General features: G+C 72.6%; 105 protein-coding genes, 5 tRNA genes and 1 pseudogene. 62 read left to right on the top strand and 49 right to left on the bottom strand.

From position 1 onward, the window contains the following. The first annotated feature begins 43 nt into the window (after positions 1-43). Positions 44-1,150 carry a sulfite oxidase gene (locus Cba03nite_RS22840; RefSeq protein ID WP_239125971.1) on the top strand — a complete coding sequence of 369 codons (1,107 nt, stop codon included), beginning with the start codon at positions 44-46 and terminating at the stop codon, positions 1,148-1,150. A gap of 226 nt (positions 1,151-1,376) precedes the next feature. Here the strand turns inward: Cba03nite_RS22840 and Cba03nite_RS22845 are convergent, their stop codons facing one another. The 3 genes from Cba03nite_RS22845 to Cba03nite_RS22855 all read right to left on the bottom strand — a co-directional run bounded on the left by Cba03nite_RS22845 (position 1,377) and on the right by Cba03nite_RS22855 (position 5,466). Continuing rightward, a complete protein-coding gene (locus Cba03nite_RS22845) occupies positions 1,377-3,431 on the bottom strand; it encodes an MMPL family transporter (protein ID WP_203749816.1) in 2,055 nt (684 codons plus the stop codon). A 206-nt stretch (positions 3,432-3,637) separates the two neighbouring features. Then, positions 3,638-4,288 (bottom strand): response regulator, encoded by a 651-nt coding sequence (locus Cba03nite_RS22850; protein WP_203749819.1) that lies wholly within the window; start codon positions 4,286-4,288, stop codon positions 3,638-3,640. Further along, entirely contained in the window at positions 4,285-5,466 is a 1,182-nt protein-coding gene (locus Cba03nite_RS22855) for a sensor histidine kinase (protein ID WP_203749821.1), read from the bottom strand. The genes Cba03nite_RS22850 and Cba03nite_RS22855 overlap by 4 nt, the downstream gene beginning before the upstream one ends. Positions 5,467-5,653: 187 nt before the next feature. Between Cba03nite_RS22855 and Cba03nite_RS22860 the strand changes: the two genes are divergently transcribed. Together Cba03nite_RS22860 and Cba03nite_RS22865 are read left to right on the top strand one after the other, a co-directional pair. Then, the gene (locus Cba03nite_RS22860; protein ID WP_203749824.1) at positions 5,654-5,914 is read left to right on the top strand and encodes a metallothionein; all 261 of its coding nucleotides are present in this window, start codon (positions 5,654-5,656) and stop codon (positions 5,912-5,914) included. 183 nt (positions 5,915-6,097) lie between these two features. Beyond that, positions 6,098-6,298: a hypothetical protein gene (locus Cba03nite_RS22865; RefSeq protein WP_203749827.1), complete on the top strand. Its 201-nt coding sequence runs from the start codon at positions 6,098-6,100 to the stop codon at positions 6,296-6,298. A 205-nt stretch (positions 6,299-6,503) separates the two neighbouring features. Here Cba03nite_RS22865 and Cba03nite_RS22870 read toward each other — a convergent pair whose 3' ends face one another. Further along, complete coding sequence (locus tag Cba03nite_RS22870; RefSeq protein ID WP_203749830.1) at positions 6,504-7,718, bottom strand: cytochrome P450; 1,215 nt, start codon at positions 7,716-7,718, stop codon at positions 6,504-6,506. 354 nt (positions 7,719-8,072) lie between these two features. Here Cba03nite_RS22870 and Cba03nite_RS22875 point away from each other — a divergent pair, with 354 nt between their 5' ends. From Cba03nite_RS22875 to Cba03nite_RS22960, 18 genes are all read left to right on the top strand, one after another. Further along, positions 8,073-8,669, top strand: coding sequence for a hypothetical protein (locus tag Cba03nite_RS22875; RefSeq protein WP_203749833.1), 597 nt, complete (start codon positions 8,073-8,075; stop codon positions 8,667-8,669). Further along, positions 8,663-9,598: a hypothetical protein gene (locus Cba03nite_RS22880; RefSeq protein ID WP_203749836.1), complete on the top strand. Its 936-nt coding sequence runs from the start codon at positions 8,663-8,665 to the stop codon at positions 9,596-9,598. The genes Cba03nite_RS22875 and Cba03nite_RS22880 overlap by 7 nt, the downstream gene beginning before the upstream one ends. A 55-nt stretch (positions 9,599-9,653) precedes the next feature. Next, a complete protein-coding gene (locus tag Cba03nite_RS22885) occupies positions 9,654-10,334 on the top strand; it encodes an SAF domain-containing protein (protein ID WP_203749839.1) in 681 nt (226 codons plus the stop codon). 10 nt (positions 10,335-10,344) lie between these two features. Next, positions 10,345-11,139, top strand: coding sequence for a CpaE/TadZ family protein (locus Cba03nite_RS22890; RefSeq protein ID WP_203749841.1), 795 nt, complete (start codon positions 10,345-10,347; stop codon positions 11,137-11,139). Further along, a complete protein-coding gene (locus Cba03nite_RS22895) occupies positions 11,136-12,632 on the top strand; it encodes a TadA family conjugal transfer-associated ATPase (RefSeq protein ID WP_203749844.1) in 1,497 nt (498 codons plus the stop codon). Before Cba03nite_RS22890 ends, Cba03nite_RS22895 begins: the two co-directional genes overlap by 4 nt. Next, a complete protein-coding gene (locus Cba03nite_RS22900) occupies positions 12,629-13,546 on the top strand; it encodes a type II secretion system F family protein (RefSeq protein ID WP_203749847.1) in 918 nt (305 codons plus the stop codon). Before Cba03nite_RS22895 ends, Cba03nite_RS22900 begins: the two co-directional genes overlap by 4 nt. Then, positions 13,543-14,442 carry a type II secretion system F family protein gene (locus Cba03nite_RS22905; RefSeq protein ID WP_239125957.1) on the top strand — a complete coding sequence of 300 codons (900 nt, stop codon included), beginning with the start codon at positions 13,543-13,545 and terminating at the stop codon, positions 14,440-14,442. The genes Cba03nite_RS22900 and Cba03nite_RS22905 overlap by 4 nt, the downstream gene beginning before the upstream one ends. Positions 14,443-14,454: 12 nt before the next feature. Next, positions 14,455-14,652, top strand: coding sequence for a hypothetical protein (locus Cba03nite_RS22910; protein ID WP_203749850.1), 198 nt, complete (start codon positions 14,455-14,457; stop codon positions 14,650-14,652). A gap of 9 nt (positions 14,653-14,661) precedes the next feature. Next, the gene (locus Cba03nite_RS22915; protein WP_203749852.1) at positions 14,662-15,081 is read left to right on the top strand and encodes a TadE family protein; all 420 of its coding nucleotides are present in this window, start codon (positions 14,662-14,664) and stop codon (positions 15,079-15,081) included. Then, positions 15,078-15,506: a TadE family protein gene (locus Cba03nite_RS22920; RefSeq protein ID WP_203749854.1), complete on the top strand. Its 429-nt coding sequence runs from the start codon at positions 15,078-15,080 to the stop codon at positions 15,504-15,506. The genes Cba03nite_RS22915 and Cba03nite_RS22920 overlap by 4 nt, the downstream gene beginning before the upstream one ends. Continuing rightward, positions 15,503-15,907 carry a TadE/TadG family type IV pilus assembly protein gene (locus tag Cba03nite_RS22925; protein ID WP_203749856.1) on the top strand — a complete coding sequence of 135 codons (405 nt, stop codon included), beginning with the start codon at positions 15,503-15,505 and terminating at the stop codon, positions 15,905-15,907. The genes Cba03nite_RS22920 and Cba03nite_RS22925 overlap by 4 nt, the downstream gene beginning before the upstream one ends. 33 nt (positions 15,908-15,940) lie before the next feature. Then, the gene (locus Cba03nite_RS40400; protein WP_203749858.1) at positions 15,941-18,157 is read left to right on the top strand and encodes a LysM peptidoglycan-binding domain-containing protein; all 2,217 of its coding nucleotides are present in this window, start codon (positions 15,941-15,943) and stop codon (positions 18,155-18,157) included. Between the two features lie 699 nt (positions 18,158-18,856). After that, positions 18,857-19,501 carry a carbohydrate-binding protein gene (locus tag Cba03nite_RS22935; protein WP_203749860.1) on the top strand — a complete coding sequence of 215 codons (645 nt, stop codon included), beginning with the start codon at positions 18,857-18,859 and terminating at the stop codon, positions 19,499-19,501. A gap of 31 nt (positions 19,502-19,532) precedes the next feature. Continuing rightward, entirely contained in the window at positions 19,533-20,474 is a 942-nt protein-coding gene (locus tag Cba03nite_RS22940; protein ID WP_203749862.1) for a S41 family peptidase, read from the top strand. A gap of 110 nt (positions 20,475-20,584) precedes the next feature. Then, positions 20,585-21,352, top strand: a complete 768-nt coding sequence (locus tag Cba03nite_RS22945) for a putative protein N(5)-glutamine methyltransferase (RefSeq protein WP_203749864.1) — start codon at positions 20,585-20,587, stop codon at positions 21,350-21,352. 368 nt (positions 21,353-21,720) lie between these two features. Beyond that, entirely contained in the window at positions 21,721-22,020 is a 300-nt protein-coding gene (locus Cba03nite_RS22950; RefSeq protein ID WP_239125972.1) for a DUF6412 domain-containing protein, read from the top strand. A 99-nt stretch (positions 22,021-22,119) separates the two neighbouring features. Then, complete coding sequence (locus Cba03nite_RS22955; RefSeq protein WP_203749867.1) at positions 22,120-22,863, top strand: YidC/Oxa1 family membrane protein insertase; 744 nt, start codon at positions 22,120-22,122, stop codon at positions 22,861-22,863. Positions 22,864-23,011: 148 nt separating this feature from the next. Beyond that, positions 23,012-23,860 carry an AbfB domain-containing protein gene (locus tag Cba03nite_RS22960; RefSeq protein ID WP_203749870.1) on the top strand — a complete coding sequence of 283 codons (849 nt, stop codon included), beginning with the start codon at positions 23,012-23,014 and terminating at the stop codon, positions 23,858-23,860. Between the two features lie 472 nt (positions 23,861-24,332). On the opposite strand, the gene Cba03nite_RS22965 is transcribed toward Cba03nite_RS22960, so the two are convergent. Beyond that, positions 24,333-27,170: a helix-turn-helix transcriptional regulator gene (locus Cba03nite_RS22965; protein ID WP_203749873.1), complete on the bottom strand. Its 2,838-nt coding sequence runs from the start codon at positions 27,168-27,170 to the stop codon at positions 24,333-24,335. Positions 27,171-27,291: 121 nt separating this feature from the next. Between Cba03nite_RS22965 and Cba03nite_RS39965 the strand changes: the two are divergent. The 4 genes and pseudogenes from Cba03nite_RS39965 to Cba03nite_RS22985 form a co-directional block, all read left to right on the top strand. Beyond that, a pseudogene (locus tag Cba03nite_RS39965) lies at positions 27,292-27,672 on the top strand (metallophosphoesterase); the annotation flags it as partial. 726 nt (positions 27,673-28,398) lie between these two features. Continuing rightward, positions 28,399-29,553 (top strand): saccharopine dehydrogenase family protein, encoded by a 1,155-nt coding sequence (locus Cba03nite_RS22975; protein WP_239125973.1) that lies wholly within the window; start codon positions 28,399-28,401, stop codon positions 29,551-29,553. 201 nt (positions 29,554-29,754) lie between these two features. After that, positions 29,755-31,638 (top strand): cellulase family glycosylhydrolase, encoded by a 1,884-nt coding sequence (locus Cba03nite_RS22980; protein WP_203749876.1) that lies wholly within the window; start codon positions 29,755-29,757, stop codon positions 31,636-31,638. A gap of 246 nt (positions 31,639-31,884) precedes the next feature. Next, positions 31,885-34,602, top strand: coding sequence for a PQQ-dependent sugar dehydrogenase (locus tag Cba03nite_RS22985; RefSeq protein WP_203749879.1), 2,718 nt, complete (start codon positions 31,885-31,887; stop codon positions 34,600-34,602). On the opposite strand, the gene Cba03nite_RS22990 is transcribed toward Cba03nite_RS22985, so the two are convergent. Then, positions 34,603-35,514, bottom strand: coding sequence for a LysR family transcriptional regulator (locus Cba03nite_RS22990; RefSeq protein ID WP_203749881.1), 912 nt, complete (start codon positions 35,512-35,514; stop codon positions 34,603-34,605). 70 nt (positions 35,515-35,584) lie between these two features. Between Cba03nite_RS22990 and Cba03nite_RS22995 the strand changes: the two genes are divergently transcribed. Further along, complete coding sequence (locus Cba03nite_RS22995) at positions 35,585-36,517, top strand: DMT family transporter (protein WP_203749883.1); 933 nt, start codon at positions 35,585-35,587, stop codon at positions 36,515-36,517. A 147-nt stretch (positions 36,518-36,664) separates the two neighbouring features. Here Cba03nite_RS22995 and Cba03nite_RS23000 read toward each other — a convergent pair whose 3' ends face one another. The 4 genes from Cba03nite_RS23000 to Cba03nite_RS23015 are packed head-to-tail and all read right to left on the bottom strand — an operon-like array spanning position 36,665 to position 40,405. Next, the gene (locus tag Cba03nite_RS23000; RefSeq protein WP_203749885.1) at positions 36,665-37,612 is read right to left on the bottom strand and encodes an acyl-ACP desaturase; all 948 of its coding nucleotides are present in this window, start codon (positions 37,610-37,612) and stop codon (positions 36,665-36,667) included. A gap of 54 nt (positions 37,613-37,666) precedes the next feature. Continuing rightward, complete coding sequence (locus Cba03nite_RS23005; RefSeq protein ID WP_203749887.1) at positions 37,667-38,398, bottom strand: lysophospholipid acyltransferase family protein; 732 nt, start codon at positions 38,396-38,398, stop codon at positions 37,667-37,669. Beyond that, complete coding sequence (locus tag Cba03nite_RS23010) at positions 38,337-39,839, bottom strand: MFS transporter (protein WP_203749889.1); 1,503 nt, start codon at positions 39,837-39,839, stop codon at positions 38,337-38,339. Before Cba03nite_RS23010 ends, Cba03nite_RS23005 begins: the two co-directional genes overlap by 62 nt. Next, complete coding sequence (locus tag Cba03nite_RS23015) at positions 39,836-40,405, bottom strand: helix-turn-helix domain-containing protein (RefSeq protein ID WP_239125959.1); 570 nt, start codon at positions 40,403-40,405, stop codon at positions 39,836-39,838. The genes Cba03nite_RS23010 and Cba03nite_RS23015 overlap by 4 nt, the downstream gene beginning before the upstream one ends. 200 nt (positions 40,406-40,605) lie before the next feature. Here Cba03nite_RS23015 and ssuE point away from each other — a divergent pair, with 200 nt between their 5' ends. Together ssuE and Cba03nite_RS23025 are read left to right on the top strand one after the other, a co-directional pair. Then, positions 40,606-41,148 carry an NADPH-dependent FMN reductase gene (gene ssuE, locus Cba03nite_RS23020; protein ID WP_203749894.1) on the top strand — a complete coding sequence of 181 codons (543 nt, stop codon included), beginning with the start codon at positions 40,606-40,608 and terminating at the stop codon, positions 41,146-41,148. Positions 41,149-41,274: 126 nt separating this feature from the next. Next, positions 41,275-41,841: a DUF4291 domain-containing protein gene (locus Cba03nite_RS23025; RefSeq protein WP_203749897.1), complete on the top strand. Its 567-nt coding sequence runs from the start codon at positions 41,275-41,277 to the stop codon at positions 41,839-41,841. On the opposite strand, the gene Cba03nite_RS23030 is transcribed toward Cba03nite_RS23025, so the two are convergent. Continuing rightward, positions 41,838-42,311 (bottom strand): macro domain-containing protein, encoded by a 474-nt coding sequence (locus Cba03nite_RS23030; protein ID WP_203749899.1) that lies wholly within the window; start codon positions 42,309-42,311, stop codon positions 41,838-41,840. The two genes, Cba03nite_RS23025 and Cba03nite_RS23030, sit on opposite strands and share 4 nt — an antisense overlap. A 70-nt stretch (positions 42,312-42,381) precedes the next feature. Between Cba03nite_RS23030 and ybiA the strand changes: the two genes are divergently transcribed. Next, positions 42,382-42,945: a riboflavin biosynthesis intermediates N-glycosidase gene (gene ybiA, locus Cba03nite_RS23035; protein WP_203749901.1), complete on the top strand. Its 564-nt coding sequence runs from the start codon at positions 42,382-42,384 to the stop codon at positions 42,943-42,945. Here ybiA and Cba03nite_RS23040 read toward each other — a convergent pair. From Cba03nite_RS23040 to Cba03nite_RS23055, 4 genes are all read right to left on the bottom strand, one after another. Next, complete coding sequence (locus Cba03nite_RS23040; protein WP_239125960.1) at positions 42,938-43,576, bottom strand: M15 family metallopeptidase; 639 nt, start codon at positions 43,574-43,576, stop codon at positions 42,938-42,940. The genes ybiA and Cba03nite_RS23040 overlap by 8 nt on opposite strands. A 104-nt stretch (positions 43,577-43,680) precedes the next feature. Further along, the gene (locus Cba03nite_RS23045) at positions 43,681-46,644 is read right to left on the bottom strand and encodes an AfsR/SARP family transcriptional regulator (RefSeq protein WP_203749903.1); all 2,964 of its coding nucleotides are present in this window, start codon (positions 46,642-46,644) and stop codon (positions 43,681-43,683) included. 149 nt (positions 46,645-46,793) lie between these two features. Next, positions 46,794-48,185, bottom strand: coding sequence for an FG-GAP-like repeat-containing protein (locus Cba03nite_RS23050; RefSeq protein ID WP_203749905.1), 1,392 nt, complete (start codon positions 48,183-48,185; stop codon positions 46,794-46,796). Positions 48,186-48,443: 258 nt separating this feature from the next. Then, complete coding sequence (locus Cba03nite_RS23055; RefSeq protein ID WP_203749907.1) at positions 48,444-49,133, bottom strand: GntR family transcriptional regulator; 690 nt, start codon at positions 49,131-49,133, stop codon at positions 48,444-48,446. 68 nt (positions 49,134-49,201) lie between these two features. Between Cba03nite_RS23055 and Cba03nite_RS23060 the strand changes: the two genes are divergently transcribed. The 3 genes from Cba03nite_RS23060 to Cba03nite_RS23070 all read left to right on the top strand — a co-directional run bounded on the left by Cba03nite_RS23060 (position 49,202) and on the right by Cba03nite_RS23070 (position 52,665). Next, positions 49,202-50,068 carry an amidohydrolase family protein gene (locus Cba03nite_RS23060; RefSeq protein ID WP_203749909.1) on the top strand — a complete coding sequence of 289 codons (867 nt, stop codon included), beginning with the start codon at positions 49,202-49,204 and terminating at the stop codon, positions 50,066-50,068. Next, positions 50,065-50,907: a fumarylacetoacetate hydrolase family protein gene (locus tag Cba03nite_RS23065; RefSeq protein ID WP_203749912.1), complete on the top strand. Its 843-nt coding sequence runs from the start codon at positions 50,065-50,067 to the stop codon at positions 50,905-50,907. Before Cba03nite_RS23060 ends, Cba03nite_RS23065 begins: the two co-directional genes overlap by 4 nt. Before the next feature lie 198 nt (positions 50,908-51,105). Beyond that, on the top strand, positions 51,106-52,665 hold the full coding sequence (locus tag Cba03nite_RS23070) for an FG-GAP repeat protein (RefSeq protein ID WP_203749915.1): 1,560 nt from the start codon (positions 51,106-51,108) through the stop codon (positions 52,663-52,665). 78 nt (positions 52,666-52,743) lie between these two features. On the opposite strand, the gene Cba03nite_RS23075 is transcribed toward Cba03nite_RS23070, so the two are convergent. Beyond that, entirely contained in the window at positions 52,744-53,481 is a 738-nt protein-coding gene (locus Cba03nite_RS23075) for an SDR family NAD(P)-dependent oxidoreductase (protein WP_203749918.1), read from the bottom strand. Next, on the bottom strand, positions 53,474-54,781 hold the full coding sequence (locus Cba03nite_RS23080) for an enolase C-terminal domain-like protein (protein WP_203749922.1): 1,308 nt from the start codon (positions 54,779-54,781) through the stop codon (positions 53,474-53,476). The genes Cba03nite_RS23075 and Cba03nite_RS23080 overlap by 8 nt, the downstream gene beginning before the upstream one ends. A 123-nt stretch (positions 54,782-54,904) precedes the next feature. Between Cba03nite_RS23080 and Cba03nite_RS23085 the strand changes: the two genes are divergently transcribed. From Cba03nite_RS23085 to Cba03nite_RS23110, 6 genes are all read left to right on the top strand, one after another. Next, a complete protein-coding gene (locus tag Cba03nite_RS23085; protein WP_203749925.1) occupies positions 54,905-55,585 on the top strand; it encodes a (Fe-S)-binding protein in 681 nt (226 codons plus the stop codon). A 121-nt stretch (positions 55,586-55,706) separates the two neighbouring features. Continuing rightward, the gene (locus Cba03nite_RS23090; protein ID WP_203749928.1) at positions 55,707-57,137 is read left to right on the top strand and encodes a lactate utilization protein B; all 1,431 of its coding nucleotides are present in this window, start codon (positions 55,707-55,709) and stop codon (positions 57,135-57,137) included. After that, positions 57,127-57,690, top strand: coding sequence for a LutC/YkgG family protein (locus Cba03nite_RS23095; protein ID WP_239125962.1), 564 nt, complete (start codon positions 57,127-57,129; stop codon positions 57,688-57,690). Before Cba03nite_RS23090 ends, Cba03nite_RS23095 begins: the two co-directional genes overlap by 11 nt. A 22-nt stretch (positions 57,691-57,712) precedes the next feature. Continuing rightward, positions 57,713-58,708: an aldo/keto reductase gene (locus Cba03nite_RS23100; protein ID WP_203749931.1), complete on the top strand. Its 996-nt coding sequence runs from the start codon at positions 57,713-57,715 to the stop codon at positions 58,706-58,708. Continuing rightward, entirely contained in the window at positions 58,705-60,450 is a 1,746-nt protein-coding gene (locus Cba03nite_RS23105; RefSeq protein WP_203749933.1) for an aldehyde ferredoxin oxidoreductase C-terminal domain-containing protein, read from the top strand. The genes Cba03nite_RS23100 and Cba03nite_RS23105 overlap by 4 nt, the downstream gene beginning before the upstream one ends. A gap of 137 nt (positions 60,451-60,587) precedes the next feature. Then, positions 60,588-61,799 carry a hypothetical protein gene (locus Cba03nite_RS23110; RefSeq protein ID WP_203749935.1) on the top strand — a complete coding sequence of 404 codons (1,212 nt, stop codon included), beginning with the start codon at positions 60,588-60,590 and terminating at the stop codon, positions 61,797-61,799. 82 nt (positions 61,800-61,881) lie between these two features. Here Cba03nite_RS23110 and Cba03nite_RS23115 read toward each other — a convergent pair whose 3' ends face one another. Then, the gene (locus tag Cba03nite_RS23115; RefSeq protein WP_203749938.1) at positions 61,882-62,100 is read right to left on the bottom strand and encodes a hypothetical protein; all 219 of its coding nucleotides are present in this window, start codon (positions 62,098-62,100) and stop codon (positions 61,882-61,884) included. A 126-nt stretch (positions 62,101-62,226) separates the two neighbouring features. Here Cba03nite_RS23115 and Cba03nite_RS23120 point away from each other — a divergent pair, with 126 nt between their 5' ends. From Cba03nite_RS23120 to Cba03nite_RS23135, 4 genes are all read left to right on the top strand, one after another. Then, entirely contained in the window at positions 62,227-62,955 is a 729-nt protein-coding gene (locus Cba03nite_RS23120; protein WP_203749941.1) for a sulfite exporter TauE/SafE family protein, read from the top strand. 127 nt (positions 62,956-63,082) lie between these two features. Then, positions 63,083-63,589 carry a GNAT family N-acetyltransferase gene (locus Cba03nite_RS23125; RefSeq protein ID WP_239125963.1) on the top strand — a complete coding sequence of 169 codons (507 nt, stop codon included), beginning with the start codon at positions 63,083-63,085 and terminating at the stop codon, positions 63,587-63,589. A 123-nt stretch (positions 63,590-63,712) separates the two neighbouring features. Then, complete coding sequence (locus Cba03nite_RS23130; RefSeq protein WP_203749944.1) at positions 63,713-64,078, top strand: YciI family protein; 366 nt, start codon at positions 63,713-63,715, stop codon at positions 64,076-64,078. Next, positions 64,075-65,331 carry an RNA polymerase sigma factor gene (locus Cba03nite_RS23135; RefSeq protein ID WP_346112815.1) on the top strand — a complete coding sequence of 419 codons (1,257 nt, stop codon included), beginning with the start codon at positions 64,075-64,077 and terminating at the stop codon, positions 65,329-65,331. The genes Cba03nite_RS23130 and Cba03nite_RS23135 overlap by 4 nt, the downstream gene beginning before the upstream one ends. A 42-nt stretch (positions 65,332-65,373) precedes the next feature. On the opposite strand, the gene Cba03nite_RS23140 is transcribed toward Cba03nite_RS23135, so the two are convergent. Both Cba03nite_RS23140 and Cba03nite_RS23145 read right to left on the bottom strand, forming a co-directional pair. After that, on the bottom strand, positions 65,374-65,655 hold the full coding sequence (locus Cba03nite_RS23140; RefSeq protein ID WP_203749946.1) for a CBU_0592 family membrane protein: 282 nt from the start codon (positions 65,653-65,655) through the stop codon (positions 65,374-65,376). Further along, positions 65,655-66,557 carry a cyclase family protein gene (locus Cba03nite_RS23145; RefSeq protein WP_203749948.1) on the bottom strand — a complete coding sequence of 301 codons (903 nt, stop codon included), beginning with the start codon at positions 66,555-66,557 and terminating at the stop codon, positions 65,655-65,657. Before Cba03nite_RS23145 ends, Cba03nite_RS23140 begins: the two co-directional genes overlap by 1 nt. A gap of 72 nt (positions 66,558-66,629) precedes the next feature. Between Cba03nite_RS23145 and Cba03nite_RS23150 the strand changes: the two genes are divergently transcribed. Continuing rightward, complete coding sequence (locus tag Cba03nite_RS23150) at positions 66,630-67,529, top strand: LysR family transcriptional regulator (protein ID WP_203749950.1); 900 nt, start codon at positions 66,630-66,632, stop codon at positions 67,527-67,529. 106 nt (positions 67,530-67,635) lie between these two features. Here Cba03nite_RS23150 and Cba03nite_RS23155 read toward each other — a convergent pair whose 3' ends face one another. Then, positions 67,636-69,039 (bottom strand): serine/threonine-protein kinase, encoded by a 1,404-nt coding sequence (locus Cba03nite_RS23155; protein ID WP_239125974.1) that lies wholly within the window; start codon positions 69,037-69,039, stop codon positions 67,636-67,638. Positions 69,040-69,205: 166 nt separating this feature from the next. On the opposite strand from Cba03nite_RS23155, the gene Cba03nite_RS23160 reads away from it, so the two are divergent. From Cba03nite_RS23160 to Cba03nite_RS23185, 6 genes are all read left to right on the top strand, one after another. Further along, positions 69,206-70,006, top strand: coding sequence for a lytic polysaccharide monooxygenase (locus Cba03nite_RS23160; RefSeq protein WP_203749954.1), 801 nt, complete (start codon positions 69,206-69,208; stop codon positions 70,004-70,006). Positions 70,007-70,077: 71 nt separating this feature from the next. Beyond that, entirely contained in the window at positions 70,078-70,677 is a 600-nt protein-coding gene (locus Cba03nite_RS23165; protein ID WP_203749956.1) for a DUF305 domain-containing protein, read from the top strand. Between the two features lie 142 nt (positions 70,678-70,819). Then, positions 70,820-71,716, top strand: a complete 897-nt coding sequence (locus Cba03nite_RS23170; protein ID WP_203749960.1) for a methyltransferase domain-containing protein — start codon at positions 70,820-70,822, stop codon at positions 71,714-71,716. A gap of 9 nt (positions 71,717-71,725) precedes the next feature. Continuing rightward, complete coding sequence (locus tag Cba03nite_RS23175; protein WP_203749962.1) at positions 71,726-72,394, top strand: spermine/spermidine synthase domain-containing protein; 669 nt, start codon at positions 71,726-71,728, stop codon at positions 72,392-72,394. A gap of 60 nt (positions 72,395-72,454) precedes the next feature. Then, positions 72,455-73,009, top strand: coding sequence for an RNA polymerase sigma factor (locus Cba03nite_RS23180; RefSeq protein WP_203749964.1), 555 nt, complete (start codon positions 72,455-72,457; stop codon positions 73,007-73,009). Then, positions 72,981-74,075, top strand: coding sequence for a CU044_5270 family protein (locus Cba03nite_RS23185; protein WP_203749966.1), 1,095 nt, complete (start codon positions 72,981-72,983; stop codon positions 74,073-74,075). The genes Cba03nite_RS23180 and Cba03nite_RS23185 overlap by 29 nt, the downstream gene beginning before the upstream one ends. A gap of 179 nt (positions 74,076-74,254) precedes the next feature. Here the strand turns inward: Cba03nite_RS23185 and Cba03nite_RS23190 are convergent, their stop codons facing one another. Together Cba03nite_RS23190 and Cba03nite_RS23195 are read right to left on the bottom strand one after the other, a co-directional pair. After that, positions 74,255-74,755 (bottom strand): hypothetical protein, encoded by a 501-nt coding sequence (locus Cba03nite_RS23190; protein ID WP_203749968.1) that lies wholly within the window; start codon positions 74,753-74,755, stop codon positions 74,255-74,257. A 292-nt stretch (positions 74,756-75,047) separates the two neighbouring features. Next, complete coding sequence (locus tag Cba03nite_RS23195) at positions 75,048-75,335, bottom strand: hypothetical protein (RefSeq protein ID WP_203749970.1); 288 nt, start codon at positions 75,333-75,335, stop codon at positions 75,048-75,050. A 20-nt stretch (positions 75,336-75,355) separates the two neighbouring features. Between Cba03nite_RS23195 and Cba03nite_RS23200 the strand changes: the two genes are divergently transcribed. Continuing rightward, complete coding sequence (locus Cba03nite_RS23200; RefSeq protein ID WP_203749973.1) at positions 75,356-75,646, top strand: hypothetical protein; 291 nt, start codon at positions 75,356-75,358, stop codon at positions 75,644-75,646. Between the two features lie 54 nt (positions 75,647-75,700). Continuing rightward, complete coding sequence (locus Cba03nite_RS23205) at positions 75,701-76,129, top strand: HflX-like GTP-binding protein (protein WP_203749976.1); 429 nt, start codon at positions 75,701-75,703, stop codon at positions 76,127-76,129. A 108-nt stretch (positions 76,130-76,237) separates the two neighbouring features. On the opposite strand, the gene Cba03nite_RS23210 is transcribed toward Cba03nite_RS23205, so the two are convergent. Then, a complete protein-coding gene (locus Cba03nite_RS23210; RefSeq protein WP_203749978.1) occupies positions 76,238-76,642 on the bottom strand; it encodes a hypothetical protein in 405 nt (134 codons plus the stop codon). A gap of 269 nt (positions 76,643-76,911) precedes the next feature. Here Cba03nite_RS23210 and Cba03nite_RS23215 point away from each other — a divergent pair, with 269 nt between their 5' ends. After that, on the top strand, positions 76,912-77,253 hold the full coding sequence (locus Cba03nite_RS23215; RefSeq protein WP_203749980.1) for a hypothetical protein: 342 nt from the start codon (positions 76,912-76,914) through the stop codon (positions 77,251-77,253). 44 nt (positions 77,254-77,297) lie between these two features. On the opposite strand, the gene Cba03nite_RS23220 is transcribed toward Cba03nite_RS23215, so the two are convergent. The 4 genes from Cba03nite_RS23220 to Cba03nite_RS23235 all read right to left on the bottom strand — a co-directional run bounded on the left by Cba03nite_RS23220 (position 77,298) and on the right by Cba03nite_RS23235 (position 78,727). Continuing rightward, positions 77,298-77,372 (bottom strand) — tRNA-Val (locus Cba03nite_RS23220). A gap of 13 nt (positions 77,373-77,385) precedes the next feature. Continuing rightward, positions 77,386-77,456 (bottom strand) — tRNA-Cys (locus tag Cba03nite_RS23225). 27 nt (positions 77,457-77,483) lie between these two features. Further along, a tRNA-Gly gene (locus tag Cba03nite_RS23230) sits at positions 77,484-77,556 on the bottom strand. Between the two features lie 94 nt (positions 77,557-77,650). Continuing rightward, positions 77,651-78,727 (bottom strand): CapA family protein, encoded by a 1,077-nt coding sequence (locus Cba03nite_RS23235; protein ID WP_239125964.1) that lies wholly within the window; start codon positions 78,725-78,727, stop codon positions 77,651-77,653. A gap of 152 nt (positions 78,728-78,879) precedes the next feature. Between Cba03nite_RS23235 and Cba03nite_RS23240 the strand changes: the two genes are divergently transcribed. Further along, positions 78,880-78,952 (top strand) — tRNA-Gly (locus tag Cba03nite_RS23240). Between the two features lie 69 nt (positions 78,953-79,021). Here the strand turns inward: Cba03nite_RS23240 and Cba03nite_RS23245 are convergent. The 3 genes from Cba03nite_RS23245 to Cba03nite_RS23255 all read right to left on the bottom strand — a co-directional run bounded on the left by Cba03nite_RS23245 (position 79,022) and on the right by Cba03nite_RS23255 (position 80,477). Continuing rightward, positions 79,022-79,564, bottom strand: coding sequence for an RNA 2'-phosphotransferase (locus tag Cba03nite_RS23245; RefSeq protein ID WP_203749981.1), 543 nt, complete (start codon positions 79,562-79,564; stop codon positions 79,022-79,024). Between the two features lie 83 nt (positions 79,565-79,647). Then, positions 79,648-80,028: a PIN domain-containing protein gene (locus Cba03nite_RS23250; protein WP_203749983.1), complete on the bottom strand. Its 381-nt coding sequence runs from the start codon at positions 80,026-80,028 to the stop codon at positions 79,648-79,650. Next, on the bottom strand, positions 80,025-80,477 hold the full coding sequence (locus Cba03nite_RS23255; protein WP_203749985.1) for a GNAT family N-acetyltransferase: 453 nt from the start codon (positions 80,475-80,477) through the stop codon (positions 80,025-80,027). Before Cba03nite_RS23255 ends, Cba03nite_RS23250 begins: the two co-directional genes overlap by 4 nt. Positions 80,478-80,539: 62 nt before the next feature. Between Cba03nite_RS23255 and Cba03nite_RS23260 the strand changes: the two genes are divergently transcribed. After that, the gene (locus Cba03nite_RS23260; RefSeq protein ID WP_203749987.1) at positions 80,540-80,764 is read left to right on the top strand and encodes a hypothetical protein; all 225 of its coding nucleotides are present in this window, start codon (positions 80,540-80,542) and stop codon (positions 80,762-80,764) included. A 61-nt stretch (positions 80,765-80,825) separates the two neighbouring features. Here Cba03nite_RS23260 and Cba03nite_RS23265 read toward each other — a convergent pair whose 3' ends face one another. Genes Cba03nite_RS23265 through Cba03nite_RS23280 form a run of 4 tightly spaced genes read right to left on the bottom strand, consistent with a single transcriptional unit; the run spans position 80,826 to position 84,443 of the window. Further along, a complete protein-coding gene (locus Cba03nite_RS23265; RefSeq protein ID WP_203749989.1) occupies positions 80,826-81,413 on the bottom strand; it encodes a GTP-binding protein in 588 nt (195 codons plus the stop codon). Then, positions 81,394-81,780: a DUF742 domain-containing protein gene (locus Cba03nite_RS23270; protein ID WP_203749991.1), complete on the bottom strand. Its 387-nt coding sequence runs from the start codon at positions 81,778-81,780 to the stop codon at positions 81,394-81,396. The genes Cba03nite_RS23265 and Cba03nite_RS23270 overlap by 20 nt, the downstream gene beginning before the upstream one ends. Then, on the bottom strand, positions 81,773-82,180 hold the full coding sequence (locus Cba03nite_RS23275; protein WP_203750189.1) for a roadblock/LC7 domain-containing protein: 408 nt from the start codon (positions 82,178-82,180) through the stop codon (positions 81,773-81,775). The genes Cba03nite_RS23270 and Cba03nite_RS23275 overlap by 8 nt, the downstream gene beginning before the upstream one ends. Before the next feature lies 1 nt (position 82,181). Next, complete coding sequence (locus Cba03nite_RS23280) at positions 82,182-84,443, bottom strand: sensor histidine kinase (protein ID WP_203749994.1); 2,262 nt, start codon at positions 84,441-84,443, stop codon at positions 82,182-82,184. 321 nt (positions 84,444-84,764) lie between these two features. Here Cba03nite_RS23280 and Cba03nite_RS23285 point away from each other — a divergent pair, with 321 nt between their 5' ends. Then, on the top strand, positions 84,765-85,553 hold the full coding sequence (locus Cba03nite_RS23285) for a hypothetical protein (RefSeq protein ID WP_203749997.1): 789 nt from the start codon (positions 84,765-84,767) through the stop codon (positions 85,551-85,553). A gap of 157 nt (positions 85,554-85,710) precedes the next feature. Here Cba03nite_RS23285 and Cba03nite_RS23290 read toward each other — a convergent pair whose 3' ends face one another. Genes Cba03nite_RS23290 through Cba03nite_RS23300 form a run of 3 tightly spaced genes read right to left on the bottom strand, consistent with a single transcriptional unit; the run spans position 85,711 to position 88,115 of the window. Continuing rightward, positions 85,711-86,295 carry a hypothetical protein gene (locus Cba03nite_RS23290; protein ID WP_203750000.1) on the bottom strand — a complete coding sequence of 195 codons (585 nt, stop codon included), beginning with the start codon at positions 86,293-86,295 and terminating at the stop codon, positions 85,711-85,713. Beyond that, positions 86,292-86,798 carry a SigE family RNA polymerase sigma factor gene (locus Cba03nite_RS23295; RefSeq protein WP_203750003.1) on the bottom strand — a complete coding sequence of 169 codons (507 nt, stop codon included), beginning with the start codon at positions 86,796-86,798 and terminating at the stop codon, positions 86,292-86,294. Before Cba03nite_RS23295 ends, Cba03nite_RS23290 begins: the two co-directional genes overlap by 4 nt. Positions 86,799-86,855: 57 nt before the next feature. Then, positions 86,856-88,115: a glycosyltransferase gene (locus tag Cba03nite_RS23300; protein WP_203750005.1), complete on the bottom strand. Its 1,260-nt coding sequence runs from the start codon at positions 88,113-88,115 to the stop codon at positions 86,856-86,858. 130 nt (positions 88,116-88,245) lie between these two features. On the opposite strand from Cba03nite_RS23300, the gene Cba03nite_RS23305 reads away from it, so the two are divergent. From Cba03nite_RS23305 to Cba03nite_RS23325, 5 genes are read left to right on the top strand one after another with little or no spacing between them, the layout of a single operon-like run. Beyond that, positions 88,246-89,571 (top strand): SWIM zinc finger family protein, encoded by a 1,326-nt coding sequence (locus Cba03nite_RS23305; RefSeq protein WP_203750007.1) that lies wholly within the window; start codon positions 88,246-88,248, stop codon positions 89,569-89,571. After that, the gene (locus tag Cba03nite_RS23310) at positions 89,568-91,061 is read left to right on the top strand and encodes a DUF5691 domain-containing protein (RefSeq protein ID WP_203750008.1); all 1,494 of its coding nucleotides are present in this window, start codon (positions 89,568-89,570) and stop codon (positions 91,059-91,061) included. Before Cba03nite_RS23305 ends, Cba03nite_RS23310 begins: the two co-directional genes overlap by 4 nt. Continuing rightward, positions 91,058-92,146, top strand: a complete 1,089-nt coding sequence (locus Cba03nite_RS23315) for an ATP-binding protein (RefSeq protein WP_203750010.1) — start codon at positions 91,058-91,060, stop codon at positions 92,144-92,146. Before Cba03nite_RS23310 ends, Cba03nite_RS23315 begins: the two co-directional genes overlap by 4 nt. Further along, on the top strand, positions 92,143-94,575 hold the full coding sequence (locus Cba03nite_RS23320) for a DUF5682 family protein (RefSeq protein ID WP_203750013.1): 2,433 nt from the start codon (positions 92,143-92,145) through the stop codon (positions 94,573-94,575). The genes Cba03nite_RS23315 and Cba03nite_RS23320 overlap by 4 nt, the downstream gene beginning before the upstream one ends. After that, positions 94,572-95,723 carry a VWA domain-containing protein gene (locus tag Cba03nite_RS23325; protein WP_203750015.1) on the top strand — a complete coding sequence of 384 codons (1,152 nt, stop codon included), beginning with the start codon at positions 94,572-94,574 and terminating at the stop codon, positions 95,721-95,723. The genes Cba03nite_RS23320 and Cba03nite_RS23325 overlap by 4 nt, the downstream gene beginning before the upstream one ends. Positions 95,724-95,908: 185 nt before the next feature. Here Cba03nite_RS23325 and Cba03nite_RS23330 read toward each other — a convergent pair whose 3' ends face one another. Continuing rightward, the gene (locus tag Cba03nite_RS23330) at positions 95,909-96,337 is read right to left on the bottom strand and encodes a TIGR02611 family protein (protein WP_203750018.1); all 429 of its coding nucleotides are present in this window, start codon (positions 96,335-96,337) and stop codon (positions 95,909-95,911) included. 290 nt (positions 96,338-96,627) lie between these two features. Here Cba03nite_RS23330 and Cba03nite_RS23335 point away from each other — a divergent pair, with 290 nt between their 5' ends. Both Cba03nite_RS23335 and Cba03nite_RS23340 read left to right on the top strand, forming a co-directional pair. Beyond that, positions 96,628-97,059, top strand: a complete 432-nt coding sequence (locus Cba03nite_RS23335; RefSeq protein WP_120318938.1) for an SsgA family sporulation/cell division regulator — start codon at positions 96,628-96,630, stop codon at positions 97,057-97,059. Between the two features lie 306 nt (positions 97,060-97,365). Further along, positions 97,366-97,437, top strand: a tRNA-Val gene (locus tag Cba03nite_RS23340). Between the two features lie 97 nt (positions 97,438-97,534). On the opposite strand, the gene Cba03nite_RS23345 is transcribed toward Cba03nite_RS23340, so the two are convergent. The 10 genes from Cba03nite_RS23345 to Cba03nite_RS40665 form a co-directional block, all read right to left on the bottom strand. Continuing rightward, positions 97,535-98,734 (bottom strand): tyrosine-type recombinase/integrase, encoded by a 1,200-nt coding sequence (locus tag Cba03nite_RS23345; protein ID WP_203750021.1) that lies wholly within the window; start codon positions 98,732-98,734, stop codon positions 97,535-97,537. A gap of 806 nt (positions 98,735-99,540) precedes the next feature. Next, positions 99,541-100,836 (bottom strand): PD-(D/E)XK nuclease domain-containing protein, encoded by a 1,296-nt coding sequence (locus tag Cba03nite_RS23350; protein ID WP_203750024.1) that lies wholly within the window; start codon positions 100,834-100,836, stop codon positions 99,541-99,543. After that, complete coding sequence (locus Cba03nite_RS23355; RefSeq protein WP_203750027.1) at positions 100,833-103,142, bottom strand: Piwi domain-containing protein; 2,310 nt, start codon at positions 103,140-103,142, stop codon at positions 100,833-100,835. Before Cba03nite_RS23355 ends, Cba03nite_RS23350 begins: the two co-directional genes overlap by 4 nt. A gap of 195 nt (positions 103,143-103,337) precedes the next feature. Then, positions 103,338-104,447, bottom strand: a complete 1,110-nt coding sequence (locus Cba03nite_RS23360; protein WP_203750030.1) for a hypothetical protein — start codon at positions 104,445-104,447, stop codon at positions 103,338-103,340. Between the two features lie 758 nt (positions 104,448-105,205). Beyond that, entirely contained in the window at positions 105,206-105,985 is a 780-nt protein-coding gene (locus Cba03nite_RS23365) for a hypothetical protein (RefSeq protein WP_203750033.1), read from the bottom strand. After that, a complete protein-coding gene (locus Cba03nite_RS23370) occupies positions 105,972-106,997 on the bottom strand; it encodes a ComEC/Rec2 family competence protein (protein WP_203750034.1) in 1,026 nt (341 codons plus the stop codon). Before Cba03nite_RS23370 ends, Cba03nite_RS23365 begins: the two co-directional genes overlap by 14 nt. Before the next feature lie 1,240 nt (positions 106,998-108,237). Further along, on the bottom strand, positions 108,238-109,371 hold the full coding sequence (locus Cba03nite_RS23375; protein ID WP_239125965.1) for a glycoside hydrolase family 11 protein: 1,134 nt from the start codon (positions 109,369-109,371) through the stop codon (positions 108,238-108,240). Positions 109,372-109,500: 129 nt separating this feature from the next. Beyond that, positions 109,501-110,271, bottom strand: a complete 771-nt coding sequence (locus Cba03nite_RS40660) for a glycosyltransferase (RefSeq protein WP_373315764.1) — start codon at positions 110,269-110,271, stop codon at positions 109,501-109,503. 266 nt (positions 110,272-110,537) lie between these two features. Then, a complete protein-coding gene (locus Cba03nite_RS23380; protein WP_346112789.1) occupies positions 110,538-111,389 on the bottom strand; it encodes an RICIN domain-containing protein in 852 nt (283 codons plus the stop codon). Then, positions 111,283-111,816 carry a hypothetical protein gene (locus tag Cba03nite_RS40665; protein ID WP_346112787.1) on the bottom strand — a complete coding sequence of 178 codons (534 nt, stop codon included), beginning with the start codon at positions 111,814-111,816 and terminating at the stop codon, positions 111,283-111,285. The genes Cba03nite_RS23380 and Cba03nite_RS40665 overlap by 107 nt, the downstream gene beginning before the upstream one ends. Positions 111,817-111,848 lie beyond the last annotated feature (32 nt).

Genomic DNA, 111,848 nt, shown 5'->3' on the forward strand with positions numbered 1-111,848 from the left:
AGCCCGGGTCGTGCGCGCGCCGGGGAGGCGGGATGCTGATCGGGTGGACATCACCCTGAGCGACGTCAGCCGTCCGGGCCGCCTGGCCGCACCGGACGAGGGCATCAGCGCCGAGGAGCTGGCGCTGGCCGCGCGTAACCACGGCATGCCGCTGGAGGCGCTGCGTTACGACGTGACCCCGGCCGGCCTGCACTACCTGCTGATCCACTACGACATCCCGTACGCCGAGGAGGCGTCGTGGCGGGTCGTGGTCGACGGCCTGGTCGGTACGCCGCTGGAGCTGGACCTGGCGGCGCTGCGCGCGCTACCCCGGCGCACGGTCCGGGTGACCATGGAGTGCGCGGGCAACGGCCGTGCCCGGCTGCTGCCGCGCCCGGTCAGCCAGCCGTGGCTGGTCGAGGCGGTGGGCACGGCGGAGTGGACCGGCGTCGCGCTGCGCGACGTGCTCGCCGCGGCCGGGGTGGACCCGGCGGCGGTCGAGGTCGTGTTCACCGGGGCCGATCACGGCGTGGAGCGCGGGGTCGAGCAGGACTACCAGCGCAGCCTGCCGGTCGGCGAGGCGCTGGGCGAGGACGTGCTGCTGGCGTACGAGATGAACGGCGCGCCGCTGCTGCCGCAGCACGGGTTCCCGCTGCGGCTGGTGGTGCCCGGCTGGTACGGCATGGCCCACGTGAAGTGGCTGCGGCAGATCACGCTCACGGCGACGCCGTTCACCGGGTTCCAACAGGTGGTGGCGTACCGGATGCGGCAGAGCGCGGACGACCCGGGCGAGCCGGTGACCCGGATCGCGCCGCGGGCGCTGCTGGCCCCGCCCGGGTTCCCGGACTTCATGTCGCGGGCGCGGGTGGTGCGTCCCGGGCCGGTGCTGCTGGAAGGCCGGGCCTGGTCGGGCCGGGCGCCGGTCGAGTCGGTCGAGGTCAGCGTGGACGGCGGCGAGACGTGGGCGGCGGCGGAGCTGGCGCCGGCCGACGGGCACCGGTGGGCGTGGCGGCGCTTCACCTACACCTGGGACGCGGCGCCGGGGCAGCACCTGCTGACGGCCCGCGCTACGGACGCCGAGGGCGGTGTGCAGCCCGTTGACCAGCCCTGGAACCGGGGCGGCTTCGCCAACAACGCGGTCCAGCTCGTCCCCGTCGCCTGCCTGGACTGATCACGGTTGCTCCGCCCCGCCCCGCCCCGCCCCGCCCCGCCCCGCCCCGCTCCGCCATGCCCCGCCGTGCTTGGCCGCGCTTGCCGCGCTTTGCCGTCGATCTTGCACGAACTGTTAGGGATTTGCCCGATAGGGGCGTGTCGTCCCCACAGTTCGTGCAAGATCGACGCCCCGTCGCGCCGGGGCGCGGCGCGGCGCGGCGGGCGGGGTGTCGCGTGGGGTGGGGTCAGGGGTGGGAGGGCCACCAGGTGCGGGGGCCGGTGTGGTGGATCAGGGCGGGGACGAGGAGGGTGCGGACCACGAAGGTGTCCAGGAGGACGCCCAGGCCGACGAGGATGCCGACCTGCATCATGAAGACGATCGGCATCAGGGACAGGACCGCGAAGGTGGCGGCCAGGACGACGCCGGCGCTGGTGATGACGCCGCCGGTGACGGCGAGCGCGTGGGACATGCCCTGGTGGTGGCCGAGTGCGGCGCGCTCCTCGCGGGCCCGGGTCATCAGGAAGATGGTGTAGTCGACGCCCAGCGCGACCAGGAACAGGAAGCCGTGCAGCAGCACGGACCGGTCGATCGCGGGGAAGCCGACGGCGTGGAACACCAGCGCCGAGGCGCCCAGCGCCGCCCCGAACGACAGCAGCACGCTGCCCAGCAGCAGCAACGGCGCGACCAGCGCGCGCAGCAGCACGATCAGCACGCCGAGCACCACCACCAGGATCAGCGGGATGATGAGGCGCAGGTCGGCGTCCATGGTGGTGTTCTGGTCGAGTTCCTGCGCGGTAGCGCCGCCGACCAGTGCGGACGGGTCGGCCTCGCGGGCCGTCTCGCGCAGCCGCAGCACGGTCTGCTCGGCCCCGTCGCTGGACGGCGGGTCGGCCAGCACGATGCGCAGCCGGGTCCAGCCGCCCGCGGCCGACGGTTCGGCCGGGCCGACCTCGGCGACGCCGGGCAGCGCGCGTACGGCGGCCGCGACCGCGTCGGCATGCCGGGTGTTCGCGTACAGCTCGGTGGGGTCGCCGGATCCGGCGGGGTAGTGCGCGGCGAGCGCCTCGAAGCCGCGTACCGAGTCGGGTTTGCTGGTGAAGGATTCGCTCTGGCGTACGCCGGTGGTGAGGGTGGTGGCGCCGAGGCTGAGCGCGGCCAGCGCGAGCGCGGTGAGGATCCAGATCGGGCGGTGGCGGCGGGCGACGAACGCGGCGGTGCGCGCCCACGGGCCGGGTCTGCGGGCGGGCGCCGGGCCGGTGCGCGCCACGGGGATCAGCGGCCAGAACACGCGGCGTCCGCAGATCACCAGCAGCGCGGGGAGCAGGGTGGTCATGGCCAGCAGGGCGGAGAGGATGCCGAGCGCGGCGACCGGGCCCAGGCCGCGGGTGGAGTTGAGCCCGGCGGCCAGCAGCGTGAGCAGGGCGAGGATCACCGTGACGGCGGACGCGATGATCGCGGGCAGGCTGTGCCGGAGCGCCAGGCGCATGGCGTGGCGGTGGTCGGCGTGCCGGGTCAGCTCCTCGCGGTAGCGGGAGATCAGCAGCAGCGCGTAGTCGGTGCCCGCGCCGAACACGAGCACGGTGAGGATGCCCGCGCTGGCCCCGTTGACGACCAGGCCGAGGTGTTCGGCCCCGAGCTGCACCAGCCATTCGGCGAGGCGGCTGGCCACGCCGACGGCGAACAGCGGGATCAGCAGCAGCACCGGGCTGCGGTAGGTGAGCAGCAGCAGGACGGCGACCACGCCGACGGTGACGGCCAGCAGCGTGGTGTCGAGGGAGTCGAACGCGGCGTCGAAGTCGGCCCCGGCGGCCGGGCCGCCGGTCACCCAGGCGCCCAGCCCGGCCGGGAGGCCGTCGGCCTGCGCTTGGCGTACCTGCGCCAGCACCGGCCCGATCGCCTCCTCGGCCGCCTGCGCCGGGCTCAGCGGCACGGCGAGCAGCAGGGCGGCCCCGTCCCGCGACGGGACCGGCTCCGGGACCGGTCCCGCGGCCAGGGCGGCGAGCGCGGTGGCGTCGGCGGTCGCGGCGGCGCGGTCGGCGTCGGTCAGGCCGCCGTCGCGGGCGTACACCAGCAGGAGCTGGTCGGGTTCGGCGGCGGGGAACTCGGCGGTGGCCAGTTCCAGCGCGCGGGTGGACTCGGCGGCGGCGGGCAGCCAGGAGCTGACGTCGTTGGTCTCCACCTCGCCGAGGTTCGTGAACATGACGGCGCAGACGGCCACGAGCAGCCAGCCGGTCAGCAGGGACCAGGCGGTGCGGCGGCCGGCGGGCGCGGTGGAGATCCGCTGCCAGACGGTGGGCATGGAACGGCCTTCCTCTACGGGTCGCAGGACCCGCACAGGCTCTCCGCCGAACTCCGTCGCGCGCGTCACCTCCCGTGCGTATCCACCCGTACGCACCCGCGCGGCCCCCGCCCGCCGCGTCGCGCCGCAAGATCGCTCAACTTGCCTGGCACTTGGGCGAAAGCGCGCTCAAGATACGCCCACCTGCCCGGCAAGTCGGGTGATCTTCACCGGGGGAGGGGTACGCCGGACTGGTAGGCGATGACTACGAGCTGGGCGCGGTCGCGGGCGCCGAGTTTGATCAGGGCGCGGCTGACGTGGGTGCGCACCGTGGCGGGGCTGACCACCAGACCGGCCGCGATCTCGTCGTTGGACAGGCCGGTGGCGACCCAGCCGACGATCTCCCGCTCCCGCTCGGTGAGCAGATGCAGATCAGGGTGTACGCGCAGCGGCGGTGCCGCGCCGGGCGCCGCGCCGAACCGCTCGATCACCCGGCGGGTGACCGCGGGCGACAGCAGCGAGTCGCCGGCGGCCACCACCCGGATCGCGCGCAGCAGCTCGGCGGGCTCGGCGTCCTTGGTGAGGAAACCGGAGGCACCTGCCCGCAGCGCCTCGAAGACGTACTCGTCCAGCTCGAACGTGGTGAGCACGATGACGCGGGTGGGCCCGTCGAGGCGGCGCAGCACCTCCAGCCCGTCCAGCCGCGGCATGCGGATGTCGAGCAGCAGCACGTTCGGCCGCCGGGCGGCGACCAGGTCGAGCGCGGCGGCGCCGTCCTCGGCCTCGCCGACCAGCTCCAGGTCGGGTTCGCAGTCGATGAGCGTACGCATGGCCAGCCGCAGCAGCGCCTGGTCGTCGGCGAGCGCGACCCGGATCATGCGAGCGCCCCGTCCGCTGTGGCCGAGCATGCGAGTTCGGCGGCGGGTTCGGCGGGGCAGGGGAGTGCGGCGTGGACCTGGAAGCCGCCGCCGGGCAGCGGTGCGGCGGCCAGCGTGCCGGACAGGGCGCGGGCGCGCTCGCGCATGCTGTCGAGGCCGGAGCCGCCGGGCTGGGGCGCGCCGCCGCGGCCGTCGTCGGTGACGGTCAGCTCGACGCCGTCCGGGGTGTAGGCGAGCATCACCGTGGCCCGGCGCGCCCCGGCGTGGCGCAGCACGTTGGTCAGCGCCTCCTGGGCGATGCGGAAGGCGGCCAGGTCGGCGGCGGGCGGCACGGGCCGGGCCGTTCCGGTGACGGCCAGCTCGACCGCGAGCCGCTCGGAGCGGGTGGCCGCGACCAGGCCGGGCAGCAGGGTGAGCCCGGCTGCGGGCCGGTCGGGCGCGCCGACCGCGCCGGTGAACGTGGACAGGGCGACCCGCAGCTCGTCCAGGGCGGCGGTGCTGGTCTGCCGGATGGCCCGCAGCGATTCCTCGACCTGCGGCGCGCCCGGCCGGCGGCTGAGCACGTGCAGCGCGGCGCCGGCGTTCATGCTGATCACGGCGAGGCTGTGCCCGACGACGTCGTGCACCTCCTGGGCCATGCGCAGGCGCTCCTCGTACGCGTGGCGGCGGCGCTCCTCGACGAGCGTCTGCTCCAGGCCCTCGCGCCGCAGCCGCACCGCGATGCCGGTGACCAGCGGGGTGGCCAGCCAGAACGAGGTGGTGACCAGGTTGAAGAACAGCCCGTCCGGCTCCCGTTCGACCCAGGCGCTCAGGCACAGGTAGCAGACGATCATGGCGGCGGTCACCGGCACGGCGTGGCGCGCGGGCCGCCAGGCGGCCAGGGCGTACACCGCGAACATGACGTACGCGAAGACGGGGCCGTACGGGTACCCGGCGTGGATGAACACGACGACCACGGCGAACGTGACCAGGCAGGTCAGCACGGGCGACCGGCGGCGCACCCCGAGCGCGAGCGCGCCCGTGGCCAGCAGCGCGAAGGCGGTGACGTCCAGGTGCAGGCGCTCCGGCTGCTCGCCCTGCGTCGGCAGGGAGCCCGCGACGACGGCCGCCCCGACGACCAGCGCGAGGACGGCGTCGTACAGGCGGGGGCGGGCGGTGAGCCGGTGGAGCAGGTGCACAGGCCGAGGGTACGGAACGGGCTGCTCGGGCCGCATCCGCGCGTGGGCGTACGCACGGCTGCGTACGCCCACGCGCGTCCGGCCTCCCGGGCAAAGCAGCCTTCTTGCAGGGCAAACGGGTCGTTTTGCCGCTAACCGACCACCGGGCACCCGAGACTGGGAACGAGCCGACCGAGGAGGGGTTGCCATGGGAACGTGCGAGGTCTGCAAGAACGACTACTGGTTGTCGTTCGAGGTGCACACGGCGGGCGGGGCGGTGCACGTGTTCGACTCGTTCGAGTGCGCCGTGCAGATGCTGGCGCCGGTCTGCGAGCACTGCGCTTGCAAGATCATCGGGCATGGGGTGGAGGTGTCCGGGCACTTCTACTGCTGTGCGCACTGCGCCCGCTCCGCCGATGCGCGGGAGGGCTTCAAGATCCGGGACGCGGTGGGCGTACACCCCGGGTGAGATCGTCTGAGGCGCCTTTATTTACCGGACGAACCGGTCGTGAAGGCGCCTTCAGTGTGTGAAAGTGCAGGTAACGGGCGTGCGCTACCGCCGGGTGGCGGATGTTTCGGCTGCCGCGGTGCCGGAAAGTTGAGGGCACCACGACGAGGTGGGACCACGACGAGCCGAAGCAGGGAGATGAGTATGTACGTCACCGCGGACCACGCGCTGTGCCTGATCGATCAGGCTGTCGCGGCCGGCGAGGACCACCACGGCTCGCTGCGCTCGGCGATCCGCGAGGCGTTCGCCAGCAACGCCCCCGTCGAGCACATCGCCACCCGTGCCCGCACCTCGATCGCGGACGTGCTGAGCGTCGTCAACGAGATGTACGCCCCGGCCTTCTAGACCACACCCGCACCCATCCCATCCCCACCCATCCCCTCCCCATGGCGGCGCCGCCTGGGACATGCCCGGACATCGGGCGTCGTCCCCGGGCGGCGTCCGTTTTTCCAGCCTCAGACGGGTGCGGACCGGTCGGCCGGCGGGGTGGGTCAGCGGGTTAAGAAGGGCACCTTCTTCTACGCATAGCGTTAAGAAGGTGCCCTTCCTTTCAGGTCCAGAGGGTGCGGAGGGGGAGGTACTTGGCGCCGGTCATGATGCGCGGGTCGTAGGTCTGGACGCCGTCGGCGACGCGCAGGTCGGTGGTGCGGCGGAGCAGGATCTCCATGGCGATGCGGCCCTCCAGGCGGGCGAGCGGGGCGCCGATGCAGAAGTGGATGCCGTGGCCGAAGCTCAGGTGCGGGTTGGGGCTGCGGTCGATGTGGAAGGCGTCGGGCTCGACGAACTGGGCGCCGTCCCGGTTGCCGGAGGCCAGCCAGAGCATGAGCACCTTGCCCGCGGGCACCAGGCGCTGGGCCACGGTGGTGTCGGTGGTGGTGAGCCGGGCCAGGCGCGGGAACGGCGAGCGGTAGCGCAGCACCTCCTCCAGCGCGGCCGGGATGCGGCCGGGGTCGCCGCGCAGCGCCGCGGCGGCCAGCGGGTGCTCGTCCAGGCACAGCACGGTGTTGGTGAGCAGCGTGGTGGTGGTGATGTGCCCGGCGATGAGCAGCACCCCGAGGAAGCCGACGATCTCCTCGTCGGTCAGCTTCTCGCCGTCGACCTCGGCCTGGATGAGCGCGTTGGTCAGGTCGTCGGCGGGGTGGGCGCGCCGGTCGCGGATGTGCGCCAGCAGGTAGTCGATCATGTCGCGGAACCGGGCCCCGGCCTGCTGCATCATCTTCTCGTCGGGGATGACGGTGTCCGGGACCTGCGCGTCGAGCAGCCCGTCGGCCCAGCGGCGGAACCGGTCGCGGTCGTCGGCGGGGACCCCGATCAGCTCGGCGATCACGGTCACCGGCAGCGGGTACGCCAGCGCCTGCACCAGGTCGAACTCGCCCTGGCCGGCGACGTCGTCGAGCAGCCGGTTGGTGATGCCGGCGATGCGCGGCGCCAGCTCGGCGACCACGCGCGGGGTGAAGGCCTTGCTGACCAGGCGGCGCATCTTGGTGTGCTTCGGCGGGTCCATGCGCACGAAGTTGCCGCGGCTGAACAGCTCGATCTCCTCCTGCTTCGGGATCAGCCCGGTCAGGTCGGAGGAGAAGGTCACCGGGTCGGAGAGCACCTTCTCGATGTCGGCGTACCGGAAGACGTGGTAGGCGCCGTAGTGCTCGTCCCAGCTGACCGGGTCGGCCTCGCGCATGTGCCGGAACCAGTCGAGCACCTCCGGTAGCTGTGCGGTCTGGTCGGCGAATCCCGTACCCCTGCTCGTCGTCACCACGACGGTCACCCCCTGTAGGTAAGTTGTCATCCTATCGCCGGATGATGGCGATTTGACGGTTATCGCATTTCTCCCCGGCTGACGCATTCGTCGCCGGGTCCGGCCGTCCTTACCATTTGTCAACCTCGATGTGAAACCTGTCTTGTTCAGGACAATCGGTTGACGCTCCAAAAGAGATGATCGTGGGATGTAAAGACCGGATCCGTCGCCAAATACCGTCCGTGTGGTCATTGATCACCCCTTGTTATATCGGCATGTTTCGTCGTACGATCGGCCGTCTGGCGCTGGGGGAAGCGCTTGAGCAGCAACGATTTCAAGTAGACGAAAAAGGACTCAGCGGACTCGCCGGGGCGAGGGGGGCGCATGAATCCGTACATCCGAAGAGGACGATCGGCGGCCGCTGCCGTCGCGCTGGCGGCGCTCCTGTCGTCGGCCCTGCTCGGCTGCTCCAGCGAGGTGCCCGAGCCGCAGGCGGCGCCGAGCCGCCCGCCGGCCGCCAAGCCGTCGCCGGGCCCGTCGCTCAGCGCCGACGAGCAGCGCTCGGTCGACGCGGCGTGGACGGGCTTCCTCAAGCTCAACAGCATCTACCTCGCCGCCGGCCAGACCGGGAAGTACGACTGGAACGCCGACGCCACCCGGCGGCCGATGTACCCGTACGCGGGCGGCCGCTACATGGCGCTGCTGGAACGCGACCTGGACCTGATGGCCGAGCAGGGGCTGGTCCGCACCGGCCGCCCCACCGTCACGCTGCGCCGGGTGGTCTCGGTCAGCGTCACCTCGATAGTCGTGGAGGCCTGTGTGGACGACGCCGCCGTCGACACCGTCGACCGCAAGACCCGCAAATCCGTGGCCGCGCCCGGCCAGAACCACCGCTACCCGGTGACCCTGCGCGCCGGGCTCTACCCCGACGGCGCCTGGCGCTGGGTGGACTCGCACACCGACCGGGCGGCGTCATGCTGACCCGGCGCGCGCTGACCCGGCTGCTCGGCGGTCTCGCCACGGCCGCCGTCACGCTGACCCTGACCCTGGTCGTCGCGCCGAGCCCGGCGCACGCCGACTACATCTACTGCCCGCCCAACAACGGTCCCTGCATCGTCGTCGTCACCGGCGGGGGTGGCGGCGGCGGAGGCGGCGGGGGTGGTGGCGGCGGGGGCGGCGGCTCGGCGACCTGCGAGCACGAGAGCCTCGGCGTCATCGCCTGCTACCGGCCGGGCATGGGCTGGTTCAACCACGTGGACAGCTGCTACTACAACCGGCTGTCGCTGTCCGACGACGATCCCGTGTGGGGCGGCCACGACCCGGGCAACGGCTTCATGTACGCGGTCTGGTGCTGGGGCGGCCTGTCCGCGGGCTGGCAGCAGGGCACCACGCGCTACCTGACCAGCCCGCCCCCGGGATACGGCGGGATGCCCTCACCCATGGAGCTGGCCGCGCGGGCCATCAGCCAGCTGCCCATCACCGGCCCGGACATCCGGACCGCACCCGCCGCGACCGGGGTGGGCCTGGTCGGCCTGCCGGTGTGGATGTGGACGCCGCGCACGGCGCGCACCTGGGGGCCGATCTCGCGGACCGTCTCGGTGCCCGGCCTGTCGGTGACCGCGACCGCGCGGGCCGTGGAGATCCGCTGGCACATGGGCGACGGCCGCACCGTGGTGTGCCGCTCCCCGGGCACGGCCTACCGCCCGGAGTTCGGCAACCGCACGTCGTCCTGCGGCCACAAGTACACCCAGCCCTCGCGCGACCGGTCCGGCGGCAAGTACCGGATCACCGCCGAGACGCTGTGGCGGGTGACCTGGTCCGGTGGCGGGCAGTCCGGCGTGCTGAACCGGCCGCGCGAGTCCGGGCCGGTCTTCCTGCAGATCGACGAGCTGCAGGTGGTCAACTCATGAGCGGTCGGCACCCGGTCCCGGCTCCTCATGACCAGCAACACGGCGAGGAGAAGGCATGAGCACGACCGCACCCCCGAGGGCACTGCCCGCCGTCCCGATCGCGGTGCCGCGCACCGCGCCCCGCCGCCGCTCGGTGGCCCAGGGCGCGCTGGCCGCGGTGCTCATCATCGTGGGCGCGCTGACCGCCGCGTACGTGGCCCAGCGCATCGGCAGCACGCACGACTTCCTCGCGGTGGCGCGCCCGGTCGGCAAGGGCGCCGAGATCACCCGTGCGGACCTGGTGGTGGTACGGGTGAACGAGGCGGTCGGGCTGCGCCCGGTCGCGGCCCGCGACTCCGGCGACGTGATCGGCAAGCGCGCGGTGATGGCGCTGGTGCCCGGCACCCTCATCACGCTGGAGCAGGTCACCGACACGCCCGTGCCCGCGCCCGGTCACCAGCTGATCGGCCTGGCGCTGGGCGAGGACCGCATGCCGTCGGCGTCGCGGCTCACCGTGGGGGCCAAGGTGCTGCTGGTGGTCGTGCCGAAGAAGGGCGCCGACGACAAGGCGGAGGAGGGCGTGCAGGGGCCCGACCTGGTGCCGCCGCGGACCATCACCGCGACCATCATCAGCATCTCGCCCGGCACCCGCTCCGGCCAGACGGTGATCGACGTCGAGGTGGCCACGGTGGACGCGCCGACGGTGGCCGCGCTGGCCGCCGACGACCGCGTCGTGCTCTCCCTCGACGGCTCGTGAGCGGGCCGCGATGACGCTGATCGCGATGATCTCCGCGAAGGGCTCGCCCGGGGTGTCCACGGCGGCGCTGGCCTTCACGCTGACCTGGCCCGCGCCGGTGCTGCTGGCCGAGTGCGACCCGGCCGGCGGCGACCTGCTGGCCGGTTACCTGGCCCGCTACGAGCTGCCGCCGGACCGGGGCGTGCTGCCGCTGGCCTCCTCGGCGCTGCGCGGCACCGCCGACCAGGACCTGACCGGCAACCTGATCGACCTGGACGCGCCCCGCCAGCAGCGGATGGCGCTGCCAGGGCTGACCGAGCCCGCGCAGAGCGCCTCGCTGAACCTGGCCTGGACCGCGCTGGGCGAGTTCTTCTCGCGGATGACGACGCGCACGGTGCTGGCCGACTGCGGGCGGCTGGCCGCGGCGCATCCGCCCTGGTCGCTGCTGGCCCAGGCGGACCTGGTGTTGCTGACGCTGCGCGCGCACTCGCTGCGTACCGTCTCGCCCGCGGTCTCGGCCCTGTCGGCGCTGCGGCGCCAGCTGCCCGAGGGCTTCGTCCAGCAGCACGTCGGCCTGCTGCTCATCGGCGGCGGCATCGCCTCCCGCGAGATCTCCCGGCACCTGGGCGCGCCGGTGGTGGCGAGCCTGCCGTGGGACCCGCAGACCGCCGCCGCGCTGTGCGGCGACGGCCGGGGACGCCGCCGGGCCCCGCTGATGCGCCACGGCGCGGCCGCGTACGACGCGGTGACCGAGCGGATCGCGGCCCAGCGCATGGACAGCGCCCTGTCGCGCCGCGACACCGAGCAGCTGCCGGTGACGCTGTGACCGCGCCCCGGTTCGTGCCGATCCCGCCCGAGGCGGCCGCCGCGCCGCGGGTCAACGGGCACGCGCGGGTCGCGTACCCGGCACCGCCCGCGCCGCACGCCGCCCCGGTGCCGGTCGACTACGCGGTGGTCCGCCAGCTGCAGGCCCGGGTCACCGAGACGCTGACCCGCATCCTCGCCGACTCGGCCAACGTGACCGCCGCGCACCGGCGCGAGACCGCCGCCCGGATCGGCCGCGAGGTCATGGCCGACTACGTGGTGGCGATGGCGCACGCGGGCCAGCCGGTGAGCCCGGCGGCCGAGCAGGCGCTGCTCGACGCGGTGGTGGCGGGCATGTTCGGGGCCGGGCGGCTGCAGCGGCTGCTGGACGACCCGAAGATCACCAACGTGCACATCATCGGCTGCGACCAGGTGCTGCTGCACCACGCCGACGGCAGCCGCAGCCGGGGCGAGCCGGTGGCCGACTCCGACGACGAGCTGATCGGCATGCTGCAGGTGCTGGCGATGCGGGTGGCGGCGACCGAGCGCCAGCTCTCGGAGTCCAATCCCGAGCTGGACATGCAGCTGCCCGACGGCTCCCGGATGACGGTGCTCTACAAGGTGTCGCCGCGCCCGGTGGTGTACATCCGCAAGCACAGCCTGTTCACGGCGACGCTGGAGGAGCTGCGCGACCGCTGGGGCATGATCGACCTGCTGCTCTACCGGTTCCTGACCAAGGCGCTGGACGCCGGGGCGAACATCATGATCGCCGGGCTGGCCGCGTCCGGGAAGACCACGCTGCTGCGGGCGCTGGCGCGCACCATCCCGGCCGGGGAGCCGTACATCACCCTGGAGGAGTCCCGGGAGCTGGGCCTGCACGAGACGGTGCACCCCGGCGACGAGAACTGGGTGATCAGCCTGGAGTCCCTGCAGGGGCACGGGGAGTACGACGCCAACGGCAAGCGGCGCGGCGAGAAGACGCTGCACGACATGATGCCGATCACGCAGCGGCTGGGCGTGCGCCGGGTGATCGTCGGCGAGACCCGCGGCCGGGAAATCGTGCCGATGCTGCGCGCGATGACGGTCAGCCGGGGCGCGATGTGCACCATCCACTCCCGCCAGGCGCGCGAGGTGATGGACTCGATCGTGCAGCTGGCCTGCTCGTACGGCAACGACATCGGCGCCGAGCAGGCGCTGCGGATGGCGGCGCAGGGCATCGACCTGATCGTCTACACCTCGGTGGTGGACGAGCGCGCCATCGGCGGCGGCGAGCACCGCTTCGTCTCGCACGTCATCGAGGTGGGCGGCATGCGCGACGGCCGGGTCGTCACCACCACTGTGTTCGGGCCCGGCGCGGACGGCCGCGCGGTGCCCCGGCACCTGCCCGAGCGCATCCGCGAGGACCTGATGGACGTGGGCTACGACCCGCGCGAGCTGATCGCGTACATCGAGGCGGGCCCGCACAACCGGGGCTCGTGGACGCGGGAGCTGCACACCAAGCGGGTGCGCTCGTGATCCAGATCCTGGCGGCGCTGGCCGCGCTGGCCGCGGGCGCCGGCATCGTGCTGGCGGTCATGTTCGCGGTCGGCACGACCCGCCCGGCCCCGCCCCGCTCGGCGTTCTGGGCGGCGCTGCGCCGGATGTGGCAGGGCCAGGGGCGCACGGTGCGGCAGCGGCGCACCCGGCAGAGCGTGCTGATCCTGGCGGTGGTCGCCGGGGCGGCCGCCTGGCTGGTCACCGGCTGGCCGGTGGGCGGCATCATCGTGGCGCTGGCCATCCCGGGCGTGCCGTGGCTGTTCGCCGCCGCCACCGCGGAGAAGCGGGCGCTGGCCCGGCTGAGCGCGCTGGAGGCGTGGACCCGGCGGGTGGGCGACTACGTGCGCAACGGCATCGGCCTGCAGGCCGCGATCGTGGCCAGCGCGCGCACCGCGCCGCCGCTGCTCGCGCCCGAGGTGCGCACGCTCGCCGCCCGGTTGCAGGCGGGCACCGGCCTGGAGGCGGCGCTACGGCTGTTCGCCGACGAGATCGGCGACCACAGCAGCGACGAGGTGGTGGCGCCGCTCATCATGCAGTCGGCCGACGGCGGCGAGGGCCTCTACCACGCGCTGCTGGACATCGCGAACGGCCTGGCCGAGGAGATCGTGGCGCGGGCGACGGTGGACAGCGAGCGGTCGTCGGCCCGGTTCACCGTGCGCTTCCTGACCGGCACCACGGTGGCGCTGCTCGCCTTCGGCGCGCTGAACTCCGGCTACGCCGCGCCGTACCGTACCCCGCTGGGCCAGGTGATCCTCGCCGTGCTGGCGGCCTTCTACGTGTTCCTGATGCTGTGGATCCGGGGCCTGACGCTGCCCGACCGCATGCCGCGCCTGCTGAGCGCGCAGCGGCGGCAGAGCCGGGCGCCGGAGCGGGCCGAGGCGGTGACGCCGTGACCGTGTTCGCCGGCAACCTGTGGCTCGCGCTGGCCGTCGCGGGCGGCGCCCTGGCCGGGTACGGGGTGTACCTGCTGGCCGCGCTGTTCGTGCCGGCCACCCCGGCGCTTGGCCCGGCGCTGCGGCGGCTGCACCCGACGCTGGCCGCCGACCATCCGGCCGCCGAGCTGCGGGCCGCCGAGGCCGCGGCGGCGCGGGGCGACTGGTACGAGCGGCTCCGGCTGCCCGCCGCCGACCTGGCCATCCTGGACCGGACCGCGCAGGGTCACGTCATGAGCGTGGCGCTGTCGGCGCTGCTGGGACTGTCGATCCCGGTGCTGGCGACGGTGCTGGCGCTGGTCTTCCGGGTCAGCCTGCCGCCCAGCGTGCCGGTCGCCGCGACGCTGCTGTTCGGCCTGGGCTCGGGCGCGCTGGCGCACTACGACATGCGCTCGCGGGCGCGGCTGGCGCGCAAGGAGTTCGCCCGGGCGCTGTGCACGTACGCCACGCTCACCGCGCACCAGGTGCGCTCCGGGCACGGCGCGGTGGAGGCGATGGAGCGCTCGGCGAACATCTGCGACGGCTGGCCGTACACCCGGCTGCGCACCGCGCTGCTCACCGCGCAGCTGCAGATGCGGCCGCCGTGGGACGAGCTGAAGGCGCTGGCGGAGCGCATCGGCGTGGTGGAGCTGACCGGCTTCGCCGACATCATGCGCAGCGCCGGCAACGACGGCGCGCAGGTGTACCAGACGCTGCGCGCCCAGGCGGCGTCGCTGCGCGACCAGATCCGGGTGGCGGCGCTGGAGACCGCGAAGACCAGGACGTCCAAACTCGACATCCCGTCCACCATGATGATCTTGATTCTGCTCGTCCTCGTCGGATACCCCCTGATGACGAGCCTGTTCAGTCAGAACTAGAGAGGAGTTGCGATGTCCCTGAAGGTCTACACGGCGCTGGCGGCGCGGCTGCGGGTGCTCACCGATCCTGCTCTGCGCGATCGCGGCGAGGGCCCCATCCCGCACGTCGTCATGATCGCGATGATGGCCGCCGCCGCCATCACCATCGGCGGCCTGATCCTCGCCGTCGGTGAGGACTGGGTCGACCTGATTCCCGACTCGATGCCGTAGGCGGTGCAGGTGGACACGACCGCGATCGCCGGCCGGCCCGCGACGGGCCGGCCGGCGGCGCGCCGTGCGCGCGACCGGGGGGCGGGCACCGTCGAGATGGCGATCATCGCGCTGCCCCTGCTCATCTTCACGTTCCTGGTGGTGCAGGCGGCGCTGGTGTTCTACGCCCGCTCGATCGCGCTCGGCGCGGCCACCCAGGGCGCCAACGCGGCACGGGTGTACGGCAGCCCGGCCGGCACCGGCGAGTCGAACGCCCGCGACTTCCTGGAGCGGATCGGGGTCGGGCTGGAGGACCCGGTGATCAACGTGCGCACCGGCGCCGAGAGCGTCACCGTGACCGTCACCGGCCGGGCGACGAGCATTCTTCCGCTGGTCAGCTTCGACGTGGAGCAGAGCGCCAGCGGGCCCGTGGAGAGGTTCATCCCGTGACGGGCACACCGCGCGACCGGGGGTCGGCCAGCATCGAACTGGCCATCCTCGTCCCCGTCGTGCTCGTGTTCTTCATCGGCGTCATCATCGCCGGGCGCTTCAGCATGGCCCGGCAGGCCACCGAGGCCGCGGCGTACAACGCGGCGCGTACGGCCAGCCTGTCCGGCACCGCCGCGACGGCGGCCAGCCGCGGCCGGGACGCGGCGGCGGCCTCCTTCGCCGCCGAGGGCATCACCTGCCGCACGCTGACCGTGACCGTGGACACCAGGGGCTTCTCCGTCCCGGTGGGTCAGCCCGCCACGGTGACCGTGCGGCTCACCTGCGAAGCGGAGTTCGCCGACATCGCGCTGCCGGGCATGCCGGGCAGCGCGCGGCTCACCTCCGAGTTCACCAGCCCGCTCGACACCTACCGGAGCCGGACATGATCAGGGACGACCGCGGCAAGGTCACCATCTTCGTGGCGATCATCGCGCCCGCCTGGATCGCCATGCTGGGCCTGGTCATCGTCGGCGGCGGGCGGGTACGCGCGTACCAGCGAGCCGACAACGTGGCCGCCGAGGCCGCCCGCACCGCCGGGCAGGCCATCGCCCCGGGCAGCGCCATCCAGGGCGGCCGCAAGGTGATCGACCCGGCCCTGGCCGCCGCGGCCGCCCAGGCGTACCTCAGCGCCGTCGGCGCCACCGGCACCGTGACCGTCTCACCCGACGGCCAGCAGGTCACCGTCGTCGCGACGATCCGCTACGACAACCCGTCCCACCTGGAATTCCTCGACGGTCCCACCTGGACGGCCACCGGCCAGGCGACCGCCACCATCCTCATCGGCTAGACCCCGCGCGGCGACACGGAAAGGGCGGAGACCATGACAGACGTCCGGCGCACCCGGCCCCACTGGACGTTGCGCCTGCTCACCGGGCTGGCGTCGCTGATCGCGCTCACCGCGGTCATCGGCGGCGTGCCGGTGGCGCTGGTGAAGTTCGCGGGCAACCCGCTGCCCCGCCACGTCCCGACCCTCGACGAGCTCGGCACGCTGCTGACCTCGCCCGACAACGGCGACCTGTTCCTGCGGGCGCTGACCATCGCCGGCTGGATCGCCTGGGCGACGTTCACGCTCAGCGTGCTGGTCGAGATCGTCGCGCGGCTGCGCGGGCGCCGCGCGATCCGGCTGCCCGGCCTCGGCCTGCAGCAGCGCGTCGCGGCGGGTCTGGTGGGCGCCCTGGTCGCGGTGTTCGCCGGGGCCAACCTGGCCGCCGCCGCAGCGCTGCCCGCCCCCGCACCGCTGCGCGCCATCGCCAGCGTGCCCGTCGCCGCCGCCCCTGCCGTGGTGCGGGGTGACATCTCGCCGTGGGCCGGGCCCGACACGGCCACCTGGGCCGCGCCGCCGGTCGCCCGCGACACCGCCGTGTGGGCCGCGCCCGCCGCCCCGGTCCTGGCCGCTGCCCCGCCTGCCGCTGCCCCGCCCGCCGCCGTAGCGGGCGTCCCCGTGGCGCGCGCCGCCACCGCCGCGGTCCAGCAGGCCCCCGCCCCGGCCCGCCAGCGCGTCGAGCGCCCGGTGTACGTGGTGAAGAAGGGCGACTACCTCGGCTGCATCGCCGAGCGCTTCACCGGTGACTTCGACCGCTACCACCAGCTCGCCGCGCTGAACCCGAAGCTGATCAAGAACCCGGACCACATCGAGCCCGGCTGGCGGATCGTGCTGCCCGTCGACGCGCACGACCACGGCCCGATCCGCCACGCCACCGGCCGCCTGCTGCTGCCCGCCGTCCCGGAGACGCCGCCCGCGCCCGCCCCGCAGCAGCCCGCGCCCGAGCACCCCACGCCGCCGCCCAGCCCGTCCCCGGTCGCGCCCTCGGCCAGTCCCGTCGCGCCGAGCCCGGCCGCGTCGACCCCGGCCGCGTCGCCGTCCGGGGTGGAGACCCCGCCCGGCGTCGTGGTGCCCGGGGCCGCCCCGCGGCCGGAGATCCCGCTGGACGAGACCGACCCGGGCCTCGGGCAGACCAAAGTGCTCGCCGCGGGCGCCGGGCTGGCCCTGGCCACCGTGCTCGCGGGCCACCTCGTGGTGCGCCGCCGCATCCGCCGCCTGCACCGGCTGCGGGTGGGCCGGCGGCGCGGCGTCGGCGGCCTGCGTACCCCCGTGCGCCAGGCCCGGCCGCCGCGGCACCGCGCCGCCGAGCGGCTCGACGCCGGGCTGCGCCAGCTCACCGCGGGACTGCGCGGGCGGGCGCCGTGGGAGATGCCCGACATCGCCGCGGCCTGGGAGCACGGCGGCGACCTGGCCATCATCCTGGCCGCGCCGTGCGCCGACCCGCCGGAGCCGTTCGACATGCAGTGGCCCAACACCTGGTCGCTGGCCGGTTCGGCCTGGCTGCCGGACCGGGTGGACACCCCGTCGCTGCTGCCCGGCCTGTTGAAGATCGGCGCCTGGCCGCAGGGCGGCGAGCTGTTCGTCGACGGCGAGCGCACCGGCTTGCTGACCCTCTGCGGCGACCCGCAGCGCTGCGACGACCTGCTGCGCTACCTCGCCGCGGAGGCCGCCACGGCAAGCTGGGCGGACGGCGCGGCGGTGACCGTCGCCGGGCTGAGCGGCGCGGACCTGCGCGCGCTCGGCTCGCTCAGCGACCGGGTGCGGGCCAGCTCCTCGGTCAGCGACGCGCTGGCCCGGATCAGCCGCCGGGCCGCGGCCAACGCAGCCGTGCTGCACGACTCGCAGACCGCCGACATGCCCACCGCCCGCGTCAACAACGTCACCGGCGACGCCTGGGGCATCCAGCTGCTGTTCGTCGCCGACCCGTGGGGCGAGCACACCGAGCAGCTGCGCGACCTGGACGCGCTGCTGGCCGACCTCGGCCGGGTCGGCGTGGCGGTGGTCGCGACCCATCCGACCAGCACCCGGTGGTCGGCGACGATCTCCGCCGACGGCGGCGTACACATGTCCTGGCTCGCCGTCACCGACATCACCGCCTGCGACCTGACCAGCGACCGGCTGGCCGCCCACGTGGCGGCGCTGGCGGAGGCGGCGGAGGCGGCGGCCCGGGTCCCGGTGCAGTCGGGCGGCGGGGCGCGGCACCGGCTGCGCTGACCGGCTGTCGGCGATCCGTCCCCCGGTGGACCGGCGGCGCGGGCGGTGACTAGGGTCTGCACGTCCGCGTGTCGACGCAGTTCAGGGGGGATCATGGCCGCCGAGGACCGTGCCTCGAGCCGGTTGCGCGTCGGCGGGTGGATCCAGGACGGCGATCCGGCGCAGACCGGTGGGCCCGTGCCGGACCAGCCGGGTGCGCCCCCGCCGCGGGAACACCCAGGCGAGGGGTACGCGCGGCGCCCCGCTCCCGGCGGCGAGGCCTTCGGCCCGGATGGCCCTGACGGGGACGCTTTCGGGCCTGATCCCGGTCGCGGCCGGGGCGCTTACGGCCCTGGCGCCGGTGGTGAGGCTCCCCGCCTGTGGTCCGCACCAGGTAAGCCTTCCGGCCCGTGGCCCGCACCAGCTGAGGCTTCCGGTCGGCGGCCCGCGCCGGGCGAGGCTTCCGGCCAGTGGCCTGGGCCGGGCGGGGCTACCGGCCAGTGGCCTGGGCCGGGCGGGGCCACCAGCCAGTGGCCTGGGCCGGGCCCGGCTCCCAGCCGGTGGCCTGCGCCGGGCGCGGGATCCGCGCCGTGGTCCGAGCACGACGACGGGTGGTCGCCACAACCGGACACCGATGGCATAGAGCCGCACGAGTCGCCCGACTCGCAGCGCGGGCGGCGCAGGCTCGACCGGGCGGCCGGCCGAGGGGCGCGGCCCGCCGTGCTCGCGGCGGTGGTCGTGCTGCTGGTGGTCGCCGTGGCGGGGGCGCTCTGGGCGGTCTCCTCCGGCGACCCGGACTCGCGGGCCGACGGCACCGGGATCTTCACGGCTGAGGGCACCGCCGGGGCGACGCCCGGGGTGCCCGCCGCAACCGGATCACCGGGGGCCGAGGCCACGCCGTCGGCCGCCGCGTCCAGTGCCGCGCCGAGCCCGTCGCCGTCGGTCAACGCCGCCGCGTTCGGGCCGGTCACCTACGAGGCCGAGGCCTCGGGCAACACGCTGCTCGGGCAGGCCGAGGTGGTCGCCCTGGCGGGCGCCTCCGGCGGCCGGGTGGTGCGTCACCTCGGCGACGGCGCGGGTGCCAAGAAGGACGGGGCGCTGCGCTTCAACGCGATCACCGTGCCCGAGGCGGGGACGTACACGCTGACGTTCTACTACGCGCAGGTCGCGGGGCCGCGCGCGGACCGGGTCACGATCAGCGTGGCGGGCGGGGGCACGGTCACCGCGACCGTCGCCGGGGACGGCGCCTGCTGCGCGAGCAGATCGGTGAGCGTACGCCTGAGGGCCGGTGCCAACGCCGTCACCTTCACCAACACCGGCGGCCCGGCGCCCGCGATCGACCGCGTGGTCGTCCGGCGGTCCTGACCGCCCCGCCGGGGGCGCTACGGTGGGCGCCATGCCTCACACCCGAGTCGAGCGCGCCGTGGCGCTGCTGTGCGAGCACTACGTGTTCCCGGAGCGCGCGGCGGCGGCCGCGGCCGACGTGCGGGACCGGCTGGCCGCGGGGGAGTACGACGGGCTGGACGAACCCGCCCTCGCCGAGGCGCTCACGGCACGGCTCGCGGCACACTGCGCCGACCGGCACCTGCGGCTGACCGTACGCGACGGGCAGCCGCACGAGCCGCTCTCGGCCGAGGCCGCGCAGGAGCTGTGGCGGGAGCGGCTGCGGCTGTCCAACCACGGCATCGCCCGCGTGGAGCGGCTCGGCGGCAACATCGGCTACCTGGACCTGCGGCTGGTCACCGAGGCGGCGGGCGGCGGGCGGGCGATCGCGGCCGCGATGGAGCTGGTGTCGCACACCGAGGCGCTGCTCATCGACCTGCGGCGCAACCGGGGCGGATCGCCGGACGGGGTGATCTTCTGGACCAGCTACCTGTTCCCCGACGGGCAGACCCATCTGAACAGCATCACCTCGGCCGCGACCGGGCTCACCCGGCAGTACTGGAGCCTGGCGTACCTGCCCGGCGAGCGTTACCTGGACCGGCCGGTGTACGTGCTGACCAGCGGATCCACCTTCTCGGCAGGGGAGGAGCTCTGCTACAACCTGCAGGCGCAGGGGCGGGCGGTCCTCGTCGGCGAGACGACCCGGGGCGGCGCGCACCCGACCGACGCGTTCCCGATCACCCCGACGCTGCAGATCTGGGTGCCGACGGCACGCTCGGTCAACCCGGTGACCGGCACCAACTGGGAGGGCACCGGGGTGACGCCGGACCTCGCCGTCCCGGCCGAGCAGGCGTACCCGGTCGCGTACCGCGCGGCGCTGGAGCACGTGCTGGCGAGCACCGGGTCCGCGATCGTGCGCGACGAGGCCCGCGAGGCGCTCGCCGAACTCGGCTGAGCCGCGTCGCGCCGGGCGGAGGTCCAGCCGCGTCCTGGCGGGGCGGCGGTGGGGCCGGGTCGCGCCGGGCGGCAGCGGGGCGCGGTGGTGCCCGCCGCGCGGCGTAGCCTTTGCCCGTGCGTACTGACGTGATCGCGGAGCTGCGGGCGGCGGGCTGCGTGTTCGCGGAGGACGAAGCCGACCTGCTGCTGTCCGTCGCGGACGGGCCGGGCGAGCTGGCGGAGATGGTGGCGCAGCGGGTCGCCGGGCTGCCGCTGGAGCACATCGTCGGGTTCGCCGAGTTCTGCGGGCGGCGCATCGTCGTGGAGCCGGGCGTGTTCGTGCCCCGCCGTCGCACCGAGCTGCTGGTCGAGCAGGCGGCGCGGCTGCTGCGGCCGGGCGCGGTGGTGCTGGACCTGTGCTGCGGATCCGGCGCGGCGGCGGCGGTGCTGGCCGGTCACGACGGGGTCGAGGTGCACGCGGCCGACATCGACCCGGCGGCGGTGCGCTGCGCCCGGCGCAACGTCGAGCCGCTCGGCGGCCGGGTGTACGAAGGCGACCTCTACGGCCCGCTGCCTGCCGAACTGCGCGGCCGGATCGACGTGCTGGTGGTGAATGTGCCGTACGTGCCCACGTCCGAGATCGCCCTGATGCCGCCGGAGGCCCGGCTGCACGAACCCGCGGTCGCCCTCGACGGGGGCACGGACGGCCTCGACGTGGCGCGCCGCATGCTCGCCGGGTCCGCCGAGTGGCTCGCCCCCGGCGCCCACCTGCTCCTGGAGACCAGCGACGAGCAGGCCCCCACCGCCTGCGCCCTCTTCACCGCAGCGGGCCTCACGCCCCACCTCGTCCACGACGACGACCGCGGCGCCGTCGTCGTCCTCGGCTCCCGCCCCTGACCCCACCCCGCGGCCTCCGCCCCACCCCACGTCGACCCCACTGCGCGCCCGCCCCCCGCGCCCACCCCGCGCCCGCCCCGCGCGCCCGCCCTGCGCCCGCTCGTCCGCCCCGCCCTCGCCTCGCGCTCGCCTCGCGCCCCGCGTCCGCCCCGCGCCCCTGCGGCCCGTGCGGCGCGTCCGGCGCGTGCGGCCGCCAAGATCGTCCGACTTGCCTGGCACCTGGGCGTATCTTGAGCCGCCATACCCCCATCTGCCAGGCAAGTCGGACGATCTTGGCGCGGCCCGCGGCCCGGGGTACGGGGCACGGGGCGCGGGGTCGCGGGTCGTGGGGTGGGTGGCGGGGTGGGGGTACGGTGGCGCGCGTGTGGATGACGGGTGCGTCGCGGTGGGCGGTGATGCTGTGGCTGGCCGTGCTGTGTGCGGGAGCCGGCGCGGCGGAGCAGCCCGGGCTCGGCGGCGTGCTCGCGGGCGCGGCGGTGCTGCTGCTCGTCTCCACGCTGGCCGTCGCCGCGGCGTGCGGGTTCGGCGCGCTGCCGGCCGGGCGGGCCGGGCTCGACACGGCGCTGCGGGAGCTGGCCCGGCGCACGGGTGTGCTGCGCCAGCGTGATCCCGACGCGGCGGGCCGCCCCCGCCCCCGAGCACCCTCGCTCACCCCTCTGGCCTGCTGATCCGGCGTACGCCGGGGCGGGCCGCACGGTTCTCGTCCATCCCGCCGGTGACGCGTCGCGCGCCCGGCCGGGTCGCCGTCTCCGTCAGAGGGATTCGTCATGTTCGACTTCACACTGCTCACCGGCGCCGTCCACGCCGCCGTCACCCAACTGTCCACCCTGCTCGCTCCGCTGGGCGGCGCGGCCGCCGCCGTGGTCGCCGTCACGATGCTGGTACGCCTGCTGGTGCACCCGCTGACCCGGGCCGCCGTGCGCGGCGAGCGGGCCCGTGCCGCGCTCGCGCCGCGGCTGGTGGCGCTGCGCAAGGAGCACGGCGACGACCGGGTCGCGCTCGCGCAGGCGTACACCGAGCTGCACCGGGAGGCGGGCGTCTCGCCGCTGGCCGGGCTGCTGCCGATGCTGCTCCAGGCGCCGGTGTTCCTGCTGCTCTACCACCTGTTCGTGAGCCCGGAGGTGGCCGGGCGGCCCAACACGCTGCTGGACAGCACCCTGGCCGGGGTGCCGCTGAGCGTGCACCTGTTCGCCCCGGCGGGCGGCACGGCGTCGCACCTGCTGGTGTTCGGCGGGCTGGTCGCGGTGCTGGCGGCGGTGGCGTGGGGCACGTCACGGCGGGCCGTGCGGCTGGCCGCTCTGCAGGAGCAGCCGCCGACGGGGCTGCTCGCGGCGCTGCCCCGGGTGCTGCCGTATTTCATCCTGATCAGCGCGGCGGTGCTGCCGCTGGCGGCGCTGCTCTACCTGGCCACCTCGACGGCCTGGACGCTGGCCGAGAACACGCTGCTCAGGCGAGGTCTGCCTGCCCGGCGGCAGGCCGCCGTGGCGGAGGCGGGCCCCGCGCCCGCCTAACCCGTTACGGCGAGGGGTTAAGAAGGGCACCTTCTTCTACGCATAGCGTTAAGAAGGTGCCCTTCCTTTCAGATGGCAGCAAGCTGCCATGGGTTTCGGTCGGACAGCCGATCGCGGGCGGCGAGGGGTGTCGGTACCGTCCCACATCGTGAGTAGGCACCGGCTGAACGAGGAAGACCACACGGCGATCCTGCCCAGGATCCTGCCCGAGACCGTCGAGGAGCTGGCGGCGCAGGAGCGGGAGCCGCAGCGGGCGGCCGGGCGGCGGTCGCGGCGGCCGGTCGTCATCGTCGCGGCGGCGACCGTGGTGCTGAGCACGGCCGCGACCGGCTGGGCGCTGGCCCGGCCCGCCGCGCAGGCCCCGGTGCCGCCGCTGACCCTGGCCACCGTCGGCGGCGAGAGCTACGCGGACGGCTTCGGGGAGGCCAGCCCGACGCCGGACACGCAGGCGTGGACGCCGCCGCGCGAGCCGGGGCCGCGCCCGTCCAGCCCGGCGCCGCTGCCGTCGGCCTCGGCCACGGGCAGCCCGGCCCTGGCCCCGTCGCCGAGCGCGGCCGCGCTGGAGGCCGGCGGGCGGCGCTCGCTGCGCGCGGCCTGGTCGCCCGACCGCTACGTACGGCAGAACAACGGCGACGCCGGGCTGGTCAGCGTCAACACGAGCAGCTCCGGCGAGGTGCGGCTGGCGGCGACGTTCACCGTGGTGGCGGGTCTGGCCGACGCCAAGTGCTTCTCGTTCGCCGGGTCGGACGGCGGCTACCTGCGCCACCGCGACTACCGGATCCACCACGACCGCTACGACGGCTCGCGGCTGTTCCGCGAGGACGCGACGTTCTGCGTGCGCCAGGGCGGGCTGCCGGGCTCGGTGTACCTGGAGTCCTACAACTACCGCGGCTACTACGTACACCTGCGCGGCGACGAGCTGTGGATCGACCGCTGGCGCGACCGCGACGACTTCCGGCGCGAGTGCTCGTTCGTGGTCACGTCACCCTGGGGGTGACCCGTATACGTGGTCTGTGCAGCCCGTACGTAGCTGCGGGCGGTTGTTTGCGTATGGCTACGTAGCGCTCTACGGATTGTCGCTCCCGGCCGGTTCGACGATCGTTATGGGCATGGGTGGACCACCCAGGCGCCGCCGGAGACTCCCCAGCGGCACGTGAGCCAGACTCCGTGCCGCTGGGTGGAATCGACCCCGTCGGAGGTGCCAGAACGGTTTGCGGTACCGGCCGGTCACCACCGGCCGCGTCCAGCGCTCGCAGGAGCGGTGTGGCAGGGAGGTGCGCCGTTATCCAGAGCTGGCGGCACACGACCCTGAGGCGGGGGAGTGACCGATCGTCGCTCCCTCGCCACCTGCACGACCAACAGGCTCGATCCACCGTCGCTACGTCAGTGCCAGGGCGGGCGGCGGGGCCTGGGGAGGAGGTGGCCTCCGGCGCCGGCGACGGCTCCGGAGGCCGCTCAGCGCCGCGCCGTCAGCCGGGCAGGTCCAGTTCCACGCCCGCCAGCTCGGCCCGCGAATGGACCCCGAGTTTGTGCAGCGAGCGGGCCACGTGCTGCTCGACGGTGCGCGGCGACAGGAACAGCATCTGCGCGATCTCGCGGTTGGTGCGGCCCTGCGCGGCCAGCCGGGCCACCTCGCGCTCGCGCGGAGTCAGCCCGCCGCCGTAGCCGGGGCGCCCGCCACGCGGCACGACGCCGTGCTCGCGCAGCGTGTGCTGGCAGCGCGCGGCATCCCAGCCCGCGCCGAGCCCCGTGTACACCCCGCCCGCCGCGGCCAGCACCGCGAGCGCGTCCGGGTCGCCGGGCCGCAGGAGCAGCTCGCAGCGCGCCCGGCCCTCCTCGGCCTGCGCCGCCTCGTACGGGCGCGGCTGCGCCTCGAACCCCTTGGCGGCGGCGGCGAAGTGGACGGCGGCCTCGGCGGGCCGGCCCTCGGCGGCGCACAGGTGGGCCCGGCTCAGCTCCAGCGCCGCCTCGGCCAGCGGCGACTCCAGCCCGCGCATGCCCTCGGCGAACTCCTCGGCGACCTGCCCGGCCTCCTCCAGCGCGCCGGACTGGGCGAGCACCTGCACCGCGTACGGCGCCAGCTCGGCGGCCCAGTTCCACACGTTCTTGGCGCGCACCCGGGCCAGCGCCTGGCGCGCCACCACGACCGCCTCGTCGAGCTGGCCGCGGGCGGTCAGCACGCGCAGGTACGCCCCGGCCGCGGCGGCGACCACGGGCACGGTGCTGGTCTGCGGCGCGGACAGCCCGGCGGCGTGCAGCGACTGCTCGGCGGCCTCCCAGTCGCCGCGGGCCATCGCCAGCTGCCCGACGACCAGGTGCCCCTCGACCTCGGTGGTCGGCCCGTCCGGCCCGGTGAACTCGGCGGCCCGGTCGGCCAGGCCCGGCCAGCGGCCCATGGCCCAGTCCAGGCGCAGCCGGGTGCAGCGGGCGGTGGTCTGGGTGACCGACGCGCCGACCTGCTCGGCCAGCTCGGTCGCCTGGCGCAGGTAGTCCTCGGCGGCGCGATGGCGGCCCAGCAGCATGGTGGCGTCGGCGAGGTTCTGCAGGCCGCGCGCGACCTGCTGGCGGATGGCCAGCGTCGAGTCGCCCACGGCGGACATGCGCTGCGCGGCGGTCCACGCGGCGGCGTCGCCGAGGTTCATCAGCAGGGTGGCCCGGTTGGCCAGCACCGCCATCTTGATGGCCGCGTCGTCGCAGGCGTCGGCGGCCGCCTCGGCCCGCTCCAGCCAGCTCAGGTGCTCGGCGAAGGAGAAGCCGTGCAGCACCGGCCAGGACAGTACGGCCATGGCGCGGGCCGCCAGCGCGGGCCGCTCGTGCAGCTCCTCGACCGCCTGCTCCACCTCACCCGCGCCCTCGACGTACTCCCCGGCCTGGTTCATCAGCACCAGGCCCAGCTTGAGCCGCAGCTCGCCGCGGGCCGCCAGGGGCAGGCGGTCGTCGGCCAGGATGCGGCGCAGCAGCGCGACGGTCTGGTCGGAGCGGCGGCCGACCTCGGCGGTCTGCGCCAGCCGGATGGTGAGCCGGGTGCGCACGTCGCGGGGCACCGTCTGGTCGGCGAGCACGTCCTCGAGCTGCGCGATCGCGGCCTCGTTGTCGCCCTCGGCGATGTAGCGCTCGGCGGCCGTCTCGGCGTGGCGCATCCAGGCCTCGTGCCGGCCGGAGCGGCGGTGGTGGTGGGCCAGCCGGGCCAGCGGCGCGCCCGCGGTGGCGTGGGCCAGCGTGTGCGCGGCACGGGCGTGCAGCTCGCGGCGCCAGGGGCCGGGCAGGTTGTCGTACACCGCGCGGGCGGCCAGCGGGATGCGGTAGCCGTAGCGGCCGTCGGCGGTCTCGCTGAGCACCGCCCCGGCCAGCACCTCCATCAGCGCATGGCGGCCGTCGGCGAGGTCCAGCCCGGACACCTCGCACAGCTGCTCCTCGGCGGCGGGCTCGTCCAGCACGGCCGCGGCCTCGGCGACGCGGCGGCCCTCGGCGGACAGCGCCGCGACCCGGGCGGTGGTCAGCTCGCGCAGCCGGGCGGGCGGGGCGAACCGGGCGCCGCCGAACCCGTCCGTGTCGTCGCCGAGCACCCGCAGCTGGTCGAGCACGTCCTCGATGACCCGGGGCACCCCGCCCGTGGCGGCGGTCAGCCGGGCGGTGAACTCGGCGGGCGGCTCCTGGCGGCGGGCCTGCCGGATGAGCACCCGTACCTCGTCCGGCGGCAGCGGCTCCAGCGACAGGGCGTCGGTGCGCAGGCCGGGGGCGTACGCGGTGGAGCCGCCCAGCGGCAGGCCGGGCACCGCCAGCTCCTCCGGGCGGTAGGACAGCACCAGGGCGGCCTCGGGCAGCGGGGCGGCCAGCAGCAGCGACAGCAGGTCGCGCGACTCGGCGTCGATCCACTGGAGGTCCTCGACGACCAGGGTGACCGGTCCGAGCGAGGCCAGCAGCGCCCGGATCGCCCGCAGCGTCCGGTGGCGCTCCCCGGCCGGGTCGGCGGGGGCGGGCAGCGCGTCGGGCAGCCGGTCGGCCAGCTCGGGCAGCAGCGGCCGCAGCGCGCCCAGCAGCGGGTTCAGGCTGCCGGCGGGGCCCAGGTGCGGCCCGGCGGCCAGCAGCAGGCCGGTGACCGCGGCCAGCGGCAGCGGCGGGCGGATCGGCGGGCACGCGGCGACCAGCACGGGACCGGTCGCCCGCCGGCGCCACTCGTCGATCAGCCGGGTCTTGCCGCTGCCCGCCTCGCCGGACAGCAGCAGCACGGAGGGCGGGTGGGCCACGGTGCTGAGGAATCGTTGCAGAGTCTTGCCGCGCCCGACGAACGATCGCTCTGTCTGCACGTCCGTATCTTCGCCGCACTACCGCACGAGCGCCAAGTCGTACGTTGTGAAGATCCCGTCAGGCGGGCACCGGCGTGTCGCGGATAGTCTTGCGGCGCTTGCACATCGAGGGAGGCGCGGTATGGGCCGGGTCATCGTCATCGGCGACGTGGGCGGCTGCTCCGACCAGCTCGGCGCGGCGCTGCTCGCCGCCGGGGCGCGGCGCCGGGACCTGCGCCTGCCGCCGGACCTGACCGTGGTGCAGGTCGGTGACCTCGTCGACCGCGGGCCGGACAGCTCCGGCGTGCTGCGGATCGTGCGCGAGCGCCTCGACGAGCAGCCCGAGCAGTGGATCCAGCTCATGGGCAACCACGAGTCGCAGTACGTGCCCGGCGGCGACCGGTTCTACCCCGAGCGGCTGTCCAAGCAGGACGCGGCGCTGCTGCGCGGCTGGTGGGACGATGGCAGGCTGCGGATCGCGGCGGCGGTGCGCGACGCCGCGGGCGACGACCACCTCATCAGCCACGCGGGCCTGACCCCCTATTGCTGGCGTGAGCTGGGGGAGCCGGCCACCGCCGCGGCCGCCGCGCGGCTGCTGAACGAGCGGCCGGAGCCGCTGCTGTGGCGCGGGTTCCACACCGGCGCCGACGGCGAGTCCGGGCCGCTGTGGGCCGAGGCCGGATCCGAGCTGTACGCGGGCTGGCTGGCCCACTACGCCGAGGGCGGCTTCGTGCCGTTCGGCCAGATCCACGGCCACTCCTCGATCGTCGGCTTCCGTGACCGGAGCTGGCGCTGCTCAGGCCGGGTGCGCCAGCGGGCGACGGTGGACTGGGAGGCGCGCCACGTGCGGGTGCGCGCGGGCGGCCGGGTGCTGATCGGCGTGGACCCGAAGCACGGCCGCCAGGGCGCGCCGAAGTGGTCCCCGCTGACCCTTGACGGCGCGGCGGTGCTGTTCGCCGCCCCGGAGCCGGTCCTGGCCACGGTCGGCGGGGGCGGCCATGGCGCGCCCGTGCCGGGTAGCGGGCGATCCCGGTCCGACGACGGCCCGGCGTTCGCACCCGACGGGATGGCGTCGGGGCACGACACGATCGCGTCCGGCGCGGGAGCACCCGGCGCGGCGGGCAGCGGCCCGGTGCGGCCGGACGGTCCGGGCGGGGGAGCCGGGCAGGTGGCCGAGCGTGGCGGCGCGCCCGCGACCCGGACCGGCGGCCTCGGGGCGGGAGCGGGCCGCCCGGCTCGGGCGTACGACATCGTGCTGTTCGGGGCGACCGGGTTCACCGGTGGACTCACCGCCGAGTATCTGGCCGGGCAGGTGCCGCCGGGGCTGCGCTGGGCGCTGGCGGGGCGGGATTCGGCCCGGCTGGCGGCGGTGCGGGAGCGGCTGGCCGCGCTCGACCCGGCGCTGTCGGAGCTGCCGCTGCTGCGGGCCGACGCCGGTGACGCGGCGTCGCTGCGGGGGCTGGCGGCCTCGGCCCGGGTGGTCGTCAGCACGGTGGGCCCGTACGTGCTGCACGGCGAGCCGCTGGTCGCGGCATGTGCGGCGGCGGGCACGGACTATGTGGACCTGACCGGCGAGCCCGAGTTCATCGACCTGATGTACGTGCGGCACCACGCGGAGGCGGTACGCACCGGGGCGCGGCTGGTGCACGCGTGCGGCTTCGACTCGGTGCCGCACGACCTGGGCGTATACCTGACCGTCAGGGAGCTGCCGGAGGACGCCCCGATCCGGGTGGACGGCTTCGTGCGGGCGGGCGGCACGATCTCCGGCGGGACGCTGGCCTCGGCGCTGCTCGCGTTCTCGCGGCGGCGCCAGACGGCGCGGGCTGCCCGGGAACGGCGGGCGGTGGACCCGCGTCCGGAGGGCAGGCGCGTCCGCACGCCGCTCGGCCGGATTCGCCGCGCTCCGGCCGCGGGCGGCTGGGCGGTGCCCCTGCCCACGGTGGACCCGCAGGTGGTGGGCCGCTCGGCGGCGGCGCTGGCCCGGTACGGGCCGGATTTCGCGTACACCCACAGCGCCGCGGTGAAGCGGCTGCCGGTCGTGGTGGCGGCGCTCGCGGGGGCGGTGGTGCTGTTCGTGCTGGCGCAGCTGGGGCCGGTGCGGCGCCGGCTGATGCGGCGGCTGCCGGGCGGCAGCGGCCCGAGCGAGCAGCGGCGGGCGCGGAGCTGGTTCCGGGCGGTGTTCGCGGGGGAGGGCGGTGGCCGGCGGGTGGTGACGGAGGTGTCCGGCGGCGACCCCGGCTACGGCGAGACGGCGAAGATGCTGGCCGAGTCGGCGCTGTGCCTGGCGCTGGATCCGCTGCCGGCGACGGCCGGGCAGGTCACCACGGCGGCGGCGATGGGCGACGCGCTCACGGCGCGGCTGGTGCGGGCGGGCATCCGGTTCGACGTGCGCTCGGTGGAGTGAACCGGTTCAGCCACTAACGCCTGGTGACGCGATCACTACGTGGCGGCCGCACCTTAACCGGTTGCGTCCATCGTGGCATCCACCTATGCTGATGCCGACGCTGTAGGGAGCCGGGCTTCGTTCGGGCTGCGTCACTGGAGTTCCTCGTGTCCGTCCCCCCGTCGGCCGTGCCGCCGGGCCCCGCTCCCTTCCGAGGTGAACATGAAACGCAAGATCGCGCTGGCGGCTGCGTCCCTGCTGGCGCTCGCCGCGTCCCTGGTGGCCTTCAGCCAGCCCGCGCAGGCCGCCACCGGCATCCGCGTCAGCAACGGCAAGCTGGTCGAGGCCAACGGCACCGCGCTGAAGCTGCGCGGCATCAACCACCCGCACGCCTGGTACGCCACCCAGACCAGCTCGTTCGCCAACATCAAGGCGGCCGGGGCGAACTCGGTCCGGGTCGTGCTGTCCGGCGGCCGGTGGACCACCAACACCGCCTCCGACGTCGCCAACGTCATCTCGCTGTGCAAGGCGAACAAGCTCATCTGCGTGCTGGAGAACCACGACACCACCGGCTTCGGCGAGCAGGGCGGCGCGGTCAGCCTGGACACCGCGGTCAACTACTGGATCAGCATCCAGTCCGCGCTGACCGGCCAGGAGAACTACGTCATCCTGAACATCGGCAACGAGCCGATCGGCAACAACGCGGTCACCCCGAACTGGACCGACGCCACCAAGAGCGCCATCCAGCGGCTGCGCAACGCCGGGTTCCAGCACACCATCATGGTGGACGCGCCCAACTGGGGCCAGGACTGGTCGTTCACCATGCGCGACAACGCGCCGAGCGTGCTGGCCGCCGACACCACCGGCAACACCATCTTCAGCGTGCACATGTACGGCGTGTTCGACACCGCCGCCGAGGTGACCGCTTACGTCGACTCGTTCACCAGCCGCAACCTGGCGCTGTGCGTGTGCGAGTTCGGCGACATGCACTCCGACGGCAACCCCGACGAGGACACCATCATGGCCAAGACCCAGAGTGCCGGCATCGGCAACATGGGCTGGTCGTGGAGCGGCAACGGCGGCGGCGTCGAGTACCTCGACATGGTGACGAGCTTCAACCCGGCCCAGCGCAGCACCTGGGGCAACCGCTACATCACCGGCGCGAACGGCCTGTCCACCACGTCCACGCAGGCCACCATCTACAACACCAGCGGCGACACGCAGGCGCCGACCACGCCGGGCACGCCGACCGCGTCCAACGTGACCTCGTCCTCGCTGTCGCTGTCCTGGACCGCGTCGACCGACAACGTCGGCGTGACCGGCTACGACGTCGTCCGGGTGTCGGGTTCGACGGAGACCCTGCTGGCCTCGCCGAGCACGAACTCGGCGTCGCTGACCGGGCTGTCCGCGAGCACGCAGTACACCCTGGCGGTGTACGCGAAGGACGCCGCGGGCAACCGTTCCACCCGCTCGAACACGGTCAGCGTGACCACCTCGGGCGGCGGCGGTGACACCCAGGCGCCGACCACGCCCGGGACGCCGACCGCGTCGAACGTGACCTCGTCCTCGCTTTCGCTGTCCTGGGCCGCGTCCACGGACAATGTGGGCGTGACCGGCTACGACGTGGTGCGGGTGTCAGGTTCGACGGAGACCGTGCTGGCCTCGCCGAGCACGAACTCGGCGTCGCTGACCGGGCTGTCCGCGAGCACGCAGTACACCCTGGCGGTGTACGCGAAGGACGCCGCGGGCAACCGTTCCACCCGCTCCGCCACGGTCAGCGTGACCACCTCGGGCGGCGGCACCGGCGGCTGCACGGCGACCTACACCGTCACCAACCAGTGGCCGGGCGGCTTCCAGGCGGGGGTGACCGTGACCAACGGCAGCACCGCCAGCACGAGCTGGGCGGTGAGCTGGACGTTCGCCAACGGACAGACGATCACCCAGATCTGGAGCGCGCAGGACACCGCCAGCGGCGCGAGCCACACCGCGCGCAACATGCCGTACAACGGCAGCCTCGGCCCGAACGCGAGCACCACGTTCGGGTTCACGGCGACCTGGAACAACTCCACCAACGCGGTGCCGGCGCTGACCTGTACCCGCAGCTGACGCCTTTGATCTGCGGCTCCGCCCGGGATCGCGCGATGCGGTTCCGGGCGGAGCTGTTCAGTTCCCGGCTGATGCCGTCTCCACGCTTATTGGGGAAATTGAGGCTTATTTGGAGGCATCAGCGTGTAAAAGCGTGATTTCTCACTTCGGGTCGTTAGCCTGGCGCACTGTCAGCGACACCACACGAGCTGGAGGGCATTTCACGCTATGGGTCATCGGAGATCGCTGCCCGTCGGTGCGGCGCTGATGTCAGGAATTCTCACGATGGCGGTGTCCGGCCTGCCCGCGGAGGCCGCACCGCCGAACGCCCCGGTCATCACGGAGCCCGTCGCGGACGGTGCGATGGTCAGCGCCGCCGACGTGCACATGGAGTCGGCTCCGTTCAGCGACCCCGACGGCGACCAGCACCTGTGCAGCGAGTGGGAGATCACCACCGGCGGCGAGCGGGTCTGGGCCAGCGGCTGCACCGGCGGTGTGCTGCGCTACCACATCCACCTCGGCGACGGCGTGTTCGAGAACTCGCACACCGGCCGCAAGGACCTGATCCCGGAGAAGGACTACCAGCTGCGGGTGCGCTACAAGAGCAGCAGCGGCGACGACGAGTGGAGCGACTGGTCGGAGCGGCCGTTCCGCACCGCGCAGGAGAAGAAGCCGCTGCCCGGCGCTTCGCAGTGGGTGGTCAAGCAGGACGGTTACAAGGTCGAGGAGGTGGCCGGCGGCTTCCAGCTCCCGGTCAACATCGCCATGGCGCCGGGCCACGCGCTCGACGCCAGCAAGCCGATGTTCTACGTGACCGAGCTGTACGGCAAGATCAAGGTGGTCAAGGGCGACTACTCGGTCGGCACCTACGAGGACGACCTGCTCAACTTCGATCCCACCGGCGCCTTCCCCGGCAGCGGGGAGATGGGTGTCACCGGTCTGGTGATCGAGCCGGAGAGCGGCGACCTGTTCGCGTCCATGGTCTACAAGGACGGGGGCAACTTCTACCCCAAGGTCGTCCGCTTCCACAGCACGGACGGCGGCAAGACCGCGGCGACGAAGAAGACCATCATCGACCTCGACGACGAGCCGCAGAGCGCCTCCCACCAGATCTCGAACCTCAGCATCGGGCCGGACGGCAAGCTCTACGTGCACATGGGCGACGGCATGGAGCCGGCGCGGGCGCGGGACATGAACTCCTACCGCGGCAAGGTCCTCCGGATGAACCTGGACGGTTCGGCTCCCTCGGACAACCCGTTCTACAAGGCATCCGACGGCATCGACTCACACGACTACATCTACGCGTACGGCTTCCGCAACCCGTTCGGCGGCGCGTGGCGCGCCAGCGACAAGCAGCTCTACGAGGTGGAGAACGGCGGCGGCGCCAACGACCGGTTCGCCCGGGTGACCCGGGGGACCGACTACGGCTGGGACGGCGACGTCGGCGACACCAAGAAGAACGCCCTCTACACCTGGGAGGACACCGTCGCTCCCGTCAACATCGCGTTCACCGAGCCCAGCGTGCACCACGCGTCGGGGTTCCCCGAGGACAAGTGGGGCCACGGCTTCGTCACCACCAGCGGGCCCACCTACGCGACCGGCCCGCAGACCGACGGCAAGCGGATCGTCGACTTCGGGTTCAACGCCGACGGCTCGGTGACCGCGCCGAAGACGCTGATCGAGTACAACGGCAGCGGCAAGACCACGGTGGCCGGCATCGCGTCGGGCCCCGACGGGCTCTACTTCAGCGGCCTCTACGCCGACTCCGGCACCGACCCCACCAAGTCCGGCGCGAAGATCTACCGGGTGCGGTACGCGCCGACGCAGTCCACCTCGGGCGTCACCATCTACGGCGACCGCGACTTCAAGGGCTCCTTCCAGGCGCTGGGCGCGGGCGTGCACGACGCGAGCAAGGGCGGGCTGGGCTCGGTCGGCGGCGACAAGATGAGCTCGCTGAAGGTCGGCCCCGGCTACCGCGTGGTGATCTGCCAGGACGACAGCGCCGCCGGGCGCACCAACGCCCTGAACCTGGGCCTGTGCCGCTACTACGGCCCCGGCCAGCACCAGTACGTGGGCGCCGATCTCAACGACAAGACCTCGCTGGTCACGGTCATGTCGGCGGCGGCCAAGAACGGCTCCGGCGTGACCGCGTACCGCGACGCGGACTTCGAGGGGGCGGACCAGCCGCTGGGTGTCGGCGGCTACGAGGTGAGCGCCGGCGAGCTGCCCGACGTCGACGACGCGACCAGCTCGCTGAAGATCGACCCCGGCTACCAGGCGGTGGTCTGCCAGCACGACCGCGCCGCCGGAGTCAACAGCGGCCAGGTCGGCCCGTGCCGCTTCTATGACGCGGGTGAGCACGTCACGCTGGGCGACAGCTTCAGCGACAACATCCACCTGATCGCGGTCGGCGGCCCGGCGGTGACCATGTTCAGCGAGGCCGGGCTCAAGGGCAACAGCCAGCGTTACACGCCGGGCATCTACGAGGCGGTGCGCGGCCAGTTCAGCGTGGTCGGCAACGACGCGATCACCTCGTTCCGGGTCGAGGCCGGCTACCGGGTGCTGATCTGCAACAACGACAGCAAGTTCGCCAAGAACAAGGGCGACCTCGGCCCGTGCCGGCAGTACCGGGAGGGCGTGCACAACCTGCAGGGCACGCCGGTGGACAACACCGCGTCGCTGATCACGGTGCTCGCCGGCCCGAGCAACGGCGCGCGGATGACCGTCTACCGCGACCGCGACTTCAAGGGCGTGTCCAACAAGTACGGCATCGGCGTGTACGGCGCGACCGAACTCGGCCCGGTCGGCAACGACAAGATCAGCTCGCTGAAGGTGGCCGCCGACCACCGGGCCGTGGTGTGCCGCCACGACCACACCAAGCCCGACGTGAACGTCAGCCCGTGCCGCTACTTCGCGGCCGGGGACCACAAGTACACCGGCGCCGACCTCAACGACGACATCTCGCTGGTGGCCGTCGCCAAGTAGTCACGCGAGGCCCATCTCCCCGGGCACCGCGAGCAGCCCCTGGACCAGGTTCTGGACCAGGGGCTGCTGCCTGCCCTGACGGGTCACCAGGCTGATGTAGCGGCTGGGCGCGGGCGCGCGCAGGGCCAGCACGGACACCCCGGCCGGGGGCGCGGTCAGCGACACCGACGGGATGAGCCCGATGCCGACCCCGGCCGCGATCAACGACACCGCGAAGCCGTAGTCGGTGGTCCGGCAGCAGACGTTCGCCTCGAACCCGGCGATGGCCGCGTAACCGTCCAGCAGGTCGCCGACGGATACGCAGCCCTGCACCCAGCGCTCCCCGGCCAGGTCGGCCAGGTCGATCTCGCCGCGCCCGGCCAGCGGATGCGCGGCGGGCACCACGATCCGCATCGGATCGTCCAGCAGCGGGGTGAGCGCCAGCCCCGACCGGTCGCCCGCCCGGACCGGCGGCGGGCCGTCGAAGTGGTACACCAGCGCCAGGTCGGCCCGTCCCTCCCGGACCAGGGCCAGGCTGTCCCCGGTCTCGGCCTCCAGCACGGTGATCTCGGCGCGCGGGTGCGCGGCGGCGAAGCCGGTCAGCGCCCGGGGCAGCAGCAGCTGGCCGCCGCTGATGAAGGTGGCCACGGTGAGCCGCTCGGCCTCGCCCTCGGCCAGCCGGCTGATCCGCTGCTGCGCGTGCACCAGCTCGGCCAGCACCACCCCGGCCGACTCGACGAGGACCCGGCCCGGGGCGGTCAGCGTGGTGCCGCGCGTGGTCCGCTCGACCACGGGTGTGCCCAGGCTGCGCTCCAGCGCGGCGATCTGCTGGGACACCGCCGACGGGGTGAGCAGCAGCGCCTGCGCCGCGCCGCTGAAGCTGCCGTGCTCGGCGACCTCGCGCAGGATGCGCAGCCGCTGCAAGTCGATCATTAGGACCTCTTCAAGCCGAGTAAGCAGTTCATCACTACCGCTAACAACCCTAGCGCGCGAGGCTCTTCACATGAAGCGTCAAGCCTGGCTCCTCCTGGCCGCGATGTCGGTGCTCTGGGGCATCCCGTACCTGTTCATCAAGATCGCGCTGACGGAGCTGTCACCGCCGATGGTCGTACTGGGACGGACCCTGGTCGCGGCGCTCGTGCTGCTCCCGTTCGCCTACCGCCGCGGCGCGCTGGCCAGGCTGCGCGGCAGGTGGGCCGCGATCGGCGCGCTGTCGCTGCTGCACGTGGTCGCGCCGCAGCTGCTCATCACGTACGGCGAGCTGCACGTCAGCTCCTCGCTGACCGCGCTGCTGCTGGCGGGGCAGCCGCTGTTCATCGTGCTGCTGGCGCTGCGCTTCGACGCCACCGAGCGGGCCGGCGCCCGCAAGCTGCTCGGCCTGTTCGCCGGGCTGGCCGGGGTGGCCGCCGTCGTCGGCTTCGACCTCGGCGGCGGCGACCGCCTGGAGCTGGCCGGCGGCGGCCTGGTGCTGCTCGCCGGGCTGTCTTACGCCGGAGCCACCATGCTGGTCCGGAAGAAGCTGGCGGACGTGCCCCCGCTGGGCGTGGTCGCCGGGACCACCGGCATCGCCAGCGTGCTGCTGCTGTCCGCGGGCCTGCTCACCGCACCCGCCGCGCTGCCCGGCTGGGACGCCGCCGCCAGCGTGCTGGTGCTCGGCCTGCTCAGCACCGCGCTGGCCTTCATGGTCTACTACCGGCTGATCGCCCTGTCCGGCGCCGCCTCCGCCTCACTGGTCTCCTACACCAGCCCCGCGGTCTCGGTAGCCCTCGGCGTGGCCCTGCTCGGCGAACCCCTCAGCCCCGCCACGGTCCTCGGCTTCGCCCTGATCCTCGCCGGCTCCTACCTGGCCACCCGCAAACCCACCCCGACCCCGCCGGCCCCCGCGGCGACCCCGCCCACCGCGGCCCCGCGCGCCGCCCTCGCCGGTCGATCATGAACTTATGGCACGGCTGAACGGCGTGTCGCGTCCACAGCCTCCTGATCGACTTCGAACGTGGAGTCGATCAGGAGGCTGTGGCCAGGACACACCGCCGAGCCGTGCCATAAGTTCATGATCAACGCGACGAGGCGTGGGCGGTGGGGGTCAGGCGGCGGTGCGGGCGGCGGCGCGGGCCTGGGCGGCGGCGCGCTTGTCCTCGAAGCGGGTGGCCTGGCGGTCCAGCTCGGCGAGGAACTCGACCAGCTCCTCGCGGTGCTTCTCGCCCTCGGGGGAGAGGTTGGCGCGCTCCAGGGCCTTGAGCTGGCGCAGCACCGGCATGACCACCTCGTCGTGGTGGATGCGCAGGTCGTAGATGCCGGCCACGGCGATCTGCACCGACTTGCGGCCGAAGTTCTCGATGGTGTGGCCGGGCATCTGGAAGTTCTTCACCACGCGGGTGATCGCCGCCATGGTGTCGTCCGGCGCCAGCTCGAACGCGGCGGTGAGCAGGTTGCGGTAGAACAGCATGTGCAGGTTCTCGTCCGCGGCGACCTTGGCCAGCAGCGCGTCGCAGACCGGGTCCCCGCTGACGCGGCCGGTGTTGCGGTGCGAGACCCGGGTGGCCAGCTCCTGGAACGAGACGTACGCCAGCGCGCCGAGCACGTCCGGGTGGTCGGTCTCGAAGCCGCCCTCCATGTGCGTCATCCGGGCCCGCTCCAGCGCGATCGGGTCGACCGCGCGCGTGGCCAGCAGGTAGTCGCGGATGGCGATGCCGTGCCGGCCCTCCTCGGCGGTCCACCGGTGCACCCAGGTGCCCCACGCGCCGTCGCGGCCGAACCGGGTCGCGATCTCGTAGTGGTAGCTGGGCAGGTTGTCCTCGGTGAGCAGGTTCACGATCAGCGAGGTGCGGGCGACCTCGGACAGCTTCGACTGGCCGGGCTCCCAGGCCTCGCCGCCCATCGGGCCGTCGAAGTCGCGGCCCTGGCTCCACGGCACGTACTCGTGCGGGAACCACTCCTTGGCGGTGGCCAGGTGCCGGTTGAGGTTCGCCTCCACCACGGGTTCCAGATCGAGCAGCAGCTTGGTCGTGGTGTCGGTGTTTCCGGTGGTCACGCGTCCTCCTGGGGTGGGCTCGTAACTACGGTACCGTAACCTACGGTGCCGTAGTCAGTCCTCGTCCGCGGAGTCTTCGACCTGCTCGGGGGTGGGAGCGGTGCCGCCGAGGTGCGCCGGCTGCCACCAGGAGTCCTCGGGGCCTTTCGGCTTGTCCGGGTAGTCGGCCTGCGCCCGGTCCAGCAGCGCCTGCATCCGGGCGTGCAGCTCGGCGGTCACGACCTCGGACTTGTCTCGCCGGCCGGGGTACATCGGCTCGCCGACCAGCAGCGTCACGGGGATGTGCCGCTGCCCGATCCGGCGCGGGCGGCCCTTGGTCCACAGGCGTTGCGGGCCCCACAGCGCCATCGGGATCAGCGGCACCCCCGCCGCCGCGGCCATCCGCGCCGAGCCGCCCTTGATCTCCTTCACGGTGAAGGACTGGCTGATGGTGGCCTCAGGGAAGACACCGATGATCTCGCCGTCCTTGAGCGCCGCCAGCGCCGCCTTGTAGGAGGCGAGCCCCGCCTCGCGATCCACCGGGATGTGATGCATCCCACGCATCAGTGGTCCCGCGATGCGGTGCTCGAAAATCTCCTTTTTCGCCATGAACCGGACCATCCGCTTGGACGGCTGCGCGGCGAAGCCGCACAGGATGAAGTCCAGGTAGCTGATGTGGTTGCAGGCCAGCACCGCGCCGCCCGAGGTCGGCACGTGCTCCGCCCCGCGTAGGTCGATCCGCAGGTCAAGGACGCGGAACGCGGTCTTCGCGAGGGCGATCACGGGCGGGTAGATGCGGTCGGCCATGGCGTAACACTAGAGCCAGCCGCCCGGCGCGGATACGGCGCGGCACATGCCACAGCAGCACCGCCGCCGGGCACAGCAGCAGCGCCGACACCGCGAACGCCGCGCCCGGCCCGCGCGCCGTGGCCAGCCAGCCCAGCGCCAGCGACCCGGCGCCCGCACCGAGCTGCAGCACCAGCGAGTCCACCGACAGCACCGTGGCCCGCTCGTCCGCGCCGACCCGGTCGTGCAGCAGTTGCCCGACCGGCGCGACCATCGCGCCCAGCCCCACGAACATCAGCAGGTACGCCGCACCGGCCGCGACGACACCGGGCAGCCCGGTCAGCGAGGCGGTCCCGGCGAGCCCGGCCAGCGCCAGCGCCGCCGCCAGCAGGCACACCGCCACGGCCCGCCCCGGCGCGCCCAGCCACCGGGCCAGCGGCACACCGAGCGCGTTACCCGCCGCCCCGGCGGCGAAGCCGACGGCCGCGACCAGCGCATACGCGAGCACCCCGCCGCCCGGCCCGCCCGCGAGCACCGCCATCCAAGCCGGGGTGAGCAGCTCGATCACGGCCAGCGCGACGCCCGACACGGCCGACATGAACAGCAGCCGGACCAGCACGTGATCCCGCCCGGCCAGCCGCAGCCCGGCCGCGACCGTGCTCGGGACCCCGCGCAGCACCTCGCCCAGACCGGGCCGCACGGTGCGCTGCTCCCGCATCGCCACCGCGACGACGACCAGCAGCACCAGCTGACACGCCACCGCGAGCAGCACCGGAACGGCCAATCCGGGCACGCTCGCGAACCATCCGCCGCCCGCTGCGCCCGCTGATGCGGCGATCGAGGATCCGTCGCCGACTACGCCCGCTGATCCGGCGATCGAGGATCCGTCCCCGGCCACGGCCGCAGATCCAGCGACCGTCGGTCCGTCCCCGGCCACGGCCGATGATCCGCCGGTCGCGCCGCCGGGACCGGCGGGCCACAGGAACGGGATCGCGCCGCCCGCGAGCACGCCGACGGCCATCGCGGCGGAGGCGGCCATCCCGCCCCGGGCCAGGCCGGGGGCGAGGTCCGCGTCGCGGCCCGCGGCGGCGTGCACCGCGTCGACGTACCAGGCCTCGGCCGGTCCGGACGACAGCGCGCGGGCCACCCCGCGCAGCATCGCCGACGCGGCCAGCGGCCACAGCGAGCCGCCCAGGCCGAGCAGCAGCAGCCCGCCCAGCCCGGTCGCGGCCGAGGCGAGCAGCACGGGCCGCCGCCCGAGCACATCGGACAGCCCGCCGGTGGGCAGCTCCAGCACCACGATGGCGACCGAGTACACCGCCCCGATGGTGGCCACTTCGCCGAGGCTGAGCCCGCGCTCCAGCATGAGCAGCACCATCGGCGCCAGGTACAGCCCGACGGGCAGCCAGGTCAGGAAGGAGATCGCGACGTACCGGCGCCGCGCCGAGTCCGCCGTGATCACGCGCGGGCCGTCCGGGGCAGGCCCGACACCACGATGCTGACCGGCCGCGCGGCCGGGTCGGCGGCGTCCTGCGCGGCCAGCTCGTCCGCGTGCGCGTAGAACCGTGCCCACAGCGCGCTGACCGACTCCGGGGTGAGCCGGAGCAGGAGATCGCCGACGCCCGACGCCTCGACCCACTCCTCGGGCAGCGCGGGCAGCGCCGCCTCGAATCCATCCAGGTCGTCGAGCAGGATCTGCGCCTGCTGGCGGCGCATCACCGCCGAAGCCGTACGCCCCTCCTCGGTCGCGGCCATCGCGGTGGCGCTCCACTCGTTGACCCGGTGCACCGCCTGCCAGCGCCGCGCGCGCGGATGTCCCGCCCCGCCCGCTTCCTCGATGAACCCGTGCTCGGCCAGCACCCGCAGGTGGTAGCTGGTCGACCCGCTGTCCGTGCCGAACCGCTTCGCCAGCTCCGTCGCCGTCGCGGGCCCGTGCTCCCGCAACGCCCCCAGCAACCGCGCCCGCAGCGGATGCGCGATCGCCTTCAGCGCCCCCACGTCCCCAACCTGCCGCACCCCATCACTCATGCCCGCACGGTAGCCCATGCAGAATTCCCTTTGCAAAGGAAATTCTGCATAGCTCCCTCTGGCGCGGCGATCTTGCGTGGATTGTGGGTGCGACACGGGCAGAAGCCGCGAAAGGGCAACAGTTCGCGCAAGATCGTCGGTGCGGGGGTGCTGGCGGCGCGATACGGTGGCTGCGGCAGTTACCGGACAGGGGGAGACACGTGGCCGTCGTCGTCGCGATCAGCGGCTCGCCCTCGCCGTCCTCGCGCACCGCCCGCGTGCTGGCAGGCGTCGCGAACAGCCTCGACGCCGAGATCGACACCATCGCGGTACGCGAGCTGCCCGCCGACGTCCTGCTCGGCTGCGACCCGGGGCACCCGGTCATCCTCGACATCGCCGAGCGGCTCCAGCGCGCCGACGGCGTGATAGTCGCCACACCCGTCTACAAGGCCGCCTACAGCGGGGTGCTCAAGGCGCTGCTGGACCTGCTGCCGCAGTACGCCCTGGCCGGCAAGACGGTGCTGCCGCTGGCCACCGGCGGCACGGTGGCCCACGTGCTCGCCATCGACTACGCGCTGCGCCCGGTGCTCACCACGATGGGCGCCACCCACGTGCTGCCCGGCTACTTCGTGCACGACCAGCTGATCAGTGACGGCCCCGACGGCGGCGCCGTCATCGCCGAACCGGCCCGCAGCCTGCTCGACGGCGTGGTCGCCGCCTTCGCCGACGCGCTCACCGCCAAGGCGGCCGCGGTCTCCGCGTGAGCCGGCAGGCATGATCACGAGATCGTGTCAGGAAGTGCGGTCTGACCAAGGGTTCCGACACGAACCAGCGATCATCGGGCGTAATCCGGTCGACAGGGGCCGTTCGGCCGCCGGATCATGCGGGCCATGACGACACCCACCCGGCAGATCAGGGCGGTGTTCGACGACGAGACGATCACCGTCTACCAGGCGTACCGCCCCGAGATCGGCGACGCCGCGCTCGCCCTGGGACGTTTCCCGGACTGGTATCGCCGCGACCGGATGACCTGGATCAAGCCCTCGTTCCTGTGGATGATGTACCGCTGCGGCTGGGGGACCAAGCCCGACCAGGAGCGGGTGCTCGCGATCCGGCTGCGGCGCGACGGCTTCGACGCCGCCGTCCACCAGGCCGTGCCCAGCCACCACGACCCCGGCGTATACCCGCAGCAGGCCGACTGGCAGCGGGCGCTCAAGCGCTCGCCGGTGCGGGTCCAGTGGGACCCCGAACGCGACCTGCACCACCGGCCCCTGCCACATCGGGCCATCCAGCTCGGCCTGTCCGGCACCGCCGTGGACTCCTACGTGGACGAGTGGACCGCCGGCATCACCGACGCCACCGCCCTGGCCCACGAGATCCACGCGCTGGTGCAGGCCCGCGAGCTGGACGCGGCGACCCGGCTGCTGCCGGTCGAGCGCCCGTACCCCCTGGTCTAGAAGTCGTAGACCGTCACCGGCACCCGGGCGGCGAGCAGCGTGCGGGTGACGAGCGGCTCGATCCGGTCCCACCTGCCGCCCGACAGGCCGCAGCCGATCCGCGGCATGTGCACCGACGCCTCCAGCCGCCTCGCCTCGACCGCGAGCTTCGCCAGGCACGCCTCGATCGCCTCGTACCGCACCGGCGGCCCGGAACTGCCGCGCCTGGTGCCCCGCTGGCCGACCATGTTCGCCACCCAGGTGTCCGGCAGGACCTGCACCAGGCGCAGCGCGCCGAGGCCGAAGTCGTTGCCGGCCCGCTCCCGGTGCCAGCGCCGGTAGTCGCGCTCCGGCTCGGGCCAGCGCCGCGAGATCGCGAGCACGAATCCCTTGCCCCAGCCGCCCGCGTCGTTGCACACGTGCGCGATCACCTTCGGGCCCTTGGCCTGCGGGCTCGTCGCGTCGCCCTTGATGACTGTCAGCGTGCTCACGGCGCCATTCTGCGCCCGGCCGGTGACAACCCGCTCGCGTTTTCCGGGCCGCTCGGGCAGGCTGGCGCGCATGTCACCGCGTACCGTCGCCGACCTCACGGCCCTGGTGGAGGCCGGTCGCAAGCCGAAGTACCTGATGTTCTGGGGCCACCAGCCGCAGCCGGACGGCAGTGTCGGCCAGGGCTGCCTGAGCCAGTGGTGGCCGGCCGCGTTCACCGCCGACGGCCACGGGTTCGCCAGCGCCGAGCACTACATGATGTGGCGCAAGGCGACGCTGTTCCGGGATGCCGCGACCGCGGCCCGCATCCTGGCCGTGGACCACCCGCAGCAGGCCAAGGGCCTGGGCCGCGAGGTACGCGGGTTCGACCAGGCGGTCTGGGAGCGGGAGCGGTTCGGCATCGTGGTGGCGGGCAGCCTCGCCAAGTTCGGGCAGGACGACGCGCTGCGCGCGTACCTGCTGGGCACGGGGCAGCGGGTGCTGGTGGAGGCGAGCCCGGTCGACGCGGTGTGGGGCATCGGCCTGTCCGCCCGCGACGACGCGGCCTGGGATCCGCGCCGCTGGCCCGGCCTCAACCTGCTCGGCTTCGCCCTCATGGAGGCCCGCGACCGGCTCGGCGGCGCCGGCCTCAGCTGACCTCGCCGTACCGGGCGGCGGGCGCGCCGGTCAGGTGGGCCCAGTAGCGGTCGCCGTACGACCAGTGCCACCACTGCGCGGCGTAGTTCACCAGGCCCGCCCGTCGCATCGCACCGGTCAGCAGGTCACGGTGGCCTCTCGCGTCGCCGACGACGCCGTCGCAGCCGGTGGGGCAGTGCGCGGGGTCGGGATCGTGCACCAGACTGCCCATCCACAGCGGGGCGCCGTCGCGGCCGACCAGGGTCAGGTCGACGGCACCGCCCGTGACGTGCGGCGCAAGGGCCGGCGGCGCGTGGTGCACGGCCGCCGCCCCGCGCAGCCAGGCGTCGTCGGCGTCCGGGCGCTCGGCGCGCAGCCTGGCCACCGCCGCGGCGAAGAGCCGCTCCTGCGCCGCCGCGGGCCGGTGGCCCTCCAGCACCAGCAGCCGTATCCCCGCCGGCAGCAGGGTCTGCGCGTTGACCAGCCGGTCGGCCACGCCGAGGCGGACCCGGGCGTACGCGCCGTCGGCGCCGGCGAACCGGTCATCCATCCGCAGCGCACGCACCGTACGCAGGTCGACCAGCGGTTCACCGCACTCGGCGACGGGCACGGCGGCGACGGCGGGGTCGGACAGCAGGATGATCTCGGACATGGGGGTGCCTTTCGACGCGGGAACGGCCGGTGCCGTCGCAGGGCGAACCGGTTCGAGATCGCATCGTGAAGCCAGGCGCTGGAATTCTTCTGTAGCAGCGCCGGTCAGCCGCCGAGCAGCTCCGCATGCTCGCGCGCGCCGTGGTCGGCGAAGACCCGCAGCGCCTGCTCCCGCGCCTGCGCGGCGGCGGCCTCGTCGCCCCGGACGGTGTGCACCCGGGCGAGGTCCCGCTGGACCCGTGCCGCCCACAGGATCGTGTTGTCCGAGTCGAAGATCTCGTATGCGGCCCGCAGGAAGCTCTCGGCCAGGTCGGCGTGCCCGAACTCCAGGTGCGCCTCGCCGAGCGCGCGCAGGCCCGCCGCCTGCCCGAACCGGTCGCCGAGGCTCTGGCAGGTGGACAGCGCCCACTCGAGCTGCTCCAGCACCCGCGCCGCGTCGCCCATCCGCAGCCGCGCCTTGGCCAGCGAACGCACGGCGTACGACTCCATGTGCTCGTCGCCGAGCTTGCGGAAGACCTGTGCGGCCCGCTCGCACGCGTCCACCGCGTCGGCGTACTCGCCGCGGGCCCGGTGGTAGAGGCCGAGGGTGCGCAGGGTGAAGCCCTCCCCGCGCGCGTTGCCGGTGTCGCGGTAGGCCCGCAGCGACTCGTCCAGCGTGGACCGGGCCTTCGCGTAGTCGCCCAGCTCCAGGTGCACCGACCCGGTCATGCGCAGCGCGTACGCCAGCCCCGGCCGGTCGTCGAGGCCGCGCAGCAGCGTGCACGCCTGCTCCAGGAAGTGCAGCGCCTCCACCAGGTGACCCGGCTCGCGGCAGGCGGTGCCCAGCCCGGCCAGCGTCGCCGCCTCACCCTGCAGGTCACCCACCTCGCGGAACTTCATCAGCGCCTCGGTGTAGAAGTGCCGCGCCTCGACGTAGCGGTCCTGGTAGTAGCGCAGCTTGCCCAGCTCGGCGAGCATGACCGCCTCGCGCCGCGCGTCGCCCGCCGCCCGCGCCGCGCTCAGCGCGGCCTGGTTGATCCGGTTGCTCACCTCGAACCGGTTCGTGCCCGACGTCACCGCCGCGTAGCGGGCCGAGGCGACCTCGCAGACCAGCTCGTGCAGGCCCAGCGCCGCGGCCCGCTCCACGCCCGCGGTCAGCGACTGCTGCTCGGCGGCGAACCAGTCGCCGGGGTCCGCCGAGGCCCGCGCCGCCATCTGCTCCGACGGCCGGTACGTCTCGTTGAGCGTGTACCGCCAGCTCACGTCCTCCGGCGGCGCGGCGGCGCCCAGGTTGTCGATCAGCGACAGCCAGCCGCCGATGGTGCGGGCGACCGCGTCGACGAGGTCCTGCCTGGGCTCGTCCCGCTCGGCCCGCTCCCGGGCGTAGAGGCGGACCAGGTCGTGCATGCGGTAGCGCAGGTTGCCGAACGCGTCCACGCCCACGTACTCGACCAGCTGCGCGTCGACGAGCGCCTCGACCAGCCCGTCGGCGTCGGCCTTCGGGATGTCGAGCAGCCAGCTCGCCACCCAGATGGAGAAGTCCGGCAGCCCGAGGTAGCCCAGCCGGCGCAGCATCGCCGACTCCCGCGGGGACAGACCCTGGTGGCTCAGCTCGATGCTGGCCCGTACACACAGATCGCCGGCGGACAGCTCGGACAGCCGCCGGCTCTCGTCGCCGAGCCGGTCCGCGAGCAGGCTCAACGGCCAGCGCTGCCGCGACAGGAGTTTCGCCCCGGCGAGCCGGATCGCCAGCGGCAGATTGCCGCAGTGGGTGAGGATGCGCCCGGCGGCGACCGGGTCGGCGGCGACCCGCTCGCCGCCGACGATACGCGCCAGCAGGTCCATCGCCTCGGCGTCGTCCATGGTGCCGATCTCGCTCACCGTGGCGCCCTCCAGCCCGCCGAGCCGGGCCCGGGACGTGGCCAGGAGCAGGCAGCTCGCGCTGCCCGGCAGCAGCGGCCGGACCTGCGCGGCGTTGCGGGCGTCGTCGAGCAGGATCAGCAGGCGGCGCGGCCCGGCCACCGACCTGAAGAGCTGGCCGCGCTCGCCGAGATCATCGGGGATCTGCTCGTCGGCGACGCCGAGCGCGCGCAGGAAGCGGGCCAGGATGTCGCCCGGGTCGGCGGGCGAGTCGCTCATGCCGCGCAGGTCGGCGTGCAGCTGGCCGTCCGGGTAGGCCGGCGCCAGCTCGCGGGCCGCCCTGGCCAGCAGCGTCGACTTGCCGCTGCCGCCCTGGCCGGTGATGACGCGCACCCCGGAGGCGGCGGCGATCAGCTCGTGGAGTTCGTGGGCGCGGCCGGTGAAGTCGGAGGGCACCGGCGGCAGCTGGCTCGGCACCCGCGCGGGCGCGGGACTGTCCACGGCGGGCGCGAGGTCGCCGCGCAGGATCGCCGCGTGCAGCCCGGTCAGCTCCTCGCCCGGCTCGACGCCCAGCTCGTCGATGAGCAGGTCGCGGCACTCGCGGAAGGAGGCGAGGGCGTCGGCCTGACGGCCCAGCCGGTACAGGGTGACCATGAGGTGGCCGCGGAAGCGCTCGTCGGTGGGGTGCCGGCCGACCAGCCCGGTCAGCTCGGCGAGGTCGGCCCGGCCCAGCGCCACCTCGGCCGCGACGCGCTCCTCGACCGCGGCCAGCCGCCACTCGTCGAGCCGGGTCGCCTCGCCGGCCAGGGCGGTGTCCTCCAGCCCGGCCAGCGCCGGACCCCGCCACAGCGCGTCGGCCTGCCGGTAGAACTCGACCGCCGCGGCGGGCGGGGCCTGGCGCGCGCGGTCGAGCAGCGTGGTGAACACGTTGACGTCGAGCGACTCCGGCGGCGTACGCAGCAGATAGCCGGGTGGGGCGGTGACGATGACCTCCGGGTGCCCGGCGTCGGCCATGGCCTTGCGGAGGTTCTTGACGTACGTCTGGATCAGCGCGCGGCCGGTGTCCGGAGGCTCCTCGCCCCAGACGATGTCGATCAGCCGGTTGACCGGGATCACGTGACCCGGTTCGAGTGCCAGTGCGGCCAGCAGTGCTTTCGGCTTGGCCCCGCCCAGGGGCACGGGCTGTCCATCGGACCAGGCCTCCACCGGTCCGAGCAGCTTGAACTCCACCTGGCCCCCCGTGCTCGTGCCCGGCCACACTATCGAGCCGGACGGCCCACCCGGAATCGTCCGAGTGGTCACGGGATGCTTTCGGCCCCCCATCGTGGTCGGTGGGGGGCCGAGATATACAGCGGTCAGGCGATCGGACCGGCGGGGGATCAGAAGATGACGTCGAAGCCGCCCCAGCCGCTGCTGATCGCCGAGCCCGTGCCGGTCTGGAACCCGCCGGCGCCGTTGCCCTTGTAGAGGTGCAGCGCCTTGGTCGTCGAGTTGCGGGCGATCACGTCCGGGTAGTTGTCGTTGTCGAAGTCGCCGACCGAGGTCACCGTGTCGAAGGCGAACCAGTTGGTGCCGATGACACCGCCCGTACCGCTCTGGAAGCCGCCGGCGTTGTTGCCGCGGTAGAGGTGCAGGTCCTTGGTGGTGGCGTTGCGGGCGATCACGTCGGCGTCGCCGTCGTCGTCGAAGTCGCCGGGCGAGAAGACGGTGTCGAAGCCGCCCCAGCCGCTGCTGATCGACGCGCCGGTGCCGGCCTGGAACCCGCCGGCGCCGTTGCCCTTGTAGAGGTGCAGCGCCTTGGTCGTCGCGTTGCGGGCAAGCAGGTCTGCGTGGTCGTCGTTGTCGAAGTCGCCGGGCGAGAAGATCAGGTCGAAGCCGAACCAGTTGGTGCCGATGACGCCGCCCGTGCCGGGCTGGAAGCCGCCGGCGCCGTTGCCGCGGTAGAGGTGCAGGTCCTTGGTGGTGGCGTTGCGGGCGATCACGTCGTCGTCGCCGTCTTCGTCGAAGTCGCCGGCCGACACGACCATGTCGAAGGCGGACCAGTTGGTGCCGATGACGCCGCCGTTGCCGGTCTCGAAGCCGCCCGCCCCGTCGCCGCGGTAGAGGTGCAGGTCCTTGGTGGTGGCGTTGCGCACGAGGATGTCCGCGTGATCGTCGCCGTCGAAGTCCCGCCCGCTGCTCGTGCCGGTGCTGCCGGTGATCTTGTCGTAGCTCCAGCCGATGTAGCCGCCGTTGATGAGGCTCTGCCTGTTCTTCTTGACGTGCCGTCCCTGGGCGCTCGAGCTGTACTCCTCGTACACCCACAACTCGGTCTTGCTGCTGTCGACGTACTCGTCGAAGAGCATCACGTGCCCCTCACCGGGGTTGGGGCTGTCCCAGAGGATGGCGTCGCCCGGCAGCAGATTGGTCAGGCTGTTTCCCAGTGTATCCGTGTCGCCCTGCGTGGCCAGGTTGTCGGTGTTGCGGTCCCAGCCGCCCAGCTTGGGCAGGTGCCACGCCATCGAGACGAAGCCGGAGCAGTCCGGACGGTACACGTCGCCGGTCACGGAGGGCTTCTGGTCGGCCTGGGCCTGGCTATAGATGACGCCATAGGTGTCGATCCACCATTGTGCCCGCGCCAGCACCTCGGAGCGGCTGATCTGACCGCCGACCGAGGACGCGGCATGCGCGGGAGCGGGGGCGGCGATCTCGGTGGCGGTGATGCCGAGACCGGCGGCCATGGCGACGCCGAGGGTCGCGGTCGCGATGCGGCGGAACAGGTTCGTGTGCATGGGGGTGTCCCTTCTGGGTTCGCGTCCCGGCCGGATTGAGGAGTTCCGGGGAGCGGTGCCGGGCGCCCTGCCCGACGCAGAAGAGATTCGACGGCGGCGATGGAGTGACGCTGTAATCGGGATGCAACCGCCGTTACAGCGCCGCGGCGATCGCCTTTTCCGCAGGTGGGTACGCATAGCGGCGCCCCGCGGTGGATGTCGCGGGGCGCGCTGGTGTCAGATGTGGACGGGCGTGCCGGAGCGTCTTGCAGCCGGTGGTCAGCGCGTCGTGTTGAAGCCCGGGAGGTGGCGGTCGCGGGCGGAGGTGAGGTGGTGGTGCATGGCCTCCGCGGCGCCGTCGGCGTCACCCTTGGCGATGGCGGCGGCGATGCGCCGGTGCTCGCCTGCGGTGTCGCCGGTGCCGGCCGAGGGGAAGTACAGCCGGTGCAGGTGCAGGTGGGAGTGCAGCCGGATGATGGACTCGCGCAGCAGGCCGCTGCCGGAGGTCTCCGCGATCAGGTCGTGGAACTTCGCGTCGAGTGCGGTGAACGCGGCGTGCCGCCGGTAGCCGTCTCCCGCTTCGACGCCGACGGTCGCGGCGGCCTCCTCCTTGACCCGGCGGCGCTGCTCGGCGTCGGCGTGCACGGCGGCGCGGCGGGCGGCGGCGGGCTCCAGCAGCAGCCGCATCTCGAAGAGCTCGTCGAACTCGGCGCGGGTGAGCAGTGGCGTGGTGGTGTATCCGGACATGGCCCGCTTGCGAACGAGGCCGTCGGACTCCAGCCGGGCCAGCGCCTCGCGGACCGGGGTGGGGGAGACCTCCAGGGTGCGGGCGAGGCCGTCGATGCTGACCCGCTCGCCGGGCGGGATGGCGTGTTCCATGATCAGCGTTTTCATGGATTCATAGACGTCGTCAGTCAGCGTGAGCCGCTGCGCGGGCCGGACGCGGCCCGAGATGGGCGGTGTGACCATCTTGCACCCCTTGACTGTCGCCGTCGTGAGCGAGTACACCTTACCGATACGGCAATGATATAGGATCTATGATCCTAGGGAAGGGCGACCACGTGCGGATCGACGCGCACCACCACCTGTGGACCGCCGACTACGCCTGGCTGGGCGAACCCGGCCTGGAGCGGCTGCGGCGCGACTACACGGTCGACGACCTGCGCCGCGAGCTGCCCACCGCGAAGATCGACTTTACCGTGCTGGTCGAGGCCGGGCAGTGCCGGCTGGAGGAGACCGAGCGCTTCCTGGCCCTCGCCGGGCAGACCCCGGAGATCGCCGGAGTGGTCGGCTGGGCCTCGCTGACCGATCCCGACCTGCCCGGCACCATCGCCGCGCTGCTCGCCGGGCCTGGCGGCGATCTGCTGGTGGGCATCCGCGACCAGGTGCAGGCCGTCGCGGATCCGGCCTATCTGGCCAGGCCGGACGTACGCGGCGCGCTGCGCGCGATCGGCTCCGCCGGGCTCGCCTTCGACCTGGTGGTGCGCGCCGATCAGCTGCCCGCCTGCGCGGCGGCGGTGCAGGCCGTGCCCAACACCATGTTCGTCCTCGACCACCTGGGCAAACCGAGCATCACGGCGGACGGGCTGCGCGACTGGCGGGACGCGGTGGCCCCGCTGGCGATCTGCGACAACGCCGTGGCGAAACTGTCGGGGCTGCTCACCGAGGCCGGTCCGGGCTGGACGGCCGAGGCGATCGCGCCGTTCGTGGAGACCGCGCTGGAGCTGTTCGGCCCCGACCGCGTCATGGTCGGCTCGGACTGGCCGGTGTGCGAGCTGGTCGCCACGTACGCCGACGCGATCTCCGCGGTCACCCAGTGCCTGTCCGGGCTGTCGCCCTCGGAGCGGGCCGCCGTCGAGGGCGGCACCGCCGTACACACCTACGATCTGGAGATCAACCGATGAAGTTCATGCGGGTCGGCGCGCCCGGCGCGGAGAAGCCGGTGCTGCTGTCCGGCGGGCGGCACTACGACCTGTCGGGGATCACCGCCGACATCGACGGGGCGTTCCTGGCCGACGACGGGATCGCCCGGGTGCGCGCGTCCCAGGCCGGGCTGCCCGAGATCGACGTGACCGGGCTCCGGGTGGGCGCGCCGGTGGCCCGGCCGGGTGTGGTGCTGTGCGTGGGGCAGAACTACGCGGCGCACGCCGCCGAGTCGGGCGCGCCGCCGCCGGCCACCCCGATCGTCTTCTACAAGGCCCCGAACAGCGTCGTCGGCCCGTACGACGAGGTGCTCATCCCGCGCGGCTCGACCACCACCGACTGGGAGGTCGAGCTGGCGGTGGTCATCGGCCGCCGGGCGCGTTACCTGGAGTCCCCGGCGCGGGCCCTCGACCACGTCGCCGGTTACCTGCTGTCCAACGACGTGTCCGAGCGGGACTTCCAGCTGCACCAGTCGGGCGGGCAGTGGTCCAAGGGCAAGTCCTGCGAGACGTTCCAGCCGCTCGGGCCGTGGCTGGTCACCCCCGACGAGATCGCCGACGTGCAGGGGCTGGGCCTGCGCTCATGGGTCAACGGCGAGGTCCGGCAGGACTCCAGCACCAAGGACATGATCTTCGACGTGGCGTACCTGGTCTGGCACCTGTCGCAGTACACCGTGCTCGACCCGGGCGACGTGGTGAACACCGGCACGCCGCAGGGCGTGGGCCTGTCCGGCCGGTTCCCGTACCTGGCCGAGGGCGACGTGGTCGAGGTCGAGATCGACGGGCTGGGCCGCCAGCGCGTCACCATGGGCCAGGCCTGACCTCGGCCCGCAGACGCGGAGGCGGTGCGGCCGGCGGCGTGCCGCACCGCCTCCGTCCACATCGTTCGTTCATGCGCGGAAGCAGCTGAGAACAAAGGGTTTCGCCGTCGGTGATGTGACACATTCACGGTCAGTGGCGGCGCCTGCCCCGAACGTAGTCTCGATCGATCTGCTTCTTTGCTCATGAACGGGGGCCATATGAGATCGACGAGAATCGCCACGGGTGCGACAGCGGCCGTCGCCGCGCTGGTCGCGGCACAGCTCACCGCGGTGTCACCCGCCGCCGGGGCGGCGCCGATCGGGTACGCCTCGATCTACTCCGCCCGGGACCACGTCAACGAGCTGCGGATGGCCTGTGACGTGCCGCTGCCTGTGCACGGTGGCGGCGGGCGCGGGCACACCCGGTCCGACTTCGACGGCGACCTGTCCGAGGACATCGTCAGCTTCGGCACCAACGAGGTCACCGGCAACCGGCTGGTGGTCGTACGGCTCACCGGGCAGCGCTGCGTCTTCTACGGCCCGGCGGTCAAGGACTCGATCGAGGCGGTCGCCACGGGCGACCTCGACCACGACGGCTTCGACGACCTCGTGCTCGGCATGCCGGGGCACGCCGCGGGCGCCGGGGCCGTGTGGGTGGTGCCCGGTTTCCAGGCGGGGCTCAACATCTCGTTCAGCACCTACTGGGAGCAGAACACCGAGGGCGTGCCGGGCGGCGGTAACGCGGGCGACCGCTTCGGCGCGGCGCTGGCCCTCGGCGACATCACCGGCGACGGGTACGCCGATCTGGCGATCGGCGCCCCCGGCGAGACGTCGGGGGCCTACCCGGGCGAGGGCGCGGTGACCGTGCTCTACGGCTCCGCCACCGGCCTGACCGTCACCGGCGCGCAGCGCTTCCACACCGGGCTGGCGAGCGTGCCCGGCGCGCCCGCCGGGCCGGACGAGAACTTCGGCCGGGCGCTGGCGATCGGCGACGTCACCGGTGACGGCAACGGCGACCTCGCGATCGGCTCGGCGGTCGGCGGCGGCAACGTGCTGCTGCTGCCCGGCACCGACGACGGCCTGGTCACCACCGGCGCCGACGTGGTCACCGGCACGGAGCTGTCCTCCGCGAACGTGGTGGTGCACGGCTTCGGCACCCAGCTGACCGTCGCCGACGTCACCGGCGACGGCCTCGCCGAGGTCATCGCGGGCACGCCGGACAGCGACGTCAAGGGCAAGGCCGCGGCCGGCGCCGTGGTCGTGCTGGAGGGCCGCCCCGGCGGCATCGCGGCGGCATCCCGGCAACTGCTCGGCCAGGGCAGCGCTCCGGGCATCCCGGGCACCCCGACCGCGGGCGACCGCTTCGGGGCCGCCGTCGCCACTGGCGAGATCAACGGCACCGCGCCGTTCGACCTGGCCATCGGAGCGCCGGGTGAGGACGTCTCGACCCACGCCGACGGCGGGGTGGTGGCGATCGTGCCGGGCGCGGCCGTGCTCGGCGCGGGCAGCACGCAGCTCAGCCTGTCCTCGATCGGCCTGACCAACCAGACGGACGGCCGGTTCGGCCAGTGGCTGACCGTGATCGACCGCTGGCACGACAACAATCAGGGTGACCTGATCGTCGGGCATCCCGGCGCGACCGGCGGCACGCTGCCGCAGAACGGCGCGCTGTACATCTTCCAGGGCGTCCCCGGCGGGCAGCAGTTCGGCGAGCAGACCCCGGCCCACTACGTCCAGACGCCGACCGACGTCATCCTGGGCAGCTTCGGCCGCCCGTAGGCGCCGCCGCACCCATGATCGAGGCTCCGTTCCCGCCGCTGAACAGCGGGAACGGAGCTTTGCCCGGCAAGGCGGCGGTCAGCGAACGAGGCGCAGGCCGCTCATCCCGCCGTCGACCGCGAGTGACGTGCCGGTGGTGGCGCCGGAGCGCGGCGAGGCCAGGTAGGCGACCGCCTCGGCGACCTCGTCCGCGGTGACCAGCCGCCCGGTGGGCTGGCGGGCCGCCAGCTTCCGCTTCTCCTCGGCCGGGTCGGCGGCGTCGGCCAGCAGCCGGGCCACCCACGGCGTGTCCACCGTGCCCGGTGCCACGCAGACCACCCGGATGCCCTCGCCGACCAGATCGGCGGCCATGGCCAGGGTCAGCGCGTGCACCGCGCCCTTGGTCGCCGAGTAGACGGCCCGGTTCACCAGCCCGGCGCCGGCCGCGATCGACGAGATGTTGACGATCACGCCGCTCTTGGAGCCGCGCAGGTACGGCAGCGCGGCGCGGCTGGCCCGTGCCACGCCGACCACGTTGACGTCGAGGCAACGTTGCCATTCGTCGTCGCCGGCCTGCTCGACGGTGCCCACCGCGCTGATCCCGGCGCAGTTGACCAGGATGTCGAGGCTGCCGAGAGTGGCCACCACCCGGGCCATCGCGTCGTCGAGGGACGCGGTGACGTCGGCGGTCACCGCGAGGTGCGGTCCGCCCTCGCCGGGCGCGCGGTCGAGGATCGCCACCGCCGCGCCGCGTGCGGCGAGCAGGTCCGCGACGGCCGCGCCGATGCCGGACGCGCCACCGGTGACGGCGGCGACCAGGCCTGCGTACTCAGACATCTTTCCACTCCGGGCCGTCGGGGAAGGCGTAGCGGGTGAGCGACTCCTCGTGCATGCGGGCCGAGAAGCCTGGCGCGACCGGCGCGGCGTAGCGGCCGTTCACGATGCGCACCGGGTCGGCGAAGTGCTCGTGCAGGTGGTCCACGTACTCGATCATCCGGCCGGACAGGGACGCCGACACGGACGTGTAGTCGAAGAAGGACAGGTGCTGCACCAGCTCGCACAGGCCGACTCCGCCCGCGTGCGGGCACACCGGCTTGCCGAACGCGGCCGCCATCAGCAGGATCGCGAGGTTCTCGTTGACCCCGGCGACCCGGGCCGAGTCGATCTGCACGACGTCCACCGCGTCGGCCTGGAGCAGCTGCTTGAACATGATGCGGTTGTGCACGTGCTCGCCGGTGGCGACCCGGATCGGGCTGCCGCCGGGCCCGGCGTGCGCCAGGCCGGTGCGGATCGCGGCGTGCCCGAGGATCTCGTCGGGGCTGGTCGGCTCCTCGATCCAGTACGGCCCCAGGTGGCCGAGCGCGGACACCCAGCCGATCGCCTCGCCGACGCCCCACCGCTGGTTGGCGTCGATGCCGATCGGGAAGTCCGGGCCGAGCGCCTCGCGGGCGGCGGTGAAGCGGCGCAGGTCGTCGTGCAGGTCCGCGCCGACCTTCAGCTTCACCATGGCGAAGCCGTCGGCCTGGGCGCGCAGCGCGCGGCGGGTCACCTTCGCGTCGTCGTAGCCGAGCCAGCCCGCCGACGTGGTGTATGCCGGGTAGCCGCCGGCCAGCAGCTCCTCGGCTCGCTCGGCGCGGCCGGGCAGCCGGTCGGCGAGCAGGTCGCGCGCGGCGGCCGGGGTGAGCGCGTCGGTGAGGTAGCGCCAGTCCACACAGTCCACGATGGTGTCCGGGGACAGGCTGGTGAGGTACTGCCACAGCGGCAGCCCCGCGCGGCGGGCGGCCAGGTCCCACGCGGCGTTGATGACGGCCCCGGCGGCCAGGTGCATGACCCCCTTCTCCGGCCCCAGCCAGCGCAGCTGCGAGTCGTGGGTCAGCCGCCGGCTGAACTCGCCGAGGTCGAGGGTGTCCACTTCGCGTCCCACCACATATGGTGCAAGCGCTGCGATCGCCGCGGCGCAGATGTCGTTGCCCCGCCCGATGGTGAAGGTGAAACCGTGCCCGTCGGTCTCGCCGTCGGTGACGAGCTCGATGTAGGCGGCCGAGTAGTCGGGGTCGGGGTTCATCGCGTCGGAGCCGTCGAGGCTGCGGGAGGTGGGGAAGCGGATGTCGCGTACGCGCAGATCAATGACCTTCATCGCACGGCGCCCCGGGGTGGGGAGTGACGCGTCGGCATGTGATTGCTCCTTCCGGCTACATCATGGATCCTATAGGATCTAGCCCCAAGAGCAAGACACCGTCCAGAGAGGGGGATCGCCCGCATGCGGATCGCACTGTTCGTCACATGCCTCAACGACGCGCTCTTCCCGCGCGCCGGGATCGCCACGGTGACGGTGCTGGAACGCCTCGGCCACACCGTGTCGTTCCCGCAGGCCCAGTCGTGCTGCGGCCAGATGCACGCCAACACCGGCTACGCCGCGCCCGCCCGCACCCTGGAGCGCCTCACCGAGCAGGCGTTCGCCGGCCACGACGTGATCGTCTCGCCGTCCGGCTCCTGCGTCGCCCACCTGCGCGCGCACACCTCGCTGCCCGTCTACGAACTGTCCGAGCTGCTCATCGACGTGCTCGGCGTGACGGACGTCGGCGCGACCTTCCCGCACCGCGTCACCTACCATCCCACCTGCCACGGCCTGCGCGTGCTGCGCCTGGCCGACCGCCCCGAGACCCTGCTGCGCGCGGTGCGCGGCCTGGAGCTGATCGACCTCCCCGAGGCCGACCAGTGCTGCGGCTTCGGCGGCACCTTCGCCCTCAAGAACAGCGACGTCTCTGCCGCCATGGTCACCGACAAGTGCCGCAACGCCACCGCCACCGGCGCCGACTACCTCGCCGCCGCCGACAACTCCTGCCTCTCCCACATCGGCGGCGCCCTGGCCCGCCACCCCGCCGCCCCCACCCCGATCCACTACGCCGAAATCCTCGCCTCAACCGGCCCCGCCTCATGACCGCCCCGACCGCCACCGCCCTCTCCCGCGCTGATCTTGCGCGGACTGTGGGTGCGACACGCACTATCCGGGCGAAAGGGCAACAGTTCGCGCAAGATCGTCGTGATCATGGGGGTACGCCGTGAGCAGGGAGCTGCCGATCGTGGCGGGGGAGGCGTTTGCTGAGGCGGCGCGGCGGGAGCTGGGCGACGCGCAGTTGCGGGCGAACCTGGGGCGGGCCACCCGGACCATCCGTGACAAGCGGGCCCGGGTCGTGGCCGAGGTGCCCGACTGGGAGGCGCTGCGCGACCGGGCCGCAGCCGTCAAGGACGACGTCATCGCCCGGCTGCCGAAGCTGCTGACGCAGTTCGAGCAGGCCGTCACGGCGGCGGGCGCGACCGTGCATCATGCCCGCGACGCCGCGCAAGCCAACGCGATCGTCACCGAGCTGGTCAGAGCCGAGCAGGCCGACCAGGTTGTGAAGATCAAGTCGATGGCGACCCAGGAGATCGGGCTCAACGAGGCACTGGAGGCCGCGGGCATCACGCCGATCGAGACCGACCTCGCCGAGCTGATCGTGCAGCTCGCCGACGACACCCCGTCGCACATCCTGGTCCCGGCGATCCACTACAACCGCAGCCAGATCCGTGAGCTGTTCGCGCGGCGGATGCCCGGCTTCACCGCCGCGTCCGACGAGCCCGCGGTGCTCGCCGGGGCCGCGCGGGAGTACCTGCGCCGCACCTTCCTCGCCGCGAAGGTGGCGGTGTGCGGGGCGAACTTCGCCGTCGCGGAGACCGGCTCGCTGGTCATCGTCGAGTCCGAGGGCAACGGCCGCATGTGCCTGACCCTGCCGGAGACGCTGATCGCCGTGGTCGGGGTGGAGAAGCTGCTGCCCCGCTTCGCCGACCTGGGCGACTTCCTGCGGCTGCTGCCGCGCTCGTCGACCGGCGAGCGGATGAACCCGTACACCTCGATCTTCACCGGGGTGACGCCCGGCGACGGGCCGCGGCGGCTGCACGTGGTGCTGCTGGACAACGGGCGGACCACGGTCGCGCAGGACCCGGTGGGCCGGGCCGCGCTGCGCTGCATCCGCTGCTCGGCCTGTCTGAACGTGTGCCCGGTGTACGAGCGCGCGGGCGGCCACGCCTACGGCTCCGTCTACCCCGGGCCGATCGGCGCGATCCTGTCGCCGCAGCTCACCGGCCAGGACGCGGGCTTCAACCGCACCCTGCCGTACGCCTCGACGCTCTGCGGGGCCTGCTACGACGTCTGCCCCGTGAAGATCAATATCCCGGAGATCCTGATCCACCTGCGCCAGACCGGCCCCAAACCGGCCGCCGAGCGCGCCGCGATGGCCTCGCTGAGCTGGGTCATGCGCGACCGCCGCCGCTGGCGCCTGGCGCTGCGGGCCGCCCGCACCGGCAGCGCGCCGCTGCGTGCGCTGACCCGCCGCCGGGGCGGCACCCTGCACCGGGCCCCGTGGCCGCTGTCGGCGTGGACCCGCCACCGCGACGCCCCGCTGCCCGCAGCCGAGACGTTCCGTGACTGGTGGAGGCGCACCCATGAGTCCTGACCTGCCGTTGCTGTTCGCCGAGCGGGCCGGGGACTACCGCGCCGGGATCCACCACTGCACCGCGGCCGAGCTGCGCGAGGTGCTGGCCCGGCTGCTGTCCGCCGCGTCCCGGGTGGTGATCCCGCCCGGCCTGCCGCAGGAGTGGATCGACGGACTGACCGTGCCGCTGCTGCTCGACGGCGCCTCGCCCGCGGGCCCGGCCGGGTCCGGCGCGGCCGCGCCGATCACCGGCCTGACCGCCGCGGACCTGGACGCCCCCGGCGTCTCGGTGCTGACCGGCTGCGCGGTGGCGATCGCGGAGACCGGCACCATCGTGCTCGACGCCGGGGCCGGGCAGGGCCGGCGGCTGCTGACCCTGGTCCCGGACCACCACGTCTGTGTCGTACGCGACGCGCAGGTCGTCGCCGACGTGCCCGACATGATCACCGCGCTGCCCGATCCCACCCGTCCTTTGACGATGATCTCCGGGCCGTCGGCCACCAGCGACATCGAGCTCAACCGGGTCGAGGGCGTGCACGGGCCGCGCCGCCTCGACATCGTCTGCGTCCACTGACCGACCCGAGGGAAGGCACCCCATGACGAATCCGCTCGGCAGCTCCACCGTGGCGGTCAGCCCGCTCGGCCTCGGCGCGGCGTCCATCGGCAACCTCTACCGCGCCGTGCCCGACGACCAGGCCGCCGCGACCGTCGCCGCCGCCTGGGACGCGGGCGTGCGCTACTTCGACACCGCCCCGCACTACGGCCTGGGCCTGTCCGAGCAGCGCCTGGGCCGGGGACTGGCCGCGTATCCGCGCGACGCGTACGCGCTGTCCACCAAGGTCGGCCGTATCCTCGTCGACGATCCCGACGGCACCGGCGACGACCTGGCCAACGGCTTCGCGGTGCCCGCGACGCGGCGGCGGGTGTGGGACTTCAGCGCCGGCGGCGTACGCCGCAGCATCGGCGACAGCCTCGCCCGGCTCGGCCTGGACCGCATCGACATCGTGCTCATGCACGACCCCGACGAGAGCCCGGACGCCGAGCAGGCGCTGCGCGAGGCGTACCCGGCGCTGGACGCGCTGCGCCGCGAGGGCGTGATCGGCGCGGTCGGCGTCGGCTCCAAGGACCCCGGCGTCCTGGCCCGGTTCGCGACCGAGACCGACGTGGACGTGCTCATGATCGCCGGGCGGTACACCCTGCTGGAGCAGCCCGCCCTCGACGACGTCCTGCCCACCTGCGTCAAGCGCGGCATCAGCGTGGTGAACGTGGGCGTGTTCAACAGCGGCCTGCTCGCCGTCGAGTGGCCCGACGAGACCCGCCCGTACGAGTACGGCACCGCCCCCGCCGAGGTCCTCGCCCGCGCCCAGGGCATCGCGACCGCCTGCCGCCGGCACGGCGTCACCCTGCCCCAGGCCGCGCTCGCCTTCGCCGCCGCCCACCCGGCCGTGGCGTCCGTGGTAGTCGGCGCGGGCAAGCCCGGTCACATCGAGCGCAGCGCCGACTGGTTCGCCCAGCCCGCCCCGCCCGCCGCGCTGTGGGCCGACCTGGTCGCCGAGGGCCTGCTGCGCCCCGACGCCCCCGTCCCCGCATGACCTACCTGCACCTCGACCTGGACACCGGCGGCCAGTACACCGAGCCGGCGGTCGGCTGGGGCGGGCCGCTGCAGGCGCTGGCGGCGCTGCGCCGCGCGCTGCCCTCGGCCACCGGGCCGCACGACCACCGGCTGCCGGTCGCGCTGGTCACCAGCACCGTCGGCGGGCTCGGCGCGGTCGGCACCGCGCGCTGCGCCGCCGTCGGCGTGTCACCGCTGTCGGGGGCCGTCGCCGAGACGCGGGCGGAAGGCCCGTACGCGGCCGGGATGCGCGCCGCCGGGATCACCGGCATCGGGCTGAGCGGCCGCGCCGAGCAGCCGTCGTACGTGGTCGTCGAGGCCGGGCGGGCCACCGTGCACCCGGCCGGTGAGCTGTGGGGGACGGACACCCGGCAGGCCACGGCCGCGCTCGCCGAGCGGCACGGACCCGGCGCGGCGGTCGCCGTGATCGGACCGGCGGGCGAGGCCGGCAACCGCTACGCCAGCGTGCTGACCTGCGGCGCGTTCCCGCTGCCCCGGCTCGGGTTCGGGGCCGTGCTCGGCGCGCGTCACGTCAAGGCCGTGGTGTGCGTGCCGTCCGGCGCCGCCCCGTGGCCGTACGACGTGCTCGCGGCGCAGGCGCTGTTCACCGCGTACCGCCGCGAGATGCCGGGCCACCCGCTGGCCGGCCGGCAGCACGCGGTCCCCGGCTTCGGGTCCTGGCCCGGCACCGCCGACCAGCCCGGCACCGCCGCCGTACGCAACTTCGCCGACACCGCCACCGCGCCTGCCTCCTGGCCCGGCCTGCACCCCGACCGCTACACGCCGCTGCTGACCCGCTCCGGCGGCGGCTGCCCCGGCTGCCCGAACGACTGCGTCAAGGAGTACGCGGGCGCGGGCCTGCACCAGGAGGCGGTGGCGATGCTGGGGCCGAACCTCGGCATCGGCGACCTGGCCGCGATCCTGGACGCCAACGCCCGCTGCCAGGACCTCGGGCTCGACCCGGTGTCCCTCGGCGGCACCCTGGCCTGCGTCTTCGAGGCCGCCGAGCGGGGCCCGCTGCCTGCCTGGCTCGCCGACCGGCTGCCCGAAGGCATCGGGTTCGGCGCGTCCGGGCTGCTCGCCGAGCTGGCCGGGCTGGCCGCGACCCCGGATCACCCGCTGGGGCTGGGCGCCGCCGAGCTGGCCGCCCGGCTCGGCGCGCCGGAGCTGGCGATGACCGGCTGCGGCGTCGAGCTGCCGCCGTTCGACCCGCGGGTGCAGCCGGGCCTGGGCCTGATGTACGCCGCCGCGCCGACCGGCCCGCGCTACGACGTGATCGAGCACGACCTCGACTTCGACCCCGTGCACGGCCTGCCGCACTGCTTCGACGAGGCAGAACGGCTCGGGCTGTCCGTGCCCGCCCCCGCGTCCACCCTGGACGTCGCGCGCACGTTGCTGCTGGCCGACCTGTGGAGCGGGCTCGACGCGCTGCTGATCTGCCCGTACGCCAGCACCCCGACCCGGCCGCTGACCGCCGACCGGGTGTGCGAGCTGGTCCGCGCCACCTCGGGGCGGCCCGTCACCGTGGCGCAGCTGCTCAGCCTGGGCCGCGAGCGGCTGCGCGCCCAGCAGGCGCTCAACGACCTGCTCGGCGTCGCGCCCGGCACCCTGCCGGACCGGTTCTTCGCCGAGCCGGTCGCCGCCGGCCCGCACCGGGGAGCGGTGCTGGACCGGGTGGCGTTCGGCGTCGCCGTGCAGGTGCTGCGCCGCCAGTGGGCGTGACCGTCGAGGTACGGTTCCCGGCACCGCGTTGCGCGAAACGCGCATGATCCGGATCGGGCGGAGAAACCAGCCTGATCGGACCGCCGCAATCGGGCGAATCCGCTCGGCAGGGCCCACTCGCTGCCTAGGCTTACTGCATGGCTCGTACCGCCCCTGACCAGGTACGCAGTGAGGACATGTTCTCGACTGCGCTGTGGGGATACTCGATGGACCAGGTGGACGCCTACGTCGAGGACACCTCGCGGAGGATGCGGCGGCTGGCCGCCGAGATCCAGCGGCTGTCCGTCGCCGAGAACCAGCTCGGCGCCGCCCGCATCGAGATCTCCAAACTGACCTCCGAACTCGCCGAGGCCCGGCCGCTGGCCAGCGTCGGCCCCCGCGTGCAGGCGATCCTGCGCATGGCCGAGAAGGAGGCGGAGTCGCTGCGGCGGACCGCCTTCGAAGTGCTGCGCAAGGCGTACGAGGAGGCGCGGGCCATCCGGCAGGACGCCGAGGACGAGGCGTACGCCGCGAAGCGGGACTACCAGCTCGCGCTGGCCCACCGGCGCAAGCAGGACAACGACGAGATCTCCGCGGCCCGCGTCGCCGCCGGGCGGGCCGCCGCCGCGAAACCCGCGACCCGCGCCAAGCCGCCCACCAAGCTGGCGCCGCCGCCCGTGCACGGGCTGCCGAGCCACGTCCCCGACGACCCCGAACCAAGCCCGTCGCTCCACGTGACGGACACCGTCCGCCCGGAGCCGGTGATTTCGGCAGTCGAGCGCACCGCGCAGCCGGAGCCGACGATAGCCGAGCCCTCGGCCAAGGCCGGTTTCGCCAAGCCGGTCGCAGGGGACGCCGCGTCCAGGAGCGGCCCCGCGAAGCCGAGCGCCGGGAAGCCCGAGCCGACCGAGCCGGCGGCTGGGGCAGAGCCCGCGAAGCACGCTGGATCCGAGCGGCTGAAGCCGAGCGGCACGTCCGGGTTCGGGCAGGTGGAGACCGGCGAGTCTGAGCAGGTCGAGCTGGTGGTGGCACCCAGGTTCGTGGAGCCTGTCGCCATCGAGCCGGTAGGGCTGGCCGAGCACCGCGCCGCGGCTGCCGAGTCCGTGCAGGCTGGCGGGGCCGAGAGCCTGGGCCGGGCGGCGGAGCAGGTCGTCTCCGCCAACGGTTCGTCGCCCGCCGGGGCGGAAGGGCAGCGGGACAAGCAGGCCGCGGGCAAGTCCGCGCAGCGGGAGGACGCGGCGGTCGACGAGCACCTCCACAACGGGTCGAAGCGCCGCAAGCGGGGCCGCAACCAGCGCGTCAACGGCGCCGGTCCGCAGGACGTGAACGCGTCCGACAACTCCAAGAGCTACTCCGCGCGGCGCAACTGACGCCTCCACTCACATGATCAAAGCTCCGGCCGTGCTGTTCCACCAGCACGGCCGGAGCTTTGATCATGATCGGATGGTGCGGTCAGGCGGCTTTGCGCGAGCCGCGCTTGTGGTCGAAGTCCCAGCCGCGCTTGATGTCGGTGGACTCGCGCCGCTCGCCGACGCGCAGCACGTCCCAGCCGCGGCCGGGCTCCTCGGTGTCCTTCAGCGTGATCCGGTCACCGACTCTGACCTTGGGCTCCACCCAGCACGTCAGCATCCGGTTTCCGGATCTCAGGTCGACCTGAACCAGCGTTGTCATGGCGGCGACGGTAACAGCGATCCGCGTCGTTCTCCTCCGGTTTTCCGGCCGGCCGGGAGCGCGGTGGTTCACATTCCGTCGCCATCATGCCCGCCCGGAGTGCCGGTACGGGTACGGTGACCGGCCGTGAACCTGTACCTGTTCGCCTTCGCCGTGATCACGCTGGCGGCGTTCGCCCAGTCGGTGTCGGGCTTCGGCTTCTCGCTGGTCGCCGTGCCGCTGCTGGCGATGGGCGTCGGGCCGCAGCCGGCCGTCGTCGCCGCCACGGTCGTGAGCATGTGCATGAACGGGGTCACCGCGTACGCCCACCGCCGCCACGTCGACGTGCCCGCCGCGCGGCGGCTGCTGCTGTCCGTGCTGCTCGGGCTGCCGCTGGGGCTGCTCGCGCTGCGGCTGCTGCCGGACTACGCGCTGGTCGCGGTGATCGCGGTGGTGACGCTCGGCTGCACCGTGATCGTGTGGCGGGGCTGGCGGATCTCGCCCACCGGCTGGGCGCTGCGGGGTGCCGGGCTGCTGTCCGGGCTGCTCACCACGGCGACCGCGACGAACGGGCCGCCGCTGGTGGCGGCGCTGCAGGCGATGCGGCTGGAGCCGCGGTCGTTCCGGGCCACGCTGGCGCTGCTGTTCGTGACGGTGTCGCCGATCGCGGTGGCCGGGTTCGTGCTGACCGGGCTGCTCACCCCGCTCGCGGCGGCGATGGCCGGGATCGGGCTGCCCGCCGCGGCGCTGGGCGGCTGGCTGGGCAACCGCCTGTTCGCCGGCTTCGACGCGGGCTCGTTCCGGAAGGTCGTGCTCAGCGCCCTGGTGATCAGCTCCCTGGCCGCCCTCGCCAACGCCGCCACCGGCCTCCCCTGACCCGCCCACCCGGGGCGTTGATCGCGAGTTCGTGTCCAAATCCGGGGCTACACCGCACCTTTGGACACGAAACCGCGATCATGGACCTCCCGTGGGGACTCAGCAGCGGGTGGGGGAGGGTATAGGGGTGAGTGATCTTCAGGTGGTGCGGCTGGTGCCATGGGCGGAGGGGGATCTGGCGCTGCTGCGCCGGATCAACACGCCGGAGATGAAGCGGTATGTCGGCGGGCCGGAGACGGACGAGCAGGTGGAGGCCCGCCACCGGCGGTATCTGGCGCTGGGCACGGGGCAGATGTTCCGGGTCGAGCTGGTCGCGTCGGGGGACGCGGCGGGCACCATCGGGCACTGGGAACGGGAGTGGCACGGCGAGCGGGTCTACGAGACCGGCTGGAGCGTGCTGCCGGAGTTCCAGGGGCGGGGGGTCGCGGTGGCCGCGGCGCGGGCGCTGATCGAGGTTGTGCGCGCGGAGGGGCGGCACCGCTGGCTGCACGCCTACCCGGGCGTGGACAACACCGCGTCGAACGCGATCTGCCGCCGGGCCGGATTCGAGCTGGTCGGCGAGACCGAGTTCGAGTACCCGCCGGGCAGCCTCATGCGCAGCCACGACTGGCGCTACGACCTGCGCGGGGCCTGACGTCCCGGCGTACCGGAAAAAATCTTGGAAGATGTTCGTGGCGGATGTAGAGACGGCCGCGCCGGCTCCGTCCGTGAGGTGAGGGCGGGCCGACGGGGCCCGCCGGACCGGAGGGACACCGACATGAAGTACCTGCTGATGATCTACGGCAACCAGGAGAAGTGGGCGTCGATCCCGGCCGAGGAGTTCCCGGCGGAGATCGCCAAGCAGGACGCCTGGAACGTGAAGTACAAGGAGACCGGCGAGCTGCTCGGCGCGTACGGCCCGGCCGACGCGGCGGCGGCGAAGCTGGTCCGGCGCGTCGACGGGCTGCCCGCGGTGACCGACGGGCCCTACCTGGAGACCAAGGAGTACATCGCGAGCTTCTACCTGCTGGACTGCGAGAGCCAGCAGCGGGCGGAGGAGATCGCGGCGGACATGCCGTGGGCGGACAAGGACCCGGTCGAGCTGTGGCCGATCCTGCACGAGGCTCCGGGCAACGACCTGTGATCGACCCGGCCGTCGAGGGCCTGCTGCGCGAACTGGCGCCGCAGGTCCTCGGCGCCCTGGTGCGCCGCTACGGCATGTTCGACGCGTGCGAGGACGCGGTGCAGGAGGCGCTGCTGGCCGCCGCGCAGAAGTGGCCGGTGGACGGCCTGCCGGACAACCCCCGCGGCTGGCTGGTCACGGTCGGCTCGCACCGGCTGCTGGACGAGCTGCGCAGCGAGTCGGCCCGGCGGCGGCGCGAGGAGACGCAGTGGCTGGCCACGCCGCAGTCGGCGCTGCTGGGCGCCCCGGCCGACGCGGACCCGGCCGCCGACCGGGACGACTCGCTGTCGCTGCTGTTCCTGTGCTGCCACCCGGCCCTGTCGGCGCCCAGCCAGATCGCGCTGACTCTGCGCGCGGTGGGCGGTCTGAGCACGGAGCAGATCGCGGCGGCGTTCCTGGTGCCGCAGGCGACGATGGCGCAGCGGATCAGCCGGGCCAAGGCGAGCGTGCAGGCGGCGGGCGCGACGTTCGCGATGCCGGACGCCGCCGACCGGGACGCACGGCTGCGGGCCGTGCTCCAGGTGCTCTACCTGATCTTCAATGAGGGGTACGCGACCACCACCGGCCCGGACCTCACCGCCCCGCCGCTGTCCGACGAGGCGGTCCGGCTGACCCGCTGGCTGCGCCGCCTGCTGCCCGACGACGCTGAGGTGGCCGGCCTGCTCGCGCTGATGCTGCTCACCGACGCCCGCCGCCCGGCCCGCACCGCCGCCGACGGCAGCCTCGTCCCGCTGGCCGAACAGGACCGGTCCCGCTGGGACAAAGCCATGATCGGCGAAGGCGTCGCCCTGGTCAGCGAGGCCCTGCCCCGCGGCCAGGTGGGCCCGTACCAGCTCCAGGCCGCCATCGCCGCCGTGCACGACGAGGCGCCCACCATGGCCGACACCGACTGGCCCCAGATCCTCGCCCTGTACGAGCTGCTCGAACGCGTCGCCCCCAGCCCCGCCGTCACCATGAACCGCGCCGTCGCCGTGGGCCACGTCACCGGCCCCCGGTCCGGCCTCGACCTGCTGGCCACCCTGGACGCCGACCCGCGCATGCGCGACCACCACCGCCTCCTGGCCACCCGGGCCCACCTGCTCGAACAGTCCGGCGACCGCGCCGCCGCCGCAGCCGCCTTCCGCGCCGCCGCCGCCCGCGCCACCAGCCTCCCCGAACGCCACCACCTCCTCACCCGCGCCGCCGCCCTCGACGAAGGAAGGGCACCTTCTTAACGCTATGCGTAGAAGAAGGTGCCCTTCTTAACCCTGTGCGGCTCAGGTGCGCTGGGCCGGGGTGCTCTCGGCGGCGCGGTCGCGGGAGCGGCGGGCGGCCAGGCCGCGCAGCGCGGCGAGGCCGATGACCAGCCAGATCACGTTCAGCACGGCGGACGGCAGGGCGCGGTGGTAGAACGCGTTCACCGCGAGCGCGACCGAGCCACCCAGGTTGAGCAGCTGGTACACCGTGCCGGAGGTGATCCGCCCGCCGGACAGCAGCCCGTACGCCAGCAGCAGCGCCGCCGCCCCGGCCCAGCCGATCAGCTCGATGAGCAGGTCCATCACGGCACCAGGGCGTACGCGCGCACCGGGAACGTGCCGAAGCCGCGGACCGGGGCGGGCACGGCGTGCAGGCGGGCGCCGTGCACGGGCAGCGCGGACAGGTTCGTCAGGTGCTCCAGCACCGGCACACCTGCGCCGAGCAGGATGGTGTGCGCCGGGCGCTCGCCGCCGTCGGTCGAGTCGATGTTGACGCTGTCGATGCCGACCAGCCGTGCCCCGGCCGCGACCAGGTGCTTCGCACCGTCCTCGGTCAGGAACGGGGCCGGGTTGCCGTACTCCGCGGTGCGCCAGTGCCGGTCCCAGCCGGTGTGCAGCAGCACCGCCTTGCCCGCGACGTCGTACGCGGCCAGCGCCCGCGCGGTGACCCCGCGCTCGGCCGCGCCCTCCAACCGGACCACGACCACGGGCAGGTCGGCCAGCGACGCCAGCGGCAGCCCGGCCAGGTCGACGCCGCCCTCGTAGCGGTGGAACGGCGCATCGACGTACGTGCCCGTGTTGCCGACCATGCTGATCCGGCCGATGGAGAACTCGGTGCCCTCGGCGTACACGCCGCGCGACGCCGCCCTGGTCAGGTGCTCGCCGAACTCCGGGCCCGGCAGCCCCGGGTAGGTGGTCATGCCCTCCTCGACGACGTGGCTCAGGTCGACCAGCCGCGCCGGGTGCCGCGCCGCCGCGCCGGACGGGCCGCCGCGTGAGCCCTTGTGCGCCTCGGCGAACACCTCGACCCCGGTCAGCTCGACCCGGTCGACCATCAGCAGGCCGAGATGCGCGACGAACAGCCCGGCCAGCTCGTCCGTGCTCGCCTCCGGGCCGGGCACGTCCAGCCGGAAGCCCTGGACCTGCAGGCCACCACCGTTGAGGAAGGTCACGTCAGCGTCGAACGACGCCCGGTACTCGGTCATGATCTCCATCCTCGGGTCTTCCCGCGTTCAGCACCAGCGACGTTTCCTTCATCCGGTATGTAGCCTGACTTAATGCAGATCGATCCGCGCCGCCTGGCCGTGCTCCGTGCGGTGGCCGACGCGGGCGGGGTGCTCGCCGCGGCCTCGGTGCTGCACCTGACCCCGTCGGCGGTGTCGCAGCACATCGCCCGCCTGGAGGCGGAGACCGGAGTGACCCTGCTGGACCGCTCACAGCTCGGCGGGCGGCGCGCCGCCGGGCTGACCCCGGCCGGGCGCATGCTCGCCGGGCACGCCGCGCGGCTGGGCGAGGTGCTCGCGGCGGCCGAGCACGACCTGGCCGCATACACCGGGCAGGTCGCCGGGCCGGTGGCCGTCGGCGCGTTCCCGACCGCGATCCGCCACCTGCTGGTGCCCGCGGCGGCCGAGCTGGCCGTCACCGCGCCGAGCGTGTCGGTTCACATCCGGCAGTTCGAGCCGGAGCCCGGCCGGGCGGCGCTGCGCACCGGCGAGCTGGACCTGCTCGTGGTGGAGGCGGACGCGGCCGACCCGGTGCGCGCCCCCGCGGGCCTGGTGTCGACGAAGCTGCTCGACGACCCGTACCACTTCGCGGTCCCCCGCGCGTGGGGCCAGGTGAACGACCTCGACGTGCTGCGCACCCGCCCGTGGGTCGACGGCCCGCCCGGCAGCGCGGTCCGCCGCGTCATGGACCGCCTCTCCGCCCAGCACGGCCTGCCCCTGGACCGCCGCCACGAATGCCTCGAGTTCCCGGCAGCCCTCTCCGTCGTCGCCGCCGGCCTCGCCGCCGCCGTCGTCCCCGCCCTGGCCCTCCCCGCCCCCCACCCCGACATCCGCGTGATCCACACCCCCCTCCCCGGCGCCCGCCGCCTCGAACTCCTCCACCGCCGCGGCCGCCACGAACCCACCCCCGCCGCCCGCCTCGTCGCCACCGCCATCACCACCCCCACCCCGTGACCGCCGCCCCCTCCCCGGCCGATCTTGCGCGGACTGTGGGTGCGACACGCTCACATCGGACATATCCCTAACATTTCGCGCAAGATCAACATGATCTTGCGCGGGGTCAGGTCAGGGTGTCGGCCAGGCGGGTGGCGAGTGGAGCGAGGGTTTGGTACGCGGGGGCGGAGAGCCTGCCGTCGGCGCGGAGATCGTCGAGGCGGTCCAGGAGGTCCTCGGCCTTCTCGGCGGCGTCGTCGCCGTCCTTGCGCAGGCGTTTCTCCACGTCCTGGACCTTCTTGCGCAGGTCGCCGGCGTCCTTCGGGGAGAGGCCGCCGGAGCGCGCGAGGCGGTCGATCTCGCGGCGGAGCAGGTCGAGCTGGTCCGCGGGGCGGGCGGACGGCAGGGGCGCGGCGGCCGGGGTGACGGCGGCCGTGGCGGGCTGCTGGGACGGGCCGGCCTGGGGGGTGGGCGGGGGACCGCCGAGCGCGTACACGATGAAGAACAGGCCCGCGACGATGGCGAGCACGCCGGTGGTGGCCCACACGACGGGACGCAGCCAGCGGTCGGGCCGTTGCGGGGCCGGGCGCGCGGTGGCGACGCGGGCCGTCGGCAGGGGCGGCGGGGGCACCGCCGCGACACCGACGAGCGGGGCGGGCCGCCGTTCCCGGATGGTGCCGTGGTCGCCGGTCGCGCTCGCCGGGACGGCGCCGGGCAGGGGCGCGGTCGCGTCGGGCAGCGGGACGGCATCGGGGCGCGGCTCGCCGGCGGCGGTCAGCAGCGCGGCGGCCTGCCCGGCGCCGGACGGTCGGTCGGCGGGGTCGGGCGCGGTGAGCCGCGCGACGACCTCCGCGAGCGGCGACGGGATGCCGAGTCGCTCAAGATCTTCCTGCACTCCGGACAGTTCGCCGGTCGCGCCGCGGCCCGCGGGCGGCGGCGCGCCGGTGAGCATCGCGTACAGGGTGCAGCCGAGCCCGAACAGGTCGGTGCGCGGGTCGACGGGGCCGCCCGCGGCCTGCTCGGGTGCGGTGTAGCCGCGGGTGCCCGCGACCAGCGACGGGTACGCGGCCTCCTGCCAGGCGGCGATGCCGAAGTCGCACACCTTGACCAGCCCGCTCGTGGACAGCAGCAGGTTGGCGGGGGTGATGTCGCGGTGCACCATGCCCGCCGCGTGGGCGGCGGACAGGGCGGCGCAGGTCTGCAGCGCGACATCGACGGCCTGCGCGCGGGGCAGCGGCCCGTCCTGCAGCACGGCGGACACGCTGGGCCCGTCGACCAGTTCCATCACCACGTACGCCTCGTCGGCCTCCAGCGCGACGTCGTACACGGCGACGATGTGCGGGTGGGGCAGCGCGGCGACGGCCTGGGCCTCGCGCCAGAAACGCTGGCGCATGGCGCCGTCGGCGAGCCGTGCCGGATCCAGGATCTTGATCGCGACGGGACGCTGCAACCGCAGGTCGTAGCCGCGCCAGACGGTGGCCATGCCGCCGTGGCCGACCTCCTCGTCCACGCGGTAGCGCCCGCCCAGCATCCTGCTCACCCCGTCCGCCTACCCGCCCGCCACCGGCCTAAACACGATCACGCACGGCGAGGTTTATGCCGATCTTGGGAAGCGTTTAAGGTCTCCACAAGGGACTTCTCGTTAGCGTTCGTCATCGCCGCATCGCGCGGCCGACGGCAGAACGGAGTGCCCATCCATGCGAAGACTCGTCGCCTATCCGCTCGCGGCGCTGGGTTTCGTGGCCGCGTCGCTGACGTTCGCGTCACCGGCCTCCGCGCACGGTTACGTGTCCTCCCCGCCGAGCCGCCAGGCGCTGTGCGCGTCGGGCCGGGTGAGCGACTGCGGGCCGATCCAGTACGAGCCGCAGAGCGTCGAGGGGCCCAAGGGCCAGCGCAACTGCCACGGCGGCCTGAGCCAGTTCGCCGTGCTGAACGACGACGGCCGCAACTGGCCCGCCACCTCGGTGGGCACGTCGGTGACGTTCAACTGGGTGCTCACCGCCCGGCACTCCACCAGCAGCTGGGAGTACTGGATCGGCGACCGGCGCGTCGCGTTCTTCGAGGACGGCGGGAAGCAGCCGAACGCGACCGTGTCGCACCAGGTGAGCCTGGCCGGGTTCAGCGGGCGGCAGAAGCTGCTCGCGATCTGGAACATCGGCGACACCCCGATGGCCTTCTACAACTGCGTCGACCTGCAGATCGGCGGCGGTGGCGGCAACCCCGCGCCGTCGCCCTCGCCCAGCGCCCGGCCCACCCCGCGTCCCTCGGCGTCGCCGAGCGTGCGGCCCAGCGCCCGGCCCTCGGCGACGCCGACCGCCGTGCCGCCCCGGCCCACCCCGCCGTCCGCCCCGGCGGGGGAGTGGGCGCCGGGCACCACGTACCGGACCGGCGACGAGGTGACCTACCAGGGCGTGCGCTACCGCTGCCGACAGGCGCACACCTCGATCGTCACCTGGGAGCCGTCGTACTACACGCTCGCGCTCTGGCTGCCGATCTGATGTCAGGCCCCGGCGGGCCGTACCACCAGGCGGCCCGCCGGTCCATCCCCGTCCCGGACAGGACAGTGCCTATGAGAAAGCTCCGTTACGCCGCGGTCGCGCTGGCCGCCGCGCTGCTGGCCGGCTGCGGCTCGGCCACGCCCGAGCCCGTGGTGCCCGCGGCGGTGGCGCAGACGGCGCCGCCCGCCGCCGAGGCCCGGTACAACGACGTCGACGTGGCGTTCCTGCAGATGATGGTCGCCCACCACGGGCAGACGCTGGAGATCCTCAAGCTGGCCCGCACCCGCGGCACCGACGAGCGGGTGGCGCTGCTGGCCGCGGCGATCGAGGCCACCCAGCAGACCGAGCTGGAGGTCATGCGGGGCTGGCTGACCGGCTGGGGCGAGCCGCTGACCGGCTCGGCGTCGCACGCCGCGCACGCCTCGCACAGCGCGGACGGGGCGCTGCCGATCACCGCCGCCGACGAGATGGCGTCGCTGCGCAAGGCGAGCAAGGCGCAGTTCCAGGTCACCTTCCTCAACGTCCTGATCGGCCATCAGCACAACGCGATCGAGATGGCCCGCACGGAGGCGGGCGGCGGTGTCAATCCGCAGGCCAAGGACCTCGCCAACCGGATCGACCGGTCCCGTACCGAGCAGATCAAGCAGCTGCTCGCCATGGTCTCCGGCTGAGCGAGCCGGGCTCCGCCCACGCGTCCTCTCCCTTCGCGTGGGCGGAGCCCGGTCCGCACCGCCCCCACGAAGTCATCAACCGTTGATATGATTGATCGTCGTCTCTGGACGACGGCTCGGCCACATCACGGGAGGATGCGCCATGAACACCCAGACCCTGCCCGGCTTCGTCACGGCACACCTCGGCCAGGCCGTGGGCGCCTACTACGACCGGACCGCCGACCTCTACGCGCAGCTGTGGGGCGACGACATCCACCTCGGTTACTGGGACGCGGGCGAGCGCCCCGCCACCGCCGCCGACCGGCGGCCGGCCACCGAGCGGCTGATCCGGGAGCTGGTCGGGTTCGCCGGGATCGCGCCCGGGTCGCGGGTGCTCGACGTCGGCTGCGGCCACGGCGGCCCGGCGCTCTACCTGGCCGGACGGCTGGGCTGCGAGATCGACGGGATCACGCTCAGCGGCGAGCAGGTCGGCCGGGCCACGGCGCGGGCGGCCGAGGAGGGCCTGTCCGGGCGGACCGGGTTCCGGGTGGCCGACGTGCTCGGCGGCGGCATCGCCGAGGGGGCGTACGACGTGGTGTGGGCGATGGAGAGCCTCATGCACATCCCCGACCGGCCCGCGTTCTTCGAGGTGGCGCTGCGGGCGCTGCGGCCGGGTGGGGTGCTGGCCCTCAACACCTGGGCGGTACGCGAGGGCCCGCTGGACGCGGCCGAGTCCGACCTGGTGCGCCGCATCCTGCACAACCAGGTGCTGCCCAGCCTCGACTCGATCGAGGCGCACCGGCGCATGGCCGAGGCCGCCGGGTTCGCGCAGGTGCGCACCGCCGACTGGACCATACAGACCGCCGGGTCCTGGGATCTCGACTTCGCGCAGCTGGAGCAGCCCGCGGGCGGCCGCGCGCACATGATGCAGCTGGCCCGGCAGCGCGGTGCGGAGGTGCTGCGCTTCTTCGCCGCCGTCCCGCTGATGCACAAGGGATTCACGACCGGGGTCGTCACCTGCGGCGCGCTCACGGCGGTCAAGCCCGGCGCGGCGAGGTAGCCTGCCGGGATGGATTCCGGCGCGGTCACCGTCGCGCGCACCGGCACCGTACGCGGTGAGCTGGTGCTGCGGGAGAGCGGCGGGCACTACGAGGTGATCAGCAACGGCGTGTTCCTGATGGACACCCGCGCGGGGGAGTCGGAGCGGCTGCTGGTGCGCGCCGCGCTGGACGCGGTGCCGCCCGGCTCCCGGCTGCTGATCGGCGGCCTGGGCGTGGGCTTCTCGCTGGCAGAGGCCGCCGCGTCGCCGCGTCCTGCCGAGATCGTCGTCATCGAGATCGAGCCCGCGCTGGTCGGCTGGCACCGCGGGCCGCTGGGCCGGTTCAGCGCCGGAGCGCTGGACGACCCGCGGGTACGGGTGGTCACCGCCGACATCGTGACCTGGCTGGCGGGCACGGACGAGCGCTTCGACGCGATCTGCCTCGACGTGGACAACGGCCCGGACTGGACGGTGTTCGACACCAACGCGCAGCTCTACGGCGGGGACGGCCTGGCGCTGCTGCGCGCCCGCCTGACGCCCGGCGGGGTGCTCGCGGTCTGGAGCGCCTCGGCGTCCCCGGCGTACGCCGCGCGCCTGGCGGACGCCGTCGGGCCCGTGGAGACGCTGGCGGTCGAGGTGGCGCGGGGTGAGCCGGACGTCGTCTACCTGGCCCGGCAGAAAGCCAGAGATCGGGTGTAAGAAACAGGGGCCGGTGCGCACTACCCGGTGACGGCATGATCTGAGCCCGAGGGAGCACCCGTGACACCAGACCCAGCCGCGCGGCTCACCGCGCTGTACGAACGACATCACCGGCAGGTGTACGCCTACGCGGTCAGCCGCGCCGGCCGCCCGCTGGCCGACGACGTGGTCAGCGAGACGTACCTGGTCGCCTGGCGGCGGCTGGCCGACGTGCCCGCGCAGGCGCTGCCCTGGCTGCTCGGCGTGGCCCGCAACGTCATGCTGGAGCGCTACCGCGACCAGGCGCGGCAGACGGGGCTGGCCGAGGAGATGGCCCGCTGGATCCGCGAGGCCGACGACGTCGCCGACGGCGTCACCGAGCGTGCGGCGACCCTGTCCGCGCTGGCCTGGCTGCCCGACCGGGACCGGGAGATCCTGACGCTGACGGCCTGGCACGGCCTGTCCACGGGGCAGGCCGCGCAGGTCCTCGGCTGCTCCCGGGCTACCTTCCTGGTCCGCCTGCACCGTGCGCGCAAGAGGTTCGCGCAGGTCGTCTCCGCCCAGTCCGCCGTCGTCTCCAGCCCGTCCACCCCCAGGAGAGTCACCGATGAACAACGTGTCGCAACGGCTGGCTGAGGTGCGCCCCGCCGCGCTCGACGGCGATCCCGCCGCCGTGGACCTCGCCGCCATCACCGCCCACCCGCAGCCCGGCCCGCGCCGCAGCGCGCCGCGGCGCAGCCTGGTGCTCGCCGCGACCGCGTTCGCCGCCGCCGTGGCGATCGCCGGGATCAACCAGCTCACCCACCCCGCGGGCAGCCCCGCCCCCGACCCGGGCCAGGTGCCCGGCGCCACCGGCGCGGCCGACGCGCGGCAGTTGCTGCTGGTCGCGGCCGAGCGTGCGGCGCTGCAGGGCGACGGCACCGACCGCTACTGGCACGTGACCTCGCAGCTGGGCAACCGCTACGACGTCGGCGGATACTTCGTGCTCGGCCGGACGGAGCTGGAGGAGTGGCTGCCCACCTTCGCGGGCGGGAAGGTCGTCAAGTGCAGCACCTCGCTCGGTGCCGAGCCCGCCTCGGACGCCGACGTGGCCGCGTGGAAGGCCGCCGGTTCGCCGTCGACCTGGACCAGCCGGCCGCCCGGCGGCGAGCCCGGCCGCGGCCGGGAGCTGTCGGCCGCGCCCGGTCAGCGCAAGTGCGGCGGCGGCCCGGAGAAGACGTACCAGCTCGGCGGCGCCGACCTTACGCCCGCGCAGGTGCTGGAGCTGCCCGCCGACCCTGCGGCGCTGAAGGAGATGATCCTGAGCAGCGACGCGGCCCAGCGCACCGCCGAGGGCTACCAGCCGCAGGATCTCGGCCGTTACCAGAGCGAGGTGCTGTTCTCCGCGGCCGTCGAGCTGCTGCTGCGGATACCGGTCAGCGCCCCGGTCCGCAGCGCGGCCTACACGATGCTCGCGGACCTGCCGGGTATCACCACGTTCGCGCAGGTGACGGACCAGCTCGGCCGCCCCGGGGCCGGCGTGGAGTACACGTTCCGCAACGCCGACGGCCCCGACCAGACGACCCGCCTGATCGTCGACCTCACCACCGGCGCGATGCTGGCCGAGGAGCACCGCGAGGCGGGCACCACCGCCCTGCGCTACTACACCGTGGTGACCGAGACCGAGTTCGCTCCCGAGGCACCCGCCGTCTCCGCCGCCTGAGCGGTGACCGGCACGGACCGGATCACCCGGCCCTTGCTCGAAGCTCCCGCGATGCCGTTCCGGCGCCGTCGCGGGAGCTTCGAGCGGAGCAGTGCGGTGCCGGCAGCACCGACCGCGGCATCTCGGTACTTCTCGGGGCGGCCTGCCCGACCGGACGACCGCCGTCGGCGATCAGCGCCTCAGCGGGCGTCGCGGACGGCCTGGCGGCGGGCGCCCGCGCCACGGCTGGAAGCCTGGCGCTTGCGCATGCCGGGGCTGTCCGGGGCCTGGCGGGGACGCTGGTCGCCGGGGGTGGCCTTGCGGCGGGCCGTCGCCGGGCGCGGGGGAGCGGTGTTGCGCTCACGGCGGGCCGAGGCGAGCCGCTCCTGCTTCAGGGCCGCCGCGCTGGCCTTGGCCATGACCGCGAGCTGGCGGCTGACCCGGGCGAGCGCGTCCTCGATGACCTCGGCCTTGTCGCGGTTGCGCTGGTTGACCGGGTTGGCCTTGCCCCGGCCGCCCGACTCGGCGACCTGCGCGCCGGCCTGGCGGCGGTAGAGCTTGACGTACTTGTTGCGGGCGCGGCGCACCCGGTCGTGCAGCTCCAGCAGGCCGTCCTCGTCGAGCGCGGCCAGCGCGTCGCGCTCGGTGCTGCGTACCAGCTCCAGCTCGCTCTCGGTCAGCGAGTTGATCAGCGCGTCCATCGGTCCCCCCGACCTCGATCGACGTCTTCCCAATGCTGCAAAGCCTAGGCCCGCCAACGCCGCCGCACGCCCGGATCACGCACATCCCCGGTGCCGATCCTGCGCGGGCGGCCCCGTCCCCGCCCGACGGGGCGTGTCATGGGGGTACGCCCGCGCAGGATCGGCGCAGCGGCGGGTCAGGACAGGCGCCACCGCTGGTTGCCGAACCTCATCCGCTGGTGCGGGCTTCGATGATCGGCGTTTCGTGTCGAAACGTTGCGTCAGACCTCGGGTTTGGACACGAACTCGCGATCTACCTGTCGGCCCCCGACGCCTCCGCGCCCGGCCCGGCGGCGTCACCCTGTACACCAACCTCGTGCTCGGCGGCGCGCCCGGCCCGCTGGGCGGCTTCTACGGCCCCGTCGACTACGGCTCCGGCGTGGTCGGCTTCCCCGCCACGATGAGCCAGTACCCCGGCGCTCGGCGCGACGAGGGTCGCCACCGTGTGGCAGTCGGCCGCCTGGCCGCTCGACGAGCACACCGGGTCGTGAACGGCGGGCGGCCGGGCGAGCGCCGGACCTATGCTGAGCTCACCGAACATGACCGGATGGGGGATCCGCGATGTCCGTCGTGCTCGTCCATGAGGGCCCCAGCTTCACCAGGGAGCGGTACGACGAGATCGTCCGCCGGCTCGCCGGCAGGAGCCGCATGGAGTCGGTCGCGGACTGGCCGGTCGAGGGACTGCTCGTGCACATCGCGAGTGAGGGCGAGCGCGGGTTCCGCGTGGTCGACGTGTGGGAGTCCGAGGACGCCTGCCGGCGGTTCGCCGAGAAGCTCAAGCCCATCCTGGAAGAGGTCGGCGTGGACGAGCCGGCGAGGCTCTACCCGCCGCACGCGTTCGTATCGGCCTGACCGGCGCCGTAACCGAGCTGTGCGCACCGCCTCCCACCTGGGATGCTGGCTTCCATGACACTGATCCGGACCGCTGTCCTCGTCGGTCTGTTCTCGGCGAAGGAACGTGACCGGGAGCCCCGGCTCGACGGCCTGGAGGCTCGGCTCGGTGCGCTCGGCGTACGCGTTCAGGCCAGGTTCGTCCAGCGCAGGGGCGTGTCCGACGGCGGGGTCCGGCTGCTGGGCTCACCGCTGTCCCGGCGCTTCGTCATCGGCTCCGGCAAGCTGCGGCAGGTCGCCGACGCGTGCGCGGCGCACGACACCGACGCCGTCGTGTTCGTCAACGAACTCTCCGCCTACCAGCGTCGGTGGCTGTCGGCCAGGCTCGGACGGCCGGTCCTGGCGCCGGCCGATCTCGAACGGCATGAGGGCGACCTCGTGGTCGATGAGCCCTCTCGCCGGCCGGGCAGACAGCCCGCCCGTACTCATCGCCGCGTCCGTTAGACGAGTGCCCCAAGGGCCTGCCCGATCACGGACCGGCCCTTGGGCGACGATGACGGCACCAGCGTTGGTACGCGGCCGACTCGGCGACGCGTGCTCGTGGCGGCCCGCTCAGCCGAGGCTGAGCATCAGGTGCTGCTCCAGGTCCGCGGCGGTGTACTGCAGGCGGCCGCGGTGAGTGACCTCGACGCCGTAGAAGGCATCGCCGCGTGGCACGTCTTCGACGCGGAAGGTGAGGTGGCACTCGGCGACCGTCTCCTGGGCGGTCTCGATCGCCCCGGTCGCGACCGTCCGCTGTGCCGCGTCGGTGACGACCACCTTCGCGCCGGGGCGGATGTCCTGGAAGTCGCCCATGCCGTAGCAGGCGCCGCCGGTGTTGATGAACTCCCCGTTGGAGAGGATCACGGTGCCCGTGACAGTGTAGGCATCGGAGAACGGATTGCTGATCTTTCCGCTCTGTGCCAGTGCGAAGACCACACCGGCGATTCCCGCGGCGGCGGCGGCGAGCGCGGCCACGGAGATCAGGATGAGCATGTGACGCCGGGTACGCCGCCTCGTGCGGCGCGCCGGAGGGGTGTCGACGTGCACGTAGGGGTCGATCATCCGCGCACAGTACAGCCGGTTTTCAAATGATCACCGTCCGCTGACCGGGGGAGGCGGCACCACCGGACGGGGCACGCGTTCATGGTCGGAAAGCCTGTTGCGGGCTCGTACGAAGCCCGTCCGGCAGCGGCACGGCCGTCGCGGCATGTCACCGCCACGACGGAGCGAGAAGGGCATGGCGGATGGAGCGGGACGGGGTGCGGGAGCGCCGGGTCCGGATCCGGGTCGCGGGTAACACCGCAGGTCCGGCGCTGTTCGCGCTGAGGGCGAAGGGTTACTCCGTCGAGCTGAGCTACGTCCGTGCCGCACCCGGCGAGTACACGGCCGAGTACGCGGCGGAGAAGGACGGGCGCCTGTTCAGCGCGGATACGGCGGAGGAGTTGCTCGGGCTCGTCGCGATGTGGGAGGTGCGCGGCGACGGCTGGAGCGCGAGCACCGACGACGAGCGGTCCTGGCGGGACGCCCTCGAGGAGGCGGCGCTGGTCTATGACCGCGACGGCGACCTGGTGGGCGAGGACGACTGAACGGCGAAAGCCCCTCCGAAGAGGGGCTTTACCTGTGTTCTTGCTGGTGGGCGATACTGGGTTTGAACCAGTGACCTCTTCCGTGTCAAGGAAGCGCGCTCCCACTGCGCCAATCGCCCGTGCTGTACTGCGAGGTGGAGACGGGATTTGAACCCGTGTACACGGCTTTGCAGGCCGTTGCCTCGCCTCTCGGCCACTCCACCGTGGTGACGCCTTGCGGCGGTTCTCCGAGCGGATGACGAGACTCGAACTCGCGACCCTCACCTTGGCAAGGTGATGCGCTACCAACTGCGCTACATCCGCTTGTCAGTTCGCCCGCCTTCCGGCGTGCTGCCCAACGGATGAGAACTTTAGCCGGTCCCCGGAGGTCTTGACAAACCGGGGTGCCCCCGGCGCGTCACGCGGCGGGTTCGGTGGCCAGGCCGGTGCAGCGTGCGGCCTGGTCAAGGCGGGTCTGTACGGCTCGCAGCGCGTCACCCGTCACCGGCTTGGGCTGTCCGTTGTTCGAGACGACACCGGGGACGAACTTCCGGGTTTTCACCTTCCCGTCCCGGATCGTCACGGTCAGCAGCCCCGTGTCGGTGCTCTTGGACTCGGAGTACCAGAGGAAGTTGCCCAGGCCGTAGTGCACGTACGTGTCGTCCACGAAGCCGTCGGCGAGCAGCACGTGGGCGTGGGTGCCGAGCACGAGGTCGGCGCCGTTGTCGGCCATGAGCCTGGCGAAGCTCTTCTGCTCGCCGTTCGGGCAGGCCTGGCCCTCGGTGCCCCAGTGCATGAAGACGATCACCACGTCGGCCTGCGCACGGGCCTGCTTCACGGCGGCGGTGGCCAGCTTCCGGTCGAACGCCATGGCCACGCCGGGCCGGGTGGCCGTGGGCTTCCACTGCTCCTTCAGGTCGTGTACCTGTGACATGCCGAGCACGGCCAGGCGGACGCCTTTCACGGTGACCAGGTAGGGGGCGTACGCCTCGGTGGTGTTGAGCCCGGCGCCGACGGCCGGCATGCCCGCGGCCCGCGCCGAGTCGAGGGTGTCGAGCAGGCCGATCTGGCCGTAGTCGAGCGTGTGGTTGTTGGCGATCGAGACGAGGTCGATCCCGGCGGCCTGGATGGCGGCGTACGACGTGGTGGGCGCCCGGAAGTGGAACTCCTTGGGCTGCTCGCTGCCCCGGTCGGTGACCGGCGTCTCCAGGTTGACCATGGCGAAGTCGGCGGCGCGCAGCTGCGTCGCGTACGGGCCGAACGCCTTGCCGGGGTTCTTGAGCAGGGCCAGGGTGCGGCCGGTGAAGTGCACGTCGCCGGCGAAGGCGAGGGTGATCTCGGCGGCGGGCGGGCTGGGCGCGGGCGTCTGCTCGCTCACCGGGGTGGGCGGCTGCTGCCACACCGCCGGCTGCTCGCCGGAGCAGGCGGCCAGGGCGGTGACGGCGGTGGCGAGGGTGAGGGCCGTGGCGAGTCGCGCGACGCGGGGGTGGGTCACCGGACGAGCGTACGGGCAGGTGAAGGCGATTCGCATCACCGTGTGCACCGGGGGCGCGACGCGCGGGGGGATACCGAGTGGCGGTGGTCCGGGGGCACCCGCTAGAGTTCTCTCCTGTCAGGCAGCGAGCCGAAAGGCGAGCTGAGGGACATGCGGATGTAGCGCAGTTGGTAGCGCATCACCTTGCCAAGGTGAGGGTCGCGAGTTCGAGTCTCGTCATCCGCTCTCCTGCCGAAATCGCCGGGACCCACGGGTCACCGGCGATTCGTCTTTCCCGGCCCGCCTCCACCGGAGTCAGGGGAGGGGGGCTTCGCCGCGCAGGTAGGCGGCCGGGATGTCGTCGGTGAGCCAGACGCCGTTGGCGGAGCGGTAGAAGGCGTGTCCGGCCGCGGCCATGGCGGCGGCGTCGACGACCAGGATCACCGGGGAGCCGTGGCGGCTGCCCACGGCGCGGGCGGTGGCGGTGTCGCCGGACAGGTGCACGTGGTGGCGGCTGCCCCTGTGCACACCCTTCGCCATGATCGAGTCGAGGTTGCGGCGGGCGGTGCCGTGGTAGAGCAGCGCGGGCGGGGTGACCGGGTCCAGGCCCAGCTCGACGGGCACGGAGTGGCCCTGGCTGGCCCGGATGCGGTCGCCGTCGATCGCGAACCGCTGCTTGTCGTTGTCCGCGACGACGGCGTCGAGCTGCTCGCGGGTCATGCCCTTACCGTGGGCGCGCAACGCGGCCAGGAGGGTGTCGATCGGCACCCAGCCGTCGGGGCTGAGGGTGACGCCGATGCTGTCGGGGCGGTGGCGCAGCACGTACGCGAGCTGCTTGCTCATCTTCTTGAGTTCCATAACGTGGCTCACGCTAGCCCCGCGCGGCCGGGACGTCGATCGGAAAACAGCCCGCTGTGGCGGCGCACGCGGGCGTGGCGGGTTCAGGGGTAGGGGAGGCTGCGGGGTCCGATGATGCGGGCGCCCAGCTCGCCCACGCGGTCCTGCAACTGCCGGTCAGCGGTGGCGACCACCACGACCGGCCGCTCGACGGCGTGCTCGCGGACCAGGTCGACGATCGCGTCGTCGCCGCTGCGGGGCGCGGCGTGCACGCGTACCCCCGGCGCCTGGTCGACGCCGCGGGCCGCGCCCTCGACGACCAGGACGACCTCGACGGGGCCGGGCAGGTCCGGCAGGCCCCGCACGGCGAGCGGGGCGATGGCGTCACGCAGCCGGGTCGCGGCACCGGCGCGGTCGCGCCACCAGCCGTCGGGCACGGAGCCGACGACGTTGGCGGCGTCGACGATCAGCAGTGGCAGGGTCACAGTGCCAGTTTCATACCCAGGTGGCTGCCGACGAAGCCGAGGCTCTCGTAGAAGCGGTGCGCGTCGGCGCGGGACCGGTCGGTGGTGAGCTGGACCAGGCCGCAGCCGCGCTCGCGAGCGGTGTCGATCGCCCAGGTGACGAGCTGCCGTCCGGTGCCCTGGCCGCGCTGGTCGGCGCGTACCCGGACGGCCTCGATCAGGGCGCGGCGCATGCCGCGGCGGCTGAGCCCGGGGATGACGGTGAGCTGGAGGACGCCGACGACCTCGCCGTCCCGTACGGCCACGGCGAGCAGCTGGTGCGGGTCGCCTTCGATCTCGGCGAAGGCGCGCGCGTACGCGGGATCGCCGGGGTCGCCCTCGCGGGTGGCGCCGAGCGGGTCGTCGGCGAGCATCGCCACGATCACGGGAACGTCGGCGGCGGCGGCGCGCCGAATCTCAAGATCACTCACGGGTGCGACGCTATCAGCCTCGATCGGCCGCGAGCTGGCACGCGCCCTCTACGCTGACGCGCATGGACCGTATCTCTCGTCTGTGGGCCGCTGTCGTCACCGGATTCCTCGCCACCGTGCTCGTGCCCGCCACCGCGTGGGCGGAGGAGACCGGCGTCGCCGACCTCGTCCGCAAGAAGAAGGGCATCGGCGGCATCGGCGGCCTGTTCGGCGCGCTGTGCTGCATCGCCGTCATCGTGATCATCGTGGTGGTCGCGCTGTTCGTGATGAAGAGCCGCAAGAAGTAAGGCGAAAGACGCCGGCCCGGTGTGCGCGGGGCACACCGGGCCGGCGTCCGAGAACGTGCGGTCAGGCCGGGACGGTCGTGCGGACCATGGTGAGCACGTGCTCCACCAGGGTGATGAGCACCGTCTTCACCGAGATGCGGTCGCGGGCGTCGGTGAGCAGCACCGGCACGTGGGCGTCCACGTCCAGGGCCTCGCGCACCTGCTCGACGGTGTAGCGCTGCTCGTTGTCGAAGCAGTTCACCGCGATGACGAACGGCGTCTTGCGCTGCTCGAAGTAGTCGATCGCGGCGAACGAGTCGGCCAGCCGGCGGGTGTCGGCCAGCACCACCGCGCCCAGCGCGCCGGTGGCCAGCTCGTCCCACAGGAACCAGAACCGGTTCTGGCCGGGGGTGCCGAACAGGTACAGCACCAGGCTCGGGTTGATGGTGATGCGGCCGAAGTCCATCGCGACCGTGGTGGTGGTCTTGGTGGCGACCCCGGTGGTGTCGTCGGTGCCGACGCCCGCGGTGGTGAGGACCTCCTCGGTCCGCAGTGGAGCGATCTCGCTCACCGCGCCCACGAGCGTTGTCTTGCCGGCGCCGAAGCCGCCGGCGACCAGGATCTTGAGCGCCTGGGGGACCGGTGCGTTGTCAGAGCGCACGGAGTCCATGGATCACCGCCTGCAGGGTCTCGACGTTGGGGAGATGGTCTGTGGGAGGGGGATCGTAACGGGCGATCAGCCCCTCGGAAAGCAGATCACACAGCAGCACCCGGACCACACCCAGGGGCAGGTCGACGCGGGAGGCGACTTCGGCTACCGCGCGGGGCTCCTGGGTGAGCGCCAGGATGGCCTGGTGCTCCGGGCTGGCGGTGTCCACGGCCAGGTTCGCCGTGGCCACCAGGTAGGTGATCAGGTCGAAGTCGACGGTGACGGGGCGCACCCGGCCGCCGGTGACCATGTACGGGCGCACCACAGGCCCGGCCTCGTGGTCCCACCAGGCCGGGCCTTCCTCGACAGGGTCGATCGAGTCAGCCATCGCTGCCCGGCCGGGACGGTGTGGCCAGGTGCGTGCCCACCCGCGTGGCCAGCATCGCCATCTCGTAGGCGAGGATGCCGAGGTCGATGTCCGGCTCCGCCAGCACCGCCAGGCAGGAGCCCTGGCCGGCCGCGCTCACCAGCAGGAACGCGTCCTCCATCTCGACGATGGTCTGCCGCACCGGGCCGCCGTTGAAGCGCTGCCCGGTCGCCCCGGCGAGGCTGGAGAACCCCGACGCCACAGCGGACAGGTGCTCGGCATCGTCGCGCGAGAGACCGCTGGACGCTCCGGTGAGCAGACCGTCGACGGAGAGCACGACGGCGCAGCGAGCCTGTGGCACTCGCGCGAGCAGGTCGTCGAGCAGCCAGTCGGTCGCGGGTCGGGTCGTCGTCGGTACCACGTCAGGCACGTCCTTCCAGGGTGGAGCTGTCTTCCATACCGGCGCTGTCTTGCGGGGTCTGCAAGGGGACTGTGGCGGTGTCTTCCCCGTTCGCGGTGATCTCGGTGCTGGCCTTGGCACGCCCGCGCACCGTACCCGACTGGAACGCGGACATCATCGTCCGGACCTGGTCGGCGCTGCGGGGCCGGGGCACCGGGGCGGGCTCGGCCGCGGCGAGCGAGACGGTGGTCTCCTCGGGCTGGGCCGGCGTGGTCTCGGCGCGGCGCACCCGCTTGGGCAGCAGGGCGGTGGTCTCGTCCGGGCTGCGCTCGGCCAGGTCGACGGTCTTCTCCTCGACCACCGGCGCGGCGGCCGGGGCCTCGATGGCGCGGGCGGCGCGGGGGGCGAAGATGCCCAGCGGCTCGCCCTTGTCGGCCGTGTCGGCCAGCACCAGGTCGGCGGGGATCAGCACGACCGCGGTGATGCCGCCGTACGACGAGGCGCGCAGCCGGACGCTGATGCCCTGGCGGACGGCGAGCCGGGCCACCACGAGCAGGCCCAGCCGGGAGCTCTGCGCGGGGTCGAAGGCGGGCGGCTCGGCGAGCCGGGTGTTGGCCTCGGCCAGCTCCGTGTCGCTCATGCCCAGGCCGCGGTCCTCGATGTGCAGGGCCAGGCCCTGCCCGACGGGCTCGGCGAAGACCCGGACCCGGGTGTGCGGCGGGGCGAACGAGGTGGCGTTCTCCAGTAGCTCGGCCATCAGGTGGATCAGGTCGCCGACGGCGCGGCCGAGGATCTTCATCTCGGGCAGGCGGTCGATGGTGACCCGCTGGTAGTCCTCGATCTCGGAGGTCGCGCCGCGGACCACGTCGATGACGGGCACCGGGTGGCGCCAGCCGCGGCCGGGGGCGGCGCCGGCGAGGATGACCAGCGCCTCCGCGTGGCGCCGCATGCGGGTGGCCATGTGGTCGAGGCGGAACAGGTCCTCCAGCTCCTGCGGCTCGGTGGTGCGGCGCTCCATCCGGTCCAGCAGGGTGAGCTGGCGGTGCAGCAGCGCCTGCGAGCGGCGGGCGATGTTGAGGAAGACCTCGCTGATGCCGCGGCGCAGCACGGCCTCGTCGACGGCGGCGCGCACGGCGGTGCGCTGCACGGCGCCGAAGGCGTGGCCGACCTGGCCGACCTCGTCGGTGCCGACGGCCACGAGTGGCACCTCGGTCAGGGACGGGTCGTTGACGATGGCGCCGGGCTGGCGCAGCGCGGCGATGGCGCGGGGCAGCCGCTCGTGGGCGACCTCGAGGGCGGACACGCGCAGCCGCTCCAGGCGGCGGACCACCGACCGGCCCGTACGCAGCGACAGGACCAGGGAGATGCCGGCGCAGAGCAGGCCGAGCAGGGCCGCGCCGATGGTCTGCACGAAGGCCGCGATGCCGACCTCGTTGGCCAGGTCGGAGGTGCCGCCGGCGGCCGCGCCCTCGGTGGCGTCGAGCTGCTGGTAGATGGCGTCGTTGGCGCTGCGCCAGACGGCGGCGTCGATCGGGACCTTGCCGCCGGGCTTGGCGCTGCTCAGCGACTCCTCCATGGCGTGGAGGCTGATGTAGGTGTCGCTGGTGTAGATCTGCTCGAAGCGCTCGCGGTGCGGCGACTGGAGCCGGCCGACGGCCTCGTCCTGGATCTGGCGGCGGGCGCCGACGGCACGCAGGATCTGGTTCTGCTCGGGGGCGGTGAGGCGGCCGTCGAGGACCGCGGCGGTGATCACCGCGTCCTCGCGGGCGAGCAGCTCACGGGCCCGGCTGACGGCGAAGATGCCCTGGGCGGAGGTGGCCAGCTCGGGATCGGACAGCTGGGTCAGGGGCGAGAACGCCACGTAGAGCGTGTCGATGATCTCGGAGTAGCTGCGGATGACCTCGGCCGGGACGGCCTTGCCGCCGTCGACCTCGGCGCGGATCTGCGGCAGCCCGGCGAGCTTGGTGAGGAACGCGTCGACCAGGGCGCGCTGGCTCGCGGGCAGCTCGTCACGCAGCTTGCTGTCCGACAGGCTGGTGTGGAACTGCTGCTCGCGCTCGTCGGTTGCCTGGCGCTGCTTGACCAGGGCCTCAGCGCCGGGCTTCTCGGCGACCGAGACGCGCCGCTCCTTCTGCAGCTCCACCATCATGCGCTCGCCGTACGCGCCGAAGACCTGCTCGTACTTGCGGGCGTCGAGGAGGTTGAGCGCGCCCTTGGCGCTCACCGCGACACTGAATATGGACAGGCCGGTGATGGCCACCAAGGGCACCACAGCCAATGTCATGATCTTGGCGCGAATGCTCCAGCCACGGTTTCTCACACTGACCACGTCCAAAACACGGTGCACCGTGACGTCGACATCCGGGTCCCGGGGGCCAGCCGGGGCTCGGCGCGGAACCATGACACGCCACAGGTCGCTGTTTGACAATGCCTCCGGGCGATGAACCTAGTCGGCTCGCCCGTTCCTGTCCACTGCGGTGGATGTCCATTGTGGACAAGGTCACCTTGAGCGATGATGTTGTCGCTTTGGGTGCCCGGCTTGGCATGACGGGCGAGGCCCGGCACACTGTCGCACGGCCACCCCTCAGCCCCCGGGAGTTCGTCGATGGATTTCGTGACCATCGTGTCTGCGGCCCTGTCCGTGCTCGGCGCGATCGTCGCCGGCGTGATGACGACCTGGTCGGCACGCAAGTCCAGCATGCTCGAGCACGCCCTGGCCGAGCAGCGGCACCGGGAGAGCAAGGCCGAGCAGCTGGCCGAGGTGCTCAGCCGCTACCGCGAGCCGCTGCTGCTGGCCGCGTTCAACCTGCAGACCCGGCTGCACAACGCGGTCAGCGGTGACTACCTGACCAACTTCCTGCGCCACGAGGACCCCGACGAGAGCCGCTACGCCCGGGACTACACGGTGTACGTGCTGGCCGAGTACCTGTGCTGGGTCGAGATCATCCGCCGCGAGCTGCGCTTCCTGGACCTGGGCGACGAGGAGAGCAACCGCACCTTCAACCGGCACCTGGTGTCGGTCGGGCAGAAGTTCTCGTCGCAGAAGTTCCCGCAGCAGTTCCGGCTGTTCAAAGGCCAGCAGCGGGCCGTCGGCGAGCTGCTGATGGTGACCGGCGGCAACGGCCGCACCGACAGCATGACGTACCCGGCGTTCTGCTCGCGGCTGGACAACGACCCCGAATTCGCGCGCTGGTTCACCCGGCTGCGCGCCGACGTCGACGTGATCGTGGACAGCGACCCGGTGGGCAACGAGCGCCTGCTGCGCGCGCAGCACTCGCTGATCGACCTCATCGACTTCCTGGACCCCGCCCGCACCCGCATCCCCGAGCACCGGGCCAAGCTGGACGACCTGCCCGCCTGGCCGCCGGCCTCGCCGGAGCCCGCGGCGATCTGAGCCGCCCGGTCGCGGCCGCAGTTTCGGGGAAACTGCACGACCGTTGGCGCGGATTCGTGCAGTTTCCCGGAAACTGCAGACTCCGCCGAGCCCGAGACGCCCGTCCGGCGCCGGACGGACGTACCCGGGCCGCGTCACCGCGCGGCGCGGCCCCGCGTCACTGCGCGGCGAGGTCGGGCTGCTCGCCCGTGCTCGGGTCGGCCGGCATGATCGGCGGCGAACCGGCCGCCCGCCACGCCGTGCACAGCGCGTCGGCGACCGCCGTGGCCTGCGAGCCGCTCAGCGCGGGCGCGCTCGCGCTGCAGGAGCCGTCGGCCACCTTGACCGTGAGCGAGCCGCCCCCGGCCAGCGGCAGCCCGAGCGAGCCGTCGGCCTGCCAGGACAGGTCCATCGGCAGCTCGGCCAGGGTGACCCCGGACGGCAGCGCGACGGCGACCGCGTCAACGGCACTGCCCAGCGGGAACCCGGTGGCCAGCTGCGAACCGGCGTTCGGGTCCACGGTTTCGGCCGTGGGGGAGGCGGGCGGCAGGGCACTGCTCTGCGTGGGGGCCGGGCTGGGCCAGACCCCGACCGCGACCGCCCCGGCCAGCACCGGGGTCAGCGCCAGCGCGCCGAGCACGGCGTAGCGGCGGTTGCGGCGGCGCATGCCGCGCCGCTCGATGTCGTCGGCGCCCGACGGCAGGTCGGGCTCCTCGGCGACGAGCGCGGCCAGCGCGGCGCGCACGTCCTCGTCCTCTTTCATACGGGTTCTCCCTCCAGGGCGCCGGACGTCGCCAGCGCCGTACGCAGGTGGGCCAGGCCGCGGGAGGCCTGGCTCTTGACGTTGCCCGTGCTGCAGCCCAGCGCGGCGGCGGTCTGCTCGACCGAGAGGTCCTCCCAGTAGCGCAGGACCACCACGGCGCGCTGCGACGGCTGCAGCCCGGCCAGCGCCCGCAGCAGCACCTCGCGGGTGCCGTCGGGCTCGGCCGCGCCGTCGGCGACGTCGGGCAGCTCGGCGGTGGCGACCTCGCGCCGCCACTTGCGCCGGTGGGTGGCCAGATACCCGTTGACCAGCATGCGGCGCACGTACGGGTCGACGTCGCCGCCCGCGCGCACCCGCCGCCAGCGCACGAACAGCCCGGCCAGGGCGTCCTGGACCAGGTCGTCGGCGAGGTGCCAGTCCCCGCACAGCAGGAACGCCGTGCGGCGTAACGCGCTGCGCCGGGCGGCGGCGTACTCGCGGAAGTCCTCGGGTGTCTCGCTCATGACTGGTCCATGCGAACTCCTGCCGCGCGGGTTGCACGTCCGGGCAGGAGAGATTAGTCAGGCGCGCAGCCTGCGCCAACCCGCCTTCGCCAGGTCGAGGGTGGTCAGCGCGGCGCCGGCGAGCTGACCGGCGGCCTGCAGCGCCGCCTTGCGCGGGCGGCCGCGTCCGCGCCGGGCCGCGAGCAGCCGCTGGAACAGGGCCGCGTGCCGGTCGGCGACCACCGCCGGGTCGAACCGGGCCGCCTTGGCCAGCGCCGCCCGGCCCATGGCCTGCCGCCGGTCGCCGTCGCCGATCAGGTCCAGCATCGCCGCGGCCAGCGCGGCCGGGTCGCGCGGCGGGACCAGCAGCCCGTCCACGCCGTGGTCGATGATCTCGCGGGGGCCGTGCGGGCAGTCGGTGGCGACCACGGGCAGGCCGACCCGCATCCCCTCGACGATGGTCATGCCGAACGACTCCATGCTCGACGACACCACCAGCAGCGAGCCCTCGGCCAGGTGCGGCTCCAGCGGCGTGGTCACCCCCATGAGGCGCACGTGCTCGCGCAGCCCCAGCTCGCCGATCAGGTCGTCGAGGGCGGCCCGGCGCTCGCCGCCGCCGTACAGGCGCAGGGTCCACTCCGGACGCTGGGCGCGGACCAGCGCGAACGCGCGGATCAGGTCGTCGTAGCGCTTGACCGCGGCCAGCCGTCCCGCGGCCACCACCACCGGCGCGGTCACCGTCGACGGCGGCACCGGCGTGGCCGGTACGCAGTTCGGTATCGCGCTGACGTGCACCCCGGGCAGGCGCATCAGCCGCCGGTACGCCGCCGCGTCGGCGCCGGTGGTCGTGGTGACCGCGTCCAGCCGGGTGAAGTGGCGGCGCAGCGCGAACCGCAGCCGGTTGCTGTACGACTGCAGCGTCAGGTGCTCCTGCGCGACGCGTACCAGCCGGGCCGGGGCCTGCCGGGCGATGTGGACGTTGAGCCCCGCCCGGGTCCCGACCACCACGTCCGCGTCCAGCCCCGCCAGGTAGCCGCCGATGCGCTCGTCGGTGAGGGCGCTGTACTGCGCGTACCGGTGCTCGGCAGCCGGGAACACGGTCGAGCGGCGGGCCGTGCCGGGATGGTCGCCCTCGTAGCGGCCGCCGTCGCGGCGCAGATCTACCAGGTGACTCAGGCGCGCCCCGGCCAGCCCGAAGTGCGGATCGTCGCGGTGGCGGAACACCGAGACGACCTCGACCTCATGGCCGGCCATGGCCAGCGCGTTGGCCAGGTTCGCGGTCGTGCGCGCCGTGCCGCCGACCGCGTACGCGTTGTGGACCAGGAACGAGATGCGCATCCGGACACCCCCGTGCTTGCTGCTGTGACATCTCGTTACGCACGGCGCGGCGGCATGGTTGCGGTCCGGTCCGTGATTCATCCGGTGGGCGCGACGTTCGTTGTCGGACGGGGTCGTTAAGTTGGCGCGCATGTCCGAACCGATCGAGCCGCCCTGGAGCGCCGAGCAGATCCAGGCGCTGGCTCCTGACGCGTCCTCGCTGAAATCGGCCGTCAAGCTCGCCGGAGCGTCCGGCTGGAGCAGCACCGGCACCGGCGGCACCCCGACCGGCCTGTGGGGCCTGTGCCAGGGCAGCGGCAGCACGCCGTACCAGATCTGCGTCGACCTGACCGAACCCGCCTACAAGTGCTCCTGCCCGAGCCGCAAGTTCCCCTGCAAGCACGCGCTGGCGCTGCTGCTGCGCTGGTCGGCCGGGAAGGTCGACGCCGCCGCGCCGCCGCAGTGGATGACCGAGTGGACCACCTCGCGCGGGGCGCGGGCGCAGAAGAAGGCCGAGGCCGCCACCGCGCCGCGCACCGAGGCGCAGGAGAAGGCCGCCGCGAAGCGGGCCGCCAAACGCGCCGAGTCGGTCGCCGGTGGCGTCGCCGAGCTGCGGGTATGGCTTTCCGACCAGGTCCGGCACGGCATCGCCGGGCTCGACCAGGCCGGCTACCGCCCGTTCGAGCAGGTGGCCGCGCGGCTGGTCGACGCGCAGGCGCCCGGCCTGGCCGCCGCGGTGCGCCGCCTCGCGCCCCTGCCCAGCTCGGGCTCCGGCTGGGAGCAGCGGCTGCTCGCCGAGCTGGGCCTGCTGCACCTGCTGGCCGGGGCCGCCGCCGACGCGGACGCGCTGCCGGAGGACCTCGCGGTCACCGTGCGCTCCCGGGCCGGGCAGCAGGTCAGCGCCGACCAGGTGCTGGCCGGGCCCCGAGTGCGCGACCGGTGGCAGGTCGTCGGGACGCGCGACGAGCTGGACGACAAGCTCAACAGCCGCCGGGTGTGGCTGCGCGGCCGCGACACCGGCCGTGCCGCGCTCGTGCTGTCGTTCGCCGCGCAGGGCCAGGCGCTGCCCGTCGACCTGGTCCTCGGCACCGAACTCGACGCGGAGCTGACCTTCTATCCCGGGGTCGCGCCGCTGCGGGCGCTGATCGCCGAGCGGCACGGCGCCCCGAGCACCTGCCCCGCCCCTGGCCCGGCGCAGACCGTGGCGCAGGCCCTCGACGAGATCTGCACCGCGCTGGCCGCCGACCCGTGGCTGTTCAGCTGGCCGCTGCTGCTGACCGGCGCGTTCGCCCCCGGGCAGCCGTGGCACCTGGTCGACGCCGACGGCGACGCCCTGCCGCTGGACCCGTCGTTCGGCGAGCCGTGGCGCCTGGCCGCCGTCGCGGGCGGCGAGCCGATCACCCTGGCCGCCGAGTGGGGCCCGTCCGGCCTGCGTCCCCTGACCGTGTACGCCGCCGGAGAGGTGGTCCGGGCATGACCGGCGAGGTGTGGAACGACCTGCTGTCCAGCGCCCTCGTCGGCACGGACCGGCGCAAGGCGGTGCTGCCCGCCGTGGACGGCGCGCTCAAGGCGGTGCTGCCCGTCGGCGAGCTGGACCCCGAATCGCTGCTCGCGGCCGCCGCCGTGGTGACCGTGGCGCGCCGTGCCGGGCAGCAGGCCGCCCGCGTCGCCGCGCCGGTGCCCGCACCCGCGGAGACGATGCCGCTCGCGCCCGCCGGTGCGCAGGACCGGCTCGGCCGGCTGCTGTCCGGGCTGGACGGCGACCTCGACCGGGCGACCAGCCGGGAGCTGGCCGGGGAGTGGCTGCGCCTGGCCGCCGACCGTGGCCTGCGCGCCGCGCCGCAGCTGCTGGTGACGCTGCTGGAGCTGGGCTGTGCCGAGTCGTCGCTGCGGCCGCTGATCCGCGCGGCCGGCGGCGAAAGGCTGACCTGGCTGTGCGTGGAGGGGCCGGGCCGCTGGGCGTGGGCCGCCGAGAGCGACGCCGACCCGGACCCGGCCGACTGGGACACCGGCCGCGTCGCCGAACGGGCCGCGTACCTCGCCCACCTGCGCGAGCGGGACCCGGCGGCGGGCCGTGAGCTGCTGCTGGCGACCTGGCCGCAGGAGAAGGCCGCTGATCTGGCCGTGCTCGTCGACGCGTGCGAGGCGGGGCTCGGCCCCGAGGACGAGGCGTGGCTGGAGAAGGCCCTCGACGGGCGCAGCGGGCAGGTCCGGGAGGCGGCCGTGCGGCTGCTCGCGGCGCTGCCCGGCTCGGCATACCGGCAGCGGATGAAGGAGCGGGCGCTGGCCGGCGTCACCGCACCCGCGCGCGGGCGGCTGGAGGTGCACCTACCCACCGCGTTCGACGCGGGGATGCGCCGCGACGGCGTCGTGGAGAAGACCCTCGCCGGGGTCGGCGAGCGCTCGCACTGGCTGCGGCAGTGCATCGCGGCCGCCCCGCTGGACTGCTGGTCGGCGTACGGCGACTCGCCGGAGGCGTTCCTGACGCGGCAGGCGCGCCAGGCCGACGACGACTGGGGCAACCCGCTGCGCCACGGCCTGGCCCGCGCCGCGATCGAGCAGCGCGACGTCCGCTGGGCGCGCGCCCTGATCAGGGACGGCTTCCTCGCCGACAGCAGCGACATGTACGCCGACATGGCCGCGGTGCTGCCCGCGGACGAGCTGACCGAGCTGGTGGCGGGCCGGATCGCGCGGGAGGGCGGCGCGTCGGCGCGGCTGCTCGAAGCGCTGCCGCAGCCCTGGCCCGCGCCGGTGTGCGAGGCGGTGCTGGGGGCCCTCGGCAATCAGGAGCGCCGCCGTTCCGGCTGGTGGCAGCTGCTGCGGCAGGGCGAGTCGGGCTTCGGCCCGCAGTACGCGCCGCGGGTGCGGGCGCTGCACGACGCGCTGCCGCCCACGGACCAGCAGATGCTGTCCCGCTTCATGATCATTTTGCAGATCCGACACGACATCCACCGGGAGTTCGCATGACCGCCACCCTCGACGCCGCCACCCCCGTGCTGCGGCCGCACGCCGAGCAGCTGTACGCCGCCGAGCTGGCGCAGCTGGCCGAGGCCGACGACCGGCCCCGCCCGCCGGGCTGGAAGCTGTCCCCGCAGGCCGTGGTGACGTACCTGCTCGGCGACGGCAAGGACATCAGCGCCAAGTACATCGGCCCGCGCCGGCTGATGGAGGTCGCCGTGGCGACGCTGGCCACCGACCGGGCGCTGCTGCTGCTCGGCGTGCCCGGCACCGCCAAGACGTGGGTGTCCGAGCACCTCGCCGCGGCGGTCAGCGGCGACTCGACGCTGCTGGTCCAGGGCACCGCGGGCACCCCCGAGGAGGCCATGCGCTATGGCTGGAACTACGCCCGGCTGCTCGCCGAGGGCCCGACCGCGGGCGCCGTGGTGGCCAGCCCGGTGATGCGGGCCATGCGCACCGGCGCGATCGCCCGTATCGAGGAGCTGACCCGGGTCCCCTCCGACGTGCAGGACACCCTGCTGACGATCCTGTCGGAGAAGACCCTGCCGGTGCCGGAGCTGGGCGAGGAGGTGCAGGCGGTCAAGGGCTTCAACGTCATCGCCACCGCCAACGACCGCGACCGCGGCGTGAACGAGCTGTCCAGCGCGCTGCGGCGCCGCTTCAACACCGTCGTGCTGCCCGTGCCCGGGACCGTGGACGAGGAGGTCGACATCGTGTCGCAGCGGGTCGCCTCGCTCGGCCGGGCGCTGGAGCTGCCCGAGGTGCCCGATGCGATCAGCGAGATCCGCCGCGTGGTGACCGTGTTCCGGGAGCTGCGCGAGGGCGTGACCGCCGACGGGCGTACCAAGCTGAAGAGCCCCAGCGGCACCCTGTCCACCGCCGAGGCGATCTCGGTGATGACCAGCGGCATGGCCCTCGCCTCGCACTTCGGCGACGGCACCGTCCGCGCCGCCGACGTCGCCGCGGGCATCCGCGGCGCGGTGGTCCGCGACCCCGTGTCCGACGCCGTCATCTGGCGGGAGTACCTGGAGACCGTGGCGCGCGAGCGCGACGGCTGGAAGGACTTCTACCGCGCCGCCCGGGAGGCGGAGTGAGCTCCGACCGCGTCCACGTCCTGGGCGTACGCCACCACGGCCCGGGTTCGGCCCGGGCCCTGGTGCGGGCCCTGGACGAGCTGCGCCCGGACCTGATCCTGGTCGAGGGCCCGCCGGAGGCGGACGGCCTGGTGGCGCTCGCCGCGCACGAGGACCTGGAGCCGCCGGTCGCACTGCTGGCGTACCCGACGGCGGCGACAGCGGGCAAGGGCGGGGTGAAGGGACGGGCGGCGTTCTGGCCGTTCGCGGTGTTCTCGCCGGAGTGGCAGGCGCTGCGCTGGGCCGTCGAGCACGAGGTGCCGCTGCGCTTCTGCGACCTGCCCGCCGGCCACCGCTTCGCCGCCCAGGCAGCCGAGGACGCCGGGGCGGGCGGCACGGAGCCGGACGGACCGCTCGCCGACGCCGTGCCGAGTCCCGACGCATCCGTGCCTGACGCCTCCACGCCAGCCGTAGGTGCCGGATCGGCTGAGGCTCCGGCGACGGCATCGGCCGCCGGAGCTACGACGGTGCCCAAGACGGCTGGCGAGCCCGCTGGCGCGGACGAGGCCGATCCCGCCGAGGGTGAGGACGCGCTGCGGGTGGACCCGATCGCGGGGCTGGCCCACGCTGCCGGGTACGACGACCCGGAGCGCTGGTGGGAGGACGTGATCGAGCACCGGCGCGACGTGCCGCCGTTCGCGGCAGTGGCCGAGGCGATGGCCGCCGTGCGCGAGTCCGCGCCGGTCATCGGCGAGGATCTGGTCCGCGAGGCGTACATGCGCCAGGTCCTGCGTGCCGCCCTGAAAGAGGGACACCAGCGCATCGCCGTGGTCTGCGGCGCCTGGCACGTGCCCGCCCTCACCGGCGAGCTGCCCCCGGCCAAGGCCGACGCCGCGCTGCTCAAGGGCCTGCCCGCGGTGCCGACGACGGTCACCTGGGTGCCCTGGACGCACGGGCGGCTGGCCTCCTGGAGCGGCTACGGCGCGGGCGTCACCGCGCCCGGCTGGTACCACCACCTGTTCACCGCCGAGGACCAGCCGGTCGAGCGCTGGCTGGTCGGCGTCGCCGGGGTGCTGCGCGGCGAGGACCTGAACGTGTCCAGCGCCCACGTCATCGAGTCGGTCCGGCTGGCCGACACCCTCGCCGTGCTGCGCGGCCGCCCGCTGCCCGGCCTGGCCGAGGTCACCGAGGCGACCCGGGCCGTGCTGTGCGACGGCGACGACACCCGGCTGGAGCTGGTGCAGCGCAAGGTCGTGGTGGGGGAGCGGCTCGGCCGTGTCCCCGCCGACGCCCCGGCCGTGCCGCTGGCCCGCGACCTGGCCGCGACCGCCAAGCGCCTCAAACTGGCCCAGCAGGCGCTGATCACCGACCACGACCTCGACCTGCGCAAGCCGAACGACCTGGAGCGAAGCAGGCTGCTGCACCGGCTGCGGCTGCTCGGCGTCGGCTGGGGCACCCCTGCCCAGCGCAAGGCGGGCAAGGGCACCTTCTGGGAGTCGTGGCGCCTGCAGTGGCACCCCGAGTACGCCGTCGACCTCATCGAGGCCAGCGCGTACGGCGTCACCGTCGAGCAGGCCGCCACCGCCAAGACCGTCGAGTCGGCTGCCGGGGCCGAGCTGCCCGTGCTGACCGGCCTGCTGGAGGCGTGCCTGCTCGCCGACCTGCCCGGCGCGCAGCCCCGGGTGCTCCAGGAGCTGAACGACCGGGCCGCCGTCGACACCGACGTGGCCCAGCTGATGGCGGCCGTGCCCGCGCTGGCCCGCTCGCTGCGCTACGGCGACGTCCGCGCCACCAGCACCGACGCGCTGGCCGAGGTGCTGACCGGCCTGGTCACCCGGATCCGGCTGGGCCTGCCCGGCGCGCTCACCGGCCTGGACGACGACGCGGCCCGCGCCCTGCGCGAGCACCTCGACGGCACGCACGAGGCGCTGAACCTGCTCGCCGACCGGCTGCCGCTGCGCGAGGAGTGGCTGGCGGCGCTGGCGCGGCTGGTGGACCGGCCGGACCTGCCCGGCCTGCTCGCCGGGCGGCTGCTGCGGCTGCTGCGCGACGCGGGCAGCTTCGACGCCGATGCGGTCGAGCTGCGCCTGTCCCGGGCGCTGACCGTGGGCGTGCCGCCGACGACCGCGGCCGGCTACGTCGAGGGCTTCATCGCCGGCGGCGGGCTGCTGCTGGTGCACGACGAGGCGCTGCTATCGCTGGTGGACCGGTGGCTGACCGGGCTCGCCCCGGACACGTTCACGGCCGTGCTGCCGCTGCTGCGGCGTACCTTCGCCGCCTTCGCCGCCCCCGAACGCCGCGCCGTCGGCGAAAAGGTCCGCCATCTGGGCTCCGGCGGCACCCGCCGCTCGGGATCCGATCTGGACGAACTCGAACTCGACGAGGCCCGCGTGGCGCGGGTCCTGCCGACGCTGGAGCTGCTGCTGGCGGCGGGAAGGGGTACGCGGTGAGCGACGAGGAGCGGCTGCGCCGCTGGCGCCTGGTGCTCGGCGGCGAAGGTGCCGAGGGCACCGGCACGACCCTGACCGGCACGGATGCGGGCATGGACGCGGCCCTGGCCGCGCTCTACCGCGACGGCGACGGAGACGGCGGCTCGTCGCGCAGCGCGGGCCTGGGCGGCTCCGCGCCGAAGGTGGCCCGCTGGCTCGGCGACATCCGGGAGTACTTCCCCTCCACCGTGGTGCAGGTGATGCAGGCCGACGCGATCGAGCGGCTCAACCTGACCCGGCTGCTGGTCGAGCCGGAGATGCTGGAGGCCGTCGAGCCGGACGTGCACCTGGTCGGCACGCTGCTGTCGCTGAACAAGGTGATGCCGGACAAGGCCCGCGCCACCGCCCGCATGGTCGTCGCGAAGGTCGTGGCCGAGCTGGAGCGCCGCGTCGCCCAGCGCACCCGGGCCGCGATCACCGGCGCGGTCAACCGGGCCGCGCGCATCACCCGCCCGCGCCACCGCGACATCGACTGGAACCGGACCATCCGCGCCAACCTCAAGCACTACCAGGCCGAACACCGCACGGTGGTGCCGGAGCGGCTGATCGGCTACGGCCGGTCGACGAAGTCGGTGCAGCGCGACGTCGTGCTGTGCGTGGACCAGTCCGGCTCGATGGCCGCGTCGGTGGTCTACTCCGGAGTCTTCGGCGCGGTGCTCGCATCGATGAAGTCGCTGCGCACGTCGCTGGTCGTGTTCGACACCGCCGTGGTGGACCTGACCGACCAGCTGCAGGACCCGGTCGAGGTGCTGTTCGGCACGCAGCTCGGCGGCGGCACCGACATCAACCGCGCCATCGCCTACTGCCAGGGCCTGATCACCAGGCCCCGGGACAGCATCTTCATCCTCATCTCCGACCTCTATGAAGGAGGGGTACGCCAGGAGATGCTGCGCCGGGTCGCCACCATGACCGCGGCCGGGGTGCAGGTGATCGTCCTGCTCGCACTGTCCGATGAAGGACAGCCGTCGTACGACCACGCCAACGCCGCCGCGCTGGCCGCGATGGGGGTGCCGTCGTTCGCGTGTACGCCGGACGCGTTCCCGGACCTGATGGCCGCTGCGATCGAACGGCGCGATCTGCGCGCCTTCGTCGAGAAGATCGGCCGCTGAGCGGCGGATCAGGGGAAAGTCACGGATCCGGCCGCGCTGACCTGGGGAGGTTGACGGGCGCGGCCGGATCACTCTGATCACACCGCGCACGGGGCGTCCGGTCAAGTCCTCCGGACGTACGGGCCCGGCTGTCCGGAGCGCGGCCCGCCGGGCCGTTTCGGCGCTGTGTGCCGTCTGTTACGGCGTCAGTGCGTGCTGACGTAATCCCAGGCCTGGCTCACCACGTCGATGCCGAAACTGAAGCGCAGCGTGGTGTAGAGCACGGCTGCCACGAACGCCAGCCCTACCAGGCCGATCAGCAGGCGCACCGGCAGCGGCTGGCGCTTCACCCACTCCGTCCAGCCGTGCACCTTGTCCTTGGTGAACTGCAGCAGGTGCCTGGCCCACACGAACTCGATCGCCCAGATCGCCAGACCGCCGATCACGATCAGCCAGCCAGGCCCCGGCAGCGGGATGAGCAGCACCCCGATCGCGATCACCACGGCGCCCAGCACACCGATGATCACTTTGAGCACGGCTGCCCCGGTCGGGTTAGCCCGAACGGTCTGATGTGCAATGCGCGCCCGGTCCCGCCACGTGCTGGAGCGCTGCGGAAAGTCCGGTTTGTCGCTCATCTCCCCAACCTCGGTCGCCTTGTCGCCGGGCCCTCAAAATCGCCCGTCACCAACCCCGATGACTGGACGTTACCGGAGTGTGTCGACGGTCCTGGCCGGCATCACGAACGACACATTCGGGCAGAAGCACGGCATGTTACTCCCGTAGGTGAGTCCGTGCCCGCGTTTTGCTCGATCTTCCCGCTATCGGGTGAGATCGAACGATGACGGAGCGTATAGGGGAGGGTCACCTTGAGTATGGGAGGGGCGGGGCGGGCAAGCGCCGCCGCAGTGCCGGGGGGAGTACGTCCATGAGTGCTATCCGTCCTACGACCGTCGAGGTCGAGACATCGTTGCGGCTGGTCGCGCCCGACGCGACCTCGCTTCCGGTGCGGGCGAGTCTTCGCTACGACCCGGTCGACCCGTACGCGGTGCATGTGCTCTTCCACGCCGAATCCGCCGGCGGCGAGGCGGTGAGCTGGTCGTTCGCCCGCGAACTGCTGGTCACCGGACTCGACGAGCCGGCCGGCATCGGCGACGTGCGGGTCTGGCCCTGGGCCACCCCGCGTGGCGACTTCGTCGCGCTCGCCCTGTCGTCGCCTGACGGCAACGCGCTCTTCGAGGTCCCGCGGAGCGTCCTGGTGCGCTTCCTGCGCCGCACCTACGTCGTGGTGCCCCGCGGTCGGGAGACCGACCACCTCGACGTCGACGCGGCGGTCAACCGGCTGCTGGCCGGTCGCTGATCGACCACTGCCCAGCGACGGTCAGTAGGAAGATCAACCCCTAGCCAGACGAAACCCCGACCGGAGTCCCCGGTCAGCACACCGACGAGGTGCTCGAGGCGGAGCACCTCGTCTCGTGCGTCCGCGGCCCGGCTCGCGCTGCCGGGCCCCCGCCATGATCGCTACTTCGTGTCAGAACCTCGGGTCTGGCCGCACCTTCCGACACGAAACCGCGATCTTCGCGGGCTTGAGCACGGCGGGCGCCACGCCGGAGGGGTACCGAGATGCGCGGGGCGCCGGACGTGCTGTAGAGTTCCATCTCGTTGCGGGCGATTGGCGCAGCGGGAGCGCGCTTCCTTCACACGGAAGAGGTCACTGGTTCGATCCCAGTATCGCCCACAAATATATGCAGGTCAGACACCGTATGAAGGGAAACCTTCATACGGTGTCATCGATTTCATGGGACTATTCTGCTCCATTTGTAATGACTCACAAGTCACATGGCCGTTACTGGCCTCCGGTGTCCGCCCAGGTTGCGAGGCCTTCGGCCGGTGGGCGATTGGACCGGTGACCTCTTCCCCTTCATGATCGGCACCTCCTCGGGTGTCCACCAGCGGGCACCGTTGTCCTGCCAGCGCCGCTGCAACGACTCCAGCAGCGCTGGCTGCATCGCGTCGGTGACGTGGGAGTACACGCCGGCGATACCTGGCATGGCGTGGCCGAGCCGCTGGTTCTTGAGCACCTCAGGGATCCGGTCCTCGTCCATCCACGTGCGGTGGGCATGCCGCAGGTCGTGGAACCGCAACCCGGCCAGGATCGGCGCCCAGCCGCGGTCTGCGCGGCCGTCGCAGGCCGGCCGCCAGTAGCGCTGGACGTAGGTCGTGCGCCACATCCAGTCCCCGTCACCGATGCAGAACACCGTGCCGTGCGGATGCGCCGCCAGCAGGATGCCCAAGCCTTCGACGAGGAACGGCGGCAGTGCGATCTGGCGCACCGACGCCGCTGTCTTCGGGTCGCCCAGCCACCTGTCGCCGCCCTCCTCGTGCAACGCGCCGACCTTGGGCACGACGTCGACGACGCCGGTATCCAGGTGCACGTTGCGCCGGTCTAGGCCGAGCAGCTCGCCGATCCTCGCCCCGGTGTAGGCCGCTGTCATGACGAGGGTCCGGGTGATCAGGTCGGGCATCCGGCAGGCGATCTGCCACACCTGCTCGGGCGTGGCCACTGGCCGTGGGACGGTGATGCCGTCGCGCAGTCGGAGCCTGCCGGTGGGGTCGAAGTACAGGTAGTGCTCCTCGATCGCCTCCCGAAGCACGAGCCCGAGCAGCGTCACGACCGACCGGACGCTGACCGGCGCGAGCCGGGCCCGCAGGTCCAGGGCGAAGGCTTTGACGTCGTTGCGGCTGATCTCGTCCAGGTGCCGATCGCCGAAGCGCGGCAGGATGTGCACCCGCAGCATCGACTCATACCGGGCCAGGGTCACCGGCCCGGCCGTGTGCGAGGGCAGCCACATGTTTACCCACTGCCGCAGCGTCGGCGCTGGCACGTCAGCCAGGTACCGGCGGATCCCCCGCCGCACTGCGGCCAGCTGCGCCAGCCGCGCGTTCGCCTCGGCCTCGGTCGGGTACGTCGAGTCGGTGACGGTCCGGCCGCGATACCGGCGTCGCACCCGGAAACTGCGTCCTGTGTTCTCCATCCACGCCATGATGATCACCCCCTGATAGCCGTCAAAGCACAGGCGGCAGGCATCGGCCTGGAGGCTAGTGTCTCGGGGGTGGCGCTGGCTTCCGGCGGCCCTTCTGATCACGCTATGGCCCCTGCGGCGTCAGGGATCTTACGAGCTGATTACCGCTGGAGCGTCAGCGCGCTCGGTGAAGCGCGCTGGTCTCGTACACCGATGTCCGTCAAGCAGTCCTTCGACAGACGCTGCCGGCCGTCGTTGACGCCGACGGCTCCCGGCTGCCCCGCGACTACATCCTTTTCGCAGGCACGCCGGTGCTGATCCCGACATCGTGACGTTCCGGTGGAGTGCCGGCTGTTCGTCTTCGACGCCATAGTCCACGCCGCCAGCCGCTACGCGATCAACGGCTGGCTGGACCCGGCTCCCCTCGACGCGTGCCTACACCGCGACGCGGTCTCGACTTCGGCGTAATTCTGCTCGAGGGCTGCGCGGATAGCCGGCCCAGCGCCGTCGTCGACGTCAGCCTGGTCAGCGACATCGACCGCGGCGAGGAGCACTGGGCCGCGGCCGAAGCGAGCATGGCCTGGTTCAGCACGAGCCACGCCGCCGACCCCGGCCGGGTCCTCGACACGGTGCTCCGCGAAGTCGGACCGCATGATCGCCTCGCCGCCCGCGACGAGCCTTCGAGGGTCTTGTCATCGACCGATTCCATCTACCTGCAAAGACGTCCGTCCTACAGGGTGATTCGGCCTCTAGGCTGGGCGCCGAACGGCACAGATGCAGGTGTCCGACTGATCTTCCGACGCACGCGACTGAGCTCACTATGGATTGGTCCGGCGCGTGCGTCTGCGAGGTGTTCGCGCGGGGGCTGGGACGTGGCTCGGGCGGCAGACGATGATGACGTCGGTGATGTTGGGGAGGTCGAGGAGGGCTCTGCGGGTAGTGCCGTGTTCCTGGACGGAGACGGACTCGTCGTAGATGAAGACGGTCATCTTGCGGTACGGACCGTTGCCGGTCAGGTAGGCGACGTAGTCCTCGTAGATCTCCTTCTCGAAGGTCTTGAAGTCGGCGGCTTTGCGGGCGTACTTGACCTCGATGAGCAGGCCGAGGGAAGGGATTCCGAAGTCGGCTCGGTAGGTGCTGTGGCCTCGCTTGCGCAGCGTCTCCTCGTCCACGAGGTCGTCGAAGACGGGCCGGAGCATGATCCAGATGATGTTCTGGACTTCGCGTTCGGAGGTGATAGGCCAGCGGACGGGGTTGTCGAGGTCGTCGCCGTCGTAGCGCCATTGGCGCATGGCGTCTTCGAAGCGGCTGAGCAGGACACCGACGTGGTTGCGGCTGAGGACGAGCTCGTCGACGCTGGCGGTCACGATCTGCGCGGCGGCCTCCATCAGCAGGGCGGCTCGTGGAGCGGATACCTGCCCTGTCTGGCCGAGGGCGATGGTGGTGAGGATCTTCGACTGAAGACGACGCAGGTCGTTGGGGTCCTTCACGGACAGGCTCTTGGCCGAGGAAGCCAGCCAGTGCAGGCCGGCGAGGTCGACGGGGTCGTCGCTGCTGAGGATGTCGGGTTTGAGGACGGGCGCGGTGTCGAGGACCTGGCGGGCGTGCTCCTGGAAGACGCCCAGCAGCAGGTTTGCGGGTTGCAGGCGGGGGTCGTGCAGGACGTCGGCGAGCCAGGCCCGCGCCGGGGGTACGTCCTCGTGGGCCGCGGTGACAGCGAGGGCGAGGCCGACGATCTGGGCAGGGTCGTTGACGAAGGTCACCCCGTCGGTCTGGAAGGGGTTCTTGCGCATGAGCGGCGGGAGGCCAGCGGCCAGGTGCCGGCGGGCGGCCTGTGCGGCGGGGGAGGGGAACGAGGTGAGGCCGTAGCCGAGGACGGCGAGGCCGTGGGCGTGGGCGAGCCGGTGCTCGTTGTCGGCCATCCACTGCTCGCTCATCGGGTCGACGTTCCACGGGACGCTCAGGCGCCGTGCGCCGAGGATGTGGTGAGCGAGTAGTCCGTCGAGGTTGCCCGGCTTGTTTGCCTGCAGGACGAGTTCTTCCAGGCCGGTGAGCTGGGCGGTGAGGAGCGTACCGGTGTCGGCGCGCGTGGCCGGGCTCGCGTCTTCGATCACAGGAACCACCTGCTGGAGCGCAGCTTCGTGGTGATGGCGTCGAGGTTCCAGTACTTCACGTAGCGCAGATGGCCGAGAAGGTCAGCGATCAGGTCGGAGTACATGATCGTCACCGGGATGCGGGACGGGTACATGTTGCGCCAGGACATGAAGGTGAACCGGTAGACCTGCCGGGCCAGGTACTCGATGTCGGTGAAGGTCGACTCGCGGTGGAGCTTGAGCAGCAGGGGCCGGGGCGCGCCGTGCATGGCGCTCTTGAGGTCCATGGGCCCGCCTACGGCGATGAGCATCTCCCGGTGCCCTATCGGCACCGCGTAGCCACGGTCGGGGACATAGTGGCCCTTGGCCGGGCCGCCGCCGGGGCCCCAGCTGTTGGCGACGCCGTTGCTGGCCCGGTCGAACATGACCCAGTCGTGGTCGGTGCTGACATGCAGGAACGCGAACTCGACCTTGGCGTACTCGCGGGTGAGCCGCTCGACGAGGTTCTTTACCGCGACGGCTTCGATGTCCTTGAGCGGTTTGAAGACATGGAATACCAGCCGGAGCTCGTCACCCTTCTGCCAGGCGTTGCGGACCTTGATGTCCTCGATGCACTCGGTCAGCGACTGCAGTAGTTCTTGTGGGTAGTCGGCGTAGTCGGCGTCGCGGGACTTGTTGGACAGCAGGTAGTTGCCGTCGGAGCTGAAGACGGTGGTGATCCCGACGATCCGCTCGACGTCGTCTGAGCCACCGGCCTTGACGTGGGCACTGCCGATGCCGATGACGAGTTCGTGGGCGAGGGCGCGGGGCGCGGCGATCACGAACGGGATACCGCCGAGCTTGGCGTAGCAGGCCAGCGCGATGCTGTTGAGCGGGTAGGCGAGTTTGCTCTGCCGGACCGTCTCGATCCGGACCTCCTGCACGGGCACGCCCTGGCCCATGAAGGTGGACTTGGCCACCAGGTATGGGCTGTCGTTGCCAGCCAGGTGCGTCTGCGCCTCGCTGGTGATCACGATGGCCAGGTCCACGTTGCCGTCTTGCAGGGCGTCTTTGCACGCCCGCCGGTATGCCGCGGCGTCGGTGGGCCCGCCGTCGAAGGCGTGCATGACCCAGTCGCAGCCGGAGAGGTGGTACTTGCGGATGAAGCCCTGGCTGAAGACCTTCTCGCCCTGCACCCCGTAGAGGAACTTGGTCATGAAGTTCTCCACCACGCCCTTGTGGACGCGGGGCGTGACGATGGCGATCTTCGGCTTCTTCTTGGCGAAGAACTCCACGTCGAACGGGCCGTACTGGTCCAGGCCCTTGTCAGGGGACGACGGGTGGTTCTTGTCGCCTGCCTGATCGAACCGGAACGTCGGCGTCTCGTACCGGCTCCAGCTGGCGGTGCGTCCCGTGCTCGACCCGACCGGCACCTCGATGGAGATCGACAGCCCGGTGGCGATCTCGATCGGCTGCTTGGTCAGCCGCTTGCCGATCTCAATCGTCTTGTCGTACCGGCCGAAGGCACCCAGCAGGTCGAAGGTGGCCTTCTCCAGCTCTTTGGCGATCCGTGTCCCGTCGGCGCCCGCCAGGGCGGCGATGACGTCGTTGAAAGCGTCGCGCCGGCTGGCCAGCCACGCCTGATCGGCGCGGACACGGCTCACACCAGGGGCGTCGCGCAGGATCAGGAAGCCGTTCTCGACACGCTCGATCGCACCGGCGTTGCGGCGGGCGGCGAGGGCGTCCAGCTCCGGGTCCAGCTCGATCGTTTCGTCGAGATGCATGACGTCGAAGCCGGTGACCTTGACGCCACGCTGGATCAGGTCGGCGACCGTCATGTCGATCTCGTAACGGGTCTTCACACCGACGATGACCCCAGGGCAGTTCGACGGGCCGGCGACCCGCGCGTCCAGGCGGAACTGCGGGAATACGTGCAGCTTCGCCAGGTCCTCCTGGCGTCGGCCCCGGACCGACGGCTCCAGCAGGTCCCTGCCCTTGAGCCGCGACACGAACTCCGGCGGGTAGCGGCGGCGCAGCTTGTAACCCCAGCCCAGCACCGCCCGGGTGAGGGCCTCCTGGACCAGGCGCATCGTCAGGCTTCGGTGGTCCCGCGTGGCGAACGAGGTCGCCTCGCCATGTATATCGGCCGCGGCGGTGAGGGGGATGCAGGCGATCCCGTCCCTCGTCCTGGTGACCACGTGGGTGCCGACCAGCTTCTGCTGAAGGTCGCGGAGCTGCTCCGACGACTCGAACTCGACCAGCCCGCCGTCAAACCGGTCGGCCGAGAACGCGACCGGCAGGAAGTTGAAGGCCAGCATGGGCGAGGTGGACCGGCGGTACTCGTTCAACGGGGCATCACCCTCTCCCGCGACCTCGGCTGGGACCGCGGGCGACCGGAAGGCCGGTTCGCTCCCCACCGAGCTGACTAACTGAGCATCGTCTCACCGAGCTGCGACAGTTCCCGCAGCCAGCGCTGACAGCAGGCGCCCCGCCGGACCCGCCGCCCTCGACAGGCGGGTCTGGCGTGCATCGGCGACCTCGGACTAAGCCGCTGGCCGCCGGTGATCGCGGTACCGGAAGGCGTTGCCGAGCTGCGACTTCCACCAGCTGACGAGGTCCGAGTCGGAGCGCTCGGTCACCAGGTCCGCGCCAGCGGTGGCCGTGTCGGCCAACTCGACCTCCGCCAGCGGCATGTCGCCGAGCATCAGGATCTCCGCGTCCACGGTCACCTGCAGGATCTCGCCCGCCTTGGTCGCGGCGGTGTACGGGAACCCTCCGGCGACGTCCCACGCGACCTGCTCGGCGGAGTCGAGGAACGACTGGTTGTGGAAGCCGAGATCGGTCCAGCCCACCAGCAGCGTCGTACCGTCGGCCCGCACCGCCCGCCGGATCTGCCTCCCCCTACCGGTGGGCGCCATGATCGTCCATCGGTCGAGGAGCTGCTCGTTGAACTCGGCCCAGGTCGGCCAGTACGGGTGGCGGCACTCGTACTCGTGCTCGATGAACGCCACCAGGGGGAAGCCCTCGATGTCGCCGTCATCGGCGCGGCGGGTCAGCGAGGGGTCACACCGGTCGAAGAACCGCACCACCGCCATGAGCGTCTCGATCACCAGCCGACCGCCGACCGAGTCCCGGTATCGGTCGTGGGCTCCTGGTGCGGTCTTGTCCTGCGCACCCCCCTTCTGGATCTCGGGGGGCAGGTCACCGTACTCGTGCCACTGCGGGAAGACCCGCCACCCGTCCTTGCCGAACCCGCTGACGAGGCGGGGCGAGCCCATCTCGATCGGCGTGTGGGCGTGGATCTCAGCGTTGCGGACCAGCACGACCCCCCGGACCACCCGGCCGTCCGGATCATCGGTCCACATCTGGACGTAACGTGCGCGATCAGGCCCGCTGAGCAGCTCCACGAAGAGGGTGTCGATCGTCCGGGCGGCGGCCAGCGCGGCGGCGGTGTCGTTGACGACCTGCTCGCAGTCGAGGTGGAAATGGCCTGGGTGCAGCTCGACGTCGCTGCGGACGGTGGCGATCCAGACCCGCTGGACGGCGTCGGTCAACGCGCGGTACTTCTGTCGCAGCTTCTCCCGCGCGGGTCCAGGCGGGATCGGGAAGAGGCCGGGGGTGGTGGCGTCGGGTTGGCCGGAGTTGAGCGGCATCTGCAGGTCTACCTTCGTGACCTCACCCGTGTGAAGGCAAGAATTCCAGCTTACACGTCCAATGTCCTCAGACCCGATGCCGGGGTGGCGAGCACGCCTCGGGCCAGGCCGGGTGGGGATGCCCGGCCCGGAGGGACCGGGCACCCTCTGCTTTAGTCGATCATGAGGTGCATGCCGCCTGCTGTGGTGAAGGGGGACGATCGCGGCGTTCTCCAGCCTTCACCTCGACCCAGCGGCGAGGGCGAGGCCTCCCGCGACGGCGATGTTCTGCGCGGATAGCGCTGCCCAGCGCTGTCGTCGTCGGCATGGTCAGCGGTGCCGACTGCGCCTGGCTGCTGACCCAAGGGCGGGAGATGTTCGAATTCGCTGCCGCCGATCTCGACACTCTCGCGAATCTGCTGGTGGTCCAGCTCGTCGCGGCCGATGGCAGGGGAGGCGGAATGCGAGTCCCTGTACGGCGTGGTCTGGCACGCCTACGAAGCCGCGATGGGAAGCAGCGAACTGCCGTATCTGGTCACCGGCCCCTTGTCCATGTGCCGGGGGGAGTTGATCCATCGCGCATGCCGTGGCGCGAGAGTCAGCCAAAGGTGGTGGGACCTCGGGTAGAAACCTTGTCGCGTGCGGCGAGGCGGTCGCGCGGGAGCACCACGTCGAGGAACCCGGTCGGCGGCGTAGCTGGTGCTGTAACCAGGCCATGTTCGCCTCGACCACGGCCCAGTGCTCCTCGCTGCGGGCGGAGCTGACGGCAGCCGCCGTGATCAGTTTGGGCCTACTGAATCGTTAGCTGACTCCCGTTGGCCCGGCAATGTTGCGGGAGGTTGTGCGTCGATCACATCGAGAGCATCGAACAATCGGTCCGCATAGGTCTGCCCTACTTGATGCACCCACGCCGGCCGTATGAAGAACGTCCAAAGGACGGCTGCGAGGGCGTAAAAGCTAAGTGCAGCTATGGCTTCCGGAGTCGCGCCTCCGCGCCACACCAAGATGCTAATGCCCATAGAAGAAAAGGCGAGAACGATCAATGCGATCGCCTTAAGTGCCAACAGATTTCGAGCGAAGCCATAGTGAATGTTTTCTTCGAAGACGCGGGGAAATTCTGTGGTCGAGTCGCGAACTCGATTGATGAGTTTTCTAACCGCGGCGATATAGGCATCGTCGGCCTTCGTCGGGCTATTGCTTTCTTGCCGCTTCGTCGGGAGCGCGACGCCGGTCAGTTTCTCCAGGGCCTTTCGGCGTTCTTCGAAGACTAACGCGTTGTGTGTCTCTCTGTGTCGAAGCATTCGGGTAGTGGGAAGACCGTCCCACTGTCGGACCAGCTTCGGCTCCAGACGTCTCCCCAGCGATCGAGTGAAGCTCGACAGGAAAAACAAGGTGCCCATCGATGCTGCCATTGGCACCCACGCTAGAGCTGGGCGTAGCTGAATCAAAGCCACACCCATTACACCAACCGGGAGAACCAGCGCCAACAGGCCTGGGTAGACGCGGGCGCGGATGACGTAAACGTCGAAGCCTCCCAGGAGGGAGTTAATCATCATCATCCTCGGCTGAATATTGCAGAGACTGGATAGGTGTCCACCCCGTGCGACTTTTCCAACCATCGCCATAAGAGATGGTATTTCCCTCGGTAGCGATGACGCTACATCCTCTACGCAAAAGTGCATTTACGATCTTCGGGGACGGGTGGTCTTCGTCGACTTTGGCTGAGCTGATTACGGCTGTGTACTTGGCATATGGTGACTCCTTGGGCCCCAGAATTCTGTCGAGAATCGCCGGCCCTAGATTTCGGCGGCTACCGTGATGCGGTACTTGAAACATCGAAATCGGCATGCTCGAAAATGGGCCGACTGTAGCTTCGTATCGTTGCGCCGCATGTTCGAGTGCGGTGATACCGGCGTCTCCGGTAAATAGCATCCGCTTCTGATCGGCCCTTAGTAAAGTAATCACGGAAGAGTTGTTGCGCGCTGAGGTTTGACCCAAGTTGTCTAAGGTTTCGAGTGGTACATGGCTAAGGATCTCTTTGAGTTTCGATTTTGCTCTTTTGAACATCACCTCTGCGGAAGCGATGATGTGGTTGTCGGCGCCAAGTTGTTCGAAAAGTAACTCCTGATAGTACTCAAGTGAAGGACCAAGAATTTCCAGTTGACCGGCAAAACGCGTGAGGCCGGTAAATGGTTCGGTGATATCAGTGCCTTGGGCAATGGCGGTCTTAATTAATCCCAACAATGCTTCAAGGTTACTGAATTCGGAGATATCCTCATGGTGGTTGAACGGCAAGTGAATCATCAGCTCACGAACACGAAGCTCCTCGACGACTCGCGTTAGGCCGTTGAGGTGATCCGCATCTGGATGTGTGCAGATCATCAAGTCCACAACGCTGGTGCGGCAGTGCTCCCTCACGTGATCGATTAGCTGATCGCTCGTGTAGGTCCGTCCCCCATCAATGATCATGACGGCTTGTCTGGCTTCAGATTCAAATGGAAATTCTACAACGATTGCGTCACCGCTCTTTCCCCCGTCTTGCTCTGCGTTCTCGACAGGAAGTAGGTCCACGGCATGCATTCGAACCTCCGGTCTAAGGCGCCTTCGTGTGGCCGTATGAGGCCGATGGCGGACGGTACGCCTACATGCGTGATCGATACAAACTTTGTCGCAAAGTCGACGATCCAGAAGGCCCTCAAAGCGAGGGTTCTTCGTCAATGGGTGACAGCCTGTAAGTGGATCTATGCGCGATCGACGACGGACGATCATTCGGCGGAGAGGTGTGCGGCAAAGGGCTTATGTTCTCACTTCTGTCGGTCCGTGCGGAGGATGGCTGTGGTGCGGTCGTCCCTCCGAGTCGGGAAACCATCAGGCCCGAGCGGGCGGGTCAGAATGTTCGGGAAGCTATCGTGCGCCAGCGGGCGGGCCGGACTCGTCCCTTGGTGGCTGTCGGCACCGTGATTGGGTTCCGCGGCGACCGGGCCGGCGTGGAGCAAAACGTGGAGCAACGGCCCGCGCCGTACTGCACTCAACTGCGCTGAACTGCACAGAACTGCGTTGAACTGCACCGACGTCCCGGCGAAGATCGAACAAAACCGCAGGTCAAGTCCAGTTTGGACGCTTCGTTCACACGGAAGAGGTCACTGGTTCGATCCCAGTATCGCCCACCAAAATATGCAGTTCAGAAGCCGCATGAAGGGAAACCTTCATGCGGCTTCATCAATTTGATGGGACCCTGCTCCATCTGTAATGGCTCAATCATCACATGGTCGTTACGGGCCTGCGGCGTCCGCCCAGGCTACGGCGCCTACGGCCGGTGGGTGACTGGACCGGTGACCTCTTCCCCTTCATGATTGCACCTCCTCGGGCGTCCACCAGCGGGCACCGCTGTCCTGCCAGCGCCGCTGCAACGCCTCCAGCAGTGCTGGCTGCATCGCCTCGGTGACGTGGGAGTACACCCCGGCGATACCCGGCATGGCGTGCCCGAGCCGTTGGTTCTTGAGCGCCTCCGGGTGGTGTCGCTGGGGAGATCATGACCTCTTCCGTAAGTAGGGAAACATCGACGCGATGCAGGCGGCACTCCCGTCACCCCGCGTGCCCCGTCAACGCAGCCAGGTTGGCAGTGGTCACAGCCATCGCGTGTTCACAAGCAGCTCCGGTCACCGGCACCACGTCCTGACCGGAGCCGTCCATCCCGGGCACCCCGCCGGATGGCCCCGCACGGAGGCTGGGGTGCCGACCGTCGTCGGCACCCCAGCCGCACCTGCCTTGCGGTGTCAGACCGGTCCGTGCCTGGCCCCGTGGCGCCGGGTCAGTTCCGGAAGCTCCACTGCTGGTTCGACCCGCCCCAGCAGCTGTACAGTTGGATCTTCGTCCCGTTGCCGGTGCCGCCGGCGTCGAGGCACAGCCCTGACTGCGCGCTGGTGATGGTGCCGTTGTTGACATTCCACTGCTGGTTCGCGCCGCCGTGGCAGTCATAGAGGATCACCGCGGTGCCGTTGCTGGTGCCCCCATTTGAGGCGTCCAGACACTTGCCGTTCACCGTCAGCTGCCTGCTTGAGGTGTGAGTGAACCGCTGGTTCGAGCCACCCCAGCAGTCGTACAACTGGAGCTGGGTGCCGTTGGTGGTGCTCGAGTTCGGGACGTCGAGACACCTGCCGGACTGCTGACCCACAATCATCTGGCTGGTACCGCTCGGCGGTCCAGTGGTGGGTCCAGGATCGGGGTTGGTGCCTTCCCGGACGGTGATGTCGGAGCTTCCCTGGCTCTGGTAGCCCTCGGTCGCCATGACTTGGTAGGCCCAGCTGCTGCCGAGGTTGAGGCCGGCGCGGGCCCAGGCGTCGACGTGGTTGGCGAAGGTGATGGTGCCACTGCTCCGCTTCTGCTGGCGCACGCTCCAGTACTGGTAGAACGTGGCGGTGCCGTCGATCGACGGCTGGTTGACCCGCTGGCTGCGCAGGATGTCGTAGGTGCCGCCGTCGGTGGTGACCGTGCCCAGCCGCTGAGCGCCGCTGCTCGGGTTGTAGCTGCCGAAGTTCTCCACAACGTAGTACTCGATCAGCGAGTTCCGCGTCCACCCGTACAGGGCGAGGTAGGTGTTGTTGTTGCCCGGGTTGTAGGTGCCCGAGTAGCTGACCGTCCGCCGGCTACCGGTGGCCCAACCCTTGCCGCCGACCCAGTTGTTGGTGCTCCTGCTCCAGGAGCTGGAGTAGCGGCCGTTCTCGCGCAGCACCATGCAGGCGTCGCCACTGTCTTTCCAGAACGAGAAGTAGAACCCGTTGTGCGTGCCGGTGGTGTTCGAGCAGACCTGCCGGTCGGCCTCGGCGTAAGCGTTGGTGGCCATCAACGTGCTGGCGACGGCCACCACGACGGCGCAGGCGCCGCCGATGAGCATTCTGAGGCGGCCGCCTCTGCGGCTCTTCCGTTGGATGGGTGCCTCGTGCATGTGCGTGCTTCCTCCTCGTGAAGGCTGGCGAAAAGGTGTGACAGGGTGATGCGACCCGGTAGGACTGTCGGTGGCTGTGGTGTCGGGCCACCGTGCGTGGGCCGTACCACGCGGTGGTGGGGCCGGTCGTCATGCGTTCGACGACCGGAGTGCCGGGCCGCGGTTGGCCCGGACCGGCAGTGATGTCTGTCGATCGCACCAATATGGATCCCACGTTGTCGCACTGTCAACAACTTCCGGAAACATTTCGGAAATCATGTCCGGGTTGGCTGGACCAGCGGGACGTTTCACAGATCGAAGTGGCGTGGGGTCGGTCGTGTTGGGCAGGCGTCGATATGTCGGTATCGAGCCCGAAAAAGTGGGGCGACGCACGGCCTGGGGATTCCGAAAGTTTCGGACTGTTTCGGATCTGCCGTGCCGCGTTGTCGCGGCGCGGCGGCCCGTCCGGCCGGTGACCCTTGCACCGATACGTCGGGCCGGATGGTCCGAAGCGGCGCGCCAGCGGTCACCAGAAGATGTGGGCCACCCCACCGCAGCCCGATCAGGTCCCGTGGACCTGCCGGCCGAGCAGTGCCTCGAGGTGGATGCATGCCTCGGCGGCAGTCCGGTCCGGGTCCATGTGGTCGCCAATGTGTACGCTCGATCGCGGTATGCCGGTTCGGTCAGCACGCGGATGATGAGCTCGGCTACCGCGTCGACCTGCCATCGTGCCGCGGGCAGCCACTCGGCAAGTCCGAGGGCGTGCAGCCGGCGGGCGTTGTCCGGGCGGTCCGCTCCGTGTGCGAGCACCACATGCGGGGTGCCGGACGCGATCGCTGCCGCTCGTCGACCTGCTCGACCAGCTCCGATCGCCAAGACTGCACGCGTGGCAGCCGCCGGGCGGCGGTGCAGCCGGTGCACTCAGCCATGCCGTCATCCACTCCCTGGACGTGACGATCGCGCTCGACCGGCCCACGGTCGCACCAAGAGAGGCTGTGATCGCCGTCCTGGACCAGCTCACCGCCATCGGTCGACGCCACCCGAGCCGCCCCCGGCTGGGGACATCAAAAAGGTGACGGGCGGGCAGGGCGGGCCCGGAGTATGGGTGCAGGCGGGGGGTGGGAATCCCCGGTCGGAATTCCCACCCCTCGCCTCTGTTATTGCCGACTCGTGCGCTCAGTTGCGGGTCAGGATCGAGTCCAGCGCTGGTTGCTGCCGCCGTGGCATGTCCACAGCACCACGGCCGTGCCGTTGCCGGTGCCCGCGCCGGTCACGTCGAGGCAGAGGCCGGACTGAACGCCGGTGATGGTGCCGTCGGAGTTGAGCCGCCACTGCTGGTTGGCTCCGCCGTGACAGGTCCAGATCTGGAGCCGGGTCCCGGAGGCGGTGCCCCCGGCATCGAGGCACTTGTTGCCGTAGACGGTCAGCTGGTTGCTGGATGTCGCCGTCCAGGTCTGGTTGGTGCCGCCATTGCAGTCCCAGATCTGCGTTAGCGCCCCGTCGGACTGACTGCGCCCGTTGACATCCAGGCAACGGTTCGATGCGACGCCGCGCAGTGGACCGGTGGAGCCAGGTGGCGGGCTGCTCGGCGGCGGGCTGGGCGGCGGGCTGCTCGGCGGGGTGTCGAGGGTGAGGTTCTTCTGCAGCACCTGCCACTGGGTGCCGCACAGCCCGCAGTTGGAGCCGACGAAGTTGCTGCCGGCGGTCATGTCGCCCTTCAGGCGCCACTTGAGGTAGAGCACCGCGACGCGGCCGAACTCGCCGCCGTTGGTCTGGCCGTAGGTGCCACCGTGTCCGACGTTGAGATTGCCCATGAACGCGGGCAGGCCGGACGGCAACTTGCCCCAGTCGTCCATGGCGTTGCCGTAGGCGATGTCGCTGGGTCCGCCGATGAAGTAGGCGATCGGCACGGTCAGTCGCCGCAGCTGGTAGTCATCGGCGTCGTTGAGCAACCCGCTGCTGAAGATGGCGACGGTGGTGACCCGTGGGTCGTTGTCGACGGCGTACGCCTCCAGGCCGCCGCACGAGAAGCCGGCCACGGCGATCTTCGAGGTGTCGATCTTTCCGTAGTACTTGCTGCCCTGCCGGCTGTTCTCCGACGACCCAGTCCATGGACGCCGTGTGCATCGACGAGTTGGTGCTGCCCGATCCACCGGGAGCGCCGTTGGCGATGGCCAGGAAGCCGTGCGAGGCGATCTCGCGCAGGAAGTTCTGCTGGTCCAGGCCGTTACCGGAGCAGCCGCCGTTTCCCCAGACGAACACGGGCATGCGTTGGCTCGGCAGGGTCTGCGGGCGGTAGATGGTGTGGTTGGGCAGCGTGCTCGAGGTCTCGTAGTCGGCCGGGTACGGGCCGGATCCGCCGACCGCGGCATCTGCCGGGGTGGGACCGAATACCAGGATCGCGGTTGTGGCTGCTGCGACGACGACTGCCGCCAGCCCGGCGCTGACCGTTGTTCGTTTTCTCATTCCACCCTCCAAGGGCGTGCCGGTGGGGCGCT

This window comes from Catellatospora bangladeshensis (assembly GCF_016862575.1).
Taxonomy (GTDB): Bacteria; Actinomycetota; Actinomycetes; order Mycobacteriales; family Micromonosporaceae; genus Catellatospora; species Catellatospora bangladeshensis.

What these genes read in the sequence shown, in the direction of transcription:
- Cba03nite_RS22845 (WP_203749816.1), bottom strand. Translation starts at nt 3,431, where the DNA reads ATGCCCACCGTCTGGCAGCGGATCTCCACCGCGCCCGCCGGCCGCCGC.
- Cba03nite_RS22850 (WP_203749819.1), bottom strand. Translation starts at nt 4,288, where the DNA reads ATGATCCGGGTCGCGCTCGCCGACGACCAGGCGCTGCTGCGGCTGGCC.
- Cba03nite_RS22860 (WP_203749824.1), top strand. Translation starts at nt 5,654, where the DNA reads ATGGGAACGTGCGAGGTCTGCAAGAACGACTACTGGTTGTCGTTCGAG.
- Cba03nite_RS22865 (WP_203749827.1), top strand. Translation starts at nt 6,098, where the DNA reads ATGTACGTCACCGCGGACCACGCGCTGTGCCTGATCGATCAGGCTGTC.
- Cba03nite_RS22875 (WP_203749833.1), top strand. Translation starts at nt 8,073, where the DNA reads ATGAATCCGTACATCCGAAGAGGACGATCGGCGGCCGCTGCCGTCGCG.
- Cba03nite_RS22880 (WP_203749836.1), top strand. Translation starts at nt 8,663, where the DNA reads ATGCTGACCCGGCGCGCGCTGACCCGGCTGCTCGGCGGTCTCGCCACG.
- Cba03nite_RS22885 (WP_203749839.1), top strand. Translation starts at nt 9,654, where the DNA reads ATGAGCACGACCGCACCCCCGAGGGCACTGCCCGCCGTCCCGATCGCG.
- Cba03nite_RS22890 (WP_203749841.1), top strand. Translation starts at nt 10,345, where the DNA reads ATGACGCTGATCGCGATGATCTCCGCGAAGGGCTCGCCCGGGGTGTCC.
- Cba03nite_RS22910 (WP_203749850.1), top strand. Translation starts at nt 14,455, where the DNA reads ATGTCCCTGAAGGTCTACACGGCGCTGGCGGCGCGGCTGCGGGTGCTC.
- Cba03nite_RS22925 (WP_203749856.1), top strand. Translation starts at nt 15,503, where the DNA reads ATGATCAGGGACGACCGCGGCAAGGTCACCATCTTCGTGGCGATCATC.
- Cba03nite_RS40400 (WP_203749858.1), top strand. Translation starts at nt 15,941, where the DNA reads ATGACAGACGTCCGGCGCACCCGGCCCCACTGGACGTTGCGCCTGCTC.
- Cba03nite_RS22940 (WP_203749862.1), top strand. Translation starts at nt 19,533, where the DNA reads ATGCCTCACACCCGAGTCGAGCGCGCCGTGGCGCTGCTGTGCGAGCAC.
- Cba03nite_RS22950 (WP_239125972.1), top strand. Translation starts at nt 21,721, where the DNA reads ATGACGGGTGCGTCGCGGTGGGCGGTGATGCTGTGGCTGGCCGTGCTG.
- Cba03nite_RS22955 (WP_203749867.1), top strand. Translation starts at nt 22,120, where the DNA reads ATGTTCGACTTCACACTGCTCACCGGCGCCGTCCACGCCGCCGTCACC.
- Cba03nite_RS22980 (WP_203749876.1), top strand. Translation starts at nt 29,755, where the DNA reads ATGAAACGCAAGATCGCGCTGGCGGCTGCGTCCCTGCTGGCGCTCGCC.
- Cba03nite_RS22985 (WP_203749879.1), top strand. Translation starts at nt 31,885, where the DNA reads ATGTCAGGAATTCTCACGATGGCGGTGTCCGGCCTGCCCGCGGAGGCC.
- Cba03nite_RS22990 (WP_203749881.1), bottom strand. Translation starts at nt 35,514, where the DNA reads ATGATCGACTTGCAGCGGCTGCGCATCCTGCGCGAGGTCGCCGAGCAC.
- Cba03nite_RS22995 (WP_203749883.1), top strand. Translation starts at nt 35,585, where the DNA reads ATGAAGCGTCAAGCCTGGCTCCTCCTGGCCGCGATGTCGGTGCTCTGG.
- Cba03nite_RS23005 (WP_203749887.1), bottom strand. Translation starts at nt 38,398, where the DNA reads ATGGCCGACCGCATCTACCCGCCCGTGATCGCCCTCGCGAAGACCGCG.
- Cba03nite_RS23015 (WP_239125959.1), bottom strand. Translation starts at nt 40,405, where the DNA reads ATGAGTGATGGGGTGCGGCAGGTTGGGGACGTGGGGGCGCTGAAGGCG.
- Cba03nite_RS23025 (WP_203749897.1), top strand. Translation starts at nt 41,275, where the DNA reads ATGACGACACCCACCCGGCAGATCAGGGCGGTGTTCGACGACGAGACG.
- ybiA (WP_203749901.1), top strand. Translation starts at nt 42,382, where the DNA reads ATGTCACCGCGTACCGTCGCCGACCTCACGGCCCTGGTGGAGGCCGGT.
- Cba03nite_RS23040 (WP_239125960.1), bottom strand. Translation starts at nt 43,576, where the DNA reads ATGTCCGAGATCATCCTGCTGTCCGACCCCGCCGTCGCCGCCGTGCCC.
- Cba03nite_RS23050 (WP_203749905.1), bottom strand. Translation starts at nt 48,185, where the DNA reads ATGCACACGAACCTGTTCCGCCGCATCGCGACCGCGACCCTCGGCGTC.
- Cba03nite_RS23055 (WP_203749907.1), bottom strand. Translation starts at nt 49,133, where the DNA reads ATGGTCACACCGCCCATCTCGGGCCGCGTCCGGCCCGCGCAGCGGCTC.
- Cba03nite_RS23060 (WP_203749909.1), top strand. Translation starts at nt 49,202, where the DNA reads ATGATCCTAGGGAAGGGCGACCACGTGCGGATCGACGCGCACCACCAC.
- Cba03nite_RS23065 (WP_203749912.1), top strand. Translation starts at nt 50,065, where the DNA reads ATGAAGTTCATGCGGGTCGGCGCGCCCGGCGCGGAGAAGCCGGTGCTG.
- Cba03nite_RS23070 (WP_203749915.1), top strand. Translation starts at nt 51,106, where the DNA reads ATGAGATCGACGAGAATCGCCACGGGTGCGACAGCGGCCGTCGCCGCG.
- Cba03nite_RS23075 (WP_203749918.1), bottom strand. Translation starts at nt 53,481, where the DNA reads ATGTCTGAGTACGCAGGCCTGGTCGCCGCCGTCACCGGTGGCGCGTCC.
- Cba03nite_RS23080 (WP_203749922.1), bottom strand. Translation starts at nt 54,781, where the DNA reads ATGAAGGTCATTGATCTGCGCGTACGCGACATCCGCTTCCCCACCTCC.
- Cba03nite_RS23085 (WP_203749925.1), top strand. Translation starts at nt 54,905, where the DNA reads ATGCGGATCGCACTGTTCGTCACATGCCTCAACGACGCGCTCTTCCCG.
- Cba03nite_RS23095 (WP_239125962.1), top strand. Translation starts at nt 57,127, where the DNA reads ATGAGTCCTGACCTGCCGTTGCTGTTCGCCGAGCGGGCCGGGGACTAC.
- Cba03nite_RS23100 (WP_203749931.1), top strand. Translation starts at nt 57,713, where the DNA reads ATGACGAATCCGCTCGGCAGCTCCACCGTGGCGGTCAGCCCGCTCGGC.
- Cba03nite_RS23105 (WP_203749933.1), top strand. Translation starts at nt 58,705, where the DNA reads ATGACCTACCTGCACCTCGACCTGGACACCGGCGGCCAGTACACCGAG.
- Cba03nite_RS23110 (WP_203749935.1), top strand. Translation starts at nt 60,588, where the DNA reads ATGGCTCGTACCGCCCCTGACCAGGTACGCAGTGAGGACATGTTCTCG.
- Cba03nite_RS23115 (WP_203749938.1), bottom strand. Translation starts at nt 62,100, where the DNA reads ATGACAACGCTGGTTCAGGTCGACCTGAGATCCGGAAACCGGATGCTG.
- Cba03nite_RS23130 (WP_203749944.1), top strand. Translation starts at nt 63,713, where the DNA reads ATGAAGTACCTGCTGATGATCTACGGCAACCAGGAGAAGTGGGCGTCG.
- Cba03nite_RS23140 (WP_203749946.1), bottom strand. Translation starts at nt 65,655, where the DNA reads ATGGACCTGCTCATCGAGCTGATCGGCTGGGCCGGGGCGGCGGCGCTG.
- Cba03nite_RS23145 (WP_203749948.1), bottom strand. Translation starts at nt 66,557, where the DNA reads ATGACCGAGTACCGGGCGTCGTTCGACGCTGACGTGACCTTCCTCAAC.
- Cba03nite_RS23150 (WP_203749950.1), top strand. Translation starts at nt 66,630, where the DNA reads ATGCAGATCGATCCGCGCCGCCTGGCCGTGCTCCGTGCGGTGGCCGAC.
- Cba03nite_RS23155 (WP_239125974.1), bottom strand. Translation starts at nt 69,039, where the DNA reads ATGCTGGGCGGGCGCTACCGCGTGGACGAGGAGGTCGGCCACGGCGGC.
- Cba03nite_RS23160 (WP_203749954.1), top strand. Translation starts at nt 69,206, where the DNA reads ATGCGAAGACTCGTCGCCTATCCGCTCGCGGCGCTGGGTTTCGTGGCC.
- Cba03nite_RS23165 (WP_203749956.1), top strand. Translation starts at nt 70,078, where the DNA reads ATGAGAAAGCTCCGTTACGCCGCGGTCGCGCTGGCCGCCGCGCTGCTG.
- Cba03nite_RS23170 (WP_203749960.1), top strand. Translation starts at nt 70,820, where the DNA reads ATGAACACCCAGACCCTGCCCGGCTTCGTCACGGCACACCTCGGCCAG.
- Cba03nite_RS23175 (WP_203749962.1), top strand. Translation starts at nt 71,726, where the DNA reads ATGGATTCCGGCGCGGTCACCGTCGCGCGCACCGGCACCGTACGCGGT.
- Cba03nite_RS23185 (WP_203749966.1), top strand. Translation starts at nt 72,981, where the DNA reads ATGAACAACGTGTCGCAACGGCTGGCTGAGGTGCGCCCCGCCGCGCTC.
- Cba03nite_RS23190 (WP_203749968.1), bottom strand. Translation starts at nt 74,755, where the DNA reads ATGGACGCGCTGATCAACTCGCTGACCGAGAGCGAGCTGGAGCTGGTA.
- Cba03nite_RS23195 (WP_203749970.1), bottom strand. Translation starts at nt 75,335, where the DNA reads ATGTTCGGTGAGCTCAGCATAGGTCCGGCGCTCGCCCGGCCGCCCGCC.
- Cba03nite_RS23200 (WP_203749973.1), top strand. Translation starts at nt 75,356, where the DNA reads ATGTCCGTCGTGCTCGTCCATGAGGGCCCCAGCTTCACCAGGGAGCGG.
- Cba03nite_RS23205 (WP_203749976.1), top strand. Translation starts at nt 75,701, where the DNA reads ATGACACTGATCCGGACCGCTGTCCTCGTCGGTCTGTTCTCGGCGAAG.
- Cba03nite_RS23215 (WP_203749980.1), top strand. Translation starts at nt 76,912, where the DNA reads ATGGAGCGGGACGGGGTGCGGGAGCGCCGGGTCCGGATCCGGGTCGCG.
- Cba03nite_RS23245 (WP_203749981.1), bottom strand. Translation starts at nt 79,564, where the DNA reads ATGGAACTCAAGAAGATGAGCAAGCAGCTCGCGTACGTGCTGCGCCAC.
- Cba03nite_RS23260 (WP_203749987.1), top strand. Translation starts at nt 80,540, where the DNA reads ATGGACCGTATCTCTCGTCTGTGGGCCGCTGTCGTCACCGGATTCCTC.
- Cba03nite_RS23265 (WP_203749989.1), bottom strand. Translation starts at nt 81,413, where the DNA reads ATGGACTCCGTGCGCTCTGACAACGCACCGGTCCCCCAGGCGCTCAAG.
- Cba03nite_RS23270 (WP_203749991.1), bottom strand. Translation starts at nt 81,780, where the DNA reads ATGGCTGACTCGATCGACCCTGTCGAGGAAGGCCCGGCCTGGTGGGAC.
- Cba03nite_RS23280 (WP_203749994.1), bottom strand. Translation starts at nt 84,443, where the DNA reads ATGACATTGGCTGTGGTGCCCTTGGTGGCCATCACCGGCCTGTCCATA.
- Cba03nite_RS23285 (WP_203749997.1), top strand. Translation starts at nt 84,765, where the DNA reads ATGGATTTCGTGACCATCGTGTCTGCGGCCCTGTCCGTGCTCGGCGCG.
- Cba03nite_RS23290 (WP_203750000.1), bottom strand. Translation starts at nt 86,295, where the DNA reads ATGAAAGAGGACGAGGACGTGCGCGCCGCGCTGGCCGCGCTCGTCGCC.
- Cba03nite_RS23295 (WP_203750003.1), bottom strand. Translation starts at nt 86,798, where the DNA reads ATGAGCGAGACACCCGAGGACTTCCGCGAGTACGCCGCCGCCCGGCGC.
- Cba03nite_RS23300 (WP_203750005.1), bottom strand. Translation starts at nt 88,115, where the DNA reads ATGCGCATCTCGTTCCTGGTCCACAACGCGTACGCGGTCGGCGGCACG.
- Cba03nite_RS23305 (WP_203750007.1), top strand. Translation starts at nt 88,246, where the DNA reads ATGTCCGAACCGATCGAGCCGCCCTGGAGCGCCGAGCAGATCCAGGCG.
- Cba03nite_RS23310 (WP_203750008.1), top strand. Translation starts at nt 89,568, where the DNA reads ATGACCGGCGAGGTGTGGAACGACCTGCTGTCCAGCGCCCTCGTCGGC.
- Cba03nite_RS23315 (WP_203750010.1), top strand. Translation starts at nt 91,058, where the DNA reads ATGACCGCCACCCTCGACGCCGCCACCCCCGTGCTGCGGCCGCACGCC.
- Cba03nite_RS23330 (WP_203750018.1), bottom strand. Translation starts at nt 96,337, where the DNA reads ATGAGCGACAAACCGGACTTTCCGCAGCGCTCCAGCACGTGGCGGGAC.
- Cba03nite_RS23335 (WP_120318938.1), top strand. Translation starts at nt 96,628, where the DNA reads ATGAGTGCTATCCGTCCTACGACCGTCGAGGTCGAGACATCGTTGCGG.
- Cba03nite_RS23345 (WP_203750021.1), bottom strand. Translation starts at nt 98,734, where the DNA reads ATGGAGAACACAGGACGCAGTTTCCGGGTGCGACGCCGGTATCGCGGC.
- Cba03nite_RS23360 (WP_203750030.1), bottom strand. Translation starts at nt 104,447, where the DNA reads ATGCCGCTCAACTCCGGCCAACCCGACGCCACCACCCCCGGCCTCTTC.
- Cba03nite_RS23365 (WP_203750033.1), bottom strand. Translation starts at nt 105,985, where the DNA reads ATGATGATGATTAACTCCCTCCTGGGAGGCTTCGACGTTTACGTCATC.
- Cba03nite_RS23375 (WP_239125965.1), bottom strand. Translation starts at nt 109,371, where the DNA reads ATGCACGAGGCACCCATCCAACGGAAGAGCCGCAGAGGCGGCCGCCTC.
- Cba03nite_RS40665 (WP_346112787.1), bottom strand. Translation starts at nt 111,816, where the DNA reads ATGAGAAAACGAACAACGGTCAGCGCCGGGCTGGCGGCAGTCGTCGTC.